This is a genomic window from Bacillus sp. jun7 (assembly GCF_051034795.1).
Lineage (GTDB): Bacteria > Bacillota > Bacilli > Bacillales > Bacillaceae > Bacillus > Bacillus velezensis.
Genome location: NZ_CP093219.1, coordinates 1662844 through 1778186, shown reverse-complemented (window position 1 = coordinate 1778186; position 115343 = coordinate 1662844). Strand labels below are relative to the sequence as shown.

102 protein-coding genes, 4 pseudogenes and 2 riboswitches (2 of these 108 only partly in view) are annotated in these 115343 nt (G+C 47.5%); of the genes and pseudogenes, 81 read left to right on the top strand and 25 right to left on the bottom strand.

Features of this window, described 5'->3' with window-relative positions:
• The 3 genes and pseudogenes from rsiV to MJQ52_RS08335 all read right to left on the bottom strand — a co-directional run.
• Nucleotides 1-630, bottom strand: the 5' portion of a protein-coding gene (gene rsiV / locus MJQ52_RS08345; protein ID WP_014417080.1) for an anti-sigma-V factor RsiV. The gene continues 231 nt to the left of window position 1, outside the view; 630 of the gene's 861 nt are visible here — the first part of the coding sequence; its start codon is at nt 628-630; its stop codon lies off the left edge, out of view.
• Nucleotides 630-1127: an RNA polymerase sigma factor gene (locus tag MJQ52_RS08340; protein ID WP_003155802.1), complete on the bottom strand. Its 498-nt coding sequence runs from the start codon at nt 1125-1127 to the stop codon at nt 630-632. The genes rsiV and MJQ52_RS08340 overlap by 1 nt, the downstream gene beginning before the upstream one ends.
• A 187-nt stretch (nt 1128-1314) precedes the next feature.
• Nucleotides 1315-2356: pseudogene (locus MJQ52_RS08335) on the bottom strand (2,3-butanediol dehydrogenase).
• A gap of 363 nt (nt 2357-2719) precedes the next feature.
• On the opposite strand from MJQ52_RS08335, the gene MJQ52_RS08330 reads away from it, so the two are divergent.
• Both MJQ52_RS08330 and MJQ52_RS08325 read left to right on the top strand, forming a co-directional pair.
• Nucleotides 2720-3088, top strand: coding sequence for an RlpA-like double-psi beta-barrel domain-containing protein (locus MJQ52_RS08330; RefSeq protein WP_007408877.1), 369 nt, complete (start codon nt 2720-2722; stop codon nt 3086-3088).
• 65 nt (nt 3089-3153) lie between these two features.
• Nucleotides 3154-4201: pseudogene (locus tag MJQ52_RS08325) on the top strand (TolB family protein).
• 31 nt (nt 4202-4232) lie between these two features.
• On the opposite strand, the gene MJQ52_RS08320 reads toward MJQ52_RS08325, so the two are convergent.
• From MJQ52_RS08320 to gabP, 4 genes are all read right to left on the bottom strand, one after another.
• A complete protein-coding gene (locus MJQ52_RS08320) occupies nt 4233-4391 on the bottom strand; it encodes a hypothetical protein (protein ID WP_165409795.1) in 159 nt (52 codons plus the stop codon).
• A 98-nt stretch (nt 4392-4489) separates the two neighbouring features.
• Nucleotides 4490-4699 (bottom strand): cold-shock protein, encoded by a 210-nt coding sequence (locus MJQ52_RS08315; protein ID WP_007408879.1) that lies wholly within the window; start codon nt 4697-4699, stop codon nt 4490-4492.
• 208 nt (nt 4700-4907) lie between these two features.
• Nucleotides 4908-6446 (bottom strand): outer spore coat copper-dependent laccase CotA, encoded by a 1539-nt coding sequence (gene cotA, locus MJQ52_RS08310; protein ID WP_060674438.1) that lies wholly within the window; start codon nt 6444-6446, stop codon nt 4908-4910.
• A gap of 108 nt (nt 6447-6554) precedes the next feature.
• Nucleotides 6555-7940 carry a GABA permease gene (gabP, locus tag MJQ52_RS08305; protein WP_012116987.1) on the bottom strand — a complete coding sequence of 462 codons (1386 nt, stop codon included), beginning with the start codon at nt 7938-7940 and terminating at the stop codon, nt 6555-6557.
• Nucleotides 7941-8326: 386 nt separating this feature from the next.
• Here gabP and MJQ52_RS08300 point away from each other — a divergent pair, with 386 nt between their 5' ends.
• From MJQ52_RS08300 to purD, 24 genes are all read left to right on the top strand, one after another.
• The gene (locus MJQ52_RS08300) at nt 8327-9199 is read left to right on the top strand and encodes a cation diffusion facilitator family transporter (RefSeq protein ID WP_017419009.1); all 873 of its coding nucleotides are present in this window, start codon (nt 8327-8329) and stop codon (nt 9197-9199) included.
• 138 nt (nt 9200-9337) lie between these two features.
• Entirely contained in the window at nt 9338-10300 is a 963-nt protein-coding gene (locus MJQ52_RS08295) for an AAA family ATPase (protein ID WP_014417085.1), read from the top strand.
• Nucleotides 10300-11484 (top strand): DUF58 domain-containing protein, encoded by a 1185-nt coding sequence (locus tag MJQ52_RS08290; protein ID WP_017419010.1) that lies wholly within the window; start codon nt 10300-10302, stop codon nt 11482-11484. Before MJQ52_RS08295 ends, MJQ52_RS08290 begins: the two co-directional genes overlap by 1 nt.
• 18 nt (nt 11485-11502) lie before the next feature.
• Nucleotides 11503-13710: a DUF4129 domain-containing transglutaminase family protein gene (locus tag MJQ52_RS08285; protein ID WP_017419011.1), complete on the top strand. Its 2208-nt coding sequence runs from the start codon at nt 11503-11505 to the stop codon at nt 13708-13710.
• A gap of 162 nt (nt 13711-13872) precedes the next feature.
• Nucleotides 13873-15414, top strand: coding sequence for a glutamine-hydrolyzing GMP synthase (gene guaA / locus MJQ52_RS08280; RefSeq protein WP_017419012.1), 1542 nt, complete (start codon nt 13873-13875; stop codon nt 15412-15414).
• Between the two features lie 101 nt (nt 15415-15515).
• Nucleotides 15516-16049, top strand: a complete 534-nt coding sequence (locus MJQ52_RS08275) for a sigma-70 family RNA polymerase sigma factor (RefSeq protein WP_172614504.1) — start codon at nt 15516-15518, stop codon at nt 16047-16049.
• Nucleotides 16031-17473: a DUF4179 domain-containing protein gene (locus MJQ52_RS08270; RefSeq protein ID WP_017419019.1), complete on the top strand. Its 1443-nt coding sequence runs from the start codon at nt 16031-16033 to the stop codon at nt 17471-17473. Before MJQ52_RS08275 ends, MJQ52_RS08270 begins: the two co-directional genes overlap by 19 nt.
• 123 nt (nt 17474-17596) lie before the next feature.
• A riboswitch (purine riboswitch) is annotated at nt 17597-17698 on the top strand.
• Nucleotides 17699-17829: 131 nt separating this feature from the next.
• Nucleotides 17830-19152, top strand: coding sequence for an NCS2 family permease (locus tag MJQ52_RS08265; protein ID WP_007408891.1), 1323 nt, complete (start codon nt 17830-17832; stop codon nt 19150-19152).
• A 197-nt stretch (nt 19153-19349) separates the two neighbouring features.
• Nucleotides 19350-20132, top strand: a complete 783-nt coding sequence (locus MJQ52_RS08260; protein ID WP_017419020.1) for a hypothetical protein — start codon at nt 19350-19352, stop codon at nt 20130-20132.
• 138 nt (nt 20133-20270) lie between these two features.
• On the top strand, nt 20271-20444 hold the full coding sequence (locus tag MJQ52_RS08255) for a Fur-regulated basic protein FbpA (RefSeq protein ID WP_003155777.1): 174 nt from the start codon (nt 20271-20273) through the stop codon (nt 20442-20444).
• Between the two features lie 122 nt (nt 20445-20566).
• Complete coding sequence (locus MJQ52_RS08250) at nt 20567-21121, top strand: DUF2179 domain-containing protein (RefSeq protein ID WP_014469850.1); 555 nt, start codon at nt 20567-20569, stop codon at nt 21119-21121.
• Nucleotides 21118-21315, top strand: a complete 198-nt coding sequence (locus MJQ52_RS08245; RefSeq protein WP_007609843.1) for an NETI motif-containing protein — start codon at nt 21118-21120, stop codon at nt 21313-21315. The genes MJQ52_RS08250 and MJQ52_RS08245 overlap by 4 nt, the downstream gene beginning before the upstream one ends.
• Before the next feature lie 78 nt (nt 21316-21393).
• Nucleotides 21394-21495, top strand: a riboswitch (purine riboswitch).
• Nucleotides 21496-21627: 132 nt separating this feature from the next.
• A complete protein-coding gene (gene purE, locus MJQ52_RS08240) occupies nt 21628-22116 on the top strand; it encodes a 5-(carboxyamino)imidazole ribonucleotide mutase (protein ID WP_003155768.1) in 489 nt (162 codons plus the stop codon).
• Nucleotides 22070-23251: a 5-(carboxyamino)imidazole ribonucleotide synthase gene (gene purK / locus MJQ52_RS08235; protein WP_050586600.1), complete on the top strand. Its 1182-nt coding sequence runs from the start codon at nt 22070-22072 to the stop codon at nt 23249-23251. The genes purE and purK overlap by 47 nt, the downstream gene beginning before the upstream one ends.
• Nucleotides 23251-24543, top strand: coding sequence for an adenylosuccinate lyase (gene purB, locus MJQ52_RS08230; RefSeq protein WP_434181919.1), 1293 nt, complete (start codon nt 23251-23253; stop codon nt 24541-24543). The genes purK and purB overlap by 1 nt, the downstream gene beginning before the upstream one ends.
• A 75-nt stretch (nt 24544-24618) precedes the next feature.
• Entirely contained in the window at nt 24619-25338 is a 720-nt protein-coding gene (purC, locus tag MJQ52_RS08225) for a phosphoribosylaminoimidazolesuccinocarboxamide synthase (protein WP_003155762.1), read from the top strand.
• Nucleotides 25338-25592, top strand: coding sequence for a phosphoribosylformylglycinamidine synthase subunit PurS (gene purS / locus MJQ52_RS08220; RefSeq protein WP_003155758.1), 255 nt, complete (start codon nt 25338-25340; stop codon nt 25590-25592). The genes purC and purS overlap by 1 nt, the downstream gene beginning before the upstream one ends.
• Nucleotides 25589-26272 (top strand): phosphoribosylformylglycinamidine synthase subunit PurQ, encoded by a 684-nt coding sequence (gene purQ / locus MJQ52_RS08215; protein ID WP_007408898.1) that lies wholly within the window; start codon nt 25589-25591, stop codon nt 26270-26272. Before purS ends, purQ begins: the two co-directional genes overlap by 4 nt.
• The gene (purL, locus tag MJQ52_RS08210) at nt 26256-28484 is read left to right on the top strand and encodes a phosphoribosylformylglycinamidine synthase subunit PurL (RefSeq protein ID WP_191073287.1); all 2229 of its coding nucleotides are present in this window, start codon (nt 26256-26258) and stop codon (nt 28482-28484) included. Before purQ ends, purL begins: the two co-directional genes overlap by 17 nt.
• The gene (gene purF / locus MJQ52_RS08205) at nt 28460-29890 is read left to right on the top strand and encodes an amidophosphoribosyltransferase (protein ID WP_060674456.1); all 1431 of its coding nucleotides are present in this window, start codon (nt 28460-28462) and stop codon (nt 29888-29890) included. The genes purL and purF overlap by 25 nt, the downstream gene beginning before the upstream one ends.
• 91 nt (nt 29891-29981) lie before the next feature.
• A complete protein-coding gene (gene purM, locus MJQ52_RS08200; RefSeq protein WP_003155753.1) occupies nt 29982-31022 on the top strand; it encodes a phosphoribosylformylglycinamidine cyclo-ligase in 1041 nt (346 codons plus the stop codon).
• A complete protein-coding gene (gene purN / locus MJQ52_RS08195) occupies nt 31019-31606 on the top strand; it encodes a phosphoribosylglycinamide formyltransferase (RefSeq protein ID WP_191073288.1) in 588 nt (195 codons plus the stop codon). Before purM ends, purN begins: the two co-directional genes overlap by 4 nt.
• Complete coding sequence (gene purH / locus MJQ52_RS08190; protein ID WP_025853962.1) at nt 31603-33141, top strand: bifunctional phosphoribosylaminoimidazolecarboxamide formyltransferase/IMP cyclohydrolase; 1539 nt, start codon at nt 31603-31605, stop codon at nt 33139-33141. The genes purN and purH overlap by 4 nt, the downstream gene beginning before the upstream one ends.
• 14 nt (nt 33142-33155) lie before the next feature.
• Nucleotides 33156-34424, top strand: a complete 1269-nt coding sequence (purD, locus tag MJQ52_RS08185) for a phosphoribosylamine--glycine ligase (protein WP_191073289.1) — start codon at nt 33156-33158, stop codon at nt 34422-34424.
• Nucleotides 34425-34590: 166 nt separating this feature from the next.
• Here purD and MJQ52_RS08180 read toward each other — a convergent pair whose 3' ends face one another.
• On the bottom strand, nt 34591-34821 hold the full coding sequence (locus MJQ52_RS08180; protein WP_003155749.1) for a YgaP family membrane protein: 231 nt from the start codon (nt 34819-34821) through the stop codon (nt 34591-34593).
• A gap of 120 nt (nt 34822-34941) precedes the next feature.
• Between MJQ52_RS08180 and MJQ52_RS08175 the strand changes: the two genes are divergently transcribed.
• The 3 genes from MJQ52_RS08175 to MJQ52_RS08165 are packed head-to-tail and all read left to right on the top strand — an operon-like array spanning nt 34942 to nt 38018.
• On the top strand, nt 34942-36684 hold the full coding sequence (locus tag MJQ52_RS08175; protein ID WP_094247187.1) for an adenine deaminase: 1743 nt from the start codon (nt 34942-34944) through the stop codon (nt 36682-36684).
• Between the two features lie 24 nt (nt 36685-36708).
• Entirely contained in the window at nt 36709-37704 is a 996-nt protein-coding gene (locus tag MJQ52_RS08170; RefSeq protein ID WP_094247186.1) for a DUF3048 domain-containing protein, read from the top strand.
• Between the two features lie 2 nt (nt 37705-37706).
• The gene (locus tag MJQ52_RS08165; RefSeq protein ID WP_003155745.1) at nt 37707-38018 is read left to right on the top strand and encodes a YerC/YecD family TrpR-related protein; all 312 of its coding nucleotides are present in this window, start codon (nt 37707-37709) and stop codon (nt 38016-38018) included.
• A 34-nt stretch (nt 38019-38052) separates the two neighbouring features.
• On the opposite strand, the gene MJQ52_RS08160 is transcribed toward MJQ52_RS08165, so the two are convergent.
• Nucleotides 38053-39627, bottom strand: coding sequence for an FMN-binding glutamate synthase family protein (locus tag MJQ52_RS08160; protein WP_434181918.1), 1575 nt, complete (start codon nt 39625-39627; stop codon nt 38053-38055).
• Nucleotides 39628-39821: 194 nt separating this feature from the next.
• Between MJQ52_RS08160 and MJQ52_RS08155 the strand changes: the two genes are divergently transcribed.
• The 5 genes from MJQ52_RS08155 (at nt 39822) to MJQ52_RS08135 (ending at nt 47263) form a co-directional block, all read left to right on the top strand.
• On the top strand, nt 39822-40511 hold the full coding sequence (locus MJQ52_RS08155) for a heptaprenylglyceryl phosphate synthase (RefSeq protein ID WP_434181917.1): 690 nt from the start codon (nt 39822-39824) through the stop codon (nt 40509-40511).
• A gap of 57 nt (nt 40512-40568) precedes the next feature.
• Complete coding sequence (gene pcrA / locus MJQ52_RS08150) at nt 40569-42788, top strand: DNA helicase PcrA (RefSeq protein WP_022552708.1); 2220 nt, start codon at nt 40569-40571, stop codon at nt 42786-42788.
• A gap of 24 nt (nt 42789-42812) precedes the next feature.
• Nucleotides 42813-44819 carry an NAD-dependent DNA ligase LigA gene (gene ligA, locus MJQ52_RS08145; protein ID WP_029326170.1) on the top strand — a complete coding sequence of 669 codons (2007 nt, stop codon included), beginning with the start codon at nt 42813-42815 and terminating at the stop codon, nt 44817-44819.
• A 15-nt stretch (nt 44820-44834) separates the two neighbouring features.
• Nucleotides 44835-46031: a CamS family sex pheromone protein gene (locus MJQ52_RS08140; RefSeq protein WP_003155737.1), complete on the top strand. Its 1197-nt coding sequence runs from the start codon at nt 44835-44837 to the stop codon at nt 46029-46031.
• 236 nt (nt 46032-46267) lie between these two features.
• Entirely contained in the window at nt 46268-47263 is a 996-nt protein-coding gene (locus MJQ52_RS08135; RefSeq protein ID WP_434181916.1) for a phosphotransferase enzyme family protein, read from the top strand.
• A gap of 36 nt (nt 47264-47299) precedes the next feature.
• On the opposite strand, the gene MJQ52_RS08130 is transcribed toward MJQ52_RS08135, so the two are convergent.
• Entirely contained in the window at nt 47300-47932 is a 633-nt protein-coding gene (locus tag MJQ52_RS08130; protein WP_232213497.1) for an MgtC/SapB family protein, read from the bottom strand.
• A gap of 180 nt (nt 47933-48112) precedes the next feature.
• Complete coding sequence (gene putP, locus MJQ52_RS08125) at nt 48113-49591, bottom strand: sodium/proline symporter PutP (RefSeq protein ID WP_007408914.1); 1479 nt, start codon at nt 49589-49591, stop codon at nt 48113-48115.
• A gap of 420 nt (nt 49592-50011) precedes the next feature.
• Here putP and gatC point away from each other — a divergent pair, with 420 nt between their 5' ends.
• Genes gatC through gatB form a run of 3 tightly spaced genes read left to right on the top strand, consistent with a single transcriptional unit; the run spans nt 50012 to nt 53218 of the window.
• The gene (gene gatC / locus MJQ52_RS08120) at nt 50012-50302 is read left to right on the top strand and encodes an Asp-tRNA(Asn)/Glu-tRNA(Gln) amidotransferase subunit GatC (RefSeq protein WP_003155732.1); all 291 of its coding nucleotides are present in this window, start codon (nt 50012-50014) and stop codon (nt 50300-50302) included.
• A gap of 14 nt (nt 50303-50316) precedes the next feature.
• Entirely contained in the window at nt 50317-51774 is a 1458-nt protein-coding gene (gene gatA, locus MJQ52_RS08115) for an Asp-tRNA(Asn)/Glu-tRNA(Gln) amidotransferase subunit GatA (RefSeq protein WP_007408915.1), read from the top strand.
• A 13-nt stretch (nt 51775-51787) separates the two neighbouring features.
• Nucleotides 51788-53218 carry an Asp-tRNA(Asn)/Glu-tRNA(Gln) amidotransferase subunit GatB gene (gene gatB / locus MJQ52_RS08110; protein ID WP_015388583.1) on the top strand — a complete coding sequence of 477 codons (1431 nt, stop codon included), beginning with the start codon at nt 51788-51790 and terminating at the stop codon, nt 53216-53218.
• 62 nt (nt 53219-53280) lie between these two features.
• Here gatB and MJQ52_RS08105 read toward each other — a convergent pair whose 3' ends face one another.
• Nucleotides 53281-54129 (bottom strand): TetR/AcrR family transcriptional regulator, encoded by an 849-nt coding sequence (locus tag MJQ52_RS08105; protein ID WP_060674470.1) that lies wholly within the window; start codon nt 54127-54129, stop codon nt 53281-53283.
• Nucleotides 54130-54257: 128 nt separating this feature from the next.
• Between MJQ52_RS08105 and MJQ52_RS08100 the strand changes: the two genes are divergently transcribed.
• From MJQ52_RS08100 to MJQ52_RS08075, 6 genes are all read left to right on the top strand, one after another.
• On the top strand, nt 54258-57401 hold the full coding sequence (locus MJQ52_RS08100) for an efflux RND transporter permease subunit (RefSeq protein ID WP_101562797.1): 3144 nt from the start codon (nt 54258-54260) through the stop codon (nt 57399-57401).
• 152 nt (nt 57402-57553) lie between these two features.
• Nucleotides 57554-58465: a diacylglycerol kinase gene (locus MJQ52_RS08095; protein ID WP_172614511.1), complete on the top strand. Its 912-nt coding sequence runs from the start codon at nt 57554-57556 to the stop codon at nt 58463-58465.
• 147 nt (nt 58466-58612) lie between these two features.
• Complete coding sequence (gene rlmD / locus MJQ52_RS08090; RefSeq protein ID WP_096034917.1) at nt 58613-59989, top strand: 23S rRNA (uracil(1939)-C(5))-methyltransferase RlmD; 1377 nt, start codon at nt 58613-58615, stop codon at nt 59987-59989.
• A 180-nt stretch (nt 59990-60169) separates the two neighbouring features.
• Entirely contained in the window at nt 60170-62122 is a 1953-nt protein-coding gene (locus MJQ52_RS08085) for a DUF2075 domain-containing protein (protein ID WP_071391413.1), read from the top strand.
• Between the two features lie 419 nt (nt 62123-62541).
• A complete protein-coding gene (locus MJQ52_RS08080; RefSeq protein WP_071391414.1) occupies nt 62542-63495 on the top strand; it encodes an ABC transporter ATP-binding protein in 954 nt (317 codons plus the stop codon).
• Nucleotides 63496-64371, top strand: a complete 876-nt coding sequence (locus tag MJQ52_RS08075) for an ABC transporter permease (protein ID WP_071391415.1) — start codon at nt 63496-63498, stop codon at nt 64369-64371.
• A 78-nt stretch (nt 64372-64449) separates the two neighbouring features.
• Here MJQ52_RS08075 and MJQ52_RS08070 read toward each other — a convergent pair.
• The 3 genes and pseudogenes from MJQ52_RS08070 to MJQ52_RS08060 form a co-directional block, all read right to left on the bottom strand.
• A pseudogene (locus MJQ52_RS08070) lies at nt 64450-64701 on the bottom strand (TIGR01741 family protein); the annotation flags it as partial.
• Nucleotides 64702-64792: 91 nt separating this feature from the next.
• Nucleotides 64793-65263, bottom strand: coding sequence for an antitoxin YezG family protein (locus MJQ52_RS08065; protein ID WP_071391416.1), 471 nt, complete (start codon nt 65261-65263; stop codon nt 64793-64795).
• Between the two features lie 4 nt (nt 65264-65267).
• Nucleotides 65268-67271 (bottom strand): annotated as a pseudogene (locus tag MJQ52_RS08060) (T7SS effector LXG polymorphic toxin).
• A 297-nt stretch (nt 67272-67568) separates the two neighbouring features.
• Here MJQ52_RS08060 and MJQ52_RS08055 point away from each other — a divergent pair.
• The 9 genes from MJQ52_RS08055 (at nt 67569) to MJQ52_RS08015 (ending at nt 72753) form a co-directional block, all read left to right on the top strand.
• Nucleotides 67569-68288 (top strand): YebC/PmpR family DNA-binding transcriptional regulator, encoded by a 720-nt coding sequence (locus tag MJQ52_RS08055; protein ID WP_003155709.1) that lies wholly within the window; start codon nt 67569-67571, stop codon nt 68286-68288.
• Between the two features lie 179 nt (nt 68289-68467).
• The gene (locus MJQ52_RS08050; protein ID WP_115996197.1) at nt 68468-68761 is read left to right on the top strand and encodes a spore coat protein; all 294 of its coding nucleotides are present in this window, start codon (nt 68468-68470) and stop codon (nt 68759-68761) included.
• A 175-nt stretch (nt 68762-68936) separates the two neighbouring features.
• Nucleotides 68937-69806: an aminoglycoside 6-adenylyltransferase gene (ant(6), locus tag MJQ52_RS08045; RefSeq protein ID WP_434181915.1), complete on the top strand. Its 870-nt coding sequence runs from the start codon at nt 68937-68939 to the stop codon at nt 69804-69806.
• Between the two features lie 133 nt (nt 69807-69939).
• On the top strand, nt 69940-70188 hold the full coding sequence (cotJA, locus tag MJQ52_RS08040) for a spore coat-associated protein CotJA (RefSeq protein ID WP_003155704.1): 249 nt from the start codon (nt 69940-69942) through the stop codon (nt 70186-70188).
• Nucleotides 70172-70435 carry a spore coat protein CotJB gene (gene cotJB, locus MJQ52_RS08035; RefSeq protein ID WP_003155702.1) on the top strand — a complete coding sequence of 88 codons (264 nt, stop codon included), beginning with the start codon at nt 70172-70174 and terminating at the stop codon, nt 70433-70435. Before cotJA ends, cotJB begins: the two co-directional genes overlap by 17 nt.
• A 14-nt stretch (nt 70436-70449) precedes the next feature.
• Nucleotides 70450-71019, top strand: coding sequence for a spore coat protein CotJC (gene cotJC / locus MJQ52_RS08030; RefSeq protein WP_003155700.1), 570 nt, complete (start codon nt 70450-70452; stop codon nt 71017-71019).
• 88 nt (nt 71020-71107) lie between these two features.
• Nucleotides 71108-71641, top strand: coding sequence for a GNAT family N-acetyltransferase (locus MJQ52_RS08025; RefSeq protein WP_060674483.1), 534 nt, complete (start codon nt 71108-71110; stop codon nt 71639-71641).
• Nucleotides 71642-71671: 30 nt separating this feature from the next.
• A complete protein-coding gene (locus MJQ52_RS08020) occupies nt 71672-71950 on the top strand; it encodes a YesK-like family protein (RefSeq protein ID WP_017419062.1) in 279 nt (92 codons plus the stop codon).
• A 113-nt stretch (nt 71951-72063) separates the two neighbouring features.
• Nucleotides 72064-72753 (top strand): YetF domain-containing protein, encoded by a 690-nt coding sequence (locus tag MJQ52_RS08015; RefSeq protein WP_024084984.1) that lies wholly within the window; start codon nt 72064-72066, stop codon nt 72751-72753.
• Nucleotides 72754-72785: 32 nt separating this feature from the next.
• On the opposite strand, the gene hmoA is transcribed toward MJQ52_RS08015, so the two are convergent.
• On the bottom strand, nt 72786-73112 hold the full coding sequence (gene hmoA, locus MJQ52_RS08010; RefSeq protein WP_003155696.1) for a heme-degrading oxygenase HmoA: 327 nt from the start codon (nt 73110-73112) through the stop codon (nt 72786-72788).
• An 84-nt stretch (nt 73113-73196) separates the two neighbouring features.
• Nucleotides 73197-73559: a VOC family protein gene (locus MJQ52_RS08005; RefSeq protein WP_007408938.1), complete on the bottom strand. Its 363-nt coding sequence runs from the start codon at nt 73557-73559 to the stop codon at nt 73197-73199.
• 161 nt (nt 73560-73720) lie between these two features.
• Here MJQ52_RS08005 and MJQ52_RS08000 point away from each other — a divergent pair, with 161 nt between their 5' ends.
• The 8 genes from MJQ52_RS08000 (at nt 73721) to MJQ52_RS07965 (ending at nt 80075) form a co-directional block, all read left to right on the top strand.
• Nucleotides 73721-74587 carry an STAS domain-containing protein gene (locus MJQ52_RS08000; protein ID WP_063174331.1) on the top strand — a complete coding sequence of 289 codons (867 nt, stop codon included), beginning with the start codon at nt 73721-73723 and terminating at the stop codon, nt 74585-74587.
• Between the two features lie 281 nt (nt 74588-74868).
• A complete protein-coding gene (locus tag MJQ52_RS07995; RefSeq protein WP_063174337.1) occupies nt 74869-75897 on the top strand; it encodes a sulfate ABC transporter substrate-binding protein in 1029 nt (342 codons plus the stop codon).
• Nucleotides 75898-75912: 15 nt separating this feature from the next.
• Complete coding sequence (gene cysT / locus MJQ52_RS07990; protein ID WP_060674487.1) at nt 75913-76749, top strand: sulfate ABC transporter permease subunit CysT; 837 nt, start codon at nt 75913-75915, stop codon at nt 76747-76749.
• A 10-nt stretch (nt 76750-76759) separates the two neighbouring features.
• Nucleotides 76760-77632: a sulfate ABC transporter permease subunit CysW gene (cysW, locus tag MJQ52_RS07985; protein ID WP_094247180.1), complete on the top strand. Its 873-nt coding sequence runs from the start codon at nt 76760-76762 to the stop codon at nt 77630-77632.
• A gap of 13 nt (nt 77633-77645) precedes the next feature.
• The gene (locus MJQ52_RS07980) at nt 77646-78716 is read left to right on the top strand and encodes a sulfate/molybdate ABC transporter ATP-binding protein (protein WP_094247179.1); all 1071 of its coding nucleotides are present in this window, start codon (nt 77646-77648) and stop codon (nt 78714-78716) included.
• Between the two features lie 118 nt (nt 78717-78834).
• A complete protein-coding gene (locus tag MJQ52_RS07975; protein ID WP_070081483.1) occupies nt 78835-79008 on the top strand; it encodes a YezD family protein in 174 nt (57 codons plus the stop codon).
• A gap of 29 nt (nt 79009-79037) precedes the next feature.
• Nucleotides 79038-79340, top strand: a complete 303-nt coding sequence (locus MJQ52_RS07970; RefSeq protein WP_003155691.1) for a hypothetical protein — start codon at nt 79038-79040, stop codon at nt 79338-79340.
• A 90-nt stretch (nt 79341-79430) separates the two neighbouring features.
• A complete protein-coding gene (locus tag MJQ52_RS07965; protein WP_094247178.1) occupies nt 79431-80075 on the top strand; it encodes a Bax inhibitor-1/YccA family protein in 645 nt (214 codons plus the stop codon).
• Nucleotides 80076-80113: 38 nt separating this feature from the next.
• Here the strand turns inward: MJQ52_RS07965 and MJQ52_RS07960 are convergent, their stop codons facing one another.
• On the bottom strand, nt 80114-80626 hold the full coding sequence (locus MJQ52_RS07960; protein WP_060674495.1) for a MarR family winged helix-turn-helix transcriptional regulator: 513 nt from the start codon (nt 80624-80626) through the stop codon (nt 80114-80116).
• 149 nt (nt 80627-80775) lie between these two features.
• Between MJQ52_RS07960 and MJQ52_RS07955 the strand changes: the two genes are divergently transcribed.
• Nucleotides 80776-81897, top strand: coding sequence for an FAD-dependent oxidoreductase (locus MJQ52_RS07955; RefSeq protein WP_094247177.1), 1122 nt, complete (start codon nt 80776-80778; stop codon nt 81895-81897).
• A gap of 36 nt (nt 81898-81933) precedes the next feature.
• Here the strand turns inward: MJQ52_RS07955 and MJQ52_RS07950 are convergent, their stop codons facing one another.
• Nucleotides 81934-83004: a DUF3900 domain-containing protein gene (locus tag MJQ52_RS07950; protein ID WP_094247176.1), complete on the bottom strand. Its 1071-nt coding sequence runs from the start codon at nt 83002-83004 to the stop codon at nt 81934-81936.
• A gap of 164 nt (nt 83005-83168) precedes the next feature.
• Here MJQ52_RS07950 and MJQ52_RS07945 point away from each other — a divergent pair, with 164 nt between their 5' ends.
• From MJQ52_RS07945 to MJQ52_RS07915, 7 genes are all read left to right on the top strand, one after another.
• Nucleotides 83169-86354 (top strand): bifunctional cytochrome P450/NADPH--P450 reductase, encoded by a 3186-nt coding sequence (locus MJQ52_RS07945; protein ID WP_094247175.1) that lies wholly within the window; start codon nt 83169-83171, stop codon nt 86352-86354.
• A gap of 425 nt (nt 86355-86779) precedes the next feature.
• Nucleotides 86780-88708, top strand: coding sequence for an LTA synthase family protein (locus tag MJQ52_RS07940; protein WP_003155677.1), 1929 nt, complete (start codon nt 86780-86782; stop codon nt 88706-88708).
• Between the two features lie 215 nt (nt 88709-88923).
• Nucleotides 88924-89688 carry a glucose-1-phosphate cytidylyltransferase gene (locus tag MJQ52_RS07935; protein WP_094247174.1) on the top strand — a complete coding sequence of 255 codons (765 nt, stop codon included), beginning with the start codon at nt 88924-88926 and terminating at the stop codon, nt 89686-89688.
• A gap of 6 nt (nt 89689-89694) precedes the next feature.
• The gene (locus MJQ52_RS07930; RefSeq protein ID WP_032865771.1) at nt 89695-90663 is read left to right on the top strand and encodes a GDP-mannose 4,6-dehydratase; all 969 of its coding nucleotides are present in this window, start codon (nt 89695-89697) and stop codon (nt 90661-90663) included.
• Nucleotides 90664-90687: 24 nt separating this feature from the next.
• Nucleotides 90688-91599 carry a putative nucleotide-diphospho-sugar transferase gene (locus MJQ52_RS07925; protein WP_094247173.1) on the top strand — a complete coding sequence of 304 codons (912 nt, stop codon included), beginning with the start codon at nt 90688-90690 and terminating at the stop codon, nt 91597-91599.
• A 28-nt stretch (nt 91600-91627) separates the two neighbouring features.
• Nucleotides 91628-92788, top strand: a complete 1161-nt coding sequence (locus MJQ52_RS07920; protein WP_058906639.1) for a glycosyltransferase family 2 protein — start codon at nt 91628-91630, stop codon at nt 92786-92788.
• A 15-nt stretch (nt 92789-92803) separates the two neighbouring features.
• Entirely contained in the window at nt 92804-93742 is a 939-nt protein-coding gene (locus tag MJQ52_RS07915; RefSeq protein WP_015388565.1) for a hypothetical protein, read from the top strand.
• A 28-nt stretch (nt 93743-93770) separates the two neighbouring features.
• Here the strand turns inward: MJQ52_RS07915 and MJQ52_RS07910 are convergent, their stop codons facing one another.
• A complete protein-coding gene (locus MJQ52_RS07910) occupies nt 93771-95000 on the bottom strand; it encodes an MFS transporter (protein ID WP_003155670.1) in 1230 nt (409 codons plus the stop codon).
• Nucleotides 95001-95117: 117 nt separating this feature from the next.
• Nucleotides 95118-96503 (bottom strand): amino acid permease, encoded by a 1386-nt coding sequence (locus MJQ52_RS07905; RefSeq protein ID WP_094247172.1) that lies wholly within the window; start codon nt 96501-96503, stop codon nt 95118-95120.
• Nucleotides 96504-96747: 244 nt separating this feature from the next.
• Here MJQ52_RS07905 and MJQ52_RS07900 point away from each other — a divergent pair, with 244 nt between their 5' ends.
• From MJQ52_RS07900 to MJQ52_RS07890, 3 genes are all read left to right on the top strand, one after another.
• Nucleotides 96748-98205: an aldehyde dehydrogenase family protein gene (locus MJQ52_RS07900; protein WP_094247171.1), complete on the top strand. Its 1458-nt coding sequence runs from the start codon at nt 96748-96750 to the stop codon at nt 98203-98205.
• A 15-nt stretch (nt 98206-98220) separates the two neighbouring features.
• Nucleotides 98221-99075 carry a methyl-accepting chemotaxis protein gene (locus MJQ52_RS07895; RefSeq protein ID WP_003155664.1) on the top strand — a complete coding sequence of 285 codons (855 nt, stop codon included), beginning with the start codon at nt 98221-98223 and terminating at the stop codon, nt 99073-99075.
• Nucleotides 99076-99206: 131 nt separating this feature from the next.
• Nucleotides 99207-100106: an SDR family oxidoreductase gene (locus MJQ52_RS07890; protein ID WP_014304589.1), complete on the top strand. Its 900-nt coding sequence runs from the start codon at nt 99207-99209 to the stop codon at nt 100104-100106.
• Between the two features lie 46 nt (nt 100107-100152).
• Here MJQ52_RS07890 and MJQ52_RS07885 read toward each other — a convergent pair whose 3' ends face one another.
• A complete protein-coding gene (locus MJQ52_RS07885) occupies nt 100153-101220 on the bottom strand; it encodes a tetratricopeptide repeat-containing glycosyltransferase family 2 protein (protein WP_014304590.1) in 1068 nt (355 codons plus the stop codon).
• Between the two features lie 158 nt (nt 101221-101378).
• Here MJQ52_RS07885 and MJQ52_RS07880 point away from each other — a divergent pair, with 158 nt between their 5' ends.
• The 3 genes from MJQ52_RS07880 (at nt 101379) to MJQ52_RS07870 (ending at nt 105129) form a co-directional block, all read left to right on the top strand.
• On the top strand, nt 101379-103268 hold the full coding sequence (locus MJQ52_RS07880; protein ID WP_094247170.1) for an ABC-F family ATP-binding cassette domain-containing protein: 1890 nt from the start codon (nt 101379-101381) through the stop codon (nt 103266-103268).
• Between the two features lie 190 nt (nt 103269-103458).
• Nucleotides 103459-103881, top strand: a complete 423-nt coding sequence (locus MJQ52_RS07875) for a MerR family transcriptional regulator (protein WP_003155658.1) — start codon at nt 103459-103461, stop codon at nt 103879-103881.
• A 63-nt stretch (nt 103882-103944) separates the two neighbouring features.
• Nucleotides 103945-105129, top strand: a complete 1185-nt coding sequence (locus MJQ52_RS07870; RefSeq protein WP_094247169.1) for an MFS transporter — start codon at nt 103945-103947, stop codon at nt 105127-105129.
• Between the two features lie 43 nt (nt 105130-105172).
• Here the strand turns inward: MJQ52_RS07870 and MJQ52_RS07865 are convergent, their stop codons facing one another.
• Nucleotides 105173-106729, bottom strand: coding sequence for an ABC-F family ATP-binding cassette domain-containing protein (locus MJQ52_RS07865; protein ID WP_012117051.1), 1557 nt, complete (start codon nt 106727-106729; stop codon nt 105173-105175).
• A gap of 171 nt (nt 106730-106900) precedes the next feature.
• On the opposite strand from MJQ52_RS07865, the gene MJQ52_RS07860 reads away from it, so the two are divergent.
• Both MJQ52_RS07860 and MJQ52_RS07855 read left to right on the top strand, forming a co-directional pair.
• On the top strand, nt 106901-108031 hold the full coding sequence (locus MJQ52_RS07860; RefSeq protein WP_017419086.1) for a DEAD/DEAH box helicase: 1131 nt from the start codon (nt 106901-106903) through the stop codon (nt 108029-108031).
• A gap of 73 nt (nt 108032-108104) precedes the next feature.
• On the top strand, nt 108105-108551 hold the full coding sequence (locus MJQ52_RS07855; RefSeq protein WP_033574967.1) for a GNAT family N-acetyltransferase: 447 nt from the start codon (nt 108105-108107) through the stop codon (nt 108549-108551).
• 50 nt (nt 108552-108601) lie between these two features.
• On the opposite strand, the gene MJQ52_RS07850 is transcribed toward MJQ52_RS07855, so the two are convergent.
• Together MJQ52_RS07850 and MJQ52_RS07845 are read right to left on the bottom strand one after the other, a co-directional pair.
• Nucleotides 108602-109621, bottom strand: coding sequence for an NADP-dependent oxidoreductase (locus MJQ52_RS07850; protein WP_033574968.1), 1020 nt, complete (start codon nt 109619-109621; stop codon nt 108602-108604).
• Nucleotides 109622-109749: 128 nt separating this feature from the next.
• Nucleotides 109750-110100 (bottom strand): DUF3212 family protein, encoded by a 351-nt coding sequence (locus MJQ52_RS07845; RefSeq protein ID WP_050515827.1) that lies wholly within the window; start codon nt 110098-110100, stop codon nt 109750-109752.
• 191 nt (nt 110101-110291) lie between these two features.
• Here MJQ52_RS07845 and MJQ52_RS07840 point away from each other — a divergent pair, with 191 nt between their 5' ends.
• The 5 genes from MJQ52_RS07840 to MJQ52_RS07820 form a co-directional block, all read left to right on the top strand.
• Nucleotides 110292-110639 (top strand): general stress protein, encoded by a 348-nt coding sequence (locus MJQ52_RS07840; protein WP_003155650.1) that lies wholly within the window; start codon nt 110292-110294, stop codon nt 110637-110639.
• 163 nt (nt 110640-110802) lie between these two features.
• Entirely contained in the window at nt 110803-112068 is a 1266-nt protein-coding gene (locus MJQ52_RS07835; RefSeq protein ID WP_033574969.1) for a pectate lyase family protein, read from the top strand.
• 124 nt (nt 112069-112192) lie between these two features.
• The gene (locus tag MJQ52_RS07830; RefSeq protein WP_015417012.1) at nt 112193-113629 is read left to right on the top strand and encodes an anion permease; all 1437 of its coding nucleotides are present in this window, start codon (nt 112193-112195) and stop codon (nt 113627-113629) included.
• 106 nt (nt 113630-113735) lie between these two features.
• Entirely contained in the window at nt 113736-114434 is a 699-nt protein-coding gene (locus tag MJQ52_RS07825) for a hypothetical protein (RefSeq protein ID WP_094247165.1), read from the top strand.
• Between the two features lie 114 nt (nt 114435-114548).
• Nucleotides 114549-115343, top strand: partial view of an NTTRR-F1 domain gene (locus tag MJQ52_RS07820; protein ID WP_434181914.1) — the beginning only. Its footprint extends 6732 nt past the window's final position; 795 of the gene's 7527 nt are visible here — the first part of the coding sequence; its start codon is at nt 114549-114551; its stop codon lies off the right edge, out of view.

Genomic DNA, 115343 nt, shown 5'->3' with positions numbered 1-115343 from the left:
TTTCATTTGTTCTTTAATATTTTGGCTGATGACTTTAATATAACGGTCATCTTTAAATAAGCTCTTTAACGTAAGCACGGCCTCATTCTTTTTATCAATCGTGATGTAACGGCTTTGTGTATAAGAGGAAGCTTGCGTTTTTTCGATATCACGTCGGATTGAGATCAGATCCGCTGTGTCAGTAACGGTTTCATAATCGCTGTAAATACTGAGGTGGCCTTTTTTGCTTTTTGAGGTCGCCTTCATAAATTCCTGATACAGCTTTTTGCTTTCTTTCATGTAATGCCGGTTGATGCTGTCTTCGAGTTTATGATCGGAAAGTCCGGACAGAGCGGGCGTTTTCACATCAATGCTTGATTGGTTCTTTTCTTCCTTCATCTCCGTGAATGTGATGGCTTGGACGACTTTGCCGATGACGGGGATTTTAGACATGGCTTGTGCGGCATCCGGATTGATATTGACAACGGCGGTAAATAAGACGGCCGCAGCGACTGCCGCGGATGTCGGCCACATCACGATTCGTTTTTTCTTCGGTTTTTGCCGAAGGGCTTTTTCGACAATGCTGTCCAGTTCCTTAGGAATGGGCACACTTTTATACTCTTCTCTTAATTGTTCTAATCTCTTTTCCATTAAGAAAGATCCTCCTTCGTCAGCTGAATGCGCATGAGCTTCAGCCCCCTGTAAAGGCGTGTTTTGACGGTGTTGATGTTTTCCCCCGTGATGTCCGCGATTTCTTCTAATTTCAGGTCTTCAAAGAAACGCAGAATGATAATGGTTTTATATTGATGCGGCAGGTCATCGAGCGCTTCGTGAAGGTCTGTGTCCTTGTAGTGATCTTCCTTTCCGCGGCTTAAAAACTCGATCGTTTCATCGTCCATCACTTTCAGTTTTTTCTGTTTGCGGAGAAAATCAATGGCCGTGCGGACTAAAATTTTATAAAACCAGCTTTTGATCACATCGGGGTTTTTGACGGATTCGACCGATGTCAGCGCTTTTTGAATTGATTCCTGAACAATATCTAACGCGTCATCCTTGTTCTTTACGTAACTGTACGCCAGCCGGTAAAAGTCTTCCTTGCGCTCAGTTATGCACGTCACAAGCGACGCTTTGGCTGTTTCGTTCTTCATTGCTTCAAAGGGCTCCTTTTTTAAAAATACGTATCATAGGCTGCTGCCTAAGGATAGACGGGACAGGGTAAAAAATAGTTTGCGCAGAGGGGATCATTTTTAAAAGGAAAAGGAAGGAAAGACGATGAGATGAAAAAAAGAGCCGGAACGGCTCTTTTTCGGATGAGTCTGATATTCAGCTAACGGTTTAGTTCGGTTTGACTAAGATTTTCACTTGGTTTTTCTCTTTGATTAAAGCGCCGAAGCCTTCTTCAATCAGGTCGTCGAGCACGATTTTTTTTCGTGACGAGCTTATCTGCTGAGAAGTAGCCCTCTTTCATCAGTGCAAGAACGGAAGGGAAGATGTCACGGTATCCGATAATGCCTTTTACGGTCCGTTCTTTGATGACGATATCGTTCGGATGAATTTCCGCTCCTTTTTCCCAGATGCTGACGATAACCGTTTCACCGGCAATGTTTGTTGACTGGATCGCCTGGCGGAGAACGACAGGAACGCCTGTTACTTCATAAGAAACATCAACGCCGCCGTTTGTGCGTTTAGCGATTTCTTCAACGACATCGTCCGTTTTTGACGGATCAATGATGATAGCGCCGAGTTCTTTCGCTTTTTCCTGACGTTCCGGTGAAAGTTCAACCGCGTAAATATCTGTGGCGCCGGCCGCTTTCAGGGCTTCAATCACAAGCAGCCCGATCGGTCCGCAGCCAAAAACTGCCGCCTTGTCGCCCGCTTTTAATTTGCTTTGGCGGACGGCGTAAAGCGCTACCGCTGACGGCTCAACAAGCGCGCCCTGTTCGTAAGAAAGCTCTTCAGGAAGCTTAAACAGCAATTCTTCGTCAACGGATACATATTCAGAAAATCCGCCGCCGCCTCCGGCTAAGCCTAAGAATCCCATTTGTTCATCAAGGTTATAGGCTCCCTGATGTCCGTGTGTGGCAAAAATCGGTTCCACGACGACACGGTCGCCGACGCTGTAATTTTTGACGCCTTCGCCCACTTCAACGACTTCTCCTGAGAATTCGTGACCCATCGTGACGGGCGCCATTTCGTTTGTTAACGGATGAGGTTTGCCGACCGGAATAAAGATCGGGCCTCCCAAATATTCATGAAGGTCGCTTCCGCAAATCCCGCACCATTTGACTTTAATTTTGACTTTACCCGGTTCTGCTTTAGGTTCATCAATGTTTTCGATTCGAATGTCTTTTTGATTGTGCCATCTTGCCGCTTTCATTGATTATCACTCCTAGTCTGATTGAAACGAGTATAGGTACATGATCAATATGAACCACGGTTAAAAGGAATAAAGTGCCTGCTTCCTAAAGCCTGATTTCTCAAAATATATCATATTATGCAACTATCAATAGGCCTTATAAAAAGTCCATATTGAATGCAGAAATACTCTATGAATATTATAACGCTAATGAATTAAATTTTGTAGTATAATTTACCATGGAATTATATAGAACAGGAAATTGTGCCGTCGTTATGTGCATGTCTCATCACGTTGTAATGAACATGTAAAGTGATTGAAATATTATAATCGTCTTTCTGGTGTATAATTTTGCCTAGAATAAAGAATCAGGAGGACGAAAGCTTGAAGAAGTTATTCTTAGCCTTATTGATTTTAGCAGGAAGCACGCTGGGAGCGATCAGTTACTCTTCTGATGCAAGTGCTAAAAAAGTGAACGGAAATATTACATGGTATAATGGAGTCGGTAAAAAAGGATCTTCCGGTAAAAAACTGGGACACTGGGATTGCGCGACAAAATTAGGATTTGACGTTCCGAGAAACGGAACGAAAATCAGAGCTTATGCGAAAGCAAAACCGAAAAAGGTTATCACCGTATACAAAAATGATGTAGGCCGTCTGCCGAATGCCGTATTGGATGTCAGCCCGAAAGCGTTCAAAGCGCTCGGATATCCGTTAAGCAAAGGAAGAGTATCCGGACACTACAGCTATTAAAATAGACCATCTTAAAAAGCAAGGACACTGATTCTTGCTTTTTCTGATTGACGGAGAGATTGATAATGAAGAAGAAACGATGGATCTGGATGTTGCTGGCCGCCGTTTTGGCGGCGGCGGTCATCGCGGCCGTTTTACTGATTAAAGGAAAAAGCGACGGCGGCGGGAAAGCCGTTGTCTCCGGCGGTCATGACAAGCTGCTTGTTTCCATTACAGACAAAGATCTGATGACGAAATATTACGAGGACGGCCGCGTGCTGTACGAGGAAAAGCTTTCGGCATATCCGGCGTTTGCGCTGGATGATGCCCATCAGGTGCTCTATTTTGTCGGGAATAATGACCAAAATGAGATGCGTCTGTATAAGCTTGATCTGAAGACGAAAAAGAAGACGGTGCTTTATAAAGGAACGGCAAGCGCTGACAGTCTGTTTTTATCAAAGGATCTGACGCACATTTATTTCCGTCTCGGAAAAGCGGATGAAGATATTTTCCGTCTCGCATCTTTTGATTTGAAAACGAAACGTTATGAAAATCTGTATCCCGCCGCCGATGAGAAAGACGACAGTGTAAGCAGCTTCTTTTATAACCGCAGCCAAAACGATTTTGCGCTTCTGCATTATTCCGTAAAAGAGGATTATCAAAAAACGGATGAGGCAAATGAGAAGGGGATTGACCCTGAACCGACGAATATCCGGTTTGCAGCAGGAGCGGGCGAACACCTTCAGGACCTGACAAACCTTGAACAGTTTATCAGCGACGTGGCGGTGTCACCGGACGGAAAGAACCTTGTCTTTACATCTTATACACAAAAAGGGACGGAACAAAAAGCGTCCATCCGTCTGATGAATGTCAAAACGAAAAAAAGATGAAACGATTATCTCAAACGGGAAGGACTTCGCTCCGCTGATTGATGCCCAGCCTCAGTTTTCTAAAGACGGCAGCATCATTTATTTCATGGCGGAAGCAAAAGGCGCTAAGCGTCTGAAGGATGAAACGGGGCGGAATGCGAAGGTCCGGACCATTTATGCTTATCATTTGGATACGAAAAAATGCGAAAAAGTCTGGGAAAATGACAACGGCATTATCAACAGTTTTTCCGTCATCCAATCATGAAAAAAAACACTCAGCGCCCGCTGGGTGTTTTTTAATGAACAAAGCTGGCTGCGGCTGAGGCGAGCCATTTGAAAAAACGGAGAATCGGAACGGCAAAATGAAGCGTTTCGATGAATGACTGTGCGGCAAGGTTTATTTTCCGCCGTTTTGCCATTTCCTTCAGATCTTTCTGCTGCCGATCGTTTTTCATGTTCATTGCTCCTTTGCATCGTAAAAGGACATGATAACGCAAAGGCCTCTCATGAGACATGGAGGCCTTCTCTATGTTGAGACTCGTAAAAGGGAGGTCTAACTTGATGCCGTTTGATTATTGTTTTGGAGATTTACCAACGAACGGACGCCGTCGATCATTTTACTGCCGCAAAGGGGGCAAGTCGGGGTATCACTGCCGGCAAAATTCTTTCTGCTCCAGCCGATACAGTCCTCTTTTGTGCATTCCCACGTACTGACATCTTCTTTAGGCAGCGGTTCCTGATTACGTTTGTTGTAGTAAGACATAAAGTCACTTCTTCCCTTATGAATTTTCGTGCACTCCTTCATTGTCTCATACTTTTCCCTAATCTCCTAATTCCTTTTTCTATCCAGATTTCCAATGAGGGTGCATCGTCTTCCTGTTATTACAGTATATGCAAATAAGCGCCTTCTTATTTTTTATTTTTGGATAAATGAAAAAAGCCCCTTCTGGAGAAAAGGGGGAGATGTTTGTTTACTGCTTATCCGTGACGTCCATCGGTCTCATCATGTCGTAATCTTCGTGCTCTAAAATATGACAGTGCCATACGTAGCGTCCGCTGTATGGAGCGAAAGTCGCCGCGATTCTGATGACTTCCCCCGAGTGCGCCTGCACGGTGTCTTTCCAGCCTTTTTCACTTGGAGGAGGCGGGACGGCGGGGCCTGTATACACAATGTCGCCGAATTTGTTATAACGCTCTAAGTCAAAAGGACGCCGGTCAAGGATTTGGAAGGACACAAGGTGCAGGTGTATCGGATGGGTTCCCCCCATCGGATTGATAATCGACCAGATTTCCGTTGTGCCGAGCTTCGGCGCTTCTGTCACAGGATCATGCCATCGCTTGTTATTCAGCGTCAAAACGGGCCGGCCGTATTTGTCTTGCGTATTTGTGAGTTTAAGCGTCCTGATATTGTGTATTCTTTTTGATGTCACATTAGGCATTGTTGAAAGATATTTAGGCTTCCGGCTTGTGTCTTCTCCCTTCAGCGGTTTTGTGACGCGGAATTGCATCACATTGGCGTCTGTATCCGGATCGACGTCGCCCCCGCAGCCGGTGCCGTTCGTTAAAATGATATGTTCTCCGTCAAAGGCGGAGAAATCGATGAGCACATCATACCGCTCGGCCGGGGCTAAGCTGATAGATTGTGTTTTGACAGAGCGGGGAAGCAGTCCGCCGTCAGAACCGATTTGGATAAACTTCCCGCCGTTATTGAGCGAGAGAGAAAATGTTCTCGTATTGGAGGCATTAAGGATGCGGAAACGATATGTCCGCGGTTCAACTTCCATATACGGCCACGCTTTACCATTGACGAGAATGGTATTTCCGCAAAAAAACGGGACGATGGAAGGGTCGGGCAGCGTTTCGGAAGGGTTAGCAGGTCCGCTCGGATAAGACAAGGAACCGTCGTCATTTAACGTGCGGTCCAAAATCATAAGCGGTACGTCGTACTCTCCGGAGGGAAGCTTCAGCTGCTTTTCTTTTCGCTCGCGGATGATATACATCCCGGCAAGCCCGGCGTACACATTGAGCCTCGTAATCGCCATGGCGTGATCGTGATACCATAACAGAGCCCCGCGCTGTTTGTTTGGATAATGGTATACCTCTTTCTCAAAATAAGGACCCGTTTCCTTAAAATCCTTCGTGAACCATGCTTCCGGGTAGCCGTCGCTGTCCGGCGGCGTTGCTCCTCCGTGTAAATGGACGACGGTTTTGACATCGGGTTCCTGATGGCCGCTTTCTGAATGGTGAATGGTATGATCCACGGGCAGAAAATGCTTATCCGGCAGGTCATTCATCCATTTAATATAGACGTTTTCATCTTTGTTCACGTCGATCGTCGGGCCGGGAAACAAACCGTTATACCCCCAAAGCCGGGTCGGCGGGAGATCGCGGTGCAGCTTGTGAAAGCATTCCTTCATGGTGACTTCATAATACGTGCTGCCGTCTGATTTCTTCTGCGGCTGGAGTGTTTCGATAATCGGCAGTTCATCTGCAAATTTTTCTAGTGCCATTTTTCATCCTGTCCTTATCATTTATTGAAATCCTGTACTACAGTTAATGCTGCCTGGAACAGGTTGGTTAAAAAAACACCCGCCCTTTTTTGAGGGGGGTGTCTGCGGTTATTGCGCAACCCGGCTTTCGGAAGCGCTCTCTTTCGGTTTTTGTTTTTTGCGGAATACATATGAGGCAAGTACCAGCAGAGTAATAAATCCTGTCAGCAGAAATTCAGACCTCATTGAACTGATAAACAGCATAGATAACAAGATGGCGCAAATGGCGATGATCGTCAGGTAGGTTAAGTACGGATAAAACCACATTTTGATTTTAAGAGATTCAGGGTTTGTCCGTTCGATTTTCTTTCTCATTCTCAGATGTGAGACGGCGATAACAAGATAAACTAGCAGTGCGATCGCCCCTGATGAATTGACCAGGAACAAAAATACGGAGTCGGGAGAAAAGTAGTTCATAACAACGGCAATATAGGAGAAAAAGGTGCCGGCGATAATGGCTTGAACCGGTACGCCTCTTTTACTCAGTTTCATAAAACGCCGCGGCGCTTCATTTCGCTCTGCCAGTGAATACAGCATCCGTGACGTCGTATAAAGCCCGGAGTTCAGGCAGGACAGAACGGCTGTCAGGACGATGAAATTCATGATTTGAGCGGCTGCGGGAACCCCGATATGGCTCAAAACGGCAACGAAGGGGCTTTCCAAAATATTGGCTGAATCCCACGGCAGCAGTGTGACCACAACCGCAATGGAGCCGACGTAAAAAATAATGATCCGCCAAACGACTGAGCGGGTCGCCTTCGTGACGGATTCGACCGGATTTGACGTTTCTCCGGCTGCGATTGCGACGATTTCAGATCCCATGAAAGAAAAAATGACAACGACGATGCCGAGCAGAACGGAACTTGGACCTTTAGGGAAAAATCCGCCGCTGCCCGCCAGATTTTCCAGCCCGACCGGTTTGCTGCCGGGGACGATTCCGAAAATGAACGCAAATCCCGCGATTAAGAAGACAACGATCGTCGCTACCTTCACTAAGGAAAGCCAGTATTCAAATTCGCCGAACGATTTAACTGAATAAATATTCGTCAGTGTTAACAGCACGGTCAGAAGCAGACTCGTCAGCCATAACGGAATGCCCGGGAACCAGTACTGTATGATTCCGGCGCCTGCAATGGCTTCAATGGCAATGACGATGACCCAGAAAAACCAATACAGCCATCCGATCGTAAAACCGGCCCAAGGACCGATGGCGTCATGCGCGTACTGTGAAAACGAACCGCTTGTCGGGTTGACGGAGGACATTTCCCCCAGCATTCTCATAATAAAAATCACTAATAATCCTGCTAAAGCGTAGGAGACAATCGCTCCGGGTCCGGTGGAATGAATGACGGATCCGCTTCCGACAAATAATCCGGCGCCGATCACGCCGGCAATTGAAATCATAGTCATATGCCGGGTTTTTAATCCCTTTGATAAAGAGTTAGGCTGATTCATTCTTTGCCTCCTTTTGGCTTGTTTATGCTGAATATTCCGACAAGTATTATTCTATCATAAATGCCGCAGACAGTTGAAAATGATGTAAGAAAATATGACATTTTTTCTCGTCCGTACAGCAGAAGGTGCCGGAAGGAAAAGAAATAATTTTCTGTTATTTTTGTGTTTTAATGGGTTTGAAAATAATTCCATGAACATAGGGTGGCGAGAATCCTTGATACGATTGGGATGAGAGGGGTTTCGTGAATAAAAATAAGTTTCCTGAGCGCATAAATGTTCTATGCTTACTATTTTTCTGTGGAAAGTGAATCATGTTTCTATAGACCCACTGTGTCTTCGCTTTGTATGATAATGAAGGAAAAATTGAACGGGAAGGAGGATTTTCAGTGGAGAGATATCATGAATTGAAAAAAGGCGAAACCGGAGCGATTGTCAGTATTGGCGCATATGCGGCATTGTCGGCTGTGAAGCTTGTGATCGGTTATTTGTTTCACTCAGAAGCGCTTCAGGCCGACGGTTTAAATAATACGACTGATATCGTGGCATCTGCGGCTGTTTTCATCGGTTTGCGCATCTCTCAGAAACCTCCTGACGAAGATCATCCTTACGGCCATTTTCGGGCAGAGACCGTCGCGTCACTCATCGCTTCCATTATTATGATGCTTGTCGGAATGCAAGTGCTGTTCAGCGCCGCGCAATCTATTTTTTCCGTTAAAGAGGAAACACCGGATATGATAGCCGCCTGGACGGCCGCGGGGAGCGCCGTCGTGATGCTGGTGGTCTACCGCTATACGAAAGGGCTTGCCAAAAAGGTAAACAGCCAGGCCCTTTCAGCTGCGGCCGCTGATAATAAATCAGATGCGCTCGTCAGTATCGGCACGTTTATCGGAATTTTTGCTTCACAGTTCCATTTGGCTTGGGTGGATACGGTTACCGCGTTTATCATCGGGGTGATCATCTGCAAAACCGCGTGGGATATTTTTAAGGAATCCTCTCATTCGCTGACTGACGGTTTTGATGTCAAACATATTTCTGATTATAAAAAGACGATTGAACAGATTGCGGGCGTCAGCCGTTTAAAAGATATTAAAGCGAGATATCTGGGCAGCTCCGTTCATATTGATGTCGTCATTGAAGTGCCGTCTGATCTGAACATTAAAGAGAGTCATGAGATCGCAAATGAGGTAGAACGCAAGATGAAAGAGGAACATGCCATTGACCATTCACACGTTCATATGGAGCCTCTCCAGCTGAAATAAAGCTTCCTTTCTAAAGGGAGCTTTTTCCTTTTTCAGACTGGAAACAATTCGCTGGAAACGTTTTTTTATACTGTTTATATTTTGTGGTAAAGTTAGGTTACGATAATTGAAATTTGAGAGATGACTAGGAGGAGAAGAATGGCTTATAAAGAAGAGCTGCATCCGCTGCTGGAGAAAGCCGTTGAGCATATTGAAAACATCATCATAGGAAAACGGGATATCGCCATACTCAGTCTGGCCGCCATTCTCGCAAAAGGGCATGTGCTGCTGGAAGACGTGCCGGGAGTCGGAAAAACGATGATGGTCCGCGCTTTGGCCAAGCTGATCGGAGCTGACTTTAAGAGGATTCAGTTCACGCCGGATCTTCTGCCGTCAGACGTGACGGGTGTCTCTATTTATAATACGAAAACGATGGAATTTGAATACCGCCCGGGACCGATCATGGGGAATATCGTGCTGGCTGATGAAATTAACAGAACCTCTCCGAAAACGCAGTCTTCCCTGCTTGAGGCGATGGAGGAAGGGAATGTCACGATTGACGGAAAGACAATGCGGCTGGCTGAGCCGTTTTTCGTCATGGCCACACAAAACCCGGTTGAATATGAAGGAACGTATCCGCTTCCCGAAGCCCAGCTTGACCGGTTTTTATTTAAGCTGCGCATGGGCTACCCGACTGCCGAGGAAGAGCTTCAAGTTCTGTCTTTGCAGGAAGGGCGCAATCCGCTTGAAACAATCGAGCCCGTCATTTCTAAAGAACAGTTTATCAGCCTTCAGCAAAAACTGGAGCAGGTGCGGGTGGATGATGGAATTAAAGCATATATCGTCGGCATTACTCAGCATACCCGCCGGCATCCGTCCGTACATCTGGGCGTAAGTCCGCGCGGTTCAATCTCATTAATGAAAGCCGCGCAGGCGTACGCGCTGCTTTATGACCGCGATTACGTCATTCCTGATGACGTCCAGTATTTGGCTCCGTATACGCTGCCGCACAGAATGATCCTGACCGCAGAGGCGAAATTTAACGATGTGACGCCGGAAGCGATTATAGAAGACATCATGCAAACGGAAAAAGTGCCCGTCCAAAGGATGTCGGTCCGCTAATGAGAAAGAAGATGCATTGGCTTCTATATGGCTGGAAGCTGCTTATGTTGGCCGTACTGACGGCGGCTGTCTTCTCTTATGCCATGTTTCAGGGCGGATTTGTGAGCTGGTTTTTATTTTATGCGTTTTTGCCGTTTACTGTTTACGCCGGGCTGGTCGCTGTGTACCCGCTGCGGGCGTTTCAGGTGACGCGTGACGTGTCCTCTGCCCAGTTAACCTCAGGCGACAGGCTGTCTGTCACCATCAGGCTGACGAGGCGCCTGCCGTTTCCGCTGACATATATGGTCATTGAAGATGTGATGCCGGAAACGCTTGGCGAGAGGCGCAGTGCGAAACAGCTCGTGTTTCCGTGGTTTCAAAGGAAGCTGACGTTACAATATGAGCTGCCGCAGGTGCCGCGCGGAGAGCATCATTTACATACGATAAGAGTGCGGACGGGAGATGTTCTCGGGCTTTTGGACAAGACGGCGTCGTTTTCCGTTACGGATACGGTTCTGGTTTTCCCGGCGTACGGGTCTGTTCACTATAAGCCGCAGGCCGCATCCGGAGAAGAGGGTGCGGCTGCCGGCGCTCCGTTTCAGGTACACCGCTCCGCAATGGCTGCGAGCGTCAGAAATTATCAGCCGGGCGACCGGTTTTCCGCACTTGACTGGAAAACATCAGCGCGGCGAAATGAGCTGATGACGAAGGAATTTGACCCGCTGCAGAGTGTGAATATGACTCTCCTTTTGGACTGCAGGCCGTCCCCATCGTTTGAAGCCGCGGTATCAGCTTCGGCATCCCTGCTTTACACGGCGCTTGTGAAGGGCTCTCCCGCAGGATTTATTTCATTGGGGAGCGACCGGACCGTATTTCCCGTCCGGGAGGGAGACCGGCATTTCAGAAAGATGCTGCGTTACCTGGCATCAGCTTCAGAATCGGAAGAAGCTGATGCAGGCGGGCGTTTAGGAAAAGAGCTGGCGGATCCGCGCGTCCGCAAAGCTTCCATTGCCGTCGTGACGGGCAGTCTTACAGAAGACCTTCTCAAACAGGCTGAGCCCGGCCGTGCTGACATGACGGTGTTTTTGGCGAAAGAAACGAATGCCGCGCTTTCAGAGAAAGAACGGAAACTCGCTCTCATCTTCGCTCAAAAAAATATTAAGGTGCAAATGATCAGGGACAAACGGGTGTCCCATGTTGTTTAGAAAGAGAGGTGGCGCGCCATGCCGCATGACGAGAACCAGGGAAGCAGGCTGAGTCTGCTGCTGTTTTATTTTCTCGCTTTTTTATTGTTATGGGAATGGCTCAGGCCGCTGCACAATTTTACAGATACAAAACATACCGGTTTTTTCATCGTTTTTATCGGTTTGGCATTTCTGCTGTCATTCTTCCGGATGAGGTGGTACGTCACCGTGCCGTCCTGCATTCTGTTTACGTTGATCAGTATTCACATCCTGTTTTATAAAGGTTCGGTTTTTCAGCCGGAATGGCTCGTTTCTTTTTTGCGGGACGTGATGCAAAATGCCCGCCACATCGGGTCCGGAAGATGGAATGACATGAATCCGTCATTCCGCACATTGCTGTTTTTTGTGCTTTTATGGCTGCTCGTGTATTTGCTGCATTACTGGGTGATCTATCAGCGGAAAATATTATTCTTTTTTATCATGACGGTGGCGTATATCACCGTGCTTGATACGTTTACTCCTTATGATGCCGCGTACGCCGTCATCCGGATCGTCTTTATCGGCTTTTTGATGATGGGGCTTTTGTATATGGAGCGCATCCGGCTTACGGAACACATAGCGTTTAAAAAAAGATTGATACTCAAATGGTTTCTGCCGCTGATGCTGTTTATCTGCGCTTCCGTCGTGTTCGGGCTGGCGGCTCCGAAATCAGACCCGAACTGGCCGGACCCCGTGCCGTTTCTTAAAAAAATAACAAACCACAAGGAAGTGCCCGCCGCCGAAAGCAAAATCGGCTACGGCAATCATGATGAAACATTGGGCGGCCCTTTTCAGCAGGATGATACGCCGGTTTTTACATGGAAGGGAAAAGAACGGGCGTACTTCCGGGTGGAAACGAAGGATACATACACGGGGAAAGGCTGGGTGGAGACCGATCAGGGCATGTCCTATAAACTGAACGGCGGCAACGTGGAAGATATATGGTTTGACCGGAGTGTGCAGACGAGCCGGTATACGGCACAGGTGTCCATTGATGAGAATTATCTCTATAATCACGTCATGTATCCGATCGGCGTCTCCAATATTAAACCGAAGCACTCGATTCAGCTTGAAATGAACGGAAACACCGAGCAAATTACGCCGGTCAGTGAACAAGTGGGCAACATCCGCAATATGGGACGGTACACGGTGACTTTTCAGGCGCCCGTCTTTAAGCTGAATGATCTCAGAAAAGTGAAAGTGAAACGATACCGTGAGCAGAATCAATTCAATGACCGGTATTTACAGGTCCCCGACAGCCTTCCGAAAAGAGTGAGACAGCTTGCGGACAGACTGACGCGGGATCATCATAATATGTTCGATAAAGCGAAGGCGATCGAGGATTATCTCGGATCTTCCGCATTTTCGTATCATACACAGGATGTCGCGGTTCCGGAGCCCAATCAGGATTATGTCGATCAATTTCTGTTTGAAACGAAAAGAGGATATTGTGATAACTTTTCATCGGCAATGGCTGTGCTGCTCCGCTCTGCGGGAATTCCCGCCCGTTGGGTGAAGGGCTATACATCCGGCGAATATAAAGGGGCAGGCGACCATAACGGCCACATTTATGAAGTCACAAACAATAACGCCCATTCGTGGGTAGAAGTGTATTTTCCCGATCAGGGCTGGGTGACGTTTGAGCCGACAAAAGGCTTCACCAATCCGACGGAGTTTACGTCAGAGCAAAATCATACCGCGGCAAAAGACAGCGGAGGCTCAGCGGGGAATTCGGATTCACCATCTGACAAGCAGCGTCAGGAAACAAAGCCAGAAAAAGAAGAAACACCGAAAAAGCGGGATCACAGTGCGGCACCGCAGCCTGTGATCCGCAACAAAACCGCGGCACACCTGTGGCCGTATGCAGCCATCGTCATCGTGATTTCAGCCGCGGCGGCACTCGCCTGGCTGCTCCGGGCGCGCTGGATTCCGCACGTTACAGCAGCCAGATTGAAGCGGCGAACGGATGAAGACGTCTTTTTCGACGCATATGCCGCGCTGCTCCGCCAGCTGAAACGAAAAGGATTCAGCAGGGGAGACGGAGAAACACTGCGCGATTTTGCCGCGAGGATTGACGAGGCGTACCATACAAACGACATGTCCGAGCTGACGCTGCTCTATGAGCGGGCCTTATACCGCAGGGATAATGCAGCGGAGCTTTGGAATGAATCGGGACAGTTGTGGGAAAATATAATTAAAAGAAGATAGTCTTGACCGCATATCGTCCTGTTGTTAGAATAAATGAATGTTAAATGGGAGCCCGGGAGCGTTAAAAAGCCGGGCTTCCGGACAAGTCTTGCCGACAGAGGGCTGAACGTGTGTCCTCCGTTTTTTCTGTGTCAAAAACTTAGAGGAGATTAGGTGACAACCATGACGAAGTTAGTGAATGAAATGATTCTTGTTCTTGATTTCGGCAGTCAGTATAACCAGCTGATTACCCGCCGGATCCGTGAATTTGGCGTATATAGCGAGCTGCATCCCCATACGTTGACAGCTGAGGAAATCAAAGAAATGAATCCAAAAGGAATTATCCTTTCAGGCGGACCAAACAGTGTATATGATGAAGGGTCTTTCCGCTGTGATGAAAAAATCTTTGAACTTGATATTCCTGTATTGGGCATCTGCTACGGCATGCAGCTGATGACTCATTACCTCGGAGGGAAAGTCGAGGCGGCAAGCCAGCGCGAATACGGAAAAGCGAGCATTCAGATTCAAGGAACTCCTGACTTGTTCAAAGATCTTCCGGAAGAACAAGTTGTCTGGATGAGCCACGGCGACTTAGTCGTACAAGTGCCGGAAGGGTTTACGGTAGACGCGACAAGCCATCACTGCCCGAACTCGGCGATGAGCAAAAAAGACAAAAAATGGTACGGTGTTCAGTTCCATCCGGAAGTCCGTCATTCAGAATACGGAAATGACCTTCTGAAAAACTTTGTCTTCGGGCCTTGTGAATGTAAAGGCGAATGGTCAATGGAAAACTTTATCGAAATCGAAATGCAAAAAATCCGCGAAACCGTCGGAGACAAACAAGTGCTTTGCGCTTTGAGCGGCGGAGTCGATTCTTCTGTCGTAGCCGTTTTGATTCATAAAGCGATCGGCGACCAGCTGACTTGTATTTTCGTAGATCACGGCCTTCTCCGCAAAGGCGAAGCGGAAGGCGTCATGAAAACGTTCAGCGAAGGCTTTAATATGAATGTCATTAAAGTTGATGCGAAAGACAGATTCTTAAACAAGCTGAAAGGTGTTTCTGATCCTGAGCAAAAACGCAAAATCATCGGCAACGAATTCATTTACGTGTTTGATGATGAAGCGGACAGGCTGAAAGGAATCGACTACCTTGCACAAGGAACGCTTTACACAGACATTATTGAAAGCGGAACGGCAACTGCGCAAACGATCAAATCGCACCACAATGTCGGCGGACTTCCTGAAGATATGCAGTTTGAACTGATCGAACCGCTGAACACTCTTTTCAAAGATGAAGTGCGCGCGCTCGGCACAGAGCTCGGCATCCCGGATGATATCGTATGGCGTCAGCCGTTCCCGGGCCCTGGACTTGGCATCCGCGTACTCGGCGAAGTAACGGAAGAAAAACTTGAAATCGTTCGTGAATCAGACGCGATTCTGCGTGAAGAAGTGGCGAATCACGGCCTTGAGCGCGACATCTGGCAGTACTTCACGGTTCTTCCTGACATCCGCAGCGTCGGCGTCATGGGAGATGCGAGAACGTATGATTACACAATCGGTATCCGTGCCGTAACATCAATTGACGGCATGACATCTGACTGGGCGCGTATCCCTTGGGATGTGCTTGAAGTGATTTCGACACGGATCGTCAATGAAGTGAAACACATCAACCGCGTCGTGTATGACATTACGAGCAAGCCGCCTGCAACGATTGAGTGGGAATAAATGAAGAAAAAAACGCCTCTTTTTAATAAAGAGGCGTTTTTTTTATCTTTTTGAAACCGTTTTGCCCTGATTCATATCTAACAGCATAGGAGGTGGATAAGGTGAAGGAAGAACGATTGATCAAAAAGGCGAAAAAAGGCGATGCCGCAGCCTTTGAAAAACTGATCACAACCCATCAGGATACTTTATATAAAACAGCTTATCTCTATTTGCATCACAAAGAAGATACGCTGGACGCAGTGCAGGAAACGGCTTACAAGGCTTTTCTTCATATCGCGCAGCTGAAGGAGCCGAAATATTTTAAAACGTGGCTGATCCGGATTCTGCTTCATACGATTTTTGCGATGAGGAAAAAGCACGGAGACGTCATTCCGTTTGAGCCGCAGCACGATACGCGCGCGGAGAATAAGAACATTGAAGAATACATAGATCTTCGGAATGCTCTGGAAACGCTTGACGAACATATACAGCTGACCATTCAGCTTTATTATTTTCAAGATTTCTCGATTGCTATGATCGCTGAACAGACCGGAATGGCGGAAGGCACTGTAAAAACGCATCTGCACAGGGCGAGAAAAGCATTGAAGCAGGAGCTGGAAAAGGAGGATAAACACATATGGAAAAGCATCAAATGAAGCAATTGTATCAGAACATTGACGTGCCGAAAGCTGAATTGAAAAACGTGATACATAGCGCCGCTGTCCGTGCCGGAAAAGAAGGCGCCGTCAGACGGAGATGGGGACGAAAAGTGATAAACGGCCTTGCGGTTGCTGCTGCTTTGTTTATTCTGTATCTGTCCTCAGGCTTGTTCATGCCCTCCGTTAATACGGCTATGGGAAACATTCCTGTTGCCGGACAAATTTACAGTCTGTTTCAGGATAAGGCAGGTTCTGCGCTGTTTAAAAGCAATTTGGTGACAAAATTGAACGAGAAAGCGGAATCACGCGGAATCACGGTGACAGTGAAAAGTGTGTATTACGACAGCGGACAGCTCGTTTACAATTTTATCGTTGATAATTTGAAATCAGATGAGGAGAGCATCTCTTTTCAAGTTGATTATAAAGATCCACGGAATATGTTAGCAGAGGATTATGACAGCAGTGATATGAAAAAAATGAAAGACGGGCGGTACGCGGGGCAGCTTCGCCTGTTCACGGACGGCTCAAAGCTGAAAGACGGTGATAAGCTTCCGCTTGTCATTACACAAATCAAGGATATCCCCGGAAACTGGCGCTTTACACTCCCTATTAAAAAACAAAAGTCCGTTTCTCTTGAAGGAACGAAAGCTGTGAATGTAAATCACGGATTATACCGCTTTTTCGATATCCGGGCGGAAAACGGAACGACGGGATCGGCTCTCCTGTATTCTATCGACTTCTATGATGCAGCCAAAAATGATGCCATCTCGATTTACGAGGCAACGGATGATGCCGGAAACCATTATGAAATGACGGCGTCGAATATTGAACTTGGCGGCAGAAAGAATCTTCCCGGCGGCGGGAAAAGAATACGCGGCCAAACTCAATTCAGCAAACCGATAGACCCGAAAGCGAAAACACTTTTCATAACGGGCGATATAAAAACAGAATCAGAGCCGGGAGAAATCGTGCCTCTGAAAACAAAACTGCCCGTCAGTTATAAAACGAAACATCATTATGTCGGCATTACCATCAAAAAGATCAAACAGCAAGGCAGAACGGTAATCGTCGATTATCAATTCACCGGAATCAATTACAGCAAGGCGGATGAAGATCAGCTGATCAATGTCGGTGAGTCAATCGGTCTCGGCAATACGAAAAAAATGAAAACCTGGCCATCGCTTAATGAGTATGAAAAAGGCTATTATCTGAAAGAGAATAAGGCGAAAGTCACGAACCTTAAAACGGGTGAAATGGAATCCGTTTTTGAATTAGATGATTCAACCGATAAAGACTATTCGTTGCGCGATTTCTCATTCGATTCATACGCTTTGTACGTCAATCAAACGGTTATGAACTTGCTGGCGGATGACAAGGGGATCACATTCGCGGTGCCGGTTCGGCCTGCGGACGGAAAATGATGTCGGGAAGGCGGCTTTTGCCGTCTTCCATTTTTGGTCAATTAACGAATAAACCAAATTTTTTTACCGGGATTGTTCGTTTTTTTTATTGAGTTTTCAAAATTGAATTGATACAATAGACTCAGAAATCAAATATGCAGATATCGTATAATGGCGGGGATATGGCCCGCAAGTTTCTACCAAGCTACCGTAAATGGCTTGACTACGGATCAATCTCAATCGTTTGATATAAATAATCCATTCTTATTTATTCAGACTGAACGTATGTAGTCAAGCGTCCCAAATGTATTTGGGGCGTTTTTTATTTGGCGGATAACGGGCAGAATAAATGGGAGAGAATGAAGGAGGCAATTGGCTTGAAGCAATTTTTTCAGTTTGATGAGCTGGGGACAAGCTATCGTAATGAAATCATCGGCGGTTTAACGACCTTTTTGTCAATGGCGTACATTCTGTTCGTCAATCCGCTGACATTGTCTTTAAACGGTGTGAAGGGATTTCCGGAAGCATTAAAAATTGATCAGGGCGCGGTGTTCACCGCTACAGCCTTGGCGTCTGCGGCCGGCTGTATTTTAATGGGGCTCATTGCAAAGTATCCGATCGCGATTGCGCCGGGTATGGGATTAAATGCGTTTTTTGCTTTCTCTGTCGTCCTCGGCATGGGGATTTCATGGCAGGCTGCGCTTTCCGGCGTCTTGATTTCCGGAATTATCTTCGTGGCGCTTTCGCTGACGGGACTGCGGGAAAAAATCATTAATGCGATTCCGCCTGAGCTGAAATTGGCGGTCGGCGCGGGTATCGGTTTGTTTATCACATTTGTCGGTTTGCAGGGTTCGGGCATTATTGAAGCGAACTCATCGACTCTGGTGTCTATCGGCAATATTCACAGCGGCCCTGTGCTTCTGACGGTTTTCGGTGTTATTGTGACTGTCATTCTGATGGTGCTTCGCGTAAACGGCGGCGTATTTATCGGAATGCTTCTGACGGCGGTTGCCGGCATGGTCTGCGGGCTGATTCCGGTTCCGACGCACATTGTCGGCAGCGTGCCGAGTCTTGCGCCGACTTTCGGACAGGCGTGGATGCATCTTCCGGATATCTTCTCCGTACAAATGCTGATTGTCATTTTAACTTTCTTGTTCGTCGGGTTTTTCGATACGGCCGGAACGCTGGTGGCTGTAGCGACACAGGCCGGGCTGATGAAGGAAAACAAACTTCCGCGTGCGGGAAGAGCGCTTCTGGCAGATTCAACATCAATCGTTATCGGAGCCGTACTCGGTACGTCTACAACGACTTCTTATGTTGAATCCAGCTCAGGCGTTGCGGCGGGGGCGCGCTCCGGCTTCGCGGCTGTTGTGACGGGCATTCTCTTTTTGCTGGCGATGTTTTTCTCGCCGCTTCTGTCAGTTGTCACCACGAATGTGACGGCTCCGGCTTTAATTATTGTCGGCGCGCTGATGGTGGCGCCGCTCGGTAAGATCGCCTGGGATAAATTCGAGGTGGCTGTGCCGGCATTCTTAACGATGATTATGATGCCGCTGACGTACAGCATTGCGACGGGGATTGCGATCGGTTTTATATTCTACCCGATTACAATGATCTGCAAAGGAAAAGGAAAAAGCGTTCACCCGATTATGTACGGGCTGTTCGTCATCTTTATCCTGTATTTCATCTTCTTGAAATAACGGAAAAACCGGCTGAGGAAAGCCGGTTTTTTGTTTTTGTCCTATTCCGTAAAACCAATACATACTATAAAACGTCATGTGGGTGTCCGGGTGAAGAAAACCGCTTGACTGTTTAAGGACGCTTCGGTACCTTATATAAGTGTTTTATTTTCTTGTTTAACAAATTCCGCCGTATTTTTTTGATAGGAGTTGCTGACATGACGGAAGAAAGAAAAGAAACGTTGGAAGAAGAAAAACAGCATCAGGGGACTGATGAAGAACCGCTGTCGAGAATGTCCAGAAATGCGGGACGTTATCAAAAGCAAAAGAAAAAAGAAAAGGAACGGCGCCCGGCTCCGGCTTTTACGGAAAAACTCGCTTCTGCATGGGCCGCGGTCAAACGTTATTGCCGTTTCGCGCTGCGCATTTTGACATCACCGGTGAAGGTCGTTGGGGAAGACGGCTTTTCCCGCTTTAAATATGCTCTTATTTCAATGCTTGTATTCAGTATCTTTTTCTCAATCGGAAATTGGTTTCAGCTGAGGGCAAGCCAGCAAAGGCCTCTCGGATACGGGGAGCGGCATCATACGTTTTTTGACGGCTTTACCGTCGTTCTCGTGTATACGCTCGTCTTTTTTGCCGCTGCGGCCGGCGCGGTCTGGCTTGTATCACGTTATATGATGAAACAGAAAATTACGATGCGGGATGCGGCCGCGGGGGTCGGATCGCTTTTGGTTCCGGCTGTCGCCTGCTCTATCGTGTGGATGATTTTCGCGATATTGAATCTGCCGGTCGTCACCGTGGTGTTTACGGCGCTGACCTTGTTTCTGGCCGCCTCGGCGATGGTGCAGTTTGTGCAGATTCTATATAAATCGGCTGAAAAGCCTGCGGCTGACGTGATGTACTGTATTTCCGCGGCGGTCATCATCATGCTCGTTTTTACGGCTGTGACATGGCCGCTCATTTCCGAGTACTTTACTGCTTCGCTGATCCCTTTATAAGTCGAAATTTGTCTTTCACAATGTTTACAAATTTTTCTAATAAAGCGTATTGTTTTGAGGACCCGGCCGAGATATGATGAGAGCAACAGCAATTCGAAAGCGGCACTACTCTTTATGATTCGGAAAGGGATGATGAAGATGGCCCCGTTGTTGCGAGAAGCCATTAATCGGAAAAAGCAGCACCTGAGGACAAAGCTGATCCGCTCAGGGTTTTATCAAGACCATGTTCAGGAACTGTCCGGGTACACGCTGAGTGAACTTGAGAAGGAATATGAAGCCGTCAAACGATTGAAAAAAGCCGAGCTTCACTGATAAGAGCTTAACAGTCTGCCTTGCGGGGCGGGCTTTTTTTTCTTTTGAAAATGATGAAAAGAGGGTAAACTATCCTTAATTGAAGGATTGATGCTTTTCAAAGTATCAGAGGAGGGGAATCAGTGATGCAGACGATTTTATCCAACAGTATAGGTATGGTTCTCATTATTCTCATCATTAACATTATATATGTCTCTTTCTTTACGATCAGGATGATTCTGACATTAAAGGGACAGCGCTATTTCGCCGCAGGCATCAGTACGATTGAAATCCTTGTGTATGTGACCGGCCTGAGTCTCGTGCTCGGCAATCTGAATCAAATTCAAAACGTCATTGCCTATGCGCTCGGCTACGGCCTCGGCGTCATAGTGGGAATGAAAATTGAAGAGAAACTGGCGCTCGGCTATATTACAGTCAACGTCATTACGAAGGAGCTCGATCTGGACCTGCCGAAACAGCTCCGGGAAAAAGGATACGGGGTTACAAGCTGGGTTGCGGGCGGACTTGAAGGAGACCGGACCGCCATGCAGATTCTGACGCCGCGCAAATATGAGCTTCAGCTTTATGATACGATTAAAACGCTTGATGAAAAAGCGTTTATCATCGCCTTTGAGCCGAAAACGATCCACGGCGGATTCTGGGTGAAAGCAGTGAAGAAGAGGAGAATTAAGGAATGACAAAGCCAAAAAAGAAACGGTTTGAAGTAACGGAAGATGAAACGATTGACACCATTCTCACTTTAATGAAGGAAGAGGGTTATATGCCCGTCCGGCGGATGGAAGAGCCGATCTTTACAGAAAAGAAAGAAAATGGATCAATTCAAGTCGTTCCTTGCGGGAAAAAAATCGTATTTGAAGGGAAATTGATCTAAACACGAACATTAAAAGAAAGAATTTTTATATCGTTCGATAATGTCGTTGACATTATCTAAGTCCGTTGTTAAGATAAACATGAAATCAAAACACGACCTCATATAATCTTGGGAATATGGCCCATAAGTTTCTACCCGGCTGCCGTAAACGGCCGGACTATGCAGGAAAGTGATAAACAGCTGACATGGATATCGCAGAAGCGAACGACTGACGATACGCGCGCCATGCCCGGTTTGTATTGCTTCCTCATAGTTGCAATATAAGCCGGGCTTTTTTTTCTGAAAAACAAAGCATGAGAAGGTGGGAACAGAATGCAGCCGCTAGCAGGAATCATCATGGGAAGCACCTCCGATTGGGAGACAATGAAACATGCATGCGACATACTTGACGAACTTCACATTCCTTATGAAAAACAGGTAGTATCCGCGCACCGGACGCCTGATTTGATGTTTGAATATGCTGAAAGCGCCAGAGACAGAGGCTTAAAAGTCATTATCGCCGGAGCCGGAGGAGCGGCGCATCTGCCGGGTATGACGGCGGCCAAAACGACACTGCCGGTGATCGGCGTACCGGTTCAGACAAAATCGCTTAACGGGCTTGATTCTCTTCTGTCTATCGTACAGATGCCCGGCGGCGTGCCGGTCGCGACGACGGCGATCGGAAAAGCGGGCGCAGTGAACGCGGGTCTGTTAGCCGCGCAGATTTTGTCGGCATTTGACGGTGACATTGCGGATAAACTAGAGGCGAGAAGAAATGCGACAAAACAAACGGTGCTGGAAAGCAGTGATCAGCTTGTCTGATAAAAAAACGATTTATCCCGGCGCCGTCATCGGCATTATCGGAGGCGGACAGCTCGGAAAAATGATGGCTGTCGCCGCAAAACAGATGGGCTATAAAGTCGCAGTCGTCGATCCCGTGAAAGACTCGCCATGCGGACAGATCGCCGATATTGAGATTACCGCCCAGTATAATGACCGTGAAGCGATTCAAAAATTGGCCGGAGTCAGTGACATCATTACGTACGAATTTGAAAATATCGATTACGAGGCGCTCAACTGGCTCAAAGAACATGCATATCTTCCCCAGGGAAGCGAGCTGCTGCTCATCACCCAAAACAGGGAAACGGAAAAAAAGGCGATCCAGTCAGCGGGCTGTCAAGTCGCTCCTTATCGGATCGTAAACAGCGGACGGGAGCTTGAGGAAGCTGTTCAGGCACTGGGGCTCCCGGCTGTGCTGAAAACATGCCGCGGCGGATATGACGGCAAAGGCCAATTTGTCATTAAGGAAGAAGGACAGACAGATGAAGCGGCCGCGCTGCTAGAAAACGGCACGTGCATACTGGAAAGCTGGGTATCATTCCGGATGGAGCTTTCCGTTATCGTGACGAGATCGGTGCACGGTGAGATTTCAACCTTTCCGGCTGCTGAAAATATCCACAAAAATAATATTCTGTTCCAAAGCATCGTGCCCGCGAGAGCGGAGGAAACGGTTCAAAAGCGGGCAGAGGCGCTTGCCGTTCAGCTCGCGGAGAAATTGGAGCTTGTCGGGCCGCTTGCGGTGGAAATGTTCGTTACGGAAGACGGAGACCTTTTGATCAATGAACTGGCGCCGCGTCCTCACAACTCCGGGCATTATACGCTCGACCTTTGTGAAACGAGCCAGTTCGAACAGCACATCAGAGCGGTCTGCGGACTTCCTCTCGGCAGAACCGATCTTCTCAAACCGGGAATGATGGTGAATCTGCTCGGTGATGAAGTGAAGCTTGCGGAGGAGCATACGGAGCTTTTAAAGGAAGCCAAACTGTACCTGTACGGAAAACACGAGATTAAAAAAGGCCGCAAAATGGGGCATATGACATTTTTGCGGAAGCCTGATGAAACATGGATTCAGGACATCACGAACATATGGATGAATAGAGACGGAGGACGAGCATAATGATCGAACGTTATTCAAGACCTGAAATGTCCGCGATCTGGACGGACGAAAACAGATACCAGGCATGGCTGGAAGTCGAGATTTTAGCCTGTGAAGCCTGGGCTGAGCTTGGCGTCATTCCGAAAGAAGACGTCAAGGTCATGCGCGAAAACGCGTCTTTCGACATCAACCGCATTTTGGAAATCGAGCAGGATACGCGCCATGACGTCGTTGCATTCACCCGCGCGGTTTCAGAATCATTAGGCGAAGAAAGAAAATGGGTTCACTACGGCCTGACGTCAACAGATGTCGTGGATACCGCTCTTTCCTATCTATTAAAACAGGCGAATGAGATCTTGCTCAAGGACATTGAGAGATTTGTTGACATTATAAAAGAAAAAGCGAAAGAACATAAATACACGGTCATGATGGGCCGCACGCACGGCGTACACGCGGAACCGACGACATTCGGCCTGAAACTCGCGCTTTGGCATGAAGAAATGAAACGCAACCTTGAACGTTTCAAGCAGGCAAAAGAAGGGATCGAAGTCGGGAAGCTTTCCGGCGCGGTCGGCACATATGCAAATATTGATCCGTTCGTAGAGCAGTATGTCTGTGAAAAACTCGGCCTGAAAGCGGCGCCGATTTCCACTCAGACATTACAGCGCGACCGTCATGCGGATTACATGGCGGCACTGGCTTTGATCGCGACGAGCATTGAAAAATTCGCAGTGGAAATCCGCGGTCTGCAAAAGAGTGAAACACGTGAAGTGGAAGAGTTTTTTGCGAAAGGACAAAAAGGTTCATCGGCTATGCCTCATAAACGGAATCCGATCGGTTCTGAAAACATGACAGGTATAGCGCGTGTCATTCGCGGCTACATGATGACAGCTTACGAAAATGTTCCGTTATGGCATGAGCGCGATATTTCTCATTCTTCAGCGGAGCGGATTATTCTTCCGGATGCGACCATCGCGCTGAATTACATGCTGAACCGCTTCTCCAACATCGTGAAGAACTTAACGGTCTTCCCGGAAAACATGAAGCGCAACATGGACCGCACACTCGGTTTAATCTATTCTCAGCGCGTGCTGCTCGCTTTAATCGACACGGGTCTGCCTCGTGAAGAAGCATATGACACGGTTCAGCCGAAAGCGATGGAAGCGTGGGAAAAACAAGTGCCGTTCCGCCAGCTTGTCGAAGCGGAGGAAAAAATCACGTCCCGCCTCACACCGGAACAGATTGCCGATTGCTTTGACTACAATTATCATCTGAAAAACGTCGACTTGATCTTTGAGCGTTTAGGTTTATAGAAGAAGCCAGCCGGAGGCGGCTTCTTCAGCCGCCTTAGATTGAATATTCCCAACATTCGGGTTAGGAGGCCTTCCGTGAATATTGTGAACAATAATCTTCTTTATGAAGGAAAAGCGAAACGAATTTATCAAACTGAAGACGAACAGATTCTCCGCGTGGTCTACAAGGATTCCGCAACAGCCTTTAACGGTGAGAAAAAAGCGGAGATCAGCGGAAAGGGCCGTCTGAACAATGAAATTTCAAGCCTGATTTTCAAACATCTGCACGCCAAAGGAATTGACAACCACTTTGTGGAGCGTGTTTCAGAATCAGAGCAGCTCATCAAAAAAGTGAGCATCATTCCGCTTGAAGTCGTGGTCAGAAACATTGCCGCCGGAAGCATGTCGAAACGTCTCGGCATCCCGGAAGGAACAGAGCTCCCGCAGCCGATTATCGAATTTTACTACAAGGATGACGCACTCGGCGATCCGCTCATCACAGAAGATCATATCCGGCTCTTAAAAGCGGCGGCTCCTGAGCATGTCGAAACGATCAAATCGATTACAAACCAGGTGAATCAAGAACTTCAGCATATTTTTGAAGACTGCGGGGTCAGATTAATAGATTTTAAGCTGGAATTCGGCTTAGACGCAGAGGGACGGGTGCTTTTAGCGGATGAAATTTCTCCTGACACGTGCCGTCTATGGGACAAAGACACAAACGAAAAGCTCGATAAAGATTTGTTCAGACGGAACCTGGGAAGCTTAACCGACGCATATGAAGAGATTTTCAAAAGACTGGGAGGCATTTCATAATGTATAAAGTGAAAGTTTATGTCAGCTTAAAAGAAAGTGTGCTCGATCCTCAAGGAAGCGCAGTGCAGCATGCATTGCACAGCATGACCTACAATGAAGTGCAGGATGTGCGCATCGGAAAATACATGGAGCTGACGATCGAAAAATCTGACCGCGATCTTGACGCGCTCGTGAAAGAAATGTGTGAAAAGCTTCTTGCCAATACAGTCATTGAAGACTACCGATATGAAGTTGAGGAGGTTGTCGCACAGTGAAATTTGCGGTGATTGTGTTACCCGGCTCCAACTGTGATATTGATATGTTTCACGCCGTAAAGGACGAACTCGGCGAAGAAGTCGAGTATGTCTGGCACGAGGAAACAAGCCTTGACGGATTTGACGGCGTGCTCATCCCCGGCGGGTTTTCATACGGCGACTACTTGAGATGCGGCGCCATCGCCAGATTCGCAAACATCATGCCGGCCGTGAAAAAAGCGGCTGCCGAAGGAAAACCGGTTCTCGGCGTCTGCAACGGATTCCAGATTCTGCAGGAGCTCGGACTTCTGCCCGGCGCCATGAGACGCAACAAAGATTTAAAGTTCATCTGCCGCCCGGTTGAATTAATCGTGCAGAACGGCGGTACGTTATTCACATCTTCCTATGAAAAGGGACAATCGATTACGATTCCGGTTGCCCACGGCGAAGGCAATTTTTACTGTGATGACGAAACGCTTGAAAGATTAAAAGAAAACAATCAAATCGCCTTCACATACGGCGGCGATATTAACGGAAGCGTCAGCGGCATTGCCGGCGTCGTGAATGAGAAAGGCAACGTATTAGGCATGATGCCTCACCCTGAGCGCGCAGTCGATGAACTGCTCGGCAGCGCAGACGGTCTTACATTGTTCCGGTCTATCGTGAAAAATTGGAGGGAAACTCATGTCGCTACTGCTTGAACCAAGTAAAGAACAAATAAAAGAAGAGAAACTCTATCAGCAAATGGGTGTCAGTGATGACGAGTTCACACTCATTGAATCTATTATCGGAAGATTGCCGAACTACACGGAAATCGGGATTTTTTCCGTGATGTGGTCAGAGCACTGCAGCTATAAAAACTCAAAACCGGTTTTACGCAAATTCCCGACTAGCGGCGAACGCGTGCTGCAGGGTCCCGGAGAAGGCGCGGGAATCGTTGACATCGGTGACAATCAGGCGGTCGTGTTCAAAATTGAATCGCATAACCATCCGTCAGCGCTTGAGCCATACCAGGGTGCTGCGACCGGAGTGGGCGGTATCATCCGTGACGTTTTCTCAATGGGCGCTCGTCCGATAGCTGTATTAAACTCTCTTCGATTTGGTGAACTCACTTCACCTCGTGTGAAGTACTTGTTTGAAGAAGTAGTGGCGGGAATCGCGGGATACGGAAACTGTATCGGCATCCCGACGGTCGGCGGAGAAGTGCAGTTTGACGCAAGCTATGAGGGCAATCCGCTTGTCAATGCAATGTGCGTCGGCTTGATTGATCATAAAGATATTAAAAAAGGCCAGGCGAAAGGTGTCGGCAACACGGTCATGTACGTCGGCGCTAAAACGGGCCGCGACGGCATACACGGCGCTACTTTTGCATCAGAAGAAATGTCAGATTCATCTGAAGAAAAACGTTCTGCGGTGCAGGTCGGCGATCCTTTCATGGAAAAACTTCTCCTGGAAGCATGCCTTGAAGTCATCCAATGCGACGCCTTAGTCGGCATTCAGGATATGGGGGCGGCCGGTCTGACAAGTTCGAGTGCTGAAATGGCAAGCAAAGCCGGCTCCGGCATTGAAATGAATCTTGATCTCATTCCGCAGCGGGAAACGGGTATGACCGCTTACGAAATGATGCTTTCCGAGTCTCAGGAACGCATGCTTCTCGTCATTGAACGCGGACGTGAACAGGAAATTGTCGATATTTTTGATAAATATGATCTTGAAGCGGTTTCCGTAGGTCATGTTACGGATGATAAAATGCTCCGCCTCCGCCATAACGGAGAGGTTGTTTGCGAACTTCCGGTCGACGCACTGGCGGAAGAGGCGCCTGTATACCACAAACCGTCAGCGGAACCTGCGTACTACCGCGAGTTTCAGGAAACAGAAGTTGCCGCGCCTGAAGTGAAAGATGCGACAGAGACGCTTTTTGACCTGCTGCAGCAGCCGACAATCGCCAGCAAAGAGTGGGTGTATGATCAATATGACTACATGGTGCGCACCAATACGGTGGTCGCTCCCGGCTCTGACGCGGGAGTGCTCAGAATCCGCGGCACGAAAAAAGCGCTGGCGATGACGACGGATTGCAACGCCCGTTATTTATATCTTGATCCAGAAGAAGGCGGAAAAATCGCCGTTGCCGAAGCGGCGCGCAACATCGTATGCTCCGGCGCCGAACCGCTTGCGGTCACGGATAATCTGAATTTCGGAAACCCGGAAAAACCTGAAATTTTCTGGCAGATCGAAAAAGCGGCCGACGGCATCAGCGAGGCGTGCAATGTTCTCAGCACACCCGTCATCGGCGGTAACGTATCACTTTATAATGAATCGAACGGAACGGCCATCTACCCGACGCCTGTTATCGGCATGGTCGGCTTAATTGAAGATACCGCTCATATTACGACACAGCATTTCAAACAAGCGGGGGATCTTGTATACGTGATCGGCGAAACAAAACCTGAGTTTGCCGGAAGCGAACTGCAAAAAATGACAGAAGGCCGCATTTACGGCAAAGCGCCGCAAATCGATCTTGATATAGAGCTGTCACGCCAAAAAGCATTGCTTGACGCAATTAAAAAAGGCCTCGTTCAATCCGCGCATGATGTGTCTGAAGGCGGCTTAGGCGTAGCGATTGCTGAAAGCGTCATGACGACGGAAAACCTTGGTGCCAACGTGACTGTTGAAGGGGAAGCGGCATTATTATTCTCTGAATCTCAATCCCGCTTCGTCGTTTCGGTCAAAAAAGAACACCAAGCGGCGTTTGAAGCAGCTGCGGCTGATGCGGTTCATATCGGTGAGGTAACGGCTGACGGACTTCTGGCGATTCAAAACCAGGACGGACAACAATTGGTTCACGCGCAAACGAAAGAACTTGAGCGCGCGTGGAAAGGAGCTATTCCATGCTTGCTGAAATCAAAGGCCTGAATGAAGAATGCGGTGTGTTTGGCATCTGGGGACATGAAGAAGCCCCGCAAATTACGTATTACGGCCTCCACAGCCTCCAGCACAGAGGACAGGAAGGCGCGGGAATTGTCGCGACTGACGGCGAAAAACTGACGGCGCACAAAGGCCAAGGGCTGATCACTGAAGTATTTCAAAACGGCGAGCTCAGCAAAGTAAAGGGAAAAGGCGCGATCGGGCATGTTCGTTACGCAACGGCTGGAGGAGGCGGATATGAAAATGTTCAGCCGCTCCTGTTCCGTTCGCAAAACAACGGCAGCCTTGCGCTCGCCCATAACGGCAACTTGGTCAACGCCACACAGTTGAAGCAGCAGCTTGAAAACCAAGGGAGCATTTTTCAGACTTCCTCCGATACGGAAGTGCTGGCTCATCTGATTAAACGCAGCGGACACTTTTCGCTGAAGGATCAGATCAAAAATTCGCTGTCTATGCTGAAAGGCGCTTATGCCTTTTTAATCATGACAGAAACAGAGATGATTGTAGCGCTTGACCCGAACGGACTCAGACCGCTGTCAATCGGCATCATGGGCGATGCTTATGTGGTCGCTTCAGAAACGTGCGCATTTGACGTCGTCGGCGCAACGTACCTTCGCGAGGTAGAGCCGGGCGAAATGCTGATCATCAACGATGAAGGCATGAAATCAGAGCGCTTTTCCATGAATATCAACCGTTCCATCTGCAGCATGGAGTACATTTATTTCTCAAGACCTGACAGCAATATCGACGGCATTAACGTGCACAGCGCCCGGAAAAACCTCGGGAAAATGCTTGCCCAGGAGTCCGCGGTTGAAGCGGATGTCGTCACAGGCGTGCCTGATTCCAGTATTTCTGCGGCCATCGGCTATGCCGAAGCAACGGGCATCCCGTACGAACTCGGTCTCATTAAAAACCGTTATGTCGGCAGAACGTTTATCCAGCCGTCACAGGCTCTCCGTGAGCAAGGCGTCAGAATGAAGCTGTCCGCCGTCCGCGGTGTTGTCGAAGGAAAACGGGTCGTCATGGTTGATGATTCCATCGTGCGCGGGACGACAAGCCGCCGGATTGTCACAATGCTCAGAGAAGCGGGGGCGACAGAGGTGCACGTCAAGATCAGTTCACCGCCGATCGCTCATCCGTGCTTCTACGGCATCGACACATCAACCCATGAGGAGCTGATCGCTTCCTCTCATTCCGTGGAAGAAATCCGTCAGATCATCGGAGCCGACACGCTTTCTTTCTTAAGTGTAGACGGATTGTTAAAAGGAGTCGGCCGAAAATTTGAAGACACCAATTGCGGACAATGCCTCGCTTGTTTTACGGGCAAATATCCGACGGAAATTTATCAGGATACAGTGCTTCCTCACGTAAAAGAAGCGGTGCTGACAAAATAAAATGTGAAAATGACATAAAGGCAGCGGGAATTCAGGCTGCCTTTCTCTTTCTGCCTTTTAAGGAGAAACGAATTGACAAGGAGTGATAGGGATGTCTGATGCTTATAAAAATGCCGGAGTTGACATCGAAGCCGGATACGAAGCCGTCAAACGAATGAAAAAACACGTGGAGCGCACGAAAAGGCTCGGCGTTATGGGAAGCCTGGGTGGTTTTGGCGGAATGTTTGATCTGTCAGAGCTTCCGTATCAAAAGCCTGTTTTGATTTCCGGAACAGACGGTGTCGGCACCAAACTGAAACTCGCATTTTCAATGGATAAGCATGACACGATCGGCGTCGATGCGGTCGCGATGTGTGTAAACGATGTGCTTGCCCAGGGAGCGGAGCCGCTGTTTTTCCTTGATTATTTGGCGGTCGGCAAGGCTGATCCGGTGAAAATTGAGCAGATCGTTCAGGGTGTGGCGGACGGATGCGAGCAGTCAGGATCAGCGCTTATCGGCGGTGAGACGGCGGAAATGCCGGGGCTGTATACGTCTGATGAATACGATATTGCGGGCTTTTCAGTCGGCGTCGCGGAAAAAGACGAAATCGTCACCGGTGAACATATCGAAGAGGGGCATCTCTTAATCGGACTTACTTCAAGCGGCCTTCACAGCAACGGATTTTCCCTGGTGAGAAAAGTGCTTCTTGATGACGGCGGACTTGATTTGGATACTGTCTATGAACCGTTTGCGCGTCCTCTCGGCGAAGAATTGCTGGAACCGACGAGAATATATGTGAAGCCGGTGCTCAAGGCGGTGAAAAGCGGTAAGGTGGACGGCATGGCGCATGTGACAGGCGGAGGATTCATCGAGAATATCCCGCGGATGCTGCCGGACGGATTGAGCGCGGAAATTGATCACGGATCATGGCCGATCCCGCCGATTTTTCCGTTTCTGCAGGAGCACGGCAAGCTGAAAGAAGAAGAAATGTTCAATGTTTTTAATATGGGCATCGGTTTTGTCCTTGCCGTTAAAGAAGAAAACCTGACAGACGTCATCGGCACGCTTGAAGCTCAGGGCGAGAAGGCTTATCTGATCGGCCGGGTCAAGCGGGGCGAAGGCATTTCTTTCGGCGGTGCGGCTCTTTCATGAAAAAGTTTGCGGTATTTGCTTCAGGAAACGGATCGAACTTCGAGGCCATTGCCAAACGCATGAGAGAAGAGAAGTGGAATGCGGAGCTCTCGCTTCTCGTGACGGATAAGCCTCAGGCAAAGGCGGCGGAAAGGGCGGAGGCTTTACATATCCCGTCATTCGCCTTTGAACCGTCATCTTTTGAAAACAAAGCGGCCTTTGAACGGGCCATTATTGAACAGCTGCGTCTGCACGGGGCGGAATTAATCGTTCTCGCCGGCTATATGAGACTGATTGGAGATACGCTGCTTGAAGCATACGGGGGCCGCATTATTAATATACATCCCTCGCTTCTTCCGGCATTCCCTGGGATTGACGCTGTCGGACAGGCGTATCGGGCCGGTGTGAAAGTGGCGGGTATTACCGTTCATTACGTCGACGAAGGCATGGACACCGGACCGATTATCGCGCAAAAAGCATTTGAAATACAGGAAAACGATACGCTTGAAGACATAGAGCGTACAATACACGAGCTTGAGCACAAATGGTATCCGAGCGTTGTGAAACGGCTGCTGGGACTAAATAACAGAGGTGAAAAGGCATGACAATCAAACGCGCACTAATCAGTGTTTCTGATAAAACAAATCTCGTACCTTTCGTAAAGGAACTGACAGAGCTCGGCGTCGAAGTCATTTCGACCGGAGGAACAAAAAAACTTCTTCAGGAAAACGGTGTGGATGTCATCGGCATTTCGGAAGTGACCGGATTTCCTGAAATTATGGACGGTCGGTTAAAAACGCTCCATCCTAATATTCACGGCGGTCTGCTTGCCGTAAGAGATAATGAAGAGCATATGGCGCAGATCAATGAGCACGGCATTGCACCGATTGACCTTGTGGTCGTCAACCTTTATCCGTTTAAAGAAACGATTTCAAAAGAAGACGTAACATACGATGAAGCGATAGAAAACATTGATATCGGCGGCCCAGGCATGCTGCGCGCTGCATCGAAAAACCATCAGGATGTGACGGTCATCACAGATCCGGCCGATTACAGCTCCGTGCTCAATGAGATGAAAGAACACGGCGGCGTTTCGCTCAAAAGAAAACGCGAGCTTGCGGCCAAAGTATTCCGCCATACCGCGGCGTACGACGCATTAATCGCTGATTACTTAACACGCGAGGCCGGTGAGAAAGACCCTGAGCAATTCACCGTTACTTTTGAGAAAAAACAGTCGCTCCGCTACGGTGAAAATCCTCACCAAGAGGCGGTTTTCTACCAAAGCGCACTTCCTGTCTCCGGTTCCATCGCGGCGGCAAAACAGCTTCACGGCAAAGAGCTTTCTTACAACAACATTAAGGACGCGGATGCGGCCGTTCAAATCGTCCGGGAATTTACAGAACCCGCAGCTGTTGCCGTTAAACATATGAATCCGTGCGGAGTCGGTACGGGAGCTTCAATTGAGGAAGCATTCAATAAAGCGTATGAAGCTGATAAAACTTCCATTTTCGGCGGCATCATCGCGCTGAACCGTGAAGTTGATCAGGCTACGGCTGAAGCCCTTCACGGCATCTTTTTAGAAATCATTATCGCCCCTTCTTTCAGTGAAGAAGCGCTGAACGTGCTGACGGCGAAGAAAAACCTTCGTCTGCTCACGCTTGACGTGACCGCATCAGGAAAGAAAGAAAAACAGCTGACTTCCGTACAGGGCGGTCTTTTGATTCAAGATTTAGACGTCCATGGATTTGATGACGCCGACATCAGCATTCCGACAAAAAGAGAGCCGAGCGAGCAGGAATGGGAAGATTTGAAGCTGGCCTGGAAAGTCGTCAAACACGTGAAATCCAACGCGATCGTCCTTGCAAAAGACCATATGACGGTCGGTGTGGGCGCAGGACAGATGAATCGCGTCGGTTCAGCCAAAATCGCCATTGAGCAGGCCGGAGAAAAAGCAAAAGGCAGCGCGCTCGGATCAGACGCGTTTTTCCCGATGCCGGATACAGTCGAAGAAGCCGCAAAAGCCGGTGTCACGGCGATTATCCAGCCCGGCGGATCGGTCCGCGATGAAGATTCGATTAAAAAAGCGGATGAATACGGAATCGCCATGGTATTCACCGGCATCAGACATTTCAAACATTAAGGGGGGAACGAAGCGTGAATGTATTGATTATCGGAAAAGGCGGCAGAGAGCATACATTGGCTTGGAAAGCGGCGCAAAGCCCGCTTGTTGACACGGTGTACGCCGCGCCCGGAAATGACGGTATGGCAGACTGCGCGACGCTGGTCAACATTGAAGAAAGCGATCATGCCGCACTCATTGCGTTTGCGAAAGAACATCATGTCGGGCTGACGATTATCGGCTCCGAAGTTCCTCTGATTGAAGGGATAGCCAACGAGTTTGAAAAAGCCGGACTGCTTGTTTTCGGACCGTCTGAAAAAGCGGCTATTATTGAAGGAAGCAAACAGTTTGCCAAGGATTTAATGAAAAAACACGGCATTCCGACGGCGGAGTACGAGACGTTTACTTCATTTGAAGAGGCGAAAGCATATGTACAGCAAAAAGGCGCGCCGATTGTCATTAAAGCGGACGGGCTTGCCGCCGGAAAAGGTGTCACAGTCGCGATGACGGAAGAAGAAGCGATTGAATGCCTGCACGATTTTCTTGAGGATGAGAAATTCGGGGAGGCGAGCGCATCTGTTGTCATTGAAGAGTTTCTCGCCGGCGAAGAATTTTCTTTAATGGCGTTTGTAAAAGGGGAGACCGTCTATCCGATGGTCATCGCTCAAGATCATAAACGCGCCTTCGATGGAGACAAAGGGCCGAATACTGGCGGAATGGGCGCCTACTCACCGGTGCCGCACATTTCCGATAATATCGTCAGAAGCGCAGTCGAAACGATTGTGAAGCCGGCGGCAAAAGCAATGGTGAAAGAGGGGCGCTCCTTCACGGGCGTGCTGTACGCGGGGCTGATTCTGACGGAAAACGGATCAAAAGTCATTGAATTCAACGCGCGCTTCGGAGATCCGGAAACACAGGTCGTCGTGCCGAGAATGGAATCTGACCTCATTCAGGTGCTCTTAGATCTTCTGCATGAGAAGGATGTTGACCTAAGGTGGAAGGATACGGCCGCGGTCAGCGTTGTGCTGGCTTCTGAAGGCTATCCGGAAGGCTATGCGAAAGGGACGCCGATCGGCAGTTTGACGTCCGCTGAAGACGGGATCGCCGTTTTTCATGCCGGAACGAAAAAAGACGGCGGACAATTTGTTACGAACGGCGGCCGGGTCGCCAATGTCACGGCATTTGCTGAGACATTTGAAGCGGCGAGGGATAAAGTGTACAGCGCCGTTTCAGGGCTGACAAAACCCGGACTGTTTTACAGAAGCGATATCGGCGCCCGTGCGCTGAAAGCATCGCAGCGATAAAGAGGAGACCCCCGCGTCATAAAAGATGCGGGTTTTCTTCTGAATGACGACTAAGATTGTCATGCAGTCTTGAATTCTGTCCCGGCTTTTGTGATGCCGGGATCGCCGGCAGATTCTTCTCATACTCGCGGGACAGGAGAAAAAAATAACAAGCCGAAACGGCTTGTTATTTTTCTTGCTGATGGCTGTCATCCTGATTCATTCCGGCTTGGAACATATATGTCACCGGACAGAAGCGGAGAATGCCGGACGCCGCTTTCATCGCGCCCATCATCATACAGAAGAGATGCATCTTGCACCAAGGTTTTCTCGTGTATTTCGCTGAAGCGGCAGACAAAATGGTGAGGCCGCAAGTGATGCGCATAACGGCATTTAATAAACTGATATTCGGTTTCATCATTTCAGCTCCCTAGAAAAAGTTTTTCATTCATCTTCAATAATTTGTAACGTTTTAGCCGTGCGATAATTGTGCGGATGTGATACGATGGGTCTAATATAAGCGAAGGAGAGTATGTGAATGTCCGAACGTACCTTTAACTGGAAAAATAAAGACATCAGATCACAGGCGGATGTTGTAGACTCAAAGCTGCTTCCAACGCTACTTTTACGGGATGCTCTCGTATTAAATCCTTTTTTAAAACAATGGCTGAAAAAAAACGTCTGGATTTACGGAGACCGAATTGTATATGTTGGTCATGAGCTTCCTGATGCAGCAGAGCACATTCATACCATAAATTGTGAAGGAAAATACATTGTGCCAGGTTACATTGAACCGCATACACATCCTTTTCAAATATATAATCCCCAAACGCTCGCCGAATATGTGTCTCAATTCGGAACAACGACGTTTGTTAATGATAACTTGTTTTTTCTTTTGCACAGCGGTAAAAAGAAAGCGCTTACTATATTGGAAGAACTGAAAAAACAGCCGGTGCAATATTTTTGGTGGTCCAGATATGATCTGCAGACTGAAGTGCTGAATGAGGACCAGCTCCTTTCTTTTGATGTCCGCAAGCAATGGATTGAGCATCCGGATGTCATTCAAGGCGGAGAATTGACCGGATGGCCGCGCCTCATGGACGGCGATGACTTGATGCTTCATTGCATGCAGGCGACAAAGAAACTGCGCAAGCGGATAGAAGGGCATTTTCCCGGAGCTTCTGAAAAAACACTGACGAAGATGAAACTGTTCGGGGCTGATTCTGACCACGAGGCGATGAATGGCGACGAGGTGATGAGACGGCTTGAATTGGGTTACTATGTTTCGCTCAGACATTCATCCATCCGCCCTGATCTGAGAACGATTTTGCAGGATCTCCATCAAAAAGGCTTCCGGCATTATGATCATTTCTTTTACACGACGGATGGAGCGACGCCGCATTTTTATAAAGGCGGCATGACGAATGAATTAATCAAAATCGCTTTGGAGGAAGGAGTTCCGGCGATTGACGCCTACAATATGGCCTCCTTTAATATCGCGAAGTATTATCAGATGGATGACTTTCTCGGTGTGATCGGTCCGGGCCGGCTTGCTTCATTGAACATTCTCGATGACCCGATGAATCCGGACCCGGTCACGGTGATCTCCAAAGGCATCCTGCTGAGGGAAGACGGCCGAAATATGAATGCGTTTACAGAAACGGATTGGAAAAAGGGCGGTCTTGTCCCTCTTGAGCTTTCATATGATATGACGATGGATGATTTACAGTTTTCAATGCCGATGGGTGTGGTAATGCGCAACGCCGTCATTATGGAGCCGTATATGATTGCGATTGATAATTCTGTTGACCAGCTTTCTTTTGATCATGATGAATGCTATCTCACGCTTCTCGATAAGCATGGAAAATGGCGGGTCAATACAATGCTGAAAGGTTTTGCCGATCGGGTGCAGGGCTTTGTCAGTTCTTACACGACAACCGGAGATATTATCGCTGCCGGAAAAAATAAAGAAGATATCCTGCTCGCTTTCTCACGGATGAAAGAAATCGGCGGCGGAATCGTGCTTGCCGAAAACGGGAAGATTCTGCATGAGATCCCCCTCGCCTTAAACGGTTCTGCATCCGCGGAGAATTATGAAGAAGTGCTTGAGAAAGAGCAAAAACTGAGGACGTTGCTGGAGGAGCGGGGCTACCGATTCTGCGATCCGATCTATACGCTGCTCTTTTTGCAGAGCACACACCTGCCTTATATCCGCATTACGCCGAGAGGAATATTCGACGTGATGAAAAAAACTGTACTCTTTCCATCGATAATGCGTTAAAATATAAAAGCAGGGAGCCGACATATGAAAAGATGGAAAACCGTTTGTATGCTTTGTTTTGCGTTTTTGCTGCTTGCCGCCTGCCGGCAGAACAATGCCGATCAGGTGCAGCTGAAAGAAGCGGAAGCTCCTTTAACGGGGCTGAAAACTGAGCAGAAGCTTGCAGAACGCCGTCCGATTGCAGTCGCAGTGAACAATCATCCGAAGGCGAGGCCCCAATCCGGGCTGTCAAAGGCGGATGTTGTCATCGAAGCGCTCGCGGAGGGCCGGATTACGCGGTTTCTCGCGATTTTTCAAAGTGAGATGCCGGAAACGGTCGGGCCTGTGCGGAGCGCGAGGGAATATTTTGTCACGCTCAGCAGCGGGTTTAACAGCATATTTGTCCATCATGGCTGGAGTCCCGGCGCTAAAAAGCAGCTGGAGTCCGGAACTTACGATTATATAAACGGTTTGGATTTTGACGGCAGCCTGTTTTGGAGAGCCGATTTCAGCAAGCCGCCCCACAATTCCTACACGTCGTATGACAATATCAGGAAGGCGGCGGAACAAAAAGGATACAAGCTGAACGGAAAAACAGAACCGCTCCCATTTCAGACATCAGATGCAAAACCCGGAAACGAAACCTACAATATTCGGATAGATTATGGAACACAAAACGTTACAAATCTTGTCGAATACGATTATGATAAAAAAGCTGATGCTTATACAAGAAGCTCTGATAGTGTGAAAGCGACAGACCGGGAGACCGGAAAGCCTTTAGCCATGCACAACATTTTTATTGTTGAAGCCGGCCATCGCATGACAGACAAAGATGGAAGGCGGGCCATCGATATTCAGTCAGGGGGGAAGGGCCTCCTGCTTCAGCACGGCGATGTTATAGAGTCAGACTGGGAATATAAAGACGGCCGTATTCTGCCCGTAAAAGGCGGTGAGATTCTTCCGTTTGTGCCAGGAAAGACATGGATTAATATCGTGCCTGATCTCGATGCAGCTTCCATTAGTAAAGGAGAAGGTGTTTGACGATGCAAATCGATAAATTACGCGGAAAAGAACTGGACCAGTTATTTTTATCTATTTTATCGCTGAAAGATCTGGAGGAATGCTATCGTTTCTTTGACGATCTTTGTACGATTAATGAAATCCAATCGCTGGCGCAGCGTTTGGAAGTGGCGAGAATGCTCCGCGAAGGAAATACGTATCACAAAATTGAAAGCGAAACGGGTGCTTCCACAGCGACGATTTCCCGGGTGAAGCGCTGCTTAAATTACGGGAACGACGCCTATGAAATGGCGCTTGACCGCGTAAACAAAGGAGAATCCTCCTCAGCTACGTAAAAAACCGCTCTGCCGATGACGGCAGGCGGTTTTTTTATGCGTGCTGATTCAAAAGGCCGGGAAGTTCCCTCAGGCTTCCGTCTTCCTCCCGGTATACGATGTGTTCAGCTGAGAAATGAATCGGCGAGCTGATACCCGCCGCCGCGGCAAGGTGAAACAGCCCTTCACGCAACGAGAGCACGTAGTTGCAGACGCGGTGCTGTTTATCCTCGATACTGAGCGCGCGCTGAAGTTTTGGATCGGTTGTCGCCACTCCGACAGGACAATGATTGGTGTGGCATACTTGAGCACGGATACAGCCGACTGAAAACATCATTCCCCGGGCAATATTGACAAAATCCGCGCCTAACGCGAGGGCAACGGCAATCTTATCGGGAGTGAGCAGCTTTCCGGATGCGAAAATTTTCAGCTTATCTCTTATACCGTATGTCTTCAAAAGGCCGTCAACAAGGGGGAGGCCGGTCAGAATCGGCAGGCCGACGGAATCCGCCAGTTCATGGAAAGAAGCTCCCGTTCCCCCTTCACTGCCGTCAATCGTAATAAAGTCGGGAAGTTTGCCTGATGAACTCATACAGGAAATAAGGTCTTCAAGGTCTTTGCGGCTGCCCGGGACAATTTTGATGCCGACCGGTTTTTCACCGACAGTCCTTAATTTCTCAATGAAATCAAGCATGTCCGGGACATTTGAGAACTCGTTGAAGCGGTTTGGGCTGTCAATGGATTGTCCGGGCTGCACATTTCTGATGGCGGCAATTTCTTCGGTCACCTTTGAACCGTCAATATGCCCGCCTCTTGCTTTCGCCCCTTGCGCAAGCTTTAATTCAAAGGCTTTAATCTGCTCGAGGCGGCTTTTTTTCTTAAATTCTTCCCATGAAAATTCTCCATCTTCAGTGCGCACGCCGAACAGCCCGGGACCAATTTGGCAGATAATATCCGCGCCGCCTTTCAGGTGATACTCAGACAGGCCGCCTTCGCCTGTATTCATCCATGTGCCGCCGGCCTGGTGCAGCCCTTTTGACAGGGCGGTAATTGCCCGGTCGCCAAGTGAGCCGTAGCTCATCGCTGATTGTCCGATTAACCCTTTCACATAAAACGGCTTCTTGCATGTATCGCGGCCGATCACTTGCACATCGTCCGGATGCAGGTAATAAGGGTCCGCCTTTGCTTTTTCGCGGTGTTCGCTGCGTTTCAGCAGGTTGTCTTTGTCAATTTTGTATATCATCGTGTCGATCTTCGGCGTCTGATCTGCGCGCAGCTCCTCCCTTTGTTTCGGGAAGAGGGCGTTACGGATATAATAGCCCGGCTGATCGAAATCCCGTTCTGAGCCGAAGCCCATCATTCTGCTTTTATACTTTCCCGACATGACCGTCTGTTCATATTCTCTCCGGGAAAACGGCTGTTCTTCGTTATCATTGCTGAATAAATACTGCCGCAGCTCTGGTCCGATTTTTTCAAATATATAGCGCAGTTTTCCCGCTGCGGGATAATTGCGCAGCACTGAATGTTCTTCCTGCTTTTCGTCTCTTATGTATATCCAGAGAAACAATGCGGCGGGAACTAAAATAATAAAGATCAATATACAAATCAGTACGATAATGGCTTGTTCCATTGAGATCAGACTCCTTGTCTTTTTTCTCTTTGACATTCCACATATTGTCTGTTTTCAAACATAGCCGTTTCCCGTCAGGCGGAGCGCAATCTTTTTTGTGAATCAGGTGAATGACGTCTTTTTCCGTTTTTCCGGGCCAAACGAATTTGTTATAATGTTTAAATGGCAAGAAACGAATGGAGGAACGAAAACGCATGTACGATGTTAACGAGTGGAAGCATGTTTTTAAACTCGATCCGAATAAAGATTTACCGGATGAACAGCTGGAACGGCTTTGTGAATCAGGGACTGACGCCATTGTGATCGGAGGAAGCGACAATATCACCGAGGACAATGTGCTGAGACTGATGTCAAAGGTGCGGCGGTTTTTAGTGCCGTGCGTACTTGAGGTGTCGACGATTGATTCCATTGTGCCCGGGTTTGATCTTTATTTCATTCCGAGTGTGCTCAACAGCAAAAAGGCGGACTGGATTGTCGGCATGCATCATCAGGCGATGAAAGAATACGGAGAGCTCATGTCAATGGAGGAAATCGTGACGGAGGGCTACTGCATCATCAATCCTGATTGTAAGGCGGCTGCTTTGACGGAGGCGGATACACATATAGAAACAGAAGATATTCTCGCCTATGCGCGGGTCGCGGAACATTTGCTTCATCTCCCGATTTTTTATCTGGAATACAGCGGGATGCTGGCGGACATAGAAACGGTGGAGAAAACGAAGGCTGTGCTAGACAAGTCCGTCCTGTTTTACGGAGGCGGCATTAAAGACGCGGAAACGGCGGAACGGTTCGGCCGTCATGCCGATGTCATCGTTGTCGGCAATGCCGTATATGAAGATTTTGATCAGGCGCTAAAAACAGTGGCGGCTGTAAAGACAAAGTAGCCAAGCGGACGAAATTGATTTATGATAGAACATATGTTTGATAGGCGGTGAACGGATATGAATTACATTAGCAATCAATTATTAAGCGGATTAAATCCCGTTCAGCAGGAAGCGGTCAAGACGACGGACGGTCCGCTGCTTCTGATGGCGGGCGCGGGAAGCGGAAAAACACGTGTGCTGACGCACAGAATCGCATACTTAATGGCGGAAAAACACGTGGCGCCATGGAACATTCTGGCGATTACATTTACAAATAAAGCAGCCAGAGAAATGAAGGAGCGGGTTGAGAGCATTCTCGGACCCGGCGCGGATGAAATCTGGATATCCACCTTCCACAGCATGTGCGTGCGGATTCTGCGCAGGGATATTGACAGAATCGGCATCAACCGAAATTTCTCCATTCTTGATACGGCTGATCAGCTTTCCGTTATTAAAGGGATTCTGAAAGAGCGGAATATCGATCCGAAAAAGTTTGATCCGAGAAGTATTTTAGGCTCCATCAGCAGCGCAAAAAACGAGCTGATCGAACCTGAGGAATTCGCAAAAACGGCCGGCGGCTACTACGATCAGGTCACGAGTGACGTGTATACCGATTATCAGAAAAAACTGCTGAAAAACCAATCGCTCGATTTTGATGATTTAATCATGACGACGATTAAGCTTTTCGAGCGTGTGCCGGAAGTGCTTGAGTTTTATCAGCGTAAATTCCAATACATTCACGTAGACGAGTATCAGGATACGAACAGGGCGCAATACCTGCTTGTGAAGCAGCTTGCGGCCCGTCTTGAAAATATCTGCGTCGTCGGTGACTCCGACCAGTCCATTTACAGATGGCGCGGGGCGGATATCGCGAATATCCTTTCCTTTGAAAAAGATTACCCGAGCGCAAACGTGATTCTGCTCGAGCAAAACTACCGCTCAACAAAGCGGATTCTGCAGGCGGCTAACGAAGTGATCAAAAACAACTCAAACCGCAAGCCGAAAAACCTGTGGACGGAAAATGACGAAGGCATCAAGCTTTCTTATTACAGCGGCGACAATGAATTCGGCGAAGGCCAATTCGTCGCGGGCAAAATTTATGAGCTGAACAGTTCGGGCCGGCGGAAGCTTTCCGATATCGCGATTTTATACCGGACAAACGCCCAGTCGCGCGTCATTGAGGAAACCCTTTTAAAATCCGGACTGAACTACAATATCGTCGGCGGAACCAAGTTCTACGACAGGAAAGAAATTAAAGACATTCTCGCATACCTGCGCCTTGTGTCAAACCCGGACGACGACATCAGTTTTACGCGGATCGTCAATGTGCCGAAGCGGGGCGTCGGCGCAACTTCGCTAGAAAAAATCGCTTCATATGCGGCGATGAACGGAATGTCAATGTTCCAGGCGGTCAAACAGGTTGATTTCATCGGCGTCAGCGCGAAAGCGGCAAACGCGCTTGACGGCTTTGGCGCGATGATTGAAAATCTGACGAACATGCAGGATTACCTGTCCATTACAGAACTCACGGAAGAAATTCTCGAGAAAACGGAATACAGAGAAATGCTGAAGGCCGAAAAATCAATCGAAGCCCAAAGCCGCCTTGAAAATATCGACGAGTTTCTTTCCGTGACGAAAAACTTCGAACAAAAAAGCGAAGACAAGTCTCTCGTCGCGTTTCTGACTGATTTGGCGCTGATTGCGGATATTGACCAGCTCGACCAGAAGGAAGAGGAATCAGGCGGAAAGGATGCCGTCACTTTAATGACACTGCACGCCGCTAAGGGGCTTGAATTTCCTGTCGTGTTCTTAATGGGCATGGAAGAAGGCGTGTTCCCGCACAGCCGCTCCCTGATGGAAGAAGCCGAGATGGAAGAAGAACGCAGGCTCGCATATGTAGGCATTACGAGGGCGGAAGAAGAACTGTATTTAACGAATGCCAAAATGCGCACCTTATTCGGCCGCACCAATATGAATCCGGAATCCCGCTTTATCAGGGAAATACCTGGCGATTTATTGGAGAACCTAAATGAGAAGAAAACACCTCGCATGCAGCCGGGAAGAAAAGTGCAGCCAAAACGCGGGCCCGTATCCCGTCCCGTTTCCTATGCGAACAAAACAGGCGGCGACTCGCTCAGCTGGGCGGTCGGCGATAAAGCGGGCCATAAAAAATGGGGCACCGGAACGGTTGTCAGCGTAAAAGGAGAAGGCGAAAGCACCGAGCTTGATATCGCATTCCCGAGCCCAGTCGGCGTGAAGCGTCTGCTTGCCGCTTTTGCGCCGATTGAAAAGCAGTAACCTGAAGAGGAAAGGAAGAACATGATGGACAAAGAAACAGCGAAACACCGGGCAGAAGAATTGCGCCGCACCATCGATCAGTACAGTTATGAATATTACACCTTAGATGAACCGAGCGTGCCGGATTCCGAGTACGACAGACTGATGCAGGAGCTGATTGCCATAGAGGAAGAGCACCCGGAACTCAGAACGCCTGATTCGCCCACACAGCGGGTCGGGGGAGCGGTGCTTGAATCGTTTCAAAAGGTGCAGCATGGCACGCCGATGCTCAGTCTCGGCAACGCATTTAACGATGATGATCTCCGCGATTTTGACCGCCGCGTCCGTCAGGCTGTCGGTGACGGCGTCGCTTATAATGTGGAGCTGAAAATAGACGGTCTTGCTGTTTCTCTCCGTTATGAAGACGGCTATTTCGTCAGAGGCGCGACAAGAGGAGACGGAACGACGGGCGAAGATATCACGGAAAACTTAAAAACGATCCGCAACATTCCGCTGAAAATGAAACGGAATCTTTCCATAGAAGTGCGCGGAGAGGCGTACATGCCGAAACAGTCATTTGAAGCGCTCAATGAAGAACGGCTGAAACATGAAGAGGAGCCGTTCGCCAATCCCCGGAACGCGGCTGCGGGCTCACTCAGACAGCTCGATCCGAAAATTGCAGCGAAACGAAATCTTGACATCTTCGTCTACAGTATAGCGGAGCTTGACGAGATGGGTGTGGAAACACAGAGTCAGGGCCTGGATTTTCTGGATGAGCTCGGTTTTAAAACAAACCAGGAACGGAAAAAATGCGCCACGATAGATGAAGTCATTGAAATGATCGAAGAGCTGCAGGCGAAGCGGGCCGATCTCCCTTATGAAATTGACGGAATCGTCATCAAAGTCGATTCGCTCGACCAGCAGGAAGAACTCGGGTATACGGCAAAAAGCCCGCGCTGGGCGATTGCTTATAAATTCCCGGCGGAAGAGGTCGTGACAAAACTGCTCGATATCGAACTGAATGTCGGAAGAACGGGCGTTATTACGCCGACCGCCGTTCTGGAACCGGTAAAAGTCGCGGGAACGACGGTCTCAAGAGCATCCCTTCATAACGAAGATTTAATTAAAGAGAAGGATATCCGCATTCTCGATAAAGTGGTCGTCAAAAAAGCGGGCGACATCATCCCTGAGGTCGTCAATGTCTTAATTGAACAGCGGACCGGGGAAGAAAAAGAATTCAATATGCCGACCAGCTGCCCTGAGTGCGAAAGCGAACTTGTCCGCATTGAAGGGGAAGTCGCGCTGCGCTGCATCAATCCGGAATGTCCGGCGCAGATCAGAGAAGGCCTGATTCACTTTGTCTCACGCAACGCGATGAATATTGACGGACTCGGAGAACGTGTCATCACACAGCTTTTCCGTGAACATCTCGTCCGTAATGTCGCTGATTTGTATAAGCTGACGAAAGAACAGGTTATCCGGCTTGAGCGGATGGGGGAAAAATCAACTGACAATCTGATCAGCTCCATCCAAAAGTCGAAAGAGAATTCGCTGGAACGCCTGCTGTTCGGTCTCGGCATCCGTTTTATCGGCTCAAAAGCGGCCAAAACACTGGCCATGCATTTTGAAAGCCTGGAAAATCTGAAACAAGCCACGGAAGAAGAGCTGCTTGCGGTAGATGAAATCGGCGAAAAGATGGCCGATGCCGTTGTCACCTATTTCCGCAAAGAGGAAATGCTTGAGCTTTTGAATGAACTTGAGGAACTCGGTGTGAACACACTCTACAAAGGCCCGAAAAAAGTAAAAGCGGAGGACAGCGACTCTTATTTTGCCGGCAAAACCATCGTGTTAACCGGAAAGCTTGAAGAGCTGTCCAGAAATGAAGCCAAGGCGCAGATTGAAGCGCTCGGCGGAAAGCTGACGGGATCTGTCAGCAAAAAAACAGACTTGCTGATTGCCGGAGAAGCGGCCGGAAGCAAGCTGACAAAAGCGCAGGAATTAAACATTGAAGTATGGAATGAAGCACAGCTATTGGGAGAGCTAAAGAAATAAGAGGAGTGTTTTCTATTGAAAAAGATGTTGGCATTGGCGGCGACGGCAACGGCGGCAGTACTCATGCTGTCGGCCTGTTCGCCGAGTTTCGGGGGAAAAAAAGAGGAAGAGATCACGCAGAAAACGGCAAAGTCTTCTGAAAAAGCGATCATACCGAAATATAATATCTCTGATTCCTACTATAAAATGGTGCTCCCGTTTAAGGCCGGAAAAGCGCGCGGCCTGACCGCGGACCGGCTGAACACGAGGCTGGACATCGATGAATTCGAGACGGGGCTGATGCGGCTCGCTCAAGACACGTTCCCGACGGATGACTATTTGTATCAGGAAGGCCAGTATTTAGATGAGGACACGGTACTCAGCTGGCTTGACCGCAAAAAAGAGGGCAGTGATCTGAAAAAGGCGAAAAAGGCAGACGCCAATTTCCAGAATCTCGGCTTAAACCCGGTGCTGCCAAGCTCGGGATCGGCAAAAGAGAAAAATGAAAACAGCCCGATTTACTTAGCGTCCATGCTTGAGCAGGATTACTTAGTAAGAAAAGATAAAAATTCCATCCAGCTTGGCGGTGTCATGATCGGTCTCGCTCTCAACTCTGTATACTATTACCGCGAAAACACAGGTGATCCGCAGCAGGAAGTGGAGCTCAGCGACAAAACGATCCGCAGCCACGGTGAAGAAATCGCACAGGAAGTCGTTAACCGCCTTCGGAAAATGGATAACCTGAAAAATGTGCCGATTACCGTCGCCCTTTATAAACAAGCGCCGAAAACATCAATCGTACCGGGGAATTACATTGCGAAAACAGAAGTCAAGGCCGGCTCATCCACCATTTCAAACTGGGATGATGTCAAAGAAAAGTACGTCTTCTATCCGGCGGATACAGACACGGCAAAGAAATACCCTGATGATTCCGAAGTGTTTAAACGCTTCAAAAACGCCATCGACAGCTACTTCCCGAATTACACCGGAGTTGTCGGAACGGCAATGTACGAAAACGATGAAATGAGAAAAATGAAGATTGAAATCCCGATGCAATTTTACGGGAAAAGCGAAGTCATCGCCTTTACCCAATACTTAACAGGTGAGCTGATGGATTATTATTCAAAAGGCTCAGTTGATGTCGAAATTAACATTACCTCGTCTGACGGGCAGGAAGCGCTGATCGTCCGCAATGCGGGTGACAAAGAACCGACCGTCCATATTTACGATTAACCAAGATACCCTTGTTCATTTCTGTATGAGCAAGGGTTTTTTATTGTGAATATCGTTGGAGCGAGGAATGAGGTATGTTAAGATATTTGTATAATTAGGAATTAACAGGAAAACACATTTCATTTCTAAGCGGATGTTACGAATCTGCTGTGAAAAAAGAAGGGCAGGAATGTTGATGAATGACATTTGCTGAGTACACACACCGCCTACAAACGTTATGAGAAGGGTGAATCAGCATGCATAAAGATATTAAAGCGATTTTTGAGGAAGATAAGGTGCTGGCTGAAGCCGGTGAAATATACGGATTTACCAAGTTTCAATTTATTGCGGACGCAGAGAACTACGTATATGAAATTGTGAAAGATAACGAACCGTATATCTTAAAAATTACGCATACGATCAGAAGAACACCGGAATATATTCTCGGGGAAATGGAATGGCTTCATCATCTGGCAAAGGGAGGGCTTTCAGCAGCGAAACCGATTCCTTCATTAAATGGCAAAGATGTCGAAGAAGTCCCGGATGGAAAAGGCGGAGCGTTTTTATTAAGAGTCTATGAAAAAGCGCCCGGACGCAAAGTGGAGGAATCAGACTGGAACGGAACTCTGTTTTACGAGCTTGGAAAATACACGGGGAACATGCACCGGCTGACAAAAAGCTACCGTCTGAGCGATCCGGCATATAAAAGGCAGGAATGGGATGAAGAGGAGCAGCTGAAGCTGAGAAAATACGTGCCCGCAGATCAGCATCTCGTATTTGAGCGGGCGGATGCTCTAATGGAAAAACTGCGCCGTTTGCCGAAGAATCCTGAAAACTACGGCCTTGTGCACGCCGATCTGCATCATGGCAATTTTAATTGGGACAACGGAAAAATCACTGCATTTGATTTTGATGATATCGGCTACAATTGGTTTGTGAATGATATCAGTATTCTGCTGTACAACATGTTGTGGTATCCGGTCATCCCGTATGAAGACAAGGCCGCGTTTACGGGTGAATTCATGACTCACTTTATGAAAGGCTACAGGGAAGAAAATGACCTTGATTCCGCATGGTTTGAACACATCCCGGATTTCCTCCGGCTGCGCCATATGCTGATCTACGGATTATTGCATCAGGCGTTTGACCTCAATTCACTCGGGGACGAGGAACTCGGGATGCTGAAAGCCTTCAGGCGCGATATCGAAAATGAAACACCGATTACGGAGTATCAATTTTCTGCATTCGTATAAATAGAAAAACGCCGGCTGAATCCAACCCGGCGTTTTTTATAACGTATCACATTTCACTCCGACGACGCCCTGAATTTCTTTAATATCATAATAGACGTCAGTGGTGTAGCGGCTTTTATGAACACTGACTTTCACTTCCATAATCGGAAATTCTTTTTCACCCAGATCATCAATCCGGACGGAGTGAATGCGGAGCTGTTTGCTTTTCATTTCCTTTAAAATCTCAGTCATTTTGTCTTTATCGGAAAGAGACATTCTCACGCGGATATCCTTTTCCTTCAAGCGGTTGGGACCGATTTTTCTGATCAGCCACGGAAGAAATTCGACACTGATCAGGATAAACAAGAGGCTTGCGAACGCCTCTTTATAAAAGCCGGCGCCTGTAGCCAGACCCAGCCCGGCCGCGCCCCAGATGATAGCCGATGTCGTCAGGCCGGATATGACGTCATTGCTTTTACGCAGGATCACACCCGCGCCGATAAAACCGACGCCGGAAATGATTTGGGCGGGAAGGCGGAGCGGATCCATCATGATACGGTAATATTTTGGGAAATGATATGCCGCATTAATGCTGACGATCGTCAGCATACAGGAGCTGACGGCGATGACGATACAGGTTTTCAGTCCGAGCGGTTTGTTTTTCAGTTCTCGTTCAAGACCGATGATCATGCCGATCAGCGTGGCAATGCCCAGCTTTAATAAAATGTCTGGTTCGATAGGCCAGCTCAATTTGCACAGCACCTCCGCAATTTTTCTTATAATAAATTGATATGATTTTCTCACAGTATTTATAGCAGGACAAGTGCGGAAGAAAAAAGCCGTCAGGGATAAAATCTGACGGCTTTTTGTCTATTTCTTGTTTTTCAAAAGAGCTTCCATCCGGCTGAACAGCTGATAAGAAGCATCGGCCGGTTTTTTGGTCAGCAGGCTGACGGCAATACCGGCAATCAGACTGAGGAAGAATCCCGGAATGATTTCGTATACGCCGGTTGAAGCGGCAAGCCCTGTGGTGATCCAGATTAAAACGGCCGCTGCCCCGGTAATCATCGCCGCAAGCGCTCCCCATTCATTCATCCGTTTCCAGTACAGACTGAGCAAGAGCGCCGGACCGATAGCCGAACCGAAGCCAGCCCACGCATATCCGACCAGATCAAGAATGGTGCTGTTCGGATTCATGGATAGCAGGATGGCGATAACGGCTACGATCAATACCGACAGGCGTCCGGTCATGACCAATTCTTTATCGCTCGCTTCCCGTCTGAAAAAGGCGCGGTATAAATCTTCCGTAATGGCGCTTGCCGTTACGAGAAGCTGTGAGGAAATGGAACTCATGATCGCCGCTAAAATCGCGGACAGCAGGAAGCCCGTAATCAGCGGGTGGAACAAGATTTTAGAAAAAATAATGAAAATCGTTTCCGGATCTTTTACGGAGACCCCGAAGTGATGAGAATACGCAACCCCGATAATCCCGGTCAGCAATGAACCGACAACTGAAATAACCATCCAGCTCATCCCGATTCTGCGGGCGGGTTTTAAATCTTTCACTTCTTTAATCGCCATAAATCGTACGATGATATGAGGCTGGCCGTAATAGCCGAGTCCCCATGCCAAATAAGAAATAATGCTAATGACGCTCGCGCCTTTAAAGATATCCAATAGTTTCGGGTTAACGGCGTTGATCGAATCAATCGTCGTTGAAACGCTCCCGAGCTGGGTAAAAGCAACGATCGGCACAAGCACTAATGCCGCAAACATGATCGCTCCCTGTACAAAGTCAGTCAGACTGACAGCGAGGAAACCGCCAAACAGCGTATAAAGCACAACAACACCCGCCGTTAAAAACAAACCGAATTTGTAGTCGGCGCCGAATGCCGATTCAAATAACCTGCCTCCGGATACCATCCCGGACGATGTGTACAGTGTGAAAAAGATCATAATAATCACGGCGGAAACAATTTTCAGCAATGATGACGAGTGGCGGAACCGTTTATCGAAAAAATCGGGAATCGTAATCGCATCATCCGCAACTTCCGTGTAAGCGCGCAGCCTCGGAGCAAGCAGCAGATAATTTGAATACGCGCCGATCGTCAAACCGAGCGCCAGCCATAAGGTCGATAACCCCGTTGCGAACATTGCGCCGGGAACTCCCATCAGCATCCATGCGCTCATATCCGCCGCACCTGCGGACAGCGCCGTTACGAACGGGCCGAGTCCTCTTCCGCCCAGCATGTAATCATTAATATTCGTTGTCTTTCTGAATGCGTACCAGCCGATTAACAGCATGGCAGCAAAGTAAATGCCAAGAGATATAATTAATTCAATACTCACGTTTTTGGACCCTCTCTTCTTTCATGTAAATGTTGCATCACCTCTGTAGATTAGTAGTGCCGGAATATGCGCCGGCGATCCAGCCTTTAGTCATCATTCCATGCGAATCACATATTTAGTGCCGGCTATGGTTACTAAACCTAACAAAGTATCCCCGATCAATCAACTCTCGAAACCTGGCCCGCTCAAGGAAAAAATCCCCGCCAACATAGAACAGCTTAGAGATGAAAACGCTACCAATAAATTATAAAAGTAAAAATTTTCTGACATATAATTCGTTTCTCTTTCTCCCCGATTTAGGATAAAATAGAGAGGGTTTCATCATGCCTCAGAAGGCGGCGTTTTGTTGCTTTAGAGGGCTCGTTTTTGATATGATCAGTATTATATGACGAAACGGAGAATTATGCGGAGGTGGATCTTATGTCACGAATTTCTATAGAAGAAGTAAAGCATGTCGCTCATTTGGCGAGACTCGCCATTACGGATGAAGAAGCTGAAATGTTCACAGAACAGCTTGACAGCATCATCTCGTTTGCCGAGGAGCTTAATGAAGTGGACACGGATAACGTGGAACCGACAACACACGTGCTGAAAATGAAAAACGTAATGAGAGAAGATGAAGCGGGTAAAGGCCTTCCGGTCGAGGATGTCATGAAAAATGCTCCCGATCATAAAGACGGCTATGTCCGTGTGCCATCTATTCTGGATTAAAGGAGGGAGACAGTATGTCATTATTTGATCACAAAATCACAGAACTGAAACAAATGATACATAAAAAAGAAATCAAGATATCCGATCTTGTTGATGAATCTTACAAACGGATCGCATCCGTGGATGATAAGGTGCAGGCATTTTTACAGCTTGATGAAGAAAGAGCCCGCGCTTACGCGAAAGAACTTGACGAAGCGGTTGACGGACGGTCTGAACACGGTCTTCTCTTCGGAATGCCGATCGGCGTCAAAGACAACATCGTGACCAAAGGGCTTCGCACAACATGCTCAAGCAAAATCCTCGAAAACTTCGATCCGATTTACGATGCGACGGTTGTGGAGCGTCTTCAAGCCGCTGAAGCCGTCACGATCGGAAAGCTGAATATGGACGAGTTCGCGATGGGTTCTTCTACTGAAAACTCCGCGTACAAAGCGACGAAAAACCCTTGGAATCTCGATACGGTTCCCGGCGGATCAAGCGGCGGTTCCGCAGCTGCGGTTGCAGCTGGCGAAGTGCCGTTTTCACTCGGATCTGATACGGGCGGCTCCATCCGTCAGCCGGCTTCTTTCTGCGGCGTCGTCGGATTAAAGCCTACATACGGACGCGTGTCACGTTACGGATTGGTCGCTTTTGCGTCTTCATTAGACCAGATCGGACCGATCACAAGAACCGTAGAAGATAACGCATTCCTGCTTCAGGCGATTTCAGGCCCGGACAAAATGGACTCTACGAGCGCCAATGTCGAAGTGCCGGACTTTCTTTCTTCATTAACTGGCGATATTAAAGGCTTAAAAATCGCCGTGCCGAAAGAATATCTCGGAGAAGGCGTCGGCAAAGAAGCGAAAGAATCGGTTTTAGCCGCTTTAAAAGTGCTTGAAGACCTCGGAGCGACATGGGAAGAAGTATCTCTGCCGCACAGCAAATACGCGCTTGCGACGTATTATCTGCTGTCTTCTTCCGAAGCGTCTGCAAACCTTGCGCGCTTTGACGGCATCCGCTACGGCTACCGCTCAGACAATGCGGACAACCTGATTGACCTTTATAAACAGACACGCTCAGAAGGCTTCGGCAACGAAGTGAAGCGCCGCATCATGCTCGGCACCTTCGCGCTCAGCTCCGGCTACTATGACGCGTATTACAAAAAAGCGCAAAAAGTGCGCACGCTTATTAAAAAAGATTTTGAAGACGTATTTGAGAAATACGATGTCATCGTCGGACCGACAACGCCGACACCGGCATTCAAAATCGGCGAAAAAACCAGCGATCCGCTCACAATGTACGCCAACGATATTTTAACGATCCCTGTCAACCTCGCGGGTGTGCCGGGAATCAGCGTGCCGTGCGGATTTGCGGACGGACTGCCGCTCGGACTGCAAATCATCGGAAAACACTTCGATGAAGGCACTGTATACCGCGTCGCTCATGCTTTTGAGCAGGCAACAGATCATCATAAAGCGAAACCTGAACTGTAAGGGGTGAAATGAAGTGAACTTTGAAACGGTAATCGGACTTGAAGTCCATGTGGAATTAAAAACAAAATCTAAAATTTTCTCAAGCTCACCGACGCCATTCGGCGCGGAAGCGAATACCCAAACGAGCGTCATCGACCTCGGCTATCCCGGCGTGCTGCCCGTTTTGAACAAAGAAGCGGTCGAATTCGCGATGAAAGCCGCAATGGCTTTGAACTGTGAAATCGCAACGGATACGAAGTTTGACCGGAAAAACTATTTCTATCCGGACAACCCGAAGGCATATCAAATTTCTCAATTTGACAAGCCGATCGGCGAAAACGGCTGGATTGAAATCGAAGTCGGCGGAAAAACGAAAAAAATCGGCATTACCCGTCTTCACCTTGAAGAAGATGCGGGAAAACTGACGCATACGGGCGACGGCTATTCCCTCGTTGACTTCAACCGCCAGGGCACGCCGCTTGTCGAGATTGTATCTGAGCCGGATATCCGCACACCGGAGGAAGCTTACGCATATCTCGAAAAGCTGAAATCAATTATCCAATACACAGGCGTTTCCGACTGTAAAATGGAAGAAGGTTCACTGCGCTGTGACGCCAACATTTCCCTCCGTCCGATCGGCCAGGAGAAATTCGGCACAAAAACGGAGCTGAAAAACCTGAACTCCTTCGCGTTCGTGCAAAAAGGACTTGAGCATGAAGAAAAACGCCAAGAGCAGGTGCTTCTGTCAGGCGGAGTCATTCAGCAGGAGACGCGCCGCTACGATGAAGCGACGAAAAAAACCATTTTGATGCGTGTCAAAGAAGGTTCGGACGACTATCGTTATTTCCCTGAGCCTGACCTTGTCGAGCTCTGCATTGATGACGAATGGAAAGAACGCGTAAGAGCAACCATTCCTGAGCTTCCGGACGAGCGCCGCAAGCGTTATATCGAAGAGCTCGGCCTGCCGGCTTATGACGCAATGGTTCTGACGCTGACGAAAGAAATGGCTGACTTCTTCGAAGAAACGGTCAATAAAGGCGCGGAAGCCAAGCAGGCATCAAACTGGCTGATGGGTGAAGTCTCAGCTTACCTGAACGCCGAACAAAAAGAGCTTGAGGATGTCGCACTGACTCCTGAAGGCCTTGCCGGCATGATTAAGCTGATTGAAAAAGGAACCATCTCGTCCAAAATCGCGAAGAAAGTCTTTAAAGAATTAATTGAAAAAGGCGGCGACGCAGAAAAAATCGTCAAAGAAAAAGGCCTTGTGCAGATTTCTGACGAAAGCGTGCTTCTGAAGCTGGTAACAGATGCGCTTGACAGCAACCCGCAGTCAATTGAAGACTTCAAAAACGGAAAAGACCGCGCGATCGGCTTCCTTGTCGGGCAGATTATGAAAGCCTCAAAAGGACAGGCCAACCCGCCGATGGTCAACAAAATCTTACTTGAAGAAATCAAAAAACGATAAAAAAAGCAGCCGCCTGAAAGGGCGCTGCTGACACGGAGACCGGTAAGCGCCGGTCTCTTTTTTTATAAGCTGAAATAGGTTTCAATGGAAGCCCGCAGCGTTTCAATCTGCTCATTTCCGCTGCCTGCCAAGTTGGATAGCATTCCTTTAATAATCGGTTTTCGCGGCTCTTCCTTTGCGTATTCCTCTTCAATGACTTCAAGCGATACGAGGACGTCCTCAGGCAGCCCCTGCTGTGCTTTTATCTTTTGAATATCCGCAAGCAGTCTTTCTCTGTCCGCCGCCGGCTGAGTGAAGATATCCTCAGGCAGCAGCGGATCGGGATTGTCTCTTATCAGTCCCGTAATCAGGTCATCGATTCTGGCAATCAGAAAGGCCGCCACGTTTTCCGTCCGGAATGCCGTATGTTCATTAAAAATCAAGAAATGAATATAGGAGCTCACTATTCCTTGCGCCATAACGGACGCATCCGCTATAAACGGTATGACGGCATCTCCGTAAACGGAGAGCAAAGCATCCCGGTACAGCATGTTAAATTGAATATTGGCCTCATGAAAATACTGTTTGACCTTTTGATTTTCAGGAATGACCTTTTCGCTCAGCAAGAGAATGATAAAGTCCTTGTGCTCCATAAATTCCTGGAATTGATAAGCGATTTGTTTTCGGAATACGTCCTTAGGCGATTTATGCTGATGTTCTGTTTTGATTTTCTTTATTTCTTCCATAGACATGCCGATGTAATACTCACATGCTGAGAGCAAAAGGTCTTCTTTTGATTTAAAATGAAGATAGAAGGCCCCTTTTGAAATTCCGCATTCACCGGCGATTTCCTGAATGGTTGTTGAAGAAAACCCTTTTTTGGCAAATAAATGGATGCCTGTTTTTATGATTTTCTCTTTTTTTTCGTTCATGACGTGCTTCCCCTTAATCCTGAAAAATTTAGAAAAATTTACTGCCTTATTAGTTGACGATGTTGAGTTATACCGTTTAGTATTATATAGAATGACCAGTCAGTCAATAAAAATTAACGGAGGACATGATGAACCACATTATTAACTTTGTACTGAAGAACAAATTCGCAGTTTGGCTGATGACGATTATCGTTACTGTAGCAGGGCTGTATGCCGGTATGAATATGAAGCAGGAATCCATACCGGACGTCAACATGCCTTACCTCTCAGTAAATACGACTTATCCCGGAGCTGCTCCGAGTCAAGTTGCGGATGACGTGACAAAACCGATCGAGCAGGCGGTGCAGAATTTAGAAGGAGTGAGCGTCGTAACGTCCACATCCTCTGAAAACGTCTCATCGGTTATGATTGAATATGATTACAACAAGGATATGGACAAGGCGAAAACCGAAGTCGCTGAAGCGCTGGACAGTGTCAGCCTTCCTGATGACGCGAAAAAACCTGACATTTCCCGTTACAGTCTCAACTCTTTCCCGATTTTGACGCTCAGTGTGACAAGCGGCAAAAGCTCGCTTGAAGATCTGACTAAAAATGTGGAAAACACTCTCGTTCCTAAGCTTGAAGGCATTCAGGGCGTTGCGTCCGTACAAGTTTCCGGACAGCAGGAAGAGCAGGTGGAATTCTCTTTCAAAGATAAAAAAATGAAAGAGTACGGACTTGATGAAGATACCGTCAAGAAAGTGATCCAAGGCTCTGACGTCAATACGCCGCTTGGGTTGTACACATTCGGCAACAAGGAAAAATCAGTTGTCGTTAACGGAAATATTACGTCAATTAAAGATCTGAAAGATATGAGAATTCCGGTCACATCTTCTTCTGCCGCTCAAGGTCAAGCGGGCGGAGCCGGTGCGGCATCTGCGGCGGACGCTCAGGCTATGCAGCAGGCACAGCAAAGCGCGTCAGCAGGGGTGCCGACAGTCAAGCTTTCTGACATTGCCGACATTAAAGATGTGAAAAAAGCTGAATCCATTTCCCGCACGAACGGAAAGGACAGCATCGGAATTAATATCGTAAAAGCCAATGACGCCAACACGGTAGAAGTGGCCGATGCGATTAAAGATGAACTGAATCAATACAAAAAAGACCATAAAGGGTTCAAGTACAGCTCGACTCTTGATATGGCAGAGCCGATTACAGAGTCAGTGGATACGATGTTAAGCAAAGCGATTTTCGGCGCGATTTTTGCGGTCGTGATCATTCTCTTATTCTTAAGAGATATTAAATCAACGATGATTTCTATCGTTTCCATCCCGCTGTCACTGCTGATTGCGCTTCTTGTGCTGAATCAGCTTGATGTCACATTGAACATAATGACGCTCGGTGCGATGACGGTCGCCATCGGACGGGTAGTCGACGACTCGATTGTCGTGATCGAAAACATTTACCGCCGCATGAGGCTGAAAGATGAACCTTTACGCGGGAAGCAATTGGTGCGTGAAGCGACGAAAGAAATGTTTAAACCGATCATGTCATCAACGATCGTAACCATTGCCGTATTCCTGCCGCTTGCCATGGTCGGCGGACAGATCGGTGAACTGTTTATGCCGTTTGCCTTAACAATCGTCTTCGCGCTTGCCGCATCACTGTTGATTTCGATCACACTGGTGCCGATGCTTGCGCACAGCTTATTCAAAAAATCGCTCACAGGCGCACCTGTTAAAGCGAAAGAGCATAAGCCGGGCAGATTGGCCAATTTCTATAAAAAAGTGCTGAATTGGTCATTAAGCCATAAATGGATTACATCTATCATCGCGGTTCTGATGCTTGTCGGCAGTTTGTTCCTCGTACCTCTGATCGGCGCGAGCTACCTGCCTGCGCAAGCGGACAAAACGATGCAGCTCACATACACGCCTGAACCGGGCGAAACGAAAAGCGAAGCTGAAAAAGCTGCCCAAAAAGCGGAAGACATGCTGCTTAAACGCAAACATGTCGATACCGTTCAGTATTCTTTAGGCTCGCAAAGTCCGCTCGGCGGAAGTTCAAACGGCGCATTGTTCTACGTGAAATACGAGGATGACACGCCTGATTTTGACAAAGAAAAAGACAATGTCTTAAAAGAAATCAAAAAAACATCGAGCCGCGGCGAATGGAAATCACAAAATTTCAGTTCGTCAGGCAACAACAACGAATTAACGTACTATGTGTACGGAGATTCAGAGTCTGATATTAAAGGCACGGTCAAAGACATCGAAGGCATCATGAAAAAGGAGAAGGATCTGAAAGACGTCAACTCAGGCCTTTCCAGCACATATGACGAGTACACGTTCGTCGCTGACCAGGAGAAACTCAGCAAGCAGGGCCTGACGGCTTCGCAAATCTCCCAAGCCCTGATGTCCCAAACGTCACAGTCTCCTTTGACAACGGTGAAAAAAGACGGCAAAGAGCTTGACGTCAACATCAAAACAGAAAAAGACCAGTATAAGAGTGTAAAAGAATTAGAGGATAAAACCATCACATCGCCTGCAGGCCAAGAAGTAAAAATCGGCGATGTGGCGAAAGTGAAAAACGGCACGACATCCGATACCATTTCCAAACGCGACGGCAAAGTGTACGCTGACGTAACGGCAACCGTCACTTCTGACAACGTCACGAAGGTGTCATCAGCCGTTCAAAAGAAAGTTGACAAACTGGATAAGCCGGACAATGTATCCATTGATACCGGCGGTGTATCAGCGGACATTGCAGATTCCTTTACGAAACTCGGCTTAGCGATGCTTGCCGCAATCGCCATCGTATACCTCGTTCTTGTGATTACGTTCGGCGGAGCATTAGCGCCGTTTGCGATTCTGTTCTCGCTTCCGTTTACAGTCATCGGCGCATTAGTCGGACTGTATGTATCCGGAGAGACGGTCAGTCTGAATGCCATGATCGGTATGCTGATGCTGATCGGAATCGTCGTCACAAACGCGATTGTCTTAATTGACCGCGTCATCCATAAAGAAGCGGAAGGCCTATCGACGAGAGAAGCGCTCCTGGAAGCCGGCTCTACGAGATTGCGTCCGATTCTGATGACGGCGATCGCGACAATCGGCGCCCTGCTTCCATTGGCATTGGGCTTTGAAGGCGGAAGCCAAGTCATTTCTAAAGGACTCGGTGTCACCGTTATCGGCGGTTTAATCAGTTCGACTCTGCTGACTCTTCTGATTGTGCCGATCGTATATGAAGTATTAGCGAAATTCCGTAAGAAAAAACCTGGAACGGAAGAAGAGTAAGACAGCGGGCCTTGGCTCCTTAAACGGAGCCGGGGCCTTTTTTCTTCTGGCAATTCCTGTACATATTGTTGCGATTTTCTCAAGTCATAGTATAATTAAAGGTTGTTAGTGTTAATAATGGATCGGATACTCTTAAGTAGGATGATGAGATAATGAAACGTGCACGCATAATATACAATCCGACTTCAGGACGGGAGCTTTTCAAGAAAAATCTTGCCCAGGTCCTGCAAAAATTTGAACAAGCCGGTTATGAAACCTCCACCCATGCCACCACATGCGCGGGGGATGCCACCCACGCCGCAAAAGAAGCCGCTTTGCGGGAGTTTGACCTGATTGTCGCAGCCGGCGGAGACGGAACGATTAATGAAGTCGTCAACGGTCTTGCGCCGTTAGACAAACGCCCGACACTCGGCATCATTCCGGTCGGCACGACAAATGATTTCGCCAGAGCGCTGGGCATTCCGAGAGAGAATATACTGAATGCCGCTGATACCGTCATTAACGGCGTGGCCCGCCCGATCGACATCGGACAGGTGAATGGTCAGTATTTTATCAACATCGCCGGCGGAGGCCGTCTGACGGAGCTGACGTACGATGTGCCAAGCAAACTGAAAACGATGCTCGGCCAGCTTGCTTATTATTTAAAGGGAATGGAAATGCTGCCTTCACTTCGACCGACAGAAGTCGAGATTGAATATGACGGCAAGCTGTTTCAAGGCGAAATTATGCTGTTTTTAGTGACGCTGACCAACTCGGTCGGCGGATTCGAGAAGCTGGCCCCTGATTCCAGCCTGAATGACGGCATGTTTGATTTAATTATTTTGAAAAAAGCCAATCTCGCGGAGTTTATCAGAGTCGCGAGCATGGCGCTCAGAGGCGATCATATTAACGATCAGCACATTATTTACACAAAAGCGAACCGTGTGAAAGTCAATGTATCAGAAAAGATGCAGCTGAACCTGGACGGCGAATACGGCGGCATGCTGCCGGGCGAATTCGTGAATCTGTACCGGCATATTCACGTCATCATGCCGAAGGAGAAAGCGGAACAGCTGGATGACTAATACGCGGACAAAATCCTAAAACAGTATTCGTTTTAGGATTTTGTCATCTTTTCAGCGTGATCGGAAACCTTTGAAGGCTGACATTGAATTTGAAGGTTTGCCAGCACGCTGAAACAAGGTTATTGGTAAAACTAGAGGTGATTATAGATGAAAATGAAACCCCCGATAGAAAAAAATGAATACTATGACGTGACATTTGAGGATTTGACGCATGAAGGAGCGGGCGTCGCAAAGGTTCAGGGCTTCCCGATCTTCGTGCCGAACGCCTTGCCTGAGGAAAAAGCGCAAATCAAAGTGACACGCGTCAAAAAAGGCTTCGCTTTCGGCCGCTTGATTGAGCTGAAGGAAGAAAGCCCGCACAGAACGGATGCCCCGTGTCCGATCTACAAGCAATGCGGCGGCTGCCAGCTTCAGCACATGACCTATGAAGGCCAGCTCTTGTTTAAACAGAAACAAGTTAAAGACGTCTTAGAACGGATCGGCAAGCTGGACCTCTCAAACGTCACCGTGCACCCGACGCTCGGCATGGAAGACCCGTGGAATTACAGAAACAAAGCGCAGGTGCCGGTAGGAGAAAGAGAAGGCGGGCTCGTCGCCGGATTCTATCAGCAAAGAAGCCATGACATCATCGACATGAGCGCCTGCCTGATTCAGCAATCCAAAAACGACGAAGCCGTTCAAGCCGTCAAAGACATCTGTGCAGCATACGGTGTCAAAGCCTATAATGAAGAACGCCATAAAGGCTGGCTCCGTCACATCATGGTCAGATACGGCGTCGTCACGGGCGAAATGATGATCGTCTTCATCACAAGAACAAGCGATTTTCCGCACAAAGCGAAGATCATCGAAGACATTACGGCGCAATTCCCGCACGTCAAATCCATCGTGCAAAACATCAATCCAAACAAAACAAACGTCATCTTTGGGAACGAAACAAACGTCATCTGGGGCGAAGAATACATCTACGACCTCATCGGAGACGTCAAATTCGCCATCTCCTCCAGATCGTTCTATCAGGTCAACCCGGAACAGACAAAAGTGCTCTACGACAAAGCGCTTGAGTACGCAGAGCTGCAAGGAGAAGAAACCGTCATCGACGCCTACTGCGGCATCGGAACCATTTCTCTCTTCTTGGCGAAGCAGGCGAAAAAAGTGTACGGCGTCGAAATCGTGCCGGAAGCCATCGAGGATGCGAAACGCAACGCTGAGCTGAACGGCATCACAAACGCGGAATTCGCAGTCGGAGAAGCGGAAACCGTCATTCCAAATTGGTACGAAGAAGGCATCACGGCAGATACGCTAGTCGTCGACCCGCCAAGAAAAGGCTGCGACGAAGCCCTCCTGCGGACGATCATCGACATGAAACCGAAGCGGGTGGTGTATGTGTCCTGCAATCCAGGAACGCTTGCAAGAGACCTGAGGGTGCTTGAGGATGGCGGGTATCAGACGCTCGAAGTGCAGCCTGTGGATATGTTCCCGCATACGAATCATGTGGAGTGTGTGGCAAAGCTAGTATTGAAATAAAGCAGTGTTCTCTTTTTGAGAACGCTGCTTTTTATATTAATATGTGAAGGAACCTTTTTAATTATCATATTAAAACAGATTAATTTGAAGAAAAATGGTATTCTCAATATAGCTCAATTTAGTTATTTTGAGCGGCGAATTTATAGAGATAACGCAAAAAGTTAATGAAAAGGTGAAACAATGATAGTCTATGAAGCTACAAAAGAAGAGTTTCTGAGTGATGTGTTTGACGACAATTTGGTGACGAATATCTGTAAAAACTATAATGATAAGATTGGCAAAATCAATGAGAGAGAGGTTAGATCTTGGGATAACTCTATGCAGTATATGTATAGGGTATTAAGTGATAGAGAAATTCCTAAGGACGCAGGAATTGCTATTGAGTTCAAAATACCCCATACTTCAAAGCGTATTGATTTTCTTATATCTGGATCAGATAAGGATGATCGTTCATCTGTTGTGATTGTGGAACTTAAACAATGGGAGAAAGTAGAGAAAATTGATAGTAAAGAGGCTATCGTTAAAACGTTTATAAATAAGGGAATTCGCGAAACAACCCATCCATCTTATCAAGCCTGGTCATATGCTTCGTTAATAAAGGATTACAATGAAAATGCGCAAAAAGAAGATATCATGCTATATCCTTGTACATACTTACATAACTACTTGAATCAGGGTACAGACGATCCATTAACTGATTCAATATATGAATATTATATAAAAGAAGCTCCTGTTTTTATCAAAGGTGATTCAGGTAAGCTTCGTGATTTCATTAAAAAGTATATTAAATATGGAGACAACAAAGAAATCCTATATACAATAGATAAAGGAAGAATACGGCCTTCGAAGTCTCTTCAAGATTCGTTAAACAGTATGCTTCAAGGTAATCGAGAGTTTATGATGATTGATAATCAAAAAGTTGTTTATGAGACGGCTTTACATTTGGCGAATGAGGCATTACGTACAAACACTAAACAAGTTTTAGTTGTAGAAGGCGGGCCAGGTACAGGAAAATCTGTTCTTGCTGTAAATTTATTAGTAGAAGCAACAAACCGAAGTCTCGTTGGACAGTATGTAACAAAAAATGCAGCTCCCAGAAATATATATGCTACTAAGTTAAAACAAAACTTTCGGAAAGGGCACATTGATAATTTATTTAAAGGATCGGGCAGTTATGTCAATGCTCCATCAGGTGAATTTGACGTTTTAATTGTTGATGAGGCGCATCGATTAAATGAGAAATCCGGTTTATTTAATAACCTTGGGGAAAATCAAATTAAGGAAATAATAAATGCTTCCAAACTTTCTGTTTTTTTCATAGACGAACATCAAAGAGTAACGTTAAAAGATATTGGTAGCACTGATACAATCCTTAAATTCTCAAAAGAATTAGATGCTCAGGTTACAAATATGAAACTGGATTCACAGTTTCGTTGCAATGGTTCAGATGGTTATATAAGCTGGTTAGATGATGTTCTTCAAATTCGGGAAACTGCGAATTCTAATTATATTGGAATGAACTACGATTTTCGTATATATAGAAATCCAAATGAATTGCGTAAACAGATAGAAGATCTGAATAAAGTTAATAATAAAGCTCGAATAGTTGCTGGTTACTGTTGGGATTGGGTGAAGGAAGGAAAAGCTAGAACAGAATTTCATGATATCGAGATTCCTGAATATCAATTCGGAATGAGTTGGAATTTAAATAACTCAGACACATGGGCAATTGACGAAGATTCTATTAATGAAATAGGTTGTATACACACATGCCAAGGTCTGGAATTTGATTATGTAGGTGTAATTATAGGAAATGATCTAGTGTGCAGGGATGGAGTAGTATTGACTGATCATTCAAAGCGGGCGAGAACAGATACCTCCTTACGTGGTTTGAAGAAAATGCTAAAGCAAAATTCAGAAGAAGCTGAGAAGCTTGCAGACGAAATTATTCGCAACACATACAGAACTTTGATGACCCGGGGACAAAAAGGCTGTTTTATTTATTGTATAGACAAACAATTAGAAAATTACTTTTTTAAAAGGCTGAAACATATGCAAATGAATTACAAAGAGAATGAGTTCTTTAAGTCTTCATCAGTTGCTGAAGAAAAAGCCACATATAAGCACAAATGAAACCTTTTTTAATTATTTATTAAAACGGAATTGGGAAAAACATCACGCTATGATCTTGTACCTTTAAAAAGCAGGGAGGGCAAGATTTTGCGATAACTGTTAAAGGCTTTTTAACGAATGCGACTAAAATTTCTACCGTTTTTGCAGGAAAAGAAAAATCTATTTGTGTAGGAGATCCTTACAAAGCTTCTTAACAAAGTGGCGATTGTTAATGACTTGGGGAATGAAAGCATAATATTAACGTAAAACGATAAAAGGCTTCTTTTAAGAAGTCTTTTTATGTACGTATATCTTCATAATCAAGATAATTATTTATAAGTAGATAATAAATTTGGATAAAAATGAGAAAATCCTGGCGGGAATGACGATATAAAGTTAGTGAACAACGGTATAGAATCTTACTTTTCGAGGTGAACAGAATGGGAGAAGAACAAGACATTATTACAGTAACCGATCTGCGCAAAAAATATGGATCATTTGAAGCAGTGAAAGGGGTATCCTTTTCTGTCAAACGCGGAGAGCTGTTTGCATTTCTGGGAACGAACGGTGCAGGGAAATCGACCACTATCGATATTCTCTGTACGCTGATTAAAAAGACATCCGGAAAAGTGGTAATAGACGGTTATACGCTTGGTGAGGGAAAAGAGAATAATCATATCCGCAAAAAGATCGGAGTTGTTTTCCAAGAGAGCATTTTGGATGAACGATTGACCGTTTATGAAAATATCATGAACCGCGGACAATATTATCATTTAAGCAAGGTACAAGTGCAAGAGAACTATCAGTTTGTAACAGACTATTTAAAATTGGATGATATTAAGGAGAAAAAATACAGCGATTTGTCAGGCGGACAAAGAAGAAGAGCGGATATTGCCCGTGCCATCATCCATAAACCAACTATATTATTTTTAGATGAGCCTACTACAGGTCTTGATCCGCAAACGAGAGTATTTGTTTGGAATGCGATTAAAAGGCTGCAGGAAGAAACAAACATGACGATCTTTTTAACGACCCATTACATGGAGGAGGCCGCTGTGGCTGATAACGTTGTGGTCATCAAAGAAGGACGTCTGATCGCAGAGGGTACACCGAGTCAGCTGAAAGATCAATATGCGTTTGACAGTCTGCACATGATGTTTAAGCAAGGCGTTGATCCGACTGCATGGTTTGAAAATAAACAACTGGATTTTACGGTTAAAAACTCTATTTATTCCCTTCGTGTTGAGTCTACTCTCCATGCGCTGGACATTTTGAAAGGTCTTGAAGGAAAAATTGAATCTTTCGAGGTGATTAAAGGAAATATGGATGATGTGTTTATCCATATTATCGAAGAACAAGGAAGCAGTTTGCCAGTAAAGGGGAGCATTGCATAAATGAAGTCTTTATCCAGTTTAATCAGCAGAAATATAAAAATATACTTCCGTGATCGAACGCTTTTGCTTCTTTCTTTGCTGTCAGTATTTATCGTCATTCTGTTATATGCCGTGTTCTTACAGCAGACACAGCTGGACGCTATTAAGGCCCTGGTCGCTTCGACAGATGATCCCAAAGCAATGGTGAACGAATGGATGGTGGCGGGATTGCTGTCCATTACAGCTGTGACAACGACTTTAGGCGCTTTCGGAATTATGGTGAAAGATAAAGAAAGCAAGAGAACGTATGACTTTTTAACAGCTCCTTTATCAAGGGCGACCATCCAATTGAGCTATGTCATTCATTCATTTGTCATCGGCTTGATCTTTTCTTTCATCGCCTTTTTAGGCTGTGAAATTTTTCTCGTTTCAACAGGCAGCAAGCTTTTAAGCGGTACAGATATACTTGAAGTATTGGGGATCATTATTCTTTCAGTTGCACTCTCAAGTTCCATAAATTTATTTTTAACGCTGTTTATTCACACACAAAATGCATTTTCGACGTTAAGTACAATTGTCGGAACAGCCATCGGTTTTTTATGCGGAGTATATGTGCCGATCGGCGGCGTACCGGTGTTTGTGCAGAAGATTATTATGTATTTCCCTATCAGCCACACCGCCGTTCTGTTCAGAAAAGCGTTTATGACAGACTCAGTTGATAAAGTATTTAAACATGCTTCTGCGGACCAAATACAGGAATATGAAAAGCATTACGGGATCGTCTACAAGTTAAACGGCCATTTTATCAGTACGGCTGCGAGCTTGTGGGTCATTGTCATTACAGCCATCATATTTACCGTCATATCTATTTTCATATTTAAAAAACAAAATAAATGACTTCTTCAGACGATACATAACGATGTAACAGGCAGCATCCGTTTACTGGATGCTGCCTGTTTTGTTTATTATTATTCTTTTGTGCTCAATTCTTAATTCCTCAAAAAGTTCTCGGATTTCTCTTAAAAAAGTGTTGAAGATATCTTTATTTACACCGTATCAGGCTGGTAGATCTTGCGAATAAATCAGTTGACGTTTTTTTGGTGTCTTGAAGTGAAAGAGAACCATGGTAGAGTCAGCTAATACTTCTGCATAAAGATATATTTTTGTCCATCCACAAGGTATGATGTCATTTAATTTATCACAAATAATCTGGTACAGATCTTGCATTTTTTTAGTTTCCAACCTTTTAAACTCCTATTGTCGAGAGATCTTAGTTATAAAAAACAGCCCAGCAGTAAAGTGCTGAGCCATTATTGATTTATAGACCGAAGTAGCTTATTACAAATTCTTTATCGTTCTCATCTTCAGGCAAAATCCCTAAATTTTTATATTCCCATACTACTTGCCGTTGAGTACCGTTTAAGTTTGAGGCGATGACATCGGTATAATCGTAGTCTATTGAGAATTTTCCAGTATTCTCTAGTTTGAGCGTTAAATTGGTCCAAATATCTTGGTTGTTTGCTTTAAATTCTTCTCTTAACTCCTCGAATAACTCTTGAAGTTCAATTAATAAACTCACGTATATTTTTTTACTAACATCGAATTGTTTCGGTATATCATGAGAATAGATATTCTCTTCACTTTGTGGTGTATTGAAGAAAAAGTAAACTTCTGATGAATCATCTAATATTTCCGCATAAAGAATGATTTTTGTCCATTCAGATGGAATCATTTCATTAAGCTGTTCTGCTATTTGTTGATATAACTGTCCCATTTTCTCAGTTTCCATAGGTTTAACCTCCAGCTTGGTTTTTTATTGTCACGAATTTTGTTTTATTGCCAATCGTATATTCGATTATGAATTTTGTGGGTCTTAAAGAGTCACCTTTATATAGAGATTCTATGTTAACATTAACTCTTTTAGGAGGTTCTTCTTTAAGAGCCTTTGCCCACTCCTGCTCCATCTCATACCATTTCCCGCCGCTCCTATTAATCTGAGAATTCATAGGCACGATGTTGTCGAATTGGCCTGAGCCTTTGAATTGGGTGGCGATTAGGTGGCCTCCGTCGTCATCTGTCAGACGGTCTGGTTTACCTGCTTTTGATTGCGCATATTGGTTGCGTTTTGCTTCTCCCAGCTGCAAGTCTGCTTTGACACTTGTAATTCTACCATAGTTGTCAGTGGTGTACGTGTAGCCTTCTTTTGTTTTGTAAATGACATTCGGCTTCAATACTTTCTTTCTGGTCCATTTCGCAAAATGCTCGCCGTATTTGACCGTTACCGGCGGTACATGCGGTGCCGGTGTCCGTCTGCCGCTTGCGGAGGTTCCGTACGGTTTCGGCAGGATGACCTTGGCGAATTTCTGCAGTCCCTCTTTAAGTGTGACCCCGTTGACTGCGTTGTAAGGAACGCCTGCCGGCACTAAGTCGTGACGCGGATGATAGGGGAGAATATCAGCCAGGGTGAGATCTCCAATTTGATTTAACTTGGTTTTGACACGTTTTTTTGATACTTCCATGCTTGTGTTTACTTTTTGTTTGATGTGATCAACGGTTTGTTTTGAGACCGTTATCACTTTTTGTGCTGCGGCGGATTTGCTTGCTGCTGTTTTGACTTTGGTTGTCACTTTGGCGGCTGTGCCTGTTTTTGAGACGGCGCCGACGCCTTTTGTGCCGACAACTGATGTCACAACGGTGCCCACTGCATATGACACCCATCTTGCTCTGGAGTAGGTGTCGCCATTCACCATGTCTTTTTGGTACGATTCTTCGATTGCCGCTGAAATGGCTTCATACGTCTTGATCGGGTGAGCCACCGCTCCTGTAATGGCTTCAACCGTTCCGCCCGGATCTGTGACCATATCCCATAGGCCAGTGACCGCGTCTTTTCCGGAATCATAAAGGCCGACGGCAACGCCTTTGAAACCGTCTGTAAGTTCACGCGTGTTTTCAATTTGAGTGAAGTAGCGCTGCTGTTCTTTTGTCAGGTTTTTATAGCCGATTGTTTTGGCCATTGAGTAGAATTCATCAGCATTCGCATAATCGTAGTTTTTCAGTCTTTCTTTCAGTTTTTCAATCTCTCGTTCCTTCGCTTCCTCTTTCTTCATCTTCAAATAAGCATCCGAATGTCTTGCAATCTCGCCTTTTTTCTTATGGATGTCGCTTTCACGGTACGCCTTGGCGTTGTAGTGAAGCGGCGTGGCGCTTTTTCCTTTGCCCGTGGCGTTTTGAAGCTGCTGGAAGTCAGCTTGGATGAACTGTTCGTTCGCTTCCGTTTCTGCGTATTCTTTCGTTAGATCGTGATCAAGCTTGCCGAGCTTATGTATGGTTTCGCTTCTTTTTTTGTCAGCTGAAGACAGCTTCTGATCCGTGCTTTCCGTTGAAAACAGATCAAGCGAGATGATGTCTTCGATCTCTCTGAGGATGGACCCCATGTCCTTTTTTTGCCCTTCCATAATCGCCTTTGATTTACTGAGGGCGTGGGTGAGTTCATGCTCCAGGAAAGATTCCTCCACATGCGAACTGGAAAGTCCGGCATCTTCGACCTTGCCGGGAAGGCTTGTGAGAAATGCGATTTTCATGTCGATCAGATCAAGCCAGCTGTCTGTGACGCCGGCGTGGTCCTGGAAAAAGGCTTTGATGTTATCTGCGCCCCGACCAGAGAAATCGCCGTCACCGAGGTCAGCCATGCCTTGAAACGCTTTTTTCAGATTAACCATCTAGCCGCGCAGTTTTTTGTATTCACCCGCGCGCTGTTTGGCGGCGGCCAGGAGGGTGGTTGCTTCGAAAACTTTCATGACCATATCCTTTCTTTTGTTCGATATCAAAATTTTACCACGGGAGTCAGGATATACAGTGTAGGAAATAGGTAATAAGAATAAAATGAATCTTTTGGCTTGCGACTTCCTTCCTGTATGAAGGGGCTTTTTTATGTTTTGTACAATAATCCTCAAATTCGGCTTACTGCGCTCCGGTGATTTTAAGCGTGCCTGTTTTTTCTAATGTCTTACACTCGAAACAACCCAACCGCTGAGGTATAATAGAAGCAGAGTATTTATCATACAGATTCAATTCGTGAAAGAGAGTGGAACAAAATGGGCCGTAAGTGGAACAATATTAAAGAAAAGAAAGCATCAAAGGACGCAAATACGAGCCGGATTTACGCGAAGTTCGGCCGTGAGATTTATGTGGCGGCAAAACAAGGCGAGCCAGATCCGGAATCGAACCAGGCGTTAAAAGTGGTGCTTGAGCGCGCAAAGACGTACAGTGTGCCGAAAAATATTATTGAGCGTGCGATTGAAAAGGCGAAAGGCGGCGCGGAGGAGAACTTTGACGAGCTGCGTTACGAAGGTTTCGGGCCGAACGGTTCAATGATCATCGTTGATGCGTTAACGAATAATGTAAACCGCACGGCGCCTGAAGTGCGTGCCGCATTCGGGAAAAACGGCGGAAATATGGGTGTGAGCGGGTCTGTCGCTTACATGTTTGATGCGACCGCCGTTATCGGCGTTGAAGGCAAGACGGCGGATGAAGCGCTGGAATTGCTGATGGAAGCTGATGTGGACGTGCGCGATATTTTAGAAGAGGATGACAGTGTTATCGTATATGCCGAGCCTGATCAATTCCATGCCGTACAGGAGGCATTCAAAAATGCCGGCGTTGAAGAGTTCACGGTTGCGGAGCTGACGATGCTTGCGCAAAATGAAGTCGAGCTTCCGGAAGATGCGAAAGCTCAATTTGAAAAGCTGATCGATGTGCTGGAAGACCTCGAAGACGTACAGCAGGTTTATCACAATGTGGATTTAGGCGAATAAAGACAAAAAGGCCGGGACGGCATAAGTTCCGGCCTTTTTATTTTGCTTATGCGGCCGGCCTGTATCGTATTTCTCCGTAAGCAATTATTGATTATTTCACCAAAACTGGGCGGATGCCCATACGTTTCCTTCCGCATGTCATAAACTGGACTGTAACCTATGTGAAGGAGCGATAAATCATGAATGAAAGAAGACCGATTTACGGCGGCGGCTATGGAGGCTACGGAGGCTACCCGGGGTACGGTTTTGGCGGCTACGGAGGCTACGGTGGCTACGGCGGCTTCGGAGGATATCCGGGATACGGTTTCGGCGGAGGCTACGGCTACCCGGGATACGGTTTTGGCGGTTACGGCGGTTTTGGCGGCTACGGCGGCTTCGGAGGATATCCGGGGTACGGTTTTGGCGGCTATGGCGGAGGCTACGGCGGCTACCCGTTCCATCACCATCATCATCGGGACAGCCAATTTATCTGACCATTCGGGAAAAGCACTCTTGGAACAGCAAGAGTGCTCTTCTCATGTTCTTGCAGCTGTGTTACGATTGGAGCAAAATCATCAAGTACATATGACATTTCTGTAAATCATGAGCAAGTTGTTTATAAACTGAAAAGCATGATCTGTAAAAACTCTTTATCGGGAGGTTTTACATGTGAGAAGTGAAGACGAAATGATGAAATTGATTCTTGATATTGCGATGAAGGACGAGAGAATCCGTCTTGTCACTTTAGAGGGATCAAGAACCAATAAAAATGTACCGAGAGACAAATTTCAAGACTATGATATTTCTTATTTTGTGACCGATATGGACTCTTTCACATCTGACGAAAGCTGGCTGGATCAGTTTGGCGAAAGAATGATGATGCAAAAACCTGAAGATATGGAACTTTTCCCTCCGGAACTCGGAGACTGGTTCTCCTATCTCATGCTTTTTAAAGATCATCATAAAATCGACTTAACTTTGATCCCTCTGAGTCAAACAGAGGATTATTTTACACAGAGTGATGGTTTGGCGGAAATAGTATTAGACAAGGATGACAGAATCAACCATAAGATTATTGCGAGTGATGAACAATATCATATAAAGAAACCGACCCCCGGAGAGTTTGATGATTGCTGCAATGAATTTTGGATGGTTTCAACCTATGTGATTAAAGGATTAATGCGTAAAGAAATACTGTTTGCGCTGGATCATATGAATGACATTTTAAGGCCTAATGTTTTGCGTATGATTGCGTGGAATATCGGGATAGAGCATCAGTTTTCATTAAGTGTAGGGAAGAATTATAAGTATATTCAACAATACATGAATGCGAAAGATTGGGAAATTCTGCTGAATACTTATGTCGGCAATACGTATGAAAGCGTGTGGAAGGCATTGTTTGACTGCCAGGATCTCTTCAGAGCATATTCAACGTCAGTGGCTGTTTTATTGAGATATGAATATCCTGAATATGATCAGCAAATTACGGAATATACAATTAAACATTATCAGCGCTTTCAATCAGATTTTTCATTATGATTTTTTTACTTCAAATTCCAGATGAGCTGCATTGAGTCCGTTTTTAACGGGCTTTTTTATTTTCTTACAGGGCATAAATGCCGATACGGATTCATACCTATTAAGGTCATGTGTTTAGGAAAGGAGGATCGTAATGAAAGAAAATCAGCCGTTTACACCGGTCAAATCCTATAAACCCTTCCACAGCCGGTTTGATCCCTGCCCGCCGATCGGAAGAAAATACTACAGAACGCCGCCGCATCTTTATATGCGGTTTCAGCCGTATCACTTGGAGCAGTTTTCTCCGATGGAGGCATTGAGAAAAGGAACCCTTTGGAAGGATCTTTACGATTTCTATGATAATCCTTATCGGGGGGGAATCGAATATGGCGAAAAAGATTGATGATGAATACTATCGGCTGCTGGAACAAATCCAGGCGGCGGACTTTGTCTTGGTGGAGCTGACGCTTTATCTGGATACGCATCCCCATGACCGTCTCGCGCTTCAGCAGTTTCATGAATATTCCCGGTACTCAAGGCAGCTGAGAAAACGGTTTGAACCTGAGTACGGACCGCTTCTGCAATTCGGCGTGAGTCAGGCCGGCGCTCAATGGGACTGGGGCCGCGGTCCTTGGCCATGGCAAGTATAAGGAGGGATCTGTAAATGTGGGTATATGAAAAAAAGCTGCAGTATCCGGTTAAAGTGAGTACATGCAACCCGATGCTGGCTAAGTTTCTCATTGAACAATACGGCGGGGCGGACGGCGAATTGGCCGCAGCGCTCCGGTACTTAAACCAGCGCTACACGATTCCTGATAAGGTGATCGGCCTGCTGACGGATATCGGCACGGAGGAGTTTGCGCATTTAGAAATGATTGCGACGATGATTTATAAGCTGACAAAAGATGCGACACCGGAGCAGCTGCGTGATGCAGGGCTCAGTGATCATTACGTCAACCATGACAGCGCGCTGTTTTATCACAATGCGGCCGGAGTTCCGTTCACAGCGTCTTACATACAGGCGAAGGGAGATCCGATTGCTGATTTATATGAGGATATTGCGGCTGAAGAAAAGGCGAGAGCGACGTATCAATGGATTATTGATATTTCCGATGATCCTGACCTGAATGATTCACTCCGTTTTCTGCGTGAGCGTGAAATCGTTCACTCTATGCGTTTCAGGGAAGCGGTTGAGATTTTAAAAGAAGAACGTGATAAGAAGAAAATTTTTTAAACGGCCCTCAAACATGACGGCTGTTTTTTTCCTTTCTGCGTTTGGTCTATAATAAAGGTGTCGAATATTCTGATTACAGGAGGATTTTATGACACCATTTACGATTACGGAGGAGAAGGCGGGGGCATTCCGGGTCACCTCCGCCCGGAAGGATGATGAAGAAGAGGTTATGGATCTGCTCGTGCAAGCGGCAGAATGGCTTCGCGATAAAGGGTCGAACCAGTGGAGCGGCCTTCTGCAAGGGGAAGATACCCACAATATGCGGGAGGCGATCGCCAAAGGGTATGTTTTTTTATTCAGGCAGAATGAAGAGCTGGCAGGCGTCGTCATGCTGCTTCCCGAAGCAAGCGGGTGGGACAGACGTCTATGGGGCGATGAAGGACATGAGGAGTCCGTATATCTCCACCGGCTGGCGATTAACAGGCGGTTTGCAGGCGCGGGGCTCGGCCGGACAATCATGACTTGGGCGGAGACGGGTGTGTCTTGTCCGGGAAAAACGAAAATCCGGCTCGACTGCGTGGCCGAAAACAAGGCGCTTCAGTCGTTTTACAGCGGAATGGGTTACGAATCAAAAGGGCTCGCGCCGGGTTATCATTTGTTTGAAAAAAAGGTGAGTAAATAAAAAGCTCCTTATGACGGAGGTGCAAAAGACATGGGGTTTTTTTATCTGATCTGTCTGGCCGCATTTTGTCTTAACTTTGCCGTATCGGCTGTGCTCCGTAAGAAATGGCCGAAAAAGATGTGGCCTGAGTGCCTTTTGGCGGTGCTGGGCCTGACTGCTTTCGGTACGGTTGTTTACAGCATTTTCGGTGTCGGCGGCTGGGAAGGAATGGGCTTAGGGCTTGCCGCGATGTTTGCCGGTTCCGGAGCGGCAGCCGGTTATGCCGCTGAGGTGTGCTTACGGGTCGTCAGATCGAATCAAAAACAGTAAGCAGAAGTGAAAAAACGCGGCCTCGGCTGCGTTTTTTTGTGTATTGCCGGCCGCTGTATAGAAAACAGGCGGATGTCCATAATGGTAATGACTTTTAAGAAGAAGGTGCGAATATGGGACATTTACTTACAGTGGCTTGGGAGTTAGTATGCGGTTTGGGTATTTTATTTGTGATTTTAAAATTGCTTGGAAAAACTCAATTCTCGCAAATTACGCCGTTTGATTTTATTTCCGCGCTCATCCTCGGCGAACTGGTCGGAAATGCGGTGTATGATAAAGGCGTCAGGATTATTGAAATCATTTTTGCTTCTCTGTTATGGGGGGTTTTAATTTATCTCATCGAACTGATTACGCAGAAAGTAAAAAGCTCCAGAAAGCTGTTGGAAGGCGAGCCGAGTATTATCATCCATAAAGGAAAACTGAAATATGATGTGCTGAAAAAGAATAAGCTGGACATTAATCAATTGCAAAGCCTTCTCAGACAGGCGAATTGCTTTTCCATACAGGAAGCGGAGTACGCGATTTTAGAAACAAACGGGATGGTCAGCGTCCTGCCGAAATTCCAATATGACACGACGAAAAACGGCGACATGCAAATAAAGCCGAAGCAGGTCTCTTTGCCGGTCACGCTGATTATTGACGGCGAAGTGCTGTATGAAAATCTGAAAGAAGCCGGGCTGGAAGAAAAGCAGCTGAATCAGGAGCTGAAAAAGCTGAACATCAAAAAAACGGAGGACGTGCTGTATGCGGAATGGAAGCCCGATAAACCGCTGTTTGTCCTGCCGTATGAGGAGAAAAAATAAAAAGAGCATTGCCCTGGGGCAAATGCTCTTTATTATTTTTCGTGTACGCCTGTTTTAACGGCTCTGACATGATACATACCGACATCCGTTCCAAGCATATAATCAGGTTTCGGCTTGCCTTGGTTTGCTTTGTGGGCCGCGATGTGGTCTTCGCTTTTTTCCCATTGTTTCCAATGGTCTTCAGACTCCCAGCGGATTAACACGACGACTTCTTCATCACCGCGGCGGACTTTTTTTTCCAGAACCGTTACGTCTATCAAACCTTCCTGCTTTTCAATCACGCCTTCTGAACTGAAGCGTTCGATTACTTTGTCGGCATGTCCTTCTTTTACGGTCATTTTTCTGATTTGCACAAACATCTGGCAGCTCTCCAATCATTTTCACGCTTTATCCAACATTTTAAATGAAAATGATTCTCAAAGTCAATTGAGATGCCTGACGGATTACGATTTCAGGAGAAAGACATGACCATCCTCATCTTTAAATTGCACGAAGCTGCCCCATTCCATTTGTTTCGGTTCATCTAAAAAGGTGATGCCGTTCTTTTTCATCTGTTCGTATGCGGCAAAGACATCTTCACACTCAAATACGATAGAAGCCTTCATATGCTCGGCCCCTTTCATCATCGATTTCGGATAAATAACCAAATGAGTGGCGGCCCCTTTGGGCGCTACCTCAAGCCAGAAGGCGCCCGGTCCCATCGGATGCTCGGCGACGGTTTCAAACCCCGCTTTTTCCGTCCAGAATGTTTTCGCTTTTTGCTGATCATCAGTGTATACGGCAACTGTCGCGATTTTTTTGATCATCATACTGACCTCCTGTTTCATTTCTTTTATAGTGTATCCTCCTGCCGAAAAAAGCAATCAAAAGCTTTAATGTGCCGGCTTTTTTTAATTTCTCTAGTGCGATTGGCGATTCCGATTTATAATTTAGACAAAAGTACATATTCTTGAAAGAGGAGACGGCAGTGAACAAAGACCAATTACTTCATGATTATATTATTACACATTCGGCAGAGCTGACGGAAAAATGGCTTAAGCTGAGACGGAAGCTGAGAGGGCGTTTTTATTCTGCGGATCAATTAAGCGAGGAAATGAAACGGCTGCTGATCGAGCAGCATACCTTTACAAACACGGTCATCGCAAGCGCTTTTTTGGAAGATCCGGCCGTTTTTCAGCATAACAAAGAAAAATGGGCCGCACAGGTAGCGAAAAGCAGAGTGGAGCAAGACGCGGAGGTTCATGAGGTCGTTGAGGCGATCGGCAATTCAAGAACTGTCTTTTGGGAGGCGGTCACCCGTTTTATGGATGAGCATCAGGACATTGTAACAAATGAGGATGCCCGCCGCTGGAATTACATTGTCAACGGCTCGTTTGATCAGCTGATGACGGATTTTACTGAACAGTTTCAGAAATTAATGATCGCGAGGCTGTCATCTCAGCAGGAGCTTATTTCCGAATTGAGCTGTCCGGTTATTTTGATCGCGGATACGATCGGCACTCTGCCGCTCATCGGCGCGATTGATACGAGACGGGCGCGTGTGATTTTGGAGTCGGTGCCGGAAAACTGTGTCGCCAAACGGATCACAAACCTTGTGATTGATCTGTCCGGTGTGCCCATTGTCGATACGATGGTGGCGCAGCAATTGTATATGCTGTCGAAAACGTTATTTCTCCTCGGCATCAGAACCGTGTTTTCCGGCATTCGGCCTGATGTGGCACAGACTTCTATCCAATTGGGACTTGATTTTTCAGAGTATCAAACTTACGGCTCCCTGGAGCAGGCGCTCGCCAGCATGGGTGTCACATGTGTGATCGAGGAAGCAAAAGCATAGAAAAAAGGTGCTCCGGCCAGAGGCGGGGCGCTTTTTTTGTCAGCGGAAAACAATTTAAATATTCTAAAACTTAGTTGACAGCTAGGGATAGTTTGAATTATTCTTATACACATCGAACCGGCACAAATAGCTGATCGTACACAAACGAAAGCTGGCCGTTCTGCCCAAATCTGATACCGGTATAATTGCCCATCAGTCAACTGAAGGCATATTATTTCCCTTTTTTGAAAGGGGATAATATGCCTTTTTTTATGCGGAAAAAGAGAGGAGAAATCAGGCACATGAAAAAAACAGCGGCATTTTTAGTATTGATCTTATTGGCAGGGGCGCTGTCAGCCTGTCAATCTGAGTCCGGCAGCGCGTCATCAGACGGAAAGACCGTTCAGCTGCTGAATGTATCGTATGATCCGACACGGGAGCTGTATAAAGAGTATAATCAGGCCTTTTCTTCCTACTGGAAAAAGAAAACGGGTCAAGATGTAACCGTTCAGCAGTCGCACGGAGGTTCGGGGAAGCAGGCCAGATCCGTAATAGACGGACTCGACGCTGATGTCGTAACGCTTGCTTTAGGTTATGACATTGATTCGATAGCAGAAAAAGCCCGACTCATTGATCAAAACTGGCAGTCACGTCTGCCGGATCAATCAACTCCTTACACGTCAACCATCGTATTCTTAGTCAGAAAAGGGAATCCGAAACACATCACTGATTGGGCTGACTTGGTGAAAAAGGACGTTTCGGTCATTACGCCCAATCCGAAAACATCGGGCGGAGCCAGATGGAACTATTTAGCGGCATGGGCATATGCCGATGAAACGTATCATCATGACGACACGAAAATCAAACAGTTTATGAAAGACCTCTACGGCAATGTGGAAGTGCTTGATTCAGGGGCGCGCGGAGCCACGACCAGTTTTACAGAAAGAGGGATGGGGGATGTGCTGATCGCCTGGGAAAATGAGGCCTATCTCACACTGAAGGAATTCGGCAAGGAGAAATATGAGATTGTCAATCCTTCAATCAGCATTCTGGCTGAGCCTCCTGTCTCTGTTGTCGACAAAACCGCCGATAAAAAAGGAACAAAAAAAGCGGCTGAAGCATATTTGTCCTACCTCTACAGCAAAAAAGGGCAGGAGATCGCCGCGAAGAATTTTTACCGGCCCCGCGATAAAGAGGTTCTGAAAAAGTATGAAAAACAATTCCCGCAGATTAAAACGGTGACGGTCGAAAAGGAATTCGGCGGCTGGAAAAAAGCGCAGGAAACCCATTTCAATGACGGCGGAACCTTTGACAGCATCTATGAGAAATAGAAAGAGGAAACGAGTATGAGAACGTTACTTTTCAAAAAAACAAAACCGTCCGTGATTCCGGGGTTCGGATTAACGATGGGATTTACATTTTTATATATGGCCGTTTTGGTTATCGTGCCGCTGTCCATGGTGTTTTTTCATACGATGTCAATGGGGCCCGGGGACGTCTGGCATATCATTTCTGAGCCGAGGGCCGCGGCTTCCTATCGGCTGAGCTTCTTGACGGCGGGCTGCGCCGCTTTGATCAATGCGGTTTTCGGCGTTGTCATCGCCTGGGTGCTGACGAGATATGACTTTCCGGGGAAAAGGCTGGCTGACGGCCTGGTTGATCTGCCGTTTGCGCTGCCGACCGCCGTCGCAGGCATTACATTAACGGCAATGTATTCACCGGACGGCTGGATCGGACAGTTGTTTCCTTTCCGTATTTCCTTTACACCGATCGGCATTGTCATCGCATTGACGTTTATCGGGCTGCCTTTTGTCGTCAGGATGGTTCAGCCCGTCTTAGAAAATCTCCAAAAGGAAACGGAAGAAGCATCTGCGTCACTTGGAGCTTCGAAATGGAAAACCTTCCAAAAGGTCATTCTGCCGGAGCTTTTTCCTTCTATTATATCGGGTTTCGCATTATCTTTTGCCCGCGCCCTCGGGGAGTATGGTTCTGTTGTATTTATCGCGGGCAATATGCCGTTTAAAACCGAGATTTCCCCGCTGATCATTATGACGAAATTAGAGCAATACGATTATGCCGGGGCAACAGCTGTTGCGGCAGTCATGCTTGTCATCACATTTTTCATTTTATTCATCATCAATGGATTGCAATGGCTCACCGCGAGAAAATACGCAGGAAGGTAGGGGATATGCCATGCAGCTGGAAACAGCGAAAACAGCGAAAACAGCCGTGCCAAAGCGGGAGATACGGGAATCACCCGTTGTGAAATGGGTGCTGATCTCAGCAGTTCTGCTCTTTTTGTCCATATTTTTAATTATGCCGCTTGCATTCATATTTATTGAAGCTTTTAAAAAGGGAGCGGAAGCATATATCCTCTTTGTCACGCATCCGGATTCCCTTGCCGCGATGAAATTGACGCTCCTCGTCGTTTTCATCACGGTTCCGCTGAATACGCTGTTCGGCGTCGCCGCGGCGTGGGCTGTGACCAAATATGAATTCAGGGGGAAAAGTCTGTTTATGACACTGATTGATCTGCCGTTTGCCGTGTCTCCGGTAATCGCGGGCTTAATCTTTGTCCTTTTGTTCGGGCTTCACGGCTGGCTTGGTCCATTTTTACTTGATCACCAGATAAAAATCGTATTCGCAGTCCCGGGAATCGTGCTTGCATCCTTGTTTGTGACGCTCCCTTTCATCGCCCGGGAATTAATACCGCTTATGCAAAGCTTAGGAAATGCTGAAGAAGAAGCGTCCGTTACCCTTGGTGCTGGTGGCTGGAGAACGTTCTGGCATGTGACGCTTCCTAATATCAAATGGGGGCTGATCTACGGGGTGATTTTGAGCGCGGCCCGAACAATCGGCGAATTCGGCGCCGTATCAGTCGTTTCCGGTCATATCAGGGGTGTTACCAACACGCTCCCGCTTCATATCGAAATTTTGTACAACGAATATCAGTTTACGGCCGCTTTTGCGGCGGCCTCCGTCATGTCGGTTTTTGCGATTATGACACTGTTTTTGAAAAACATCATTGAATGGAAAGCCGGTTATCGTTCTGTCAAAGCCGGATGAGGAAGGAGTCATTATGGAGATTACGATCGACAGTATTTCTAAGCATTACGGAAACTATCAGGCATTGCGGGATATCAATCTTCACGTCAATAATGGCGAGCTGGTTGCGCTTCTCGGCCCGTCAGGCTCAGGCAAAACGTCATTATTGAGAGTCATTGCCGGCCTCGAGCAGGCGGATGGGGGACGTGTCCTGTTCGGAAAACAAGATGTGACGGATACGCATGTAAAAAGCAGACATGTCGGTTTTGTGTTTCAGCACTATGCGTTATTCAGCAAGATGACGATTTTTGAAAATGTCGCCTACGGATTAAAAGTCCGTCCGCGAAAGCAGCGTCCCGCCAAAAAGGAAATTGCCGAAAAGGTGAGAGAGCTTCTGGCGCTTGTGAAACTGGAACCTTATGAAAAGCGCTATCCCTCGCAGCTGTCAGGCGGACAGAGACAAAGAGCCGCCCTCGCACGCGCCTTGGCCGTAGAACCGAACATTCTGCTGTTGGATGAACCGTTCGGCGCGCTTGACGCCAAAGTAAGAAAAGAGTTAAGGCAATGGCTCAGACGGCTTCATGATGAATTCGGCATGACAAGTATTTTCGTCACTCACGACCAGGAAGAAGCGCTTGATGTGGCCGACCGCATCGTCATTATGAATGAAGGTGCAATTGAACAGATCGGAACGCCGCAGGAGGTGTATGATCACCCCGCAAATCCGTTTGTGTACGACTTTCTCGGCAGTGTCAACGTATTTGAAGGAAGAGTGGAGGAAGGAAAGCTGATCACCGGAAACGCGGCAATACCTGTCGGGCATGCTGATCAGGACAAGGGGATCGCTTATGTGAGGCCGCACCATTTTACTGTAGAAAAAAAACCGTCCGGTCTGCATTCATTTGAAGCAAAGGCGGCTCATATCCGTTCCATCGGACCGTCCGTCAGATTGGAAGCCGTCCGTACCGACACAGGCCAGCACTTGGAGATTGAGCTCTCAAAAGAGCAATATGACGCCTTGGGGGCGGGCGTCGGCGACACGGTTTATGTCAAAGCGAAGGAAGTGAAAGTTTTCGCAAAGAAAACATATCCGAAAATTGTGTAAATGCTGTTGATTTCTGAATGAAAACATAATAGTATAATTATATATTTCTTATCAGAATAGTATGAATTAAAACACTCATTGTCAAAAGACGAACGGCCAGACATAAAGGGGGAGCATGATGACGTCCAAAGGAAACGTAGATCCGCATGTGATCGAAAAGATTATCAGTGCGCTGGAAACGCTCGATTTCGGGACTGTTCAGATTACGGTTCATAATTCCCAAGTGACACAAATTGATAAGGTGGAGAAATATCGATTTTCCCTGAAGAGCAAAGAATTAAAACAATCTTAAAAAACAGCCAATGACAGGAGGCGGTACATATGAAGCATTCAACTGTTCCTTTCCGGGAGAGCCGGTATCTGCACCTGCCCGAAGTGCGCTTTCTGCATTGGTGCACGAAGCAATACGGCATAAATAAAGGCGTGCTCAATACAATTGACGGCTGGTTTTATGATGCGGGCGTCATTCCGATTCCCGTCAGGCGTCTTTATGTGCTGGCATTCCTTGATTTCGTGAAAACGCCGGGGCAGAAGGGGAATATCCGATTCGGGCACGGCGGATTGACGAAAAAACTGCATGATTTCATGGATATGCAGGAGTGCGCAGCAAAACGTCAGGCCTGACATCCTTAAAATCTTCTTAAAATCATGCAAATTTCTCCCATTTTATTTATAATAGACCTATCACGATCATTTTTTGGGAGGACTTTTGACATGCAAACTGCTGCTTATGAGAGCAAACAATCTATTATGCAGCGCATTATCACGGTATTTGTGTTTACACTGTTAGTTGCGACAATCGGCCTGTATACGGGCCGGTTCATTCCGCCGGCATTGATGCTGCCGCTGTCGATCTTAGAGGTCGTCATGATCATCGCCGCATTTTGGCTGCGCCGAAAAAAAGCCGTCGGATATGTGTTTGTCTTTTCGTTCGCTTTTATTTCCGGAATGACGCTGTTTCCGATCATCAGCCATTATGCGTCCGCAGCCGGAGCCTATGTCGTATTGGAGGCATTCGGTTCTTCGTTTGTGATTTTTGCGGTGCTCGGCACGATCGGCGCTAAAACGAAAAAGGACTTGTCGTTTTTATGGTCCTTCTTGCTTGTCGCTCTTATCGCGCTTCTCGCAGTGGGGATCTTTAATATTTTCAGCCCGCTGAATTCCGCCGCCATGATGGCGTATTCCGTCATCGGAACAATTGTGTTTTCAATGTACATCTTATACGATCTGAACCAGATCAAGCACCGGGACATCACGGCTGACCTGATTCCTTTGATGGCATTGACGCTTTATATCGACTTTATCAACTTGTTTATCAACCTGCTTCGGTTTTTCGGGATTTTAAACAGTGATGATTAACCGCGCGGAAAAGGCGCCCTGCTGAGAGGGACGCCTTTTTATGTTCTGTCTCCGGAAAACAGCAGAAGCTTATCAAATAAAACTTCAAGCATTTTTGTCAATTCCGCTTTTTCTCCAGCAGTGAAGCTTTCCATGACTGCTGAAATGTTGGAGAAGTGGCCGGGAAGAAACAGCATCAGCTTTTCTTTTCCTTCCCTTGTAAGTTCGATGCTGATTTTTCGTCTGTCACCGGTATGCCGGCTGCGGTTTACAAAGCCGTCCCGTGCGAGTCCGTCGATCAATCCGGTGATGGTCGCTTTGGTGACATTGGATTTTTTCGCCAGCTCCGTCGGACTCAGGCTGTGGCCGGGTTCGTCAAACAGAAACATTAAAATTTTGAATTTCCCTTCGGACAATCCGTGACTTGAGAAATAATGCTCCATGACCTGATTCATTTTTTTAGACATATCAAATAACGTCAAAAATGTTTTCAATGATTCAGCATCCATATCGGCGTAAATCTCAGCGCGTCCGGCAATCTGCGAGTAATCCGGCAAATGTCTCAACTCCATTTTGTAAGCCTCCGTACCATTTTAGTGATTCAAAGTATAAGCTTGCCGGATTCAAAAGGCAACCTATAAAGATTGACAGTTTTTCAGCCTGTATAGTAAGGTGGCTAATAGTTAATGAATGATAAATAAATAGAGAAGGCGGTATCGTGATGAACCATGAAGTGAAAAAGATCATCATAGCGGGCGGAGGGATCGGCGGCCTGTCCGCAGCGATTTCTCTCGGCAGAGCAGGTTTTGAAGTAACCCTTTGCGAGGCGGCGTCCGACATGCGAAAAAGCGGAGCGGGCATTCTTCAGCCTCAAAATGCGCTTCGGGTGCTTCGGGAAATCGGTGTGTATGATGAATGCTGTCAACACGGCTTTCAAACGGAATGGCTGAAGCAGCATGATGAAAACGGAACGCTGCAGTTTAAAGTGAGTGAGGCGTTTTTAGATGATACATTGCCGGGGCGGAATAATATATTGCGGCAAACATTAAACGATATCCTCAGGAAGCATGCTGAAGCGGCGGGAGTCACGATTCTGCCCGGTAAAAAAGTCGTGTCTTACGAAGAAACGGCAGATGAAATAACGGTGCATTGTGGAGACGGAACCGCGATGACGGCTGACATTCTCGCCGGCTTTGACGGCATCCGCTCCGCTGTCCGCGATCAAATGCTGCAAAGGGAAGTGAAAACAGAGTATCTCGGCATGGGAGCGCACAGATTTTACATTTCTTTTCCCGAGCCGATATTTCATGATTCGACACTGATGTATAAAAAAGGGCAGACGCAGGTCGGGGTCGTGCCGCTGTCTGAAAAAACAGGATACGTATTTATCATCCGGCCGTATGACGCTGACTTCAGGGATGATGAGGACACGCGTTTTGAACGGGTGAGAGACTTGCTGCGCGGATTTCCGGGAGTGAAGTTTGTGACAGAGAATATGTCAAAGGAATATCCCGTTTTGTTTCATAAGATTGAGCAGATGGCGCTCAAAGAACCGTGGCACAGAGGCCGCGTCGTTCTGGGTGGGGATGCTGTCCATGCAGGAGCGCCGACATTGGCGCAGGGAGCGGCGATGGCGATTGAAGACGCGATTGTGCTTAGTGAAGAACTGCAAAAACACGAAAACTATGAAACTGCATGTCAATCATACTTTGAAAGACGGGCGGAGCGGGCATTACAGGTGCAGAATCTCTCATCTGAAATCGTCCGCCGCGAGATAAAGGGAACGCCCGGCGTCCAAGACATCATCGGTGAATGCTATCGATTGCTCAAAGAGCCTTATTAAATAAAGAAAGTCCAGAACATGGCGTCTGGACTTTTGTCAGTCTTGTTCAGATTTATTCCGTATCCGCTCAATCACCTCATGCAGCCCCTCAGGCTTGTGAAACTCCACCGGCGAACTGCCTTTTTCAAACGAGATCGTCTCCGCCTCAATGAGCGCGACATAGCGCCCGTTCACTTTTGCGAGATGGATGGATTCGCCGAAATCAGCCAGTAATCCTTTAATCTCTGTTTCTCCGACTTTCATTTTCAGCTCGGCTTCCGGCGTGTGTTCAATGATCTGCGCGGATGCCTCGATGACTTGATGGGTGTCGAGGCGCTCCTGAATTTCCCGCTTTTCACTCGCTTCCCAAATTTCAATGTCGTGCTCAAACTGCTGAAGCTCTTCGCTGTTTTCTTCAAAAGTTTCATACACGTGCTCCTGCACCATGTTCATGACTTGGTTTTTCATGATTTCCGGCATCGATTCGCCATATTCGACAAATTTGAGAAAATCTTCGAAATAACGGGCGTGCGAGGCCTGGTGGATTTTCAGCTCATGCTCTTCCGTCATGCCTTCTTCCGGCATATACGGATATTGAATGCTTTTCATGTTTTTTGTCGTGATGGCCATTTCGACCTTTTTAATGAGAGACGAGGCGTCTGAGATGCGGGCGACCTTCGGCTCGAAATCGCATTTCATCATAAAGACGAATTTGTCCTCAAAATATTTGCGCGGAACGGCCGATGCCACGATAAAAACACCGCCGCGCACGGCGCTCGTGTCAAGATAAGTACGGACGAACTGCTCGCTTGCCTCGATAAATGCTTCCTTCGTATCCGCAAGTCTGGCGCGGTTGAAAAGGTTGTAATTCGGATTTGAATCAAGCTCATGGCCCGGCTCCGTGATAAAATGGCCGATTTTTGTGGGGACCTGCTCGGATTGCGGATGCCGTACGGCTTTCCGTTTGACGATTTTCTTCAATTCCCCGTCAAGAAAATCCTTCAGCTCGCTTTCTTCAAATTCTTCCGTGTCAAGGGTCTGGAAATGTTTGAACTGTTTATTTGCCTGTTCGTCTTTTCCTTCCACTTGAATGACATAAAACGATAAAAACTTGATTTCAAAATCCATATGTGAACTCACCTTATTTCTGTATTTGACAAGCCTCTCCAGTATAGAAAAAACCGTTATTGATCGTCAATCCGGGGATTGATCCGTAACGGCGGATAATCGGCCGGTGAAAAGGGCACTGTAGTTGGAAGGAACGCATCAATGTGTAAGAAAGGGTGTTATTCATGAAGGAAACAGGTCCGATTCCGCAGCCGAAGACATTCGGTCCGCTCGGCAATCTTCCTTTGCTTGATAAAGACAAGCCTACAATGTCGCTGATCAAACTGGCAAACGAGCAAGGGCCTATTTTTCAGCTGCATACCCCGGCGGGCGCCATTATCGTCGTGTCCGGACATGAACTGGTGAAAGAGGTTTGTGATGAAGAGCGGTTCGATAAAAGCATTGAAGGGGCTTTGGAGAAAGTCCGGGCGTTTTCCGGTGACGGGCTGTTTACAAGCTGGACGCATGAGCCTAACTGGCGAAAGGCGCATAATATTCTGATGCCGACCTTCAGCCAGCGCGCGATGAAAGATTATCATTCGATGATGACTGATATCGCGGTGCAGCTAATTCAAAAATGGGCTAGGCTGAATCCGGATGAGGCCGTTGATGTGCCTGCTGATATGACCCGCCTGACGCTCGATACGATCGGGCTTTGCGGCTTTAACTATCGGTTTAACAGCTATTACAGGGAAACGCCTCATCCGTTTATCAACAGCATGGTGCGCGCCCTTGATGAAGCGATGCACCAAATGCAGCGTCTTGATGTTCAGGATAAGCTCATGATCAGGACGAAGCGCCAATTTCATCATGACATTCAGGCGATGTTTTCGTTAGTAGACAGTATTATCGCAGAGCGTAAGTCAGACGGCGGCCGGGATGAAAAGGATCTGCTGGCCAGAATGCTGAATGTGGAAGACCCGGAAACGGGCGAAAAACTTGATGATGAAAATATCCGGTTTCAAATCATCACGTTTTTAATTGCCGGCCACGAAACGACCAGCGGCCTGCTTTCCTTTGCCATCTACTTTCTGCTGAAACATCCCCGTGTTTTGGAAAAAGCCTATGAAGAAGCCGATCGGGTTTTGACCGATCCCGTTCCTTCTTATAAACAAGTACTGGAGCTTAGTTATATCCGAATGATTTTGCAGGAGTCATTGCGCTTATGGCCGACCGCGCCTGCGTTCAGCCTTTATGCGAAAGAGGATACGGTGATCGGCGGGAAATATCCGATCACGCCGAAAGACAGAATTTCCGTCTTAATTCCCCAGCTTCACCGTGATAAAGACGCGTGGGGAGACAATGCGGAGGAATTTTATCCGGAGCGGTTTGAACATCCTGATCAAGTGCCTCACCATGCGTACAAGCCGTTCGGAAACGGTCAGAGGGCGTGTATCGGTATGCAGTTCGCCCTGCATGAAGCAACTCTTGTTCTGGGGATGATTCTGCAGCATTTTACCTTTATCGATCACACCGATTATGAGCTCGATATTAAACAGACACTGACGATTAAGCCCGGCGACTTTCATATCCGGGTGCGGCCGAGAAACAAAGGAGCCGTTGCGGCAGCTCTCCCGGCGGCTGAAAAAGCGGCGGAAGACGTCGAAAAAGAAAAACGGGAAACAAAAGGCGCATCCATTATCGGGCTTGATAACCGACCGCTTCTGATTTTGTACGGCTCAGATACGGGAACCGCAGAAGGCGTGGCGCGGGAACTTGCCGATACTGCCGGGATGCACGGCGTCCGGACTGAAACGGCGCCTTTAAATGACCGGATCGGAAAACTGCCGAAAGAAGGAGCTCTCTTGATCATTACGTCCTCTTATAACGGAAAGCCTCCGAGCAACGCGGGACAATTCGTTCAATGGCTTGAAGAAGCCAAACGCGGGGAACTGGAAGGCGTCCGATATGCCGTCTTCGGCTGCGGTGATCATAACTGGGCGGCGACATATCAGGCTGTGCCGAGACTGATTGATGAGAAGCTTGCCGAAAAAGGGGCGGAACGCTTTTCTGCCCGAGGCGAAGGGGACGTCAGCGGCGATTTTGAAGGAAAGCTTGATGAATGGAAAAAAAGCATGTGGACGGACGCCATGAAGGCATTCGGTCTCAAGCTGAATGAAAATGCCGAAAAAGAGCGAAGTGCGCTGGGTCTTCAATTTGTCAGCGGGCTTGGCGGGTCTCCTTTGGCAAAGACGTATGAGGCGGTTTACGCATCCGTTGCGGAAAACAGGGAACTTCAGGCGCCGGAAAGCGGCCGGAGCACAAGGCATATTGAAATCACTCTGCCGAAAGAGGCTGCCTATCATGAAGGGGATCATCTCGGCGTGCTGCCGGTAAACAGCAAAGAGCAGGTCAGCCGTGTTCTCCGCCGGTTCCATCTGAACGGGAATGATCAAGTACTGCTGACGGCCAGCGGACAGAGCGCGGCTCATCTCCCGCTCGATCGGCCGGTCAGGCTGCATGATCTTCTGAGCAGCTGTGTCGAATTGCAGGAGGCGGCATCAAGGGCTCAAATCCGGGAAATGGCCGCTTATACGGTCTGTCCGCCGCACAAACGGGAATTGGAAGATTTTCTTGAGGAGGGCGTCTATCAGGAGCAAATCTTAACATCGCGCGTCTCGATGCTCGATCTCCTTGAAAAATATGAAGCGTGTGAACTGCCGTTTGAGCGATTTCTGGAGCTTTTGCGCCCGCTGAAGCCGCGGTATTATTCGATTTCAAGTTCGCCGCGGAAACATCCCGGGCAGGCCTCAATTACCGTCGGTGTCGTTCGCGGCCCCGCCCGGAGCGGTTTGGGTGAGTATCGCGGAGTCGCTTCGAATTATTTAGCGGACCGCCGCCCTGAGGATGGTATCGTGATGTTTGTCCGCACTCCGGAAACACGATTCCGGCTGCCGGAAGATCCGGAAAAACCGATTATTATGGTCGGTCCCGGCACAGGAGTCGCCCCGTTCCGCGGATTTCTGCAGGCTCGGGCAGCGTTAAAAAAAGAAGGGAAAGAGCTGGGGGAGGCTCATCTGTATTTCGGATGCAGAAACGATCATGATTTTATTTACCGTGATGAGCTTGAAGCTTATGAAAAAGACGGAATCGTGACGCTTCATACGGCTTTCTCCCGCAAAGAAGGCGTACCGAAAACGTATGTGCAGCACTTAATGGCGAAAGACGCCGGCGCTTTAATTTCCATCCTCGGCCGGGGAGGGCACCTCTACGTATGCGGCGACGGCAGCAAAATGGCGCCCGATGTAGAGGCAACGCTGCAAAAAGCGTATCAGTCGGTCCACGAAACAGACGAACGGCAAGCGCAAGAATGGCTTTTGGACCTCCAGACAAAAGGCATTTACGCAAAAGATGTTTGGGCGGGGATTTGACCGATGTGATGAAAAGGACTGGATGACTCCGGTCCTTTTTTTACCTCACAAAAAAAACCTTCAAGTTTTTCAGTCCCTTTGCATACAATAACTTCAGCCCGCCTGTTGGGCGGCTGTCTTTGATATTCATTTTTCGTTTTTAGAAGTTTGTGTTATTCTTATATTTGGTATCTCCTATTTTCAGACCGGGTCTGATACGGTACCTTTTAATGCCAGAAAAAAATGTGAAACGAAGAACGGATATCCTGCGTCTAATGGCTGGCGGGATAAGATGTTCAATGGGCATGACACGAATGATAAATATATCGTTTTTTAAAATGGTGTGTTTATGGGGCTGTGTGATGCTTTCGTTTTGCTCGGAAAGCAGGAATTGAAGCAAAAAGTAAGAATACAGATTTAAAGTGTTTAGGAAAGTAGAGGTTGCCATGAAGAAATTATTTTCTTACAGACTTAGTTTTTTTGTACTGGCTATTATTTTGTTTTGGGCCAAAACGTATTTAGCCTATCATGCTGAATTCAACCTTGGGGTGAAGGGTCCGACGCAGCAGTTTCTGCTTGTGATCAATCCGTTCTCAAGCGCCATTTTCTTTTTAGGACTGGCATTGTTTGCGAAAGGCCGCAAATCAGCGATTATCATGGTGATTATTGATTTCATCATGACGTTTATTTTGTATGCAAATATCCTATTCTATCGATTCTTCGATGATTTCTTGACATTCCCGAACTTAAAGCAATCCGGTAATGTCGGAAATATGGGAGACGGCATCTTCAGCATTATGTCCGGCCATGATATTTTATACTTTGTTGATATTATTATTTTAATCGCGCTTCTGGTGTGGAGACGTGAGCTGAAGGAATTCAAGCTGAAAAAACGGTATACGTCATTAATTATCGTGACGGGTATTGTGTTGTTCTTCGTGAACCTGGCGATCGCCGAAGAGGACCGCCCGGAGCTGCTGACAAGAACGTTTGACCGCAATTACATTGTAAAATACTTAGGCCTTTATAATTACACGATTTATGACGGCGTACAGACGGCGCAGACGGAATCACAGCGGGCATATGCCAGCAGCGATGACCTGACGAGCGTTGAAAACTACACATCGTCGCATTATGCGAAGCCGAACGCCGAGTATTTCGGCAAGGCCAAAGGCAAAAACATCATTAAGATTCATCTGGAGAGCTTCCAATCGTTTTTGATCAATTACAAACTTGACGGAAAAGAAGTCACGCCGTTCCTGAATAAACTCGCACGCGGCGGAGAGGACATGACGTACTTTGATAACTTTTTCCACCAAACGGGCCAAGGTAAAACATCTGACGCCGAGCTGATGATGGATAACAGCCTGTTCGGACTGCCTGAAGGGTCAGCCTTCGTGACAAAAGGGGAAAACACGTATCAATCGCTTCCTGCCATCCTTGACCAAAGTGAGGGCTATACAAGCGCCGTTTTACACGGTGACTACAAATCATTCTGGAACCGTGACCAGATTTACAAACATATCGGCTACGATAAATTCTTTGACGCCAGCACATACGATATGTCTGATGACAACCTTGTCAATATGGGACTGAAGGATAAACCATTCTTCAAAGAATCCATACCGAAGCTTCAATCGCTGAAACAGCCGTTCTACGCGCATCTGCTCACGCTGACGAACCATTATCCGTTTACGCTTGATGAAAAAGACGCAACGATCGAAAAAGCGAAAACGGGCGACGCGACTGTGGATGACTATTTCCAGACGGCGCGTTATCTCGACGAAGCGCTTGAACAGTTCTTTAAAGATCTGAAGTCATCCGGTTTATATGACAACTCGGTGATTATGCTTTACGGAGACCACTACGGAATCTCTGAAAACCATAACCGCGCGATGAAAGAAATTCTCGGCAAAGAAATTACGCCTTATCAAAACGCGCAGAATCAGCGTGTGCCGCTTATGCTTCGCATCCCCGGCAAAAAAGGCGGGGTGAACCATACGTACGGCGGTGAAATGGACGTTGTGCCGACGATCCTTCACTTGGAAGGCATCGATTCTAAGAAATATATTAATTTCGGCACCGATCTCTTCTCGAAAGACCATGATGATACGGTGACGTTCCGTAACGGAGATTACGTCACGCCGAAATATACTTCCATCTCCAATGTCGTATACGATACGAAGACAGGAAAAGAACTGAAAGGCAATCAGGAAACGAAAAACCTGAAAGCCAGAGTCACAGAGCAGCTGAAGCTGTCTGACAGCGTGATGTACAAAGACTTGCTCAGATTCCACAAATTGAGCGACTTTACGCCGGTTGATCCGTCTAAATATCATTACGGCAAAGAAAAGCTGAATCAGGATAATAAATAATAGAAAGAGCCTTACGGAATTTCCGTGAGGCTCTTTTTTTGTGTGTATCTTCACCAATCTGAAAAAAGAGAGAGCTTTTGGTCACAAAGGGCGCCAATCTCTCATATCTTACAGTAGATTTTGAAACCGGTGATAGAGAATCGGACAAATTATCGGGTTGGTTTCTCTTATACGGGCGGTTTCGAATCCAATATTCACAGAGAAGAGGGGTAGAGATGAAAGCAGTCATTCTCTGCGGCGGAAAAGGAACGAGAATGAGCGAAATCACCAATGAACGTCCCAAACCGCTCGCCATGATAGGCGGCAAACCGATTCTATGGCATATTATGAAACTCTATCAATACTATGGCGTGAACGAATTTATCCTGCTTCTTGGTTTCAAAGGAGAGATGATTAAGGAATATTTCTTAGATTATGACTGGAAGAATCACAGCATGACGCTGGACAGCTCTACCGGAGAAGTGCGGATATTGGGAACATCCGAGCCGTGGAAAATCACTTTTTTAGACACGGGGGAACACACGCAGACAGCGGGGCGGCTTTTACAGGCGAAGGACATCATCGGTGATGAAACCTTTCTTATGACGTACGGGGACGGACTGGCCAACATCAACCTGTTTCATCTGATCAGCTATCATCAATCAAAAGGGACTGCGGCGACCGTCACCGGTATAGAAAAGACCTCGCAATTCGGAACGCTGACGGTTGAAGACGGTATGGCGAAAAGCTTTTCTGAAAAAACCTCAAGTGACGGCATCATCAACGGCGGATTTTTCGTGCTCAGCCCGAAGGTATTTGATTATCTGCCGAAAGACAGAGACGTCATGTTTGAAGAAGAACCGCTGAAGGAGCTGGCAAAGGACGGCGAATTGGCGGTATACCGGCATTACGGTTTCTGGACGGCGATCGATACGTATAAAAACCTGCTGGAAATCAACAAGATGTGGGACCGGGGACAACATGTATGGAAGGTATGGTGATCAAGTTTGAGTTTCTGGAAAAATAAAAATGTGTTTGTGACGGGATGTACAGGTCTTTTAGGAAGCTGCTTGGTGAAGGAACTGATCGATCAGGGGGCTAATGTGACGGGACTTGTCCGTGACACTGTGCCCAAGTCGAACCTGTATCAGGGAGAACAAGTGAAGCAAATGAATATCGTGCACGGCGCGCTTGAAGATCTGGATGTGATTGAGCGGGCGCTGGGCGAATATGAAATTGACACGGTCTTTCATTTAGCCGCTCAGGCGATCGTCGGCGTCGCAAACCGCAATCCGATTTCCACATTTGAAGCCAATATTCTCGGCACATGGAACATCCTTGAAGCGTGCCGCAGGCATCCGCTCATCAAACGGGTGATCGTCGCGTCCAGTGATAAAGCGTACGGCGACCAGCCGACACTGCCGTACGATGAAAACATGCCTCTTCAGGGCAAACATCCGTATGACGTATCAAAAAGCTGTGCCGATTTGTTAAGCCACACATATTTTAATACGTACGGACTTCCGGTCTGTATTACGCGCTGCGGCAACTTGTACGGCGGCGGGGATTTGAACTTCAACCGGATTATTCCGCAGACGATTCAGCTCGTGCTGAACGGTGAAGCGCCGGAAATCCGCAGCGACGGCACATTTATCCGTGATTATTTTTACATCGAGGATGCGGTCGAGGCATACCTTTTGCTGGCAGAAAAGATGGAGGAGCTCAATCTTGCGGGAGAAGCGTTCAACTTCAGCAATGAGATTCAGCTGACGGTGCTGGAACTTGTAGAAAAAATTCTTAAGGCGATGGACAGTGACCTCAAGCCGAAAGTGCTTAACCAGGGAAGCCACGAAATCAAGCACCAATATTTATCAGCGGAAAAGGCGAGGAAGCTTCTGAATTGGACGCCCGCGCATACCATTGATGAAGGATTAGAAAAAACGATCGAATGGTATAAAGCCTTTTTTCAAAAGTAACAGAAACAGAGGTGAGAGAAAGACGTGACAAGCGCATATTGCACAGTTTTATCAAAAGGAAGGCTGTATCAGGCTATCGCTTTGTTCGGCTCATTGAAAGCGGTTCAGGCGGACGCCCCCATTTTTACTTTGTGTATGGATCAAGACACCTATGACGTTCTTCAGGCAATGCGTCCGGATAATGTCACCTTGATTCAGGTGTCCGCACTGGAAAATGAGGAGCTCCTTGAACTGAAGCGGACGAGGGATCAGAGCGAATACTGCTGGACGGTGAAGCCGGTATTTCTCGAATTCGTGCTGGACGGACATCCGGAATTAGAGCGTGTCACGTACATTGATGCCGATTTGTTTTTCTTCACTGATCCGCGCGCGATTTTTGACAATCAGCCGGATTGTTCGGTGCTTCTGTCACGGGGCGATATCGTTATTCCCTCATTTGAAAAACAGGAAATCGACATGCTGCAGCGTCTTTTAGGCCGGTATAATTCCGGTTTTCTCAGCTTCAAAACCGACAGTGCCGGCACAGATTGTCTCAGATGGTGGAAAGAACGCTGCCTTGAAGAATGCAAAAATGCGCCGGGCGAAGGAAAATTCGGAGATCAAGGCTACTTGGATTACATGTCCGGCCTGTTCCCGAACGTGTGTGACATCAACACCCCCGGCGTGAATATCGGCCATTGGAATTACGGCCGCCACACGTTTTCATGGAAGGATGGGCGTCTTGTGCTCGAAGACGGAAATCCGCTGATTTTTTATCATTTCAGCGGATACCGGATCGTCACAGCCGGCGACATTCGGCAGATTCATGAGACGGACCGGACCGACCTGCCGTTTGTCCATCAGCTTTATCAGGACATTCTGAAGCGGGTGATCGGGACGGTCAGCGCCGTCTGCCCGGAGTTCAGCGGCTTTGCATCTGAGGATGATAACAAATAAATGATCATATACAGGAAGTGAACGAAAAGTGAAGGCAAGCGTCATTGTTCCCGCATATAATTCCAAGGAGAGGCTTTATAACAGCCTGCTGTCCCTGAATGAACAGGAATGCACAGAGCCGTTCGAAGTGATTGTGGCTGACAACGGTTCGGAAGACGGAACCTTATCCATGCTTGAATCATTCAGCGCGAATTTTCCGCTGATTTTTGTGAGAATTAAAGAAAACAGAGGGATCGCTTACGGCCGGAATCAGGCGGTCCGCAATGCCAGAGGCGATATTTTGATTTTCCATGACAGCGACATGCTTGCCGAAAAGGATTTGGTGGCGAAGCATATCAAGGCTCATGAGAACCGGGACGATCTTGTCGTATGCGGTATGTTCTGGAAGCGGATTTACAGCTTTTATTATGACCGTTTTGAAAAAGAGCATAAGGAAAAACTCGCCGAACTGTATGAAGAGCTGCCGGGCGATAAAGAGCCGCTCCTTGATGAAAGTGACATCAGAGACGGAAGCTTTCTTGACCGATGCTTTGATTTAGATACCGACTTTATCCGGGTGCTGAAAAGCATTTTGGAAAAATACGGAGATGATTTGAACGGCTACCGTCTGCCATGGCGTTTTTTCATTACGAACAATTCATCAGTTAAGAGGCAGCACGTGGCAGATCTCGGCCTGTTTGATGAAGGCATTGTCAGATACGGCTTTGAAGATTATGATCTCGGCATCAGGCTTCATCAGTCGGGAATGAGATTTCAGCTGCGGCGCGATATCATGAGCGTCCATCAGGAGCATCCGAGCAACTGCGCTTCCGTTGATGACATCAGGGCGAATATCGCGTACATGTGCGACAAGTACAATGACATTCATTCGCTTGACGTGCACCTCGCGTTTAACGGCCCGTTTGACGCGGAGTTAACCAACAGCATAATGGCAGACATCGCGGTGCTGCTTGATTATGAGAAATATGAAAGCCTGCTGCACATTTTTCTCGAGCTGCTGCACGCGGTTAAAGACCGCAACCTTGACCCGGACTGGAAGACGAAAAGCCCGCGTATCACGGCGAACAGCTTCCAGCTGCCGGAGGTCGGAAAGCTTTTGGCAAAAGCGGAAAAAAAGCTGGGCGTCACGCACTTTGCAAGGGCGTTCAAAGCGCTGACTGCTGATTTACTGCATGTGGATCTTAAATAAATTGGATGTGATATGGTGAGTAAATATCATTTTTCAACCATTGTTTCCAGAACGCATATCTTTAAACTGATGCCGATGATTCATTCTCTCCATGAGCATTGCCGGGATTTTCATCTGTATGTGCTGTGTGTCGATCAGAAAGCGTACGAACTGCTTCAGCAGGTGCCGTGGGAACATGTCACGGCGGTTCAGCTCCATGAAATGGAGGACCCGGAGCTGCTTGAAGCAAAGGGCGGCCGGACATTTCATGAATATTGCTGGACGCTGAAGCCGGCTTTTCTGTTCCATGTGATGACGGAGTATGATGAAGCCGAATATTTTGCCCATTTGGACACCGATCTCTTTTTCTTCGCAGATGCGGGCGAGCTGTTTGCGGAAAAGCCGGATGCTTCCCTTTTTCTGACGGATCACCGCAATTCAGAACGGTTTGCGTCTTATTACAAGCTGACGGGGCAGTACAACACCGGGTTTGTCGGCGCGCGGAATACCGGGGAAGCGTATCGGGCGGTCTGGCAGTGGAGACAGGATTGCATCTCCTATTGTACGGTGGAGATGAATGAAGAAAAAAAGACATACGGTGACCAAAGGTATGTTGAAAAGTGGCCCGCGCAGTTTGAACACGTGCATGTCACGGAGTCGATCGGCGCGAATGCGGCGCTGTGGAATATTGAGCAATATGACGTCAGCCTGCGCGACGGGGCTGTATATGTCAATGACACCCCGCTGATTTTTTATCATTTTTCAGGCTTTACGCTCGTCACGGAGAACGAATTCAATCTCTGCTGGTACTATCACATTGATGATGAGGCGACAGTCAGTATGATTTACGTCCCGTACATCAAAAACGTAAAAAAATGGATTGATGAAATTCAAAAAGCGTTTCCTGATTTCAGAGACGGGTTTATTCCGAAATATGCGGTTCCTGACACTCATTTTTATACGGTTGAAACATAAAATCCCTGCCTTTTCGGCAGGGATTTTTTTATGAATGCCATTCTTTTAATGTTTTGTCGCTCGGCAGGACAAAGGCGAGCAGACCTAAAACGGGCAGAAAGGCGACGGCTGTCATGGTCGGCGTCAATCCCGCTGAATCAATAAGAGCTCCGAGCGCAACCGCTCCGATCGCGCCCATTCCGAAGGCGAGCCCGACCGTAAGCCCTGACATCGTTCCGATTTTGCCGGGAACAAGCTCCTGCGCGTAGACAACCGTCACGGAGAAGCTGGACATCAGAACAACGCCGATCAGCGCCAGTACGCCATAGGCGATGACAGGTCCCGCAAACGGAAGGAAAATCGTCAAGGGAGCCGATGCCGTCATGGAAACGATGATGACGTTCCGCTTTCCGAAACGGTCTGCAAGCGGCCCGCCGAGAAACGTTCCGACAGCTCCGAAAAATAAAAAGACGAAGATGTAGCTCTGTGCCTGCTGAATGCTGACATGATAGGCATTCATCGCATAGAACGTATAGAAGTTGCCGATCGCGCTCACATACCAGGAGCGCGCGAAAATTAAGAAGATAATCATGATAAGGGCGAGAATAATCGGTTTTGTAATCACGGTCTGCACAGCGGCGGCCGGTGATTTTTTACTTGCGGCGCGCAAATGAATAAGACGGCCTTTATACCATTTGGCGATATAAATGAGAAACAGCACAGCGATTGCGGCGACTAGCGTAAACCAGACAGAGCCGAATTGACCGAGCGGAACGAGAATCAGCGCGGTAATCAAGGGCGCCATCGCCTGGCCGGTATTCCCTCCGACTTGGTAAATCGATTGCGCCAATCCGCGCTTTTCGCCGGCGGCCATGTAAGCGACACGCGATCCTTCTGGATGAAAGACGGCGGAGCCAAGGCCGATAAAAAAGACACAGCATAAAATCGTCAGAAAAGACGGGGCGAACGCGAGACCTAAAATGCCGAGCATGCTTGCGGTGAGTCCGAGCGGCAAAGCATACGGCATCGGGCGTTTATCCGTATACCAGCCGATGACGGGCTGCATCACGGAAGACACCATATTCAGCGTAAAGGCGATAATTCCGAGCTGCGTAAATGTAAGATTCATGGAACGTTCCAAAATCGGAAACATCGCCGGAATCACCGCTTGCAGTGAATCGTTCAGCAGATGACAGATCCCGATAATGAACAAAATAGAATACATGGTTGTCTCGGGACGATGGACAGGTTTTTCTTTAAGCGGGGCGGCAATTGCCAAAGTGATTCTCCTCCTTTTTATGTAAACGAAGCATACACCATATTATTCATAAGGTGAATGAATTATCAAGTGCAAAAAAGGCTCTTCTTTCTCAAACAGAAAAAAGAGCCTCCCTTTTTATTTATTTAACAAACTGTGTTTTCTCGAATACATCATATAAACGACGATCCCGGCGGCGATCCAGATGACAAAGGCGAGCCATGTCACGCCCGGCAGGCTGCTTGCGAGATACAGGCATAAGCATGCGCTGATGATCGGCACAAAAGGCACGAAAGGAACACGGAAGGAAGATTTGATCTCCGGATGTTTCTTTCTTAAAACGATGACGGCGATCGCAATGACCGTAAAGGCCGCCAAGGTTCCCATATTGACGAGATGCGCCAAGGTTCCCAGATCAATAAAACCTGCGATCCCGGCGGCAACGATCCCCGTCACCCATGTGTTTTGAAACGGTGTTTTAAAACGCGGGTGAACCTTGGAAAACATGCGGGGCAAGAGGCCGTCTCTGCTCATCGCAAATGTAAGGCGCACCTGAGCGTAAAGCAGAGCGAGCATGACCGTTGTAATCCCGATAATCGCGCCGACGGAAATAATGCCTGCTATTTTGTTCTGGCCGACAAATTGGAGCGCGAAAGATACAGGGTCTCCGACATTCAGCTTGGTGTACGAAAGCATTCCCGTCAGGACAAGCGATACCGTAATGTAAAGGACGGTGCAGATGGCAAGCGCGCCGATGATTCCGACCGGCATTGATTTCTGCGGGTTTTTCACTTCTTCCGACGCGTTTGACACGGCATCAAATCCGAGATACGCGAAGAAAACGGTCGCGGCGCTCGTGATGACGCCTTTCATCCCGAACGGCATAAACGGCGACCAGTTTTCCGGTTTCACGTAGCCGAAACCGACGACGATAAACAGCAGAATGATCGCAATTTTCATCAATACAATGACATTGTTAAAGCGGGTGCTTTCTTTCACGCCCCTTGAAACAATCGCGGTAATGACCAAAATAATGATAACGGCCGGCAGGTTGAACCCGGCACCCGTTTTGCTGCCGGGTGCGGCGGTCAGCGCCTCCGGAAGATGCAGCCCGAAGCCTGCAAGAAGCGACTGGAAATAAGATGACCAGCCGGTTGCGACGGCGGCGAGCGCGATAACATATTCAAGCATTAAGTCCCATCCGATTAAAAACGCGAGACACTCCCCGAGAGTGACATATGAATACGTATATACGCTGCCTGAAATCGGAATGGATGAAGAAAATTCCGCATAACAAAACGCGGCGAGCGCGCAGGCAAGGCCCGCGAGCACAAACGACAGAATCAAAGCCGGTCCTGCGCCTGTCGCGGCCACAGTCCCGGTAATCACAAAAATCCCCGTGCCGACAACACAGCCGATTCCGAGCAAAACCAAGTCAAAAGCGCTTAACGAGCGGGACAGGCTGGTCTGTTTGCTCTGGGCCTTTAAGTCGGCCAGCGGCTTTTTCCGAAATAGTAAAGACATATGGGTCCTCCTGAAAATTCATAATATTCTTATCATTATATACACTGACGTTTGTATTATATTGTCGAAATTTCTCGCAGTCAATTAAAGAATTTTCCACTTTAAAAGGACAAAGCTAAAAAGCGTCGATGCACGGAAGGAAAGGGAATTTTATTGTGAAATAGTTCAATTTTCTCACCTTAAGACCGATACAAAAGATGACTCATCAACTAATTTCAAGTTTCGGTGAAAGGGAGATGTTTACATGTTTCAATATGAAGAACTAAATAAGCAGTTTATCGGCGGCCGATGGAGGGATGGGAGCAGCCGGAACGTATTGGAAAACAGAAATCCTTATACTCAAAAAGTCATCACCTCATTCCGAAAAGCGACGCCTGATGACGTGGATGCGGCATATCGCGCCGCGGCTCTTGCGAAACAAGAATGGGACAAAGTAAACCCTTTTAAAAAGCGGGCCATTTTGGAAAAAGCCGTTTCTTTCATTGAAGAGCACGAAGAAGCGATTATTTACTTAATCATGGAGGAGCTTGGCGGAACACGGCTGAAGGCTGAGTTTGAAATCGGACTTGTCAAAAATATGATAAAAGAAGCCGCAACATTTCCGGTGCGGATGGAAGGGAAAATTCTCCCGTCCACGATTGACGGAAAAGAAAACAGGCTGTACAGAATACCCGCCGGAGTCGTGGGGGTGATCAGCCCGTTTAATTTCCCGTTTTTCCTTTCGATGAAATCTGTTGCGCCGGCACTCGGCGCGGGGAACGGCGTCGTGCTGAAGCCTCATGAAGAAACGCCGATCTGCGGCGGAACGCTTATCGCGAAAATTTTTGAAGCGGCCGGCGTACCGGACGGGCTGCTGAATGTCATCGTGACGGATATCGGGGAGATCGGCGACAGCTTTGTTGAGCATCCCGTGCCGCGGATAATCTCATTTACAGGCTCAACCGGAGTGGGCAGCTATATCGGACAGCTTGCGATCAAACACTTTAAAAAACCGCTGTTGGAGCTTGGCGGAAACAGCGCGCTGATCGTGCTTGAGGATGCTGATCTTGAATACGCCGTCAATGCGGCCGTATTCAGCCGGTTTACGCATCAAGGCCAGATCTGTATGTCGGCGAACCGCGTGCTCGTTCACACATCTGTATATGACAAATTTACAGAGCTTTACGAAGCGAAAGTGTCATCGCTGAAAGTCGGCGATCCGATGGACCCTGATACGGTTATCGGTCCTTTAATCAATGAGAGACAGGCGGAAGGTCTGAGACGGTCTGTCGAAAAAGCGATAGAAGAGGGAGCGGTTCCGGTGCTGTCCGGCCGATTCAGCGGAACGGTCGCTGAGCCCGTCATTTTAAAAGATGTGAAACCTGAGATGAGCATCGCGAAGGAGGAGCTGTTCGGACCGGCCGTCTGCATCATGCCGTTTGAAACGGAGGATGAAGCGGTAAGCATCGCAAACGCGACACCGTTCGGTTTAAGCGGAGCCGTGCATACGGCAAACGTGGAGCGGGGCGTTGAGTTTGCTAAGCGGATCGAAACCGGCATGATTCACGTCAACGATACGACCATTAATGATGAACCGAACGTTGCGTTCGGCGGCGAGAAACAATCAGGTCTCGGCAGGCTGAACGGCGAATGGAGCCTTGAAGAATTCACCACGCTGAAATGGATTTCGGTTCAGCATGAAAAACGTCAATTCCCATATTAAGAAGGAGTGAAAGAAATGAGTATACAGACGGAGCAGCAAACGCACAGCCTGCTTGACGCTTTTGTCAAAGTTGCGCCTTTTTTAAACAGCCTGATCCAAGATGACATCACCATCGGAATTTATGATACAGAAAAATTAATCGTGAATATTCCGGCTAAAACGTTTTCTCTTAATGTAAAGCCGGGAGACCCGCTGCAAAAAGGGGACATCATTACAGACGCGATCCGCATGAATCAGAAGAAGACAAGCATGGTGCCGAAAGAGCTGTTCGGATTTCCGCTGATCGCCAGAGCGATTCCGCTTCATGATGAAAACGGAAAAGTCATCGGCGGCGTCGGTCTCGGCACGAGCCTTGAAAAATCAGCCAAGCTTCATGATGTCGCTGAAAGCCTGTCCGCCGTCGTGGAACAGACCGCTTCGGCGATCGCGGATATCTCAGAATCCATCAGCGGTTTCTCAGCACAGATGACCGGGATTTCCGCTCAGGCGAAACAAGTCAGTGAAAGCGCGGGAGAAATCGCCGACATTTCCGTCACTGTCAAGGGCATCTCGGATCAAAGCAATCTGCTCGGTTTGAATGCGGCCATTGAAGCCGCGAGAGCAGGAGAATCCGGCAAGGGCTTTTCCGTGGTGGCGGATGAGATCCGCAAGCTTGCCACTCATTCAAAAGACAATGTCGGCCAAATTGACCAGATTACGAAAAAAATCCACAGCCTGCTGAAAGGGCTGGAGGACTCAATTGAATCCATCAACCAGAACACGGACGGCCAAGCGGCGGCGGTTGAACAAATTTCTGCCACGATGCAGGAGATTTCAGGAAGCGCCCAGCATTTAGCGAAAATGGCTGAAAACGTGCTCGGAGAATCATAAAAAAAAAGGGAGCTTACGGGCTCCTTTTTTGTTTTCCCTTTATCAAGCGGAAACTGCACTTACACGTTTGATCCGTCATGCTAAAGGGGTACACATACGAATACATCACCAATGATAAAGGAGAGTCTTGTATGTCTGATGCAAATCTGCACAACCCGCTGACGAAATATGATCATGATGAATTTCCAAAACAATATCAAGAACCGCCCGGTTTGCAGAAAGAGATGAAGCCTGTGCCGGACTGCGGTGAAACAAGCTATAAAGGAGCCGGCAAGCTGAAGGGAAGAAAAGCCCTCGTCACCGGCGGCGATTCAGGTATCGGCCGGGCCGCCGCAATTGCTTATGCCCGGGAAGGGGCGGATGTGGCCATTAACTATCTGCCTGAGGAACAGCCGGATGCCGAAGAAGTGAAAGCGTTAATTGAAAAAGAGGGAAGAAAAGCCGTTCTGCTGCCGGGAGATTTAAGCGATGAAGCGTTTTGCGGAGAATTGGCGGAAAAAGCGTATCAAGAGCTTGGCGGTCTTGATACGCTCGCTCTTGTCGCCGGCAAACAGCAGGCAGTGGATGATATCAGCGATCTTACTACAGAACAAATCTATCAAACATTTGAAGTCAACGTATTCTCACTGTATTGGCTCGTCAAAGCCGCGCTTCCGTATCTGCCGGAAGGCGCGTCTATTATCACGACAACGTCCGTAGAAGGGTATAATCCAAGCCCGATGCTGTTGGATTATGCCGCGACGAAACATGCCATTATCGGTTTTACCGTCGGCCTAGGAAAGCAGCTGGCGAATAAAGGAATCAGAGTCAACTCGGTAGCGCCGGGGCCGATCTGGACACCGCTGCAGATTTCAGGAGGACAGCCCGGTGAAAACATTCCGAAATTCGGCAAGGAAACACCGGCCGTTCCATTACAGCGTGCCGGACAGCCGGCGGAGCTGGCAGGGATTTATGTCTTTTTGGCCTCAGAAGAATCGAGCTATGTGACATCCCAAATTTACAGTGTCAGCGGAGGAATTCCGACAGCGTAATCAATAAAGAGCTGCCCTGCATACGGGGCAGCTCTTATTTTCGTTGTTATGTGCCGAGCACGTTTTGATTATACAGGACACTCGGATGTGACGGATGATAGGAGGCGGCTTTGTCGTTATGAATCTTCGCTTTTTCTTTGTCGCCGAGCTGCCAGTGGCAGACGCAGAGCTGCAGATGGGGGTACCAGGTGGAATATTCGAGCTGGGTAAAGCCTGCATCACTGCTTTTGGCGGATAGGGCGAGCTCATACCAAAACACGCCCTGCCGGTATTGCCGTTTCTCCGCAAAATAGTCGCCGAGCCTGCAGCAGAACTCCGGCCGCGGACAATCGATCAGAAATGATTTTAAGAGAGACGTCATGGCGGCCTCTTCATGGCCGACCGCTCTGTAGCAATCGGATAGATATTGGCACGTTCTGATCTCGTCTTCGATCCAGCACTGTTTTGTGGAAAGAAAATGGTGATAATACGTAATGGCGCGCTGATACTGGCCGTGATCCTTTAATTCATTCGCGAAGTAAAACAAATCGCGCGGTGTCATCGTTTCACTGTTTTCCGCCATTTTCTCATAAATCTTCAAGTTGCGGTCCGAGGGAGGCGAGTGCTTTTTCTCGGATTTCCGGTGTGTGACGGCAATATCGGTTTCTATGATGTTTCCGTATACTTCAAGATACTCATGCACGGCTCCGATCCAGCGGAATCCTTTTTCACGCTTGACGAGTCGGTTGCGGCGGTATCTGAAGCTGACCTCTCCCCGATCATCAAAGCCGACGTGATAGTACATGGATACCGCGTCCACCTCTTTTGAAAGCGACGCCTTCAGTTCAATCAGCTTTTCACGGTCCTTTTCCGTCAGCATATCGTCGGCGTCCAGCCACAGAATATAATCCATTTCCGCTTTCGAAAACACAAAGTTACGGGCGGCCGCAAAGTGATCGATCCATTCAAAATCATAAATCTTATCCGTATAACGGGCCGCGATTTCTTTCGTCCGGTCGGTCGAGCCCGTATCAGCAATCACAATTTCATCCGCAATGTCTTTGACGGAATCAAGACAGCCCGCAAGCACCTCCTCTTCATTTTTCACGATAACGCACAAACTGACGCTGATCATGTCATCACCTCTTCCCCTCCAGTGTATAAAAGGAGAGGCGGAAACATTCTTCGGACAAAATGATCTCTTCCAAGAAATTTGTCTGTCCTTTTACTAGTTTTATTCCAGCGCCTGATTTAAAATGAACACATGAACTTACGTGAGGATTGATAGGAACCATGAGCATCATAAAAGCGGAAAACCTTTATAAAACATACGGAGATAAGACATTATTCGACCATATCTCCTTTCATATTGAAGAGAATGAAAGAATCGGTTTAATCGGCCCGAACGGAACGGGGAAGTCTACGCTTCTGAAAACCATTGCCGGCCTTGAATCAACGGAGGAAGGCGAGATTACGGCTTCAGGAAACGTGCATATTGAGTTTTTGCATCAGGACCCTGAGCTTCCGGCCGGACAAACCGTTCTTGAACATATTTATTCCGGCGGATCAGCCGTCATGAGAACGATGAGAGAATACGAAAAAGCGCTTCAGGCGCTGAATGAAGAACCGGAAAATGACCAGCGCCAGAAACACCTGCTTGATGCGCAGGCCCAAATGGACGCGAATGATGCGTGGGAGGCGAATACGTTAGCCAAAACGGTTTTAACCAAACTTGGCGTCACCGATCTGATGAAGGATGTCAGTGAGCTGTCCGGCGGCCAGAGAAAGCGCGTCGCGATTGCGAAAAACATCATCCAGCCGGCTGACCTGCTCATTTTAGATGAACCGACAAACCACTTGGACAATGAAACGATTGAATGGCTGGAAGGCTACTTATCGCAATATCCGGGCGCCGTTATGCTTGTCACGCACGACAGATATTTTCTGAACAGGGTGACGAACAGAATTTACGAGCTTGAGAGAGGCAGCCTTTATACGTATAAAGGAAACTATGAAGTATTCCTGGAAAAACGGGCCGAACGGGAAGCGCTGGCGGAGCAGAAAGAAACAAAACGTCAAAACCTCCTGCGCCGCGAATTGGCGTGGCTCAGAAGAGGAGCGAAAGCGCGCTCGACGAAACAAAAAGCGAGAGTGGACAGAGCGGAGGCGCTCAAGGAGCAAAAAGGGCCGGCAGTCTCCGGATCACTCGATTTCGCGATCGGTTCCCACCGTCTCGGAAAACAAGTAATCGAAGCCGATAACGTCGCCATTACCTATAACGGCCAAGCGCTGATCAGCCAGTTTAATGAGCTTGTCATCCCGGGGGAACGAATCGGCATCATCGGGCCGAACGGAATCGGGAAAACGACACTTTTAAACAGCCTCGCCGGCAGAATTCAGCCTGACAGCGGTAATATCACCATCGGGCAGACGGTCCGGATCGGCTACTACACCCAGGATCACAGCGAAATGAACGGTGATATGAAAGTCATTGAATATATAAAAGAGACGGCCGAAATCGTCAAAACGGCGGAAGGCGATGTCATCACCGCGGAACAAATGCTTGAGCGTTTTCTGTTCCCGCGTCCGATGCAGCAGACATATATCAGAAAGCTGTCGGGCGGGGAAAAACGCCGTCTGTACTTGCTGAATGTACTGATGCAGGAGCCGAATGTGCTGTTTTTAGATGAGCCGACCAATGATCTGGACACAGAAACATTAAGCGTGCTCGAGGATTATATCGAACAGTTCCCGGGCGTCGTCATCACTGTATCCCATGACCGCTATTTCCTTGACCGCGTCGTGGACCGCCTGATCGTATTTGAAGGACACGGTGTCATTTCCCGTTTCCAAGGTTCATACAGTGAATACATGGAACAAGCAAAAGCGAAGAAGACGGCGGTAAAACAGCCGGCCGAAGAGAAAAAGGCGGAAGAAGAGCCGAAGAAAAAGCGCAAAAAGCTTTCGTACAAGGATCAGATCGAATGGGACGGCATCGAAGACAAAATCGCCGGCCTTGAAGAAAAGCATCAGCGTCTGGAAGCGGAAATCGCTGAAGCGGGAAGTGATTTCGGAAAGATACAAGAACTGATGGCCGAACAGGCAAAAACGGCTGAAGAGCTTGAAGCGGCGATGGAACGCTGGACCGAATTGTCACTGATGATTGAAGAACTTGAGAATTAAGAAAAGCCGGTACGGCCCCCGAGAAGACGGCGGGTCATACCGGCTTTTTTTATCTTACACAGATGTCTCCCGGCGCTTTAAAGACAAAGGTTCCGTCCAAGCCAAGTTTATCCGGCATAAAAAGTTTACGTTTACGTTAAGGTTCAAATGGTGTATAATAGAAACAGATACGACAAGAGGGGGATTCACCTTGGAATGGATGAAGATTGATCAAGTTGCCAAGCGAAGCGGATTGACAAAACGAACCATTCGTTTTTACGAGGAGATTGGTTTGATTCCTGCTCCTAAACGGACAGAAGGCGGCGTCCGGCTTTACTCTGAAGATGATATGGAGGAGCTCGAAAAAGTCACCAGCACAAAAGAAGTGCTCGGTTTTTCCCTTCAGGAACTTCAGCAGTTTATGGAGATGAGCCGTCAGCTGGAATTAAACAAAGAGGGGTACTTGTTGTCACTGGATCCGAAGGAACGGAAAGAAAAGCTGGAAGAGATTCAGCACGCTTTGAACCACCAGCTTGAGATGATTGATGAGAAGATCAGCACATTTCAGCATTTTAAAACGCGCCTTAACGGAATGAAAGAAAAAGCTGACCGCGCCATTCAATCAATCGAATGATTTTGCTGTAAACGCTATGGATATAGCGTTTCTTTTAATGGATGAAACAGGAGGTCTGGTCAAATGGATACATCATCACAGCAGAAAACAGGCTTATTCAGCCAGCCGAAAGCCGTTTGGGCGGTTGCGTTTGCCTGTGTGATTTCCTTTATGGGAATCGGTCTTGTCGATCCGATTCTTCCGGCGATCGCCGCACAATTACATGCTTCACCTAGTGAAGTATCTCTGTTATTTACAAGTTATTTGCTCGTTACCGGTTTTATGATGTTTTTCTCCGGCGCGATTTCCAGCCGGATCGGCGCAAAATGGACGCTGCTTCTCGGACTTATTTTTATCATCGTGTTTGCCGCTCTCGGCGGAAGCTCAAGTTCAATCGCTCAGCTTGTCGGCTATCGCGGCGGCTGGGGACTTGGGAATGCTCTCTTTATTTCAACCGCGCTTGCCGTCATCGTCGGTGTATCTGTCGGCGGCAGCGCCAAAGCTATTATTCTGTATGAGGCCGCGCTCGGACTGGGAATTTCCGTCGGGCCGCTTGCCGGCGGAGAGCTGGGCAGCATTTCATGGCGCGCTCCGTTCTTCGGAGTGTCTGTCCTGATGTTTATAGCGCTTTGCGCGATTTCACTCATGCTGCCGAAGCTGCCGAAACCGGCGAAACGCGTCGGTGTGTTTGATGCGATGAAGGCGCTCAAATATAAAGGCCTTTTGACAATGGCAGTATCTGCATTCTTATACAACTTTGGATTTTTTATTTTGCTTGCTTATTCTCCGTTCGTGCTGGATTTAGATGAACACGGCCTTGGATATGTCTTCTTCGGCTGGGGGTTATTGCTGGCAATTACGTCAGTCTTTACGGCGCCGCTCGTGCACAAAGCGCTGGGCACAGTGCGTTCGCTCGTCGTTCTCTTTATCGCCTTTGCGGCAATTCTCGTTATTATGGGGGTCTGGACTGACCATCAGACGTTGATCATTACATGTATCGTTGTTGCCGGTGCCGTTCTCGGTATGGTGAATACGATCATGACAACCGCTGTGATGGGTGCTGCGCCGGTTGAACGTTCAATCGCGTCTTCAGCCTACAGCTCAGTCCGCTTTATCGGCGGTGCGCTCGCTCCGTGGATTGCGGGAATGCTGTCAGAACACTTCACCGCAAGCACTCCATATACAGTAGGCGGGATCGTCGTTTTTGTAGGCATGCTTGTCCTTCTCATGGGACGCAAACATCTCGCCGGAATAAAAGCCGGACATTAAGAAAAAAAGGAACTTCCGCACGGGCGGGAGTTCCTTTTTGTGTTTACAGCACTTTTGTCGTCCAAGACTCACAATTCCATGTTTCCGTCGCGATATCCATGTAAAACTCGGGTTCGTGGGAAATCAGCAGAATGGAGCCTTTGTATTCTTTCAGCGCGCGTTTCAGCTCTTCTTTCGCATCGACATCCAGGTGGTTTGTCGGTTCGTCAAGCACGAGCAGGTTTGTTTCTGAATTGATCAGCTTGCACAGTCTGACCTTCGCTTTTTCTCCTCCGCTGAGAACGGAGACGCGGCTTTCAATGTGTTTGGTCGTCAGGCCGCATTTGGCGAGGGCGGCGCGGATTTCGTACTGGGTAAAGGAAGGAAATTCGCTCCACACTTCTTCGATGCACGTATTGTTATTGGTTTCTTTCACTTCCTGCTCGAAATAGCCCGTGTATTGATGCTCGCCGCGCTCCACCGTGCCTTCCAGCGGCTGGATTTCACCGAGCAGGCTTTTTAACAGCGTCGTTTTCCCGATGCCGTTTGCGCCGTACAGGGCGACTTTCTGTCCGCGCTCCATTCTGAGATTGAGCGGGCGTGACAGCGGAGTATCGTAACCGATGACTAAGTCCTTCGTTTCAAAAATGAGCTTGCCTGACGTTCTCGCAGGCTTGAAATGGAATTCCGGTTTCGGTTTTTCGGCCGCCAGTTCGATCATATCCATCTTATCAAGCTTTTTCTGACGGGACATCGCCATATTTCTCGTGCTGACACGGGCTTTGTTGCGGGCGACGAAATCTTTCAGCTCAGCCACTTCCTGCTGCTGTTTTTTATAGGCGGCTTCGAGCTGCTGTTTTTTCACTTCGTAGACTTCCATAAACTGATGATAATCACCGACATAACGCGTCAGCTCCTGGTTTTCCACATGGTAAATCAAATTGATTACGCTGTTTAAAAACGGAATGTCGTGAGAAATTAAGATGAACGCATTTTCATATTCCTGCAAATAGCGTTTCAGCCATTCAATATGCTGTTCATCAAGGTAGTTCGTCGGTTCGTCCAACAGAAGGATTTCCGGCTTTTCCAAAAGCAGTTTGGCGAGCAGCACTTTCGTCCGCTGTCCGCCGCTTAAATCAGTGACGTCGCGGTCAAGACCGACATCCTGCAGGCCGAGGCCGCGGGCGATTTCTTCAACTTTGCTGTCAATCACGTAGAAATCATTGTTTGTCAGGGCGTCCTGAATGACACCGACATCTTCAAGCAGCTGTTCAAGCTCGTCAGGGTCCGCTTCGCCCATTTTGTTGTAAATCTCATTCATTTCCTCTTCCATCGCAAATAAGTAATGGAACGCATCCTTCAGCACGTCGCGGATCGTTTTTCCTTTTTCAAGCACGGTATGCTGATCGAGATAGCCGACACGCACGTTTTTCGCCCATTCAACCTTACCCTCATCAGGCTCAAGCTTTCCGGTAATAATATTCATAAACGTTGATTTACCTTCGCCGTTTGCTCCGATTAAGCCGACGTGTTCCCCTTTTAAAAGACGGAACGATACATTGTTAAAAAGCGCACGGTCACCGAAGCCGTGGCTTAAATCTTTTACGGATAAAATACTCATCATTACACCTCTATCGTTATCAGACACGCTTTTTTTATCATGTGTCTTTCTCATTTATGATTATAAAGGAGGAGACCGTTTGTTAAAAGGCTTGGAAGGAAAAAGAAAATTGCGTTTGCCGCGTGCATTTGAGATACTATGGAGTAGATTTTAAGAATTGAGGAGAACGACATGACCCAAACATGGCCATTTTTACAGCATACACAACCATTTATCGCCGAAAACTGGGAGGCGTCAGGCTTTCAGGAGCCGACCGTTATTCAGGAAAAAGCCGCTCAGGTGATCATGGAAGGGAAAGACGTCATTGCCGAATCCCCGACGGGAACGGGAAAAACATTGGCGTACACGCTTCCGGTTCTGGAGCGGATCAACCCGGAACAGAAACATCCGCAAGTGATCATTTTAGCGCCGTCCCGCGAGCTTGTGATGCAGATTTTTCAAGTGATTCAGGAGTGGAAAAAAGGCTCCGATCTTCGCGCTTTGTCTTTGATCGGCGGGGCAAACGTGAAAAAGCAGGTGGAGAAGCTCAAAAATAAACCGCATATCATTGCAGGCACACCGGGCAGGGTGCTCGAATTGATTCAGGCGAAAAAGCTGAAAATGCATGAAGTCAAGACGATCGTTCTTGATGAAGCGGATCAGCTCGTGACAAAGGAACACCGCGAAACGATGAAAAAAATCATTAAAACGACGCTGAAAGACCGACAGCTTTTAAGCTTTTCCGCTACGCTGCAGCCGGAGACAGAAGAGGTGCTGAATGCCATCGCACATGAACCGGCCGTTTTGAAAGTGGAGCGGAATACGGCGGAAAAAGCGCGCGTCACGCATCAATATCTCGTCTGCGATCAGCGGGATAAAGTGAAGCTTTTGCAAAAGCTGTCACGGCTGAACGGCATGCAGGCGCTCGTGTTTGTCAGAGATATCGGAAATTTAAGCGTCTATGCGGAAAAACTCGCCTATCACCATGTGGATCTCGGCATCCTGCACGGAGAAGCGAAAAAAATGGAGCGGGCAAAGATATTATCAGCGTTTGAACGGGGAGAATTTCCGCTGCTTCTGGCGACTGACATTGCGGCGCGCGGACTCGATATCGATGATCTTCCGTACGTCATTCACGCGGACATCCCGAATGAAGACGGATATATCCACAGATCCGGCCGGACGGGGCGGGCCGGTAAAGAGGGAACCGTACTCAGCCTTGTCACGCCGATGGAAGAATCCAAACTGAAAAAAATGGCCAAATCACTCGGAATTGAGCTGAAAGAGGCCGTTTATTCAGGCGGAAAATTATCTGAGAAATAAGAAACGGAGGGCGGGAAGCCCTTCTTTTTTTATTGTAAAATAATAGAAAAGGTTCGGGCAGGGGAGTGGGAAGATGGGTTCAATAGACCGATTTCAAATATTGAAGGAACGTGAGCTGAAAATACTTGAACACTGGTTTAAGAACGATAACATCAGACGGAGAATGGATGCGATGCTGCCATTAGACGCGTGGTATGCACGATTGAATAAAGATGAAGACGATACTGTCATTATGGCATATGACGGGCAGCTTCCGGCAGGAATGGTCTCTATAGAGTTTGTGGAGGAACGGGCGTATATCGGATTGATCGTCAATCCTTTGTACCAGCTTCAAGGGTACGGAAAACAGATTTTGCAAAAACTGCTGACTGATCCTGGGTTTACCGGCGTGCGGGAATGGGCGGCAAGCATCGAAAAAGACAATCAAATCAGTTTAGCCTGCTTTCAAGCAGCGGGATTCACTTTGGAAGATACGGAGCCTGATGAAGACGGCTTTCTGACTTTGATTCTTCGCGGCTGATGCGAAAAAGCAAAAGGAGGGGACAAAGCCCTCCTTTTTTCATCATCATGTTAACTTAGATCACTGACTTTGATGATCTGTTTGCCTTTGTTTTCTCCTTTAAACAGGCCGAGAAAGGCGTCTGGAATATGGCTGAATCCTTCCGTAATCGTTTCTTCATAATGAAGCTTCCCGTCCTTGAGCCATTCGGCCAATTGTTTCGCGCCTTCGGAAAAGCGGTCAGCATAATCACTGACGATGAACCCCTGCATCAGCGCTTTTGTTTTGATCAGCTTCGGCTGGACGCGGGGGCCCATGTCTTCCTCTTCACTTTCGGTATTATATGAAGAGATCGCTCCGCATACCGGAATGCGGGCGAATTCATTCAGCAGGTTTATCACCGCATCTGAAATCGGTCCGCCGACATTGTCAAAATAGACATCGACGCCGTCAGGGCATGCCTGTTCAAGCGCTTTTTGAATATCATCCGCCGTTTTGTAATTAATGGCTTCATCAAATTGAAGCTCCTCTTTCAGATACGCGATTTTTTCGTCAGAACCGGCGATGCCGACAACCCGCGCGCCTTTGATTTTTGCAATCTGCCCGACTGTTGAGCCGACGGCGCCCGCAGCCCCTGAAACGACGACGGTTTCGCCCTTTTTCGGACGGCCGATATCGAGCAGCCCGAAGTAAGCGGTCAGTCCGGTCATCCCTAAAATGCCGAGATACGCCTGGGCGGGTGCAATATCCGTATCCAACTTGCGGAGGGCGGACTCATTGACGGCTGAATATTCCTGCCATGCGAGATTTCCGATCACAACATCTCCTTTTTTCAGCTTATCGCCGTCTGTCAGAACTTCGGCAATCACTCCGCCTGTTATGGCTTCATCTAAAGCGAACGGCTCTACATATGATTTTGTATCCTGCATCCGTCCGCGCATGTACGGATCAACGGACACATAACTCGTTTTCACAAGCACTTCGCCGTCTTTCGGTTCGGGAACGGCAATCGTTTCAAAGCGGAAATCGTCATGGACGGGAACGCCTTTAGGGCGTCTTGCCAATTGAATCTGCTGCTGATTTTTCGGCATGATGCATCCTCCTTCAACATGAGTGTTTGTTCCAAATGTAACACGAACCATTTCCCGAATACAAAATCAAACCGTCCGCCGGCAACAAAAAAAGAAGGGCCAGGGCCCTTCTTTCCTTATATGCGTATTTAAAAGAATAACCGGTACACATCGGTGTTTTTCTCATGTTCCAAATATTCATAGGCATTCGTTTTTGAAGAATGAAGCATGTCAGCGGTAATGACGGGCTGAAGCGCGGTCAGATAAGAACCCAGCTTATTTTCAATTTCTTTCGGCAGAACGGATTCGATATCACCGATATTGATAATGATAGAGAAAACGAAATCGATATTAATATGAAAAGTATCTTCAGCAAAGACCGTAAGCTCTTTTATTCCATCCGGGCAGCGGGTATGCCGGCGGAATACCTGCTTCACTAAATCACTGACAACCCAAGCGTTAAATCGCTGTTCCGGTGAAAAGTAATGAATAGGAACCACCTCCCTGCTTAATCGGCTCATGAAGATTTTTATTTTTCTGATAAATGTAGCTTTCCCTACTGTAACATGTCCCGCCGGAAAATATCCACCGACAATCTGCCCGTTTTTTCCCGGAACTCTCTTTCTTTTGTTTGACCTTTGGTTGAGCGGGTAAACATCCAATATACAAAAACAAAAGGGAGGACTTATCAATGAAACCGGTAGTAAGAGAATATACAAATGATCAAAAACTGATGCAGGACGTAAAAGAGCTTCAGCAATTGGGTGTCGCAAAAGAAGACGTATATGTGCTTTCTCATGATGACGACAGAACGGACCGCCTGGCAGATAATACTGATGTCAATACCATCGGAGCGAAAGAAACGGGCATTAAACACGCGGTCGGCAATATGTTTAATAAAAAAGGCGACGAGCTCCGCAACAAAATTCACGAAATCGGCTTTTCAGAAGAGGAAGCATCACAATTTGAAAAGCGCTTAGATGAAGGAAAAGTTCTTCTGTTTGTCACGGATAACGAAAAAGTAAAATCATGGGCGTAAGCTGAACAGATCCCAAGGGGTTTTCGGTCCCTTGGGATTTTTTTGCGGTTTCCGCAATAAAACCGAAAGGCACATGCTGTACATTTTCGGTGCCGTTTCTCAACTGATTTGGTAGAATTCAATTGTAATAAATTGGAATGAAAAATCAGGAGGAGCACAATTCATGAAAAAAATGTTATTTATGCTGGCGGTTTGTTTATGTATGATCCCTGCGGACGTCTATGCCGCTGACCTGGGACGGCAGACGTTAGGAACAAATGACGGCTGGGGAGCCGCTTCCGGCGGGACAACCGGCGGCGCGAAAGCCTCTTCATCGAATGTCTACACCGTATCAAACAGACAGCAGCTCGTTTCTGCATTAGGGGGAAGCGCCAACAGCACGCCGAAGATTATTTACATACAAGGCACAATCAATATGAATACGGACGACCGCAATAAAACGCTCGGCTTTAATGATTATAAAGATCCGGCATATGATCTCAACGCTTATCTGAAGGCGTACGACCCGGACAAATGGGGGAAAAAAGCGCCGTCAGGCACCCAGGAAGACGCCAGACAGCGATCTCAAAAAAACCAGAAAGCACGGGTCGTGATTGACATTCCTTCAAATACGACGATCATCGGTTCGGGTTCAAATGCCAAAGTGACAGGCGGAAGTTTTAATATAAAGAACGGCGTCGACAATGTCATCATCCGCAACATTGAATTTCAAGACGCTTACGACTATTTTCCGCAATGGGACCCGACGGACGGCAGCAGCGGCAACTGGAACTCGGAATATGACAATATCACCATTAACGGCGCGACGCATATCTGGATCGATCATTGCACCTTTAATGACGGATCGAATCCCGACAGCGGTTTTCCTTACTATTACGGGAGAAAATATCAGCACCATGACGGCCAGACGGATATAGCCAACGGGGCGAATTATATTACATTGTCCTATAATAAATATCATGACCATGACAAAGGCTCCGTCATCGGAAACAGCGACAGCAAGACGTCGGATGAAGGAAAACTGAAGGTGACCACTCACCATAACTATTACCAGAACATCGTCCAGCGTGCACCGCGGGTCCGGTACGGGCAGGTTCATATTTATAATAATTTTTACGCAGGCTCTAAAAGCGCCGCATACCCGTTCAGCTATGCGTGGGGCGCAGGCCACGCGTCAAAAATATATGCCCAGAATAATGTCTTTGAAGTGCCGGGACTGGCTGCTGATAAAGTCATCAGCGTCTTCAGCGGCGGAAAAGCGCTTCATGAAGACGGCACTCTTTTAAACGGCGCCGCAATTAACGCGTCAGCCGCCAACGGATTAAGTCAGTCCGTCGGCTGGACACCGTCATTGCACGGTTCCATCGGCTCATCATCAAATGTAAAATCAGATGTTATATCTAAAGCCGGGTCGGGTATATTAAAATAATAAACAAGAAGCACAAAGGAAAATATTCCTTTGTGTTTTTTAATTAACAAAAACGTTTATTAACTTAGTTAAGTAGTAAAATGGGATAGGGGATGGAAGACAACAAAATAGGAGGAGACCTGTAATGGCTTCAGAAAAAGACGCAAAAAAACAGCAGGCAGTAAAAATCATTCCTTTGCTTATTACTGTTGCTGTGGGATTAATCATTTGGTTTATTCCCGCGCCGTCCGGACTTGAACCTAAAGCATGGCATTTGTTCGCTATTTTTGTCGCAACAATTATCGGCTTTATCTCCAAGCCCTTGCCAATGGGCGCAATTGCAATTTTTGCATTGGCAGTCACCGCGTTAACGGGAACGCTATCTATTGAAAATACGTTAAGCGGATTTGGAAACAAGACAATCTGGCTGATTGTCATCGCCTTTTTTATTTCCCGGGGATTTATCAAAACCGGGCTCGGCGCCAGGATTTCTTACGTATTCGTACAACGGTTCGGGAAGAAAACACTCGGCCTTTCTTATTCACTGCTTTTCAGTGATTTAATTTTATCACCTGCCATTCCGAGCAACACGGCACGGGCGGGCGGCATTATTTTTCCTATTATCAGATCATTATCCGAAACTTTCGGATCAACGCCGGCAGACGGAACAGAGCGGAAAATCGGCGCTTTCTTATTAAAAACCGGTTTTCAAGGAAACTTGATTACGTCTGCGATGTTTTTGACGGCAATGGCGGCGAACCCGCTGATCGCCAAGCTGGCCCACGATGTCGCAGGGGTGGACATCACATGGACAAGCTGGGCAATTGCGGCCATTGTACCGGGATTGGCGAGCTTAATCATTACGCCGCTCGTCATTTATAAGCTGTATCCGCCGGAAATTAAAGAAACACCGGATGCGGCTAAAATCGCAACGGAAAAATTGAAAGAAATGGGTCCGTTTAAAAAATCCGAACTCTCCATGGTTATCGTCTTTTTATTGGTGCTTGCGCTGTGGATTTTCGGAGGAAGCTTAAATATCGACGCAACGACGACGGCCCTGATCGGATTATCCGTTTTGCTTTTGTCACAGGTATTAACATGGGAGGACATCAAAAAAGAACAAGGTGCATGGGATACGCTGACTTGGTTCGCGGCGCTTGTGATGCTGGCGAATTTCCTGAATGAGCTCGGCATGGTGTCTTGGTTCAGCGATATGATGAAATCATCTGTTTCCGGTTTTTCATGGATTGTGGCATTTATGATTCTGATTGTCGTGTATTATTACACGCATTATTTCTTTGCGAGCGCAACCGCGCATATCAGTGCCATGTATGCTGCATTTCTCGCCGTCATCGTGGCGGCAGGCGCTCCGCCGCTGTTGGCGGCGCTCAGCCTGGCGTTTTTCAGCAACCTTTTCGGTTCGACGACGCATTACGGATCAGGAGCGGCTCCGGTCTTTTTCGGAGCGGGTTATATATCGCAAAGCAAATGGTGGTCCATCGGCTTTATCCTGTCAATCGTCCATATTGTGACATGGCTTGTGATCGGCGGATTATGGTGGAAAGTATTAGGGTTATGGTAGAAGAAAAAAGGCAGACTCAGGTCTGCCTTTTTTTATTTCTGTAAGGAATGGGAAGGGCCTGCACATGATGACTTCAGTGCGAATAGAATATTGTCGGGGTGATATTATGAGCAGCGGCCGTAATCAATACATGATATTGAAACAGAAACCTTACAAATATATGAGCAGACATATGAAACGCCGGTATGAACAATTACCATGTGAACATGAAAGTCCGGAAACAGGGACGGAAAAACGGTTTCCGTCTTCAGATGAAAATCGATCTGCCTTGTGCGTACCCGGGCTGCGAGGTCCCGAAGGCAAAAGAGGACCCGCCGGCTCCCGCGGTCCGCAAGGGGAGGCGGGTCCGCCCGGTCCCCCGGGGCCTGAGGGTCCGCCGGGAGCGGTTCCTGCGGTAGCTTTTCAAAATACAGCAGAACTAATGACGATTCCGTTAGAAGGAACACCGATAAACGTGTTAAGCGCAGTGATAGCTGCGCCGACAGATCAATTGGTGAAAACGGATGCCGTCATACAAGTAAATGTGGAATTAGATCCGCTCGCGTCTCATTTCTCATTGGTCTTAGCTGTCAATCTGCAAAGAAATGGCGTATCGATACAAACACAGAGACAAGAGAGGAACCTCTTTTCTTCAGGCGGGCAAATCATAGGAATTCCTTTTACGTACATCGACGAAATGAAGGCGGATGAAACAGCCGCGTATCAGCTCTATTTATCTGTCCTTTCTTCGAACTACGTAACACAAGTCGCAGCGGCAAACCGCTCCCTCATTGCGACGGGATTCCCCATTCAAGGATCGGATTAAGGTGATGAAAAGAAATCACCTTTTTTATTTAGGTTGTCAAAACACAGCCCGTATTAATATGCTGTCTTAATAAGTAAGACGGTCAACAACGGGAAGGAGAGGGAAAAAGATTGAATGAATAATCCGATTATAAACGGGAGCTTTGAAACAGGCACATTAGCGGGCTGGAGTTCGGCAAATTCCCAGATTAACAGTTTGTTTGCACATTCAGGGAGATATTCAGCGCAATTTATTGGAGCTCAGCCATATGCTTACCTCAGTCAAATCGTTCCCATTTCAGCCAAGTCAGTGACTCTATTCGTATCACTCGCAACGCTCGGAAATGAGCCAAGTCCCCAAGTCACTCTCCAGATCATCTATGTCAGCGCAGCAGGTGAACAAATCAGTTCCATTCAAGAAAATATCACACCCGGAAATTTGCCGAACGTGCTCTTTCACACATGGTCTGAAATCTATAAAACAAGCAGTGTGCCTTCTGGCGCGGCCTCTGCCGTCATTGTATTAAGTAAAGTTTCTTCCGGCACGGTTTTAATAGACGATGTTTCATTGGCGCAAACCGGGGGTGAACCTGGCGTAACAGGAATTACAGGTCCCACTGGAGTGACGGGCCCCACAGGAGTAACAGGAGCAAGAGGATCGACCGGAGTAACTGGTGCAACGGGATCAACTGGTGCAACCGGGGCATCCGGCCCAACTGGCGCCACAGGACCAACTGGAGTAACAGGGGCGACGGGAGTAACTGGAGCAATCGGGGCAAGAGGAGCGACGGGTGTAACCGGCCCAAACGGAGTAACTGGTCCGACAGGAGTAACTGGAGCTACCGGCTCGACTGGTGTAACAGGAGCAACCGGAACCACGGGCTCAACCGGAGTGACTGGAGTAACAGGCTCAACCGGTGCAACCGGAATA

Excerpts from the sequence above, each read along its gene's own strand:
- MJQ52_RS08005 (WP_007408938.1), bottom strand. The coding sequence starts at position 73,559 with ATGATCAAAAAAATCGCGACAGTTGCCGTATACACTGATGATCAGCAA.
- cotA (WP_060674438.1), bottom strand. The coding sequence starts at position 6,446 with ATGGCACTAGAAAAATTTGCAGATGAACTGCCGATTATCGAAACACTC.
- MJQ52_RS07935 (WP_094247174.1), top strand. The coding sequence starts at position 88,924 with ATGAAAGCAGTCATTCTCTGCGGCGGAAAAGGAACGAGAATGAGCGAA.
- MJQ52_RS08015 (WP_024084984.1), top strand. The coding sequence starts at position 72,064 with ATGGGACATTTACTTACAGTGGCTTGGGAGTTAGTATGCGGTTTGGGT.
- cotJA (WP_003155704.1), top strand. The coding sequence starts at position 69,940 with ATGAAAGAAAATCAGCCGTTTACACCGGTCAAATCCTATAAACCCTTC.
- rlmD (WP_096034917.1), top strand. The coding sequence starts at position 58,613 with ATGAAAATGAAACCCCCGATAGAAAAAAATGAATACTATGACGTGACA.
- MJQ52_RS07840 (WP_003155650.1), top strand. The coding sequence starts at position 110,292 with ATGAAACCGGTAGTAAGAGAATATACAAATGATCAAAAACTGATGCAG.
- MJQ52_RS07970 (WP_003155691.1), top strand. The coding sequence starts at position 79,038 with ATGAAGCATTCAACTGTTCCTTTCCGGGAGAGCCGGTATCTGCACCTG.
- MJQ52_RS08245 (WP_007609843.1), top strand. The coding sequence starts at position 21,118 with ATGACAAAGCCAAAAAAGAAACGGTTTGAAGTAACGGAAGATGAAACG.
- cysW (WP_094247180.1), top strand. The coding sequence starts at position 76,760 with ATGCAGCTGGAAACAGCGAAAACAGCGAAAACAGCCGTGCCAAAGCGG.
- MJQ52_RS08155 (WP_434181917.1), top strand. The coding sequence starts at position 39,822 with ATGTACGATGTTAACGAGTGGAAGCATGTTTTTAAACTCGATCCGAAT.
- MJQ52_RS08175 (WP_094247187.1), top strand. The coding sequence starts at position 34,942 with ATGTCCGAACGTACCTTTAACTGGAAAAATAAAGACATCAGATCACAG.
- MJQ52_RS07995 (WP_063174337.1), top strand. The coding sequence starts at position 74,869 with ATGAAAAAAACAGCGGCATTTTTAGTATTGATCTTATTGGCAGGGGCG.
- purL (WP_191073287.1), top strand. The coding sequence starts at position 26,256 with ATGTCGCTACTGCTTGAACCAAGTAAAGAACAAATAAAAGAAGAGAAA.
- purH (WP_025853962.1), top strand. The coding sequence starts at position 31,603 with ATGACAATCAAACGCGCACTAATCAGTGTTTCTGATAAAACAAATCTC.
- MJQ52_RS08320 (WP_165409795.1), bottom strand. The coding sequence starts at position 4,391 with ATGAAAAACGATCGGCAGCAGAAAGATCTGAAGGAAATGGCAAAACGG.
- MJQ52_RS08285 (WP_017419011.1), top strand. The coding sequence starts at position 11,503 with ATGCCGCATGACGAGAACCAGGGAAGCAGGCTGAGTCTGCTGCTGTTT.
- MJQ52_RS07950 (WP_094247176.1), bottom strand. The coding sequence starts at position 83,004 with ATGGATTTTGAAATCAAGTTTTTATCGTTTTATGTCATTCAAGTGGAA.
- MJQ52_RS08340 (WP_003155802.1), bottom strand. The coding sequence starts at position 1,127 with ATGAAGAACGAAACAGCCAAAGCGTCGCTTGTGACGTGCATAACTGAG.
- MJQ52_RS08085 (WP_071391413.1), top strand. The coding sequence starts at position 60,170 with ATGATAGTCTATGAAGCTACAAAAGAAGAGTTTCTGAGTGATGTGTTT.
- MJQ52_RS08065 (WP_071391416.1), bottom strand. The coding sequence starts at position 65,263 with ATGGAAACTGAGAAAATGGGACAGTTATATCAACAAATAGCAGAACAG.
- MJQ52_RS07885 (WP_014304590.1), bottom strand. The coding sequence starts at position 101,220 with ATGATCAGCGTCAGTTTGTGCGTTATCGTGAAAAATGAAGAGGAGGTG.
- MJQ52_RS08180 (WP_003155749.1), bottom strand. The coding sequence starts at position 34,821 with ATGAAACCGAATATCAGTTTATTAAATGCCGTTATGCGCATCACTTGC.
- MJQ52_RS07825 (WP_094247165.1), top strand. The coding sequence starts at position 113,736 with ATGAGCAGCGGCCGTAATCAATACATGATATTGAAACAGAAACCTTAC.
- gabP (WP_012116987.1), bottom strand. The coding sequence starts at position 7,940 with ATGAATCAGCCTAACTCTTTATCAAAGGGATTAAAAACCCGGCATATG.
- gatA (WP_007408915.1), top strand. The coding sequence starts at position 50,317 with ATGTCATTATTTGATCACAAAATCACAGAACTGAAACAAATGATACAT.
- cotJC (WP_003155700.1), top strand. The coding sequence starts at position 70,450 with ATGTGGGTATATGAAAAAAAGCTGCAGTATCCGGTTAAAGTGAGTACA.
- MJQ52_RS08095 (WP_172614511.1), top strand. The coding sequence starts at position 57,554 with ATGAAACGTGCACGCATAATATACAATCCGACTTCAGGACGGGAGCTT.
- MJQ52_RS08105 (WP_060674470.1), bottom strand. The coding sequence starts at position 54,129 with ATGAACGAAAAAAAAGAGAAAATCATAAAAACAGGCATCCATTTATTT.
- MJQ52_RS07905 (WP_094247172.1), bottom strand. The coding sequence starts at position 96,503 with ATGTCTTTACTATTTCGGAAAAAGCCGCTGGCCGACTTAAAGGCCCAG.
- MJQ52_RS07900 (WP_094247171.1), top strand. The coding sequence starts at position 96,748 with ATGTTTCAATATGAAGAACTAAATAAGCAGTTTATCGGCGGCCGATGG.
- MJQ52_RS07890 (WP_014304589.1), top strand. The coding sequence starts at position 99,207 with ATGTCTGATGCAAATCTGCACAACCCGCTGACGAAATATGATCATGAT.
- MJQ52_RS07850 (WP_033574968.1), bottom strand. The coding sequence starts at position 109,621 with ATGCCGAAAAATCAGCAGCAGATTCAATTGGCAAGACGCCCTAAAGGC.
- MJQ52_RS08295 (WP_014417085.1), top strand. The coding sequence starts at position 9,338 with ATGGCTTATAAAGAAGAGCTGCATCCGCTGCTGGAGAAAGCCGTTGAG.
- MJQ52_RS08130 (WP_232213497.1), bottom strand. The coding sequence starts at position 47,932 with ATGATCATCGGTCTTGAACGAGAACTGAAAAACAAACCGCTCGGACTG.
- purN (WP_191073288.1), top strand. The coding sequence starts at position 31,019 with ATGAAAAAGTTTGCGGTATTTGCTTCAGGAAACGGATCGAACTTCGAG.
- MJQ52_RS08025 (WP_060674483.1), top strand. The coding sequence starts at position 71,108 with ATGACACCATTTACGATTACGGAGGAGAAGGCGGGGGCATTCCGGGTC.
- MJQ52_RS07895 (WP_003155664.1), top strand. The coding sequence starts at position 98,221 with ATGAGTATACAGACGGAGCAGCAAACGCACAGCCTGCTTGACGCTTTT.
- pcrA (WP_022552708.1), top strand. The coding sequence starts at position 40,569 with ATGAATTACATTAGCAATCAATTATTAAGCGGATTAAATCCCGTTCAG.
- MJQ52_RS08165 (WP_003155745.1), top strand. The coding sequence starts at position 37,707 with ATGCAAATCGATAAATTACGCGGAAAAGAACTGGACCAGTTATTTTTA.
- purB (WP_434181919.1), top strand. The coding sequence starts at position 23,251 with ATGATCGAACGTTATTCAAGACCTGAAATGTCCGCGATCTGGACGGAC.
- purE (WP_003155768.1), top strand. The coding sequence starts at position 21,628 with ATGCAGCCGCTAGCAGGAATCATCATGGGAAGCACCTCCGATTGGGAG.
- MJQ52_RS07865 (WP_012117051.1), bottom strand. The coding sequence starts at position 106,729 with ATGAGTATTTTATCCGTAAAAGATTTAAGCCACGGCTTCGGTGACCGT.
- MJQ52_RS08255 (WP_003155777.1), top strand. The coding sequence starts at position 20,271 with ATGGCCCCGTTGTTGCGAGAAGCCATTAATCGGAAAAAGCAGCACCTG.
- hmoA (WP_003155696.1), bottom strand. The coding sequence starts at position 73,112 with ATGTTTGTGCAAATCAGAAAAATGACCGTAAAAGAAGGACATGCCGAC.
- MJQ52_RS07855 (WP_033574967.1), top strand. The coding sequence starts at position 108,105 with ATGGGTTCAATAGACCGATTTCAAATATTGAAGGAACGTGAGCTGAAA.
- purS (WP_003155758.1), top strand. The coding sequence starts at position 25,338 with ATGTATAAAGTGAAAGTTTATGTCAGCTTAAAAGAAAGTGTGCTCGAT.
- MJQ52_RS08270 (WP_017419019.1), top strand. The coding sequence starts at position 16,031 with ATGGAAAAGCATCAAATGAAGCAATTGTATCAGAACATTGACGTGCCG.
- MJQ52_RS07870 (WP_094247169.1), top strand. The coding sequence starts at position 103,945 with ATGGATACATCATCACAGCAGAAAACAGGCTTATTCAGCCAGCCGAAA.
- MJQ52_RS07965 (WP_094247178.1), top strand. The coding sequence starts at position 79,431 with ATGCAAACTGCTGCTTATGAGAGCAAACAATCTATTATGCAGCGCATT.
- gatC (WP_003155732.1), top strand. The coding sequence starts at position 50,012 with ATGTCACGAATTTCTATAGAAGAAGTAAAGCATGTCGCTCATTTGGCG.
- MJQ52_RS07940 (WP_003155677.1), top strand. The coding sequence starts at position 86,780 with ATGAAGAAATTATTTTCTTACAGACTTAGTTTTTTTGTACTGGCTATT.
- guaA (WP_017419012.1), top strand. The coding sequence starts at position 13,873 with ATGACGAAGTTAGTGAATGAAATGATTCTTGTTCTTGATTTCGGCAGT.
- MJQ52_RS08135 (WP_434181916.1), top strand. The coding sequence starts at position 46,268 with ATGCATAAAGATATTAAAGCGATTTTTGAGGAAGATAAGGTGCTGGCT.
- MJQ52_RS08055 (WP_003155709.1), top strand. The coding sequence starts at position 67,569 with ATGGGCCGTAAGTGGAACAATATTAAAGAAAAGAAAGCATCAAAGGAC.
- MJQ52_RS07960 (WP_060674495.1), bottom strand. The coding sequence starts at position 80,626 with ATGGAGTTGAGACATTTGCCGGATTACTCGCAGATTGCCGGACGCGCT.
- cysT (WP_060674487.1), top strand. The coding sequence starts at position 75,913 with ATGAGAACGTTACTTTTCAAAAAAACAAAACCGTCCGTGATTCCGGGG.
- ligA (WP_029326170.1), top strand. The coding sequence starts at position 42,813 with ATGGACAAAGAAACAGCGAAACACCGGGCAGAAGAATTGCGCCGCACC.
- cotJB (WP_003155702.1), top strand. The coding sequence starts at position 70,172 with ATGGCGAAAAAGATTGATGATGAATACTATCGGCTGCTGGAACAAATC.
- MJQ52_RS07975 (WP_070081483.1), top strand. The coding sequence starts at position 78,835 with ATGACGTCCAAAGGAAACGTAGATCCGCATGTGATCGAAAAGATTATC.
- MJQ52_RS07880 (WP_094247170.1), top strand. The coding sequence starts at position 101,379 with ATGAGCATCATAAAAGCGGAAAACCTTTATAAAACATACGGAGATAAG.
- MJQ52_RS08170 (WP_094247186.1), top strand. The coding sequence starts at position 36,709 with ATGAAAAGATGGAAAACCGTTTGTATGCTTTGTTTTGCGTTTTTGCTG.
- MJQ52_RS08315 (WP_007408879.1), bottom strand. The coding sequence starts at position 4,699 with ATGTCTTACTACAACAAACGTAATCAGGAACCGCTGCCTAAAGAAGAT.
- MJQ52_RS07860 (WP_017419086.1), top strand. The coding sequence starts at position 106,901 with ATGACCCAAACATGGCCATTTTTACAGCATACACAACCATTTATCGCC.
- MJQ52_RS07835 (WP_033574969.1), top strand. The coding sequence starts at position 110,803 with ATGAAAAAAATGTTATTTATGCTGGCGGTTTGTTTATGTATGATCCCT.
- MJQ52_RS08080 (WP_071391414.1), top strand. The coding sequence starts at position 62,542 with ATGGGAGAAGAACAAGACATTATTACAGTAACCGATCTGCGCAAAAAA.
- MJQ52_RS07955 (WP_094247177.1), top strand. The coding sequence starts at position 80,776 with ATGAACCATGAAGTGAAAAAGATCATCATAGCGGGCGGAGGGATCGGC.
- MJQ52_RS07980 (WP_094247179.1), top strand. The coding sequence starts at position 77,646 with ATGGAGATTACGATCGACAGTATTTCTAAGCATTACGGAAACTATCAG.
- MJQ52_RS07830 (WP_015417012.1), top strand. The coding sequence starts at position 112,193 with ATGGCTTCAGAAAAAGACGCAAAAAAACAGCAGGCAGTAAAAATCATT.
- purK (WP_050586600.1), top strand. The coding sequence starts at position 22,070 with ATGCGACAAAACAAACGGTGCTGGAAAGCAGTGATCAGCTTGTCTGAT.
- MJQ52_RS08020 (WP_017419062.1), top strand. The coding sequence starts at position 71,672 with ATGGGGTTTTTTTATCTGATCTGTCTGGCCGCATTTTGTCTTAACTTT.
- MJQ52_RS08075 (WP_071391415.1), top strand. The coding sequence starts at position 63,496 with ATGAAGTCTTTATCCAGTTTAATCAGCAGAAATATAAAAATATACTTC.
- purF (WP_060674456.1), top strand. The coding sequence starts at position 28,460 with ATGCTTGCTGAAATCAAAGGCCTGAATGAAGAATGCGGTGTGTTTGGC.
- MJQ52_RS08260 (WP_017419020.1), top strand. The coding sequence starts at position 19,350 with ATGACGGAAGAAAGAAAAGAAACGTTGGAAGAAGAAAAACAGCATCAG.
- MJQ52_RS08290 (WP_017419010.1), top strand. The coding sequence starts at position 10,300 with ATGAGAAAGAAGATGCATTGGCTTCTATATGGCTGGAAGCTGCTTATG.
- purM (WP_003155753.1), top strand. The coding sequence starts at position 29,982 with ATGTCTGATGCTTATAAAAATGCCGGAGTTGACATCGAAGCCGGATAC.
- MJQ52_RS08160 (WP_434181918.1), bottom strand. The coding sequence starts at position 39,627 with ATGGAACAAGCCATTATCGTACTGATTTGTATATTGATCTTTATTATT.
- MJQ52_RS07945 (WP_094247175.1), top strand. The coding sequence starts at position 83,169 with ATGAAGGAAACAGGTCCGATTCCGCAGCCGAAGACATTCGGTCCGCTC.
- MJQ52_RS08100 (WP_101562797.1), top strand. The coding sequence starts at position 54,258 with ATGAACCACATTATTAACTTTGTACTGAAGAACAAATTCGCAGTTTGG.
- MJQ52_RS08050 (WP_115996197.1), top strand. The coding sequence starts at position 68,468 with ATGAATGAAAGAAGACCGATTTACGGCGGCGGCTATGGAGGCTACGGA.